103 protein-coding genes, 4 tRNA genes and 2 pseudogenes (2 of these 109 running past the window's edge) are annotated in these 115343 nt (G+C 62.8%); 49 read left to right on the top strand and 60 right to left on the bottom strand.

The genetic code is table 11. The features are described 5' to 3' along the window. Positions 1-522, bottom strand: partial view of a bifunctional [glutamate--ammonia ligase]-adenylyl-L-tyrosine phosphorylase/[glutamate--ammonia-ligase] adenylyltransferase gene (glnE, locus tag PCA31118_RS11050; RefSeq protein ID WP_150625291.1) — the 5' portion only. Its footprint begins 2349 nt before the window's first position; only the first 522 of its 2871 coding nucleotides appear in the window; it begins with the start codon at positions 520-522; its stop codon lies off the left edge, out of view. Between the two features lie 171 nt (positions 523-693). Here glnE and PCA31118_RS11055 point away from each other — a divergent pair, with 171 nt between their 5' ends. The 4 genes from PCA31118_RS11055 to aroG all read left to right on the top strand — a co-directional run bounded on the left by PCA31118_RS11055 (position 694) and on the right by aroG (position 9172). Then, complete coding sequence (locus PCA31118_RS11055) at positions 694-5145, top strand: YhdP family protein (RefSeq protein ID WP_150625292.1); 4452 nt, start codon at positions 694-696, stop codon at positions 5143-5145. Between the two features lie 60 nt (positions 5146-5205). Beyond that, positions 5206-6075: a carbon-nitrogen hydrolase family protein gene (locus tag PCA31118_RS11060; RefSeq protein WP_150625293.1), complete on the top strand. Its 870-nt coding sequence runs from the start codon at positions 5206-5208 to the stop codon at positions 6073-6075. Positions 6076-6155: 80 nt separating this feature from the next. After that, complete coding sequence (tldD, locus tag PCA31118_RS11065) at positions 6156-7616, top strand: metalloprotease TldD (protein WP_150625294.1); 1461 nt, start codon at positions 6156-6158, stop codon at positions 7614-7616. 482 nt (positions 7617-8098) lie between these two features. Continuing rightward, on the top strand, positions 8099-9172 hold the full coding sequence (aroG, locus tag PCA31118_RS11070; protein WP_150625295.1) for a 3-deoxy-7-phosphoheptulonate synthase AroG: 1074 nt from the start codon (positions 8099-8101) through the stop codon (positions 9170-9172). A gap of 92 nt (positions 9173-9264) precedes the next feature. Here aroG and PCA31118_RS11075 read toward each other — a convergent pair whose 3' ends face one another. Then, the gene (locus PCA31118_RS11075) at positions 9265-9828 is read right to left on the bottom strand and encodes a cob(I)yrinic acid a,c-diamide adenosyltransferase (RefSeq protein WP_150625296.1); all 564 of its coding nucleotides are present in this window, start codon (positions 9826-9828) and stop codon (positions 9265-9267) included. A 307-nt stretch (positions 9829-10135) separates the two neighbouring features. Between PCA31118_RS11075 and PCA31118_RS11080 the strand changes: the two genes are divergently transcribed. The 4 genes from PCA31118_RS11080 to glcE are packed head-to-tail and all read left to right on the top strand — an operon-like array spanning position 10136 to position 15071. Further along, entirely contained in the window at positions 10136-11557 is a 1422-nt protein-coding gene (locus tag PCA31118_RS11080) for an FAD-binding oxidoreductase (protein ID WP_150625297.1), read from the top strand. Between the two features lie 7 nt (positions 11558-11564). Further along, positions 11565-13118, top strand: coding sequence for an FAD-linked oxidase C-terminal domain-containing protein (locus PCA31118_RS11085; RefSeq protein WP_246190185.1), 1554 nt, complete (start codon positions 11565-11567; stop codon positions 13116-13118). 1 nt (position 13119) lies between these two features. Continuing rightward, positions 13120-13989: an ion transporter gene (locus tag PCA31118_RS11090; protein WP_150625298.1), complete on the top strand. Its 870-nt coding sequence runs from the start codon at positions 13120-13122 to the stop codon at positions 13987-13989. Continuing rightward, positions 13989-15071: a glycolate oxidase subunit GlcE gene (glcE, locus tag PCA31118_RS11095; RefSeq protein ID WP_044456896.1), complete on the top strand. Its 1083-nt coding sequence runs from the start codon at positions 13989-13991 to the stop codon at positions 15069-15071. The genes PCA31118_RS11090 and glcE overlap by 1 nt, the downstream gene beginning before the upstream one ends. 72 nt (positions 15072-15143) lie before the next feature. On the opposite strand, the gene PCA31118_RS11100 is transcribed toward glcE, so the two are convergent. After that, complete coding sequence (locus PCA31118_RS11100; protein WP_246190186.1) at positions 15144-16733, bottom strand: aminotransferase-like domain-containing protein; 1590 nt, start codon at positions 16731-16733, stop codon at positions 15144-15146. Positions 16734-16891: 158 nt separating this feature from the next. Between PCA31118_RS11100 and PCA31118_RS11105 the strand changes: the two genes are divergently transcribed. Further along, a complete protein-coding gene (locus PCA31118_RS11105) occupies positions 16892-17269 on the top strand; it encodes a hypothetical protein (protein ID WP_150625299.1) in 378 nt (125 codons plus the stop codon). 5 nt (positions 17270-17274) lie between these two features. Here the strand turns inward: PCA31118_RS11105 and PCA31118_RS11110 are convergent, their stop codons facing one another. After that, the gene (locus PCA31118_RS11110) at positions 17275-17769 is read right to left on the bottom strand and encodes a glutathione peroxidase (protein WP_150625300.1); all 495 of its coding nucleotides are present in this window, start codon (positions 17767-17769) and stop codon (positions 17275-17277) included. Positions 17770-17977: 208 nt separating this feature from the next. Between PCA31118_RS11110 and PCA31118_RS11115 the strand changes: the two genes are divergently transcribed. The 3 genes from PCA31118_RS11115 to PCA31118_RS11125 all read left to right on the top strand — a co-directional run bounded on the left by PCA31118_RS11115 (position 17978) and on the right by PCA31118_RS11125 (position 20760). Next, positions 17978-18691, top strand: coding sequence for a YggS family pyridoxal phosphate-dependent enzyme (locus PCA31118_RS11115; protein ID WP_150625301.1), 714 nt, complete (start codon positions 17978-17980; stop codon positions 18689-18691). A 123-nt stretch (positions 18692-18814) separates the two neighbouring features. Continuing rightward, a complete protein-coding gene (gene proC / locus PCA31118_RS11120) occupies positions 18815-19627 on the top strand; it encodes a pyrroline-5-carboxylate reductase (RefSeq protein ID WP_150625302.1) in 813 nt (270 codons plus the stop codon). A 185-nt stretch (positions 19628-19812) separates the two neighbouring features. Beyond that, on the top strand, positions 19813-20760 hold the full coding sequence (locus tag PCA31118_RS11125) for an N-acetylmuramoyl-L-alanine amidase (RefSeq protein WP_150625303.1): 948 nt from the start codon (positions 19813-19815) through the stop codon (positions 20758-20760). 91 nt (positions 20761-20851) lie between these two features. Here the strand turns inward: PCA31118_RS11125 and ubiA are convergent, their stop codons facing one another. The 6 genes from ubiA to PCA31118_RS11155 all read right to left on the bottom strand — a co-directional run bounded on the left by ubiA (position 20852) and on the right by PCA31118_RS11155 (position 26166). Beyond that, positions 20852-21718: a 4-hydroxybenzoate octaprenyltransferase gene (gene ubiA / locus PCA31118_RS11130; protein WP_150625658.1), complete on the bottom strand. Its 867-nt coding sequence runs from the start codon at positions 21716-21718 to the stop codon at positions 20852-20854. 105 nt (positions 21719-21823) lie between these two features. After that, on the bottom strand, positions 21824-23218 hold the full coding sequence (locus PCA31118_RS11135; protein WP_174990431.1) for a 4Fe-4S binding protein: 1395 nt from the start codon (positions 23216-23218) through the stop codon (positions 21824-21826). Positions 23219-23452: 234 nt separating this feature from the next. Continuing rightward, positions 23453-24289, bottom strand: a complete 837-nt coding sequence (locus PCA31118_RS11140) for an FTR1 family iron permease (protein ID WP_150625304.1) — start codon at positions 24287-24289, stop codon at positions 23453-23455. Between the two features lie 77 nt (positions 24290-24366). Next, entirely contained in the window at positions 24367-24690 is a 324-nt protein-coding gene (locus tag PCA31118_RS11145) for a cupredoxin domain-containing protein (RefSeq protein ID WP_044458456.1), read from the bottom strand. A 96-nt stretch (positions 24691-24786) separates the two neighbouring features. Next, positions 24787-25383 carry an iron transporter gene (locus tag PCA31118_RS11150; protein WP_174990454.1) on the bottom strand — a complete coding sequence of 199 codons (597 nt, stop codon included), beginning with the start codon at positions 25381-25383 and terminating at the stop codon, positions 24787-24789. A 321-nt stretch (positions 25384-25704) separates the two neighbouring features. Beyond that, complete coding sequence (locus tag PCA31118_RS11155) at positions 25705-26166, bottom strand: Lrp/AsnC family transcriptional regulator (protein WP_150625306.1); 462 nt, start codon at positions 26164-26166, stop codon at positions 25705-25707. 474 nt (positions 26167-26640) lie between these two features. On the opposite strand from PCA31118_RS11155, the gene PCA31118_RS11160 reads away from it, so the two are divergent. The 5 genes from PCA31118_RS11160 (at position 26641) to PCA31118_RS11180 (ending at position 30394) form a co-directional block, all read left to right on the top strand. Continuing rightward, entirely contained in the window at positions 26641-27429 is a 789-nt protein-coding gene (locus PCA31118_RS11160; RefSeq protein ID WP_150625307.1) for an amino acid ABC transporter permease, read from the top strand. Beyond that, on the top strand, positions 27426-28079 hold the full coding sequence (locus PCA31118_RS11165; RefSeq protein WP_150625308.1) for an amino acid ABC transporter permease: 654 nt from the start codon (positions 27426-27428) through the stop codon (positions 28077-28079). Before PCA31118_RS11160 ends, PCA31118_RS11165 begins: the two co-directional genes overlap by 4 nt. Next, entirely contained in the window at positions 28063-28791 is a 729-nt protein-coding gene (locus tag PCA31118_RS11170) for an amino acid ABC transporter ATP-binding protein (RefSeq protein WP_150625309.1), read from the top strand. The genes PCA31118_RS11165 and PCA31118_RS11170 overlap by 17 nt, the downstream gene beginning before the upstream one ends. 132 nt (positions 28792-28923) lie before the next feature. Continuing rightward, positions 28924-29718: a transporter substrate-binding domain-containing protein gene (locus PCA31118_RS11175; protein ID WP_150625310.1), complete on the top strand. Its 795-nt coding sequence runs from the start codon at positions 28924-28926 to the stop codon at positions 29716-29718. A 256-nt stretch (positions 29719-29974) separates the two neighbouring features. Then, the gene (locus PCA31118_RS11180; protein WP_150625311.1) at positions 29975-30394 is read left to right on the top strand and encodes a c-type cytochrome; all 420 of its coding nucleotides are present in this window, start codon (positions 29975-29977) and stop codon (positions 30392-30394) included. An 18-nt stretch (positions 30395-30412) separates the two neighbouring features. On the opposite strand, the gene PCA31118_RS11185 is transcribed toward PCA31118_RS11180, so the two are convergent. Together PCA31118_RS11185 and PCA31118_RS11190 are read right to left on the bottom strand one after the other, a co-directional pair. Further along, entirely contained in the window at positions 30413-31213 is an 801-nt protein-coding gene (locus PCA31118_RS11185; protein ID WP_150625312.1) for an HAD-IIB family hydrolase, read from the bottom strand. Between the two features lie 166 nt (positions 31214-31379). Continuing rightward, positions 31380-31970: a superoxide dismutase gene (locus tag PCA31118_RS11190; RefSeq protein ID WP_246190212.1), complete on the bottom strand. Its 591-nt coding sequence runs from the start codon at positions 31968-31970 to the stop codon at positions 31380-31382. A 167-nt stretch (positions 31971-32137) separates the two neighbouring features. Between PCA31118_RS11190 and PCA31118_RS11195 the strand changes: the two genes are divergently transcribed. After that, a complete protein-coding gene (locus tag PCA31118_RS11195; RefSeq protein WP_217431263.1) occupies positions 32138-33904 on the top strand; it encodes a DUF1254 domain-containing protein in 1767 nt (588 codons plus the stop codon). A 244-nt stretch (positions 33905-34148) separates the two neighbouring features. On the opposite strand, the gene PCA31118_RS11200 is transcribed toward PCA31118_RS11195, so the two are convergent. From PCA31118_RS11200 to PCA31118_RS11210, 3 genes are all read right to left on the bottom strand, one after another. Then, on the bottom strand, positions 34149-35183 hold the full coding sequence (locus PCA31118_RS11200; protein ID WP_150625314.1) for a cation diffusion facilitator family transporter: 1035 nt from the start codon (positions 35181-35183) through the stop codon (positions 34149-34151). A 63-nt stretch (positions 35184-35246) separates the two neighbouring features. Next, positions 35247-36221: a class I SAM-dependent methyltransferase gene (locus PCA31118_RS11205; RefSeq protein WP_150625315.1), complete on the bottom strand. Its 975-nt coding sequence runs from the start codon at positions 36219-36221 to the stop codon at positions 35247-35249. 716 nt (positions 36222-36937) lie between these two features. Then, the gene (locus tag PCA31118_RS11210) at positions 36938-37495 is read right to left on the bottom strand and encodes a hypothetical protein (RefSeq protein ID WP_174990432.1); all 558 of its coding nucleotides are present in this window, start codon (positions 37493-37495) and stop codon (positions 36938-36940) included. 77 nt (positions 37496-37572) lie between these two features. Between PCA31118_RS11210 and PCA31118_RS11220 the strand changes: the two are divergent. From PCA31118_RS11220 to PCA31118_RS11245, 6 genes and pseudogenes are all read left to right on the top strand, one after another. Beyond that, a pseudogene (locus PCA31118_RS11220) lies at positions 37573-38695 on the top strand (IS3 family transposase). Next, on the top strand, positions 38680-40065 hold the full coding sequence (locus PCA31118_RS11225; RefSeq protein ID WP_246190187.1) for an MFS transporter: 1386 nt from the start codon (positions 38680-38682) through the stop codon (positions 40063-40065). Before PCA31118_RS11220 ends, PCA31118_RS11225 begins: the two are co-directional and overlap by 16 nt. A 288-nt stretch (positions 40066-40353) precedes the next feature. Then, positions 40354-41700: a hypothetical protein gene (locus PCA31118_RS11230; protein WP_150625318.1), complete on the top strand. Its 1347-nt coding sequence runs from the start codon at positions 40354-40356 to the stop codon at positions 41698-41700. Between the two features lie 793 nt (positions 41701-42493). Next, on the top strand, positions 42494-42667 hold the full coding sequence (locus PCA31118_RS27650) for a type II toxin-antitoxin system RelE/ParE family toxin (protein ID WP_425495346.1): 174 nt from the start codon (positions 42494-42496) through the stop codon (positions 42665-42667). Positions 42668-42670: 3 nt separating this feature from the next. Continuing rightward, on the top strand, positions 42671-42985 hold the full coding sequence (locus PCA31118_RS11240; RefSeq protein ID WP_150625319.1) for an addiction module antidote protein: 315 nt from the start codon (positions 42671-42673) through the stop codon (positions 42983-42985). Positions 42986-43227: 242 nt separating this feature from the next. Beyond that, on the top strand, positions 43228-43950 hold the full coding sequence (locus PCA31118_RS11245) for a hypothetical protein (protein WP_150625320.1): 723 nt from the start codon (positions 43228-43230) through the stop codon (positions 43948-43950). Positions 43951-44193: 243 nt separating this feature from the next. On the opposite strand, the gene PCA31118_RS11250 is transcribed toward PCA31118_RS11245, so the two are convergent. Further along, positions 44194-44278 (bottom strand) — tRNA-Leu (locus PCA31118_RS11250). 92 nt (positions 44279-44370) lie between these two features. Here PCA31118_RS11250 and PCA31118_RS11255 point away from each other — a divergent pair. The 6 genes from PCA31118_RS11255 (at position 44371) to PCA31118_RS11280 (ending at position 49827) form a co-directional block, all read left to right on the top strand. Further along, on the top strand, positions 44371-44580 hold the full coding sequence (locus PCA31118_RS11255; RefSeq protein ID WP_150625321.1) for a hypothetical protein: 210 nt from the start codon (positions 44371-44373) through the stop codon (positions 44578-44580). After that, positions 44577-45266 carry a chromate transporter gene (locus PCA31118_RS11260; protein ID WP_246190188.1) on the top strand — a complete coding sequence of 230 codons (690 nt, stop codon included), beginning with the start codon at positions 44577-44579 and terminating at the stop codon, positions 45264-45266. The genes PCA31118_RS11255 and PCA31118_RS11260 overlap by 4 nt, the downstream gene beginning before the upstream one ends. Next, positions 45263-45787, top strand: coding sequence for a chromate transporter (locus tag PCA31118_RS11265; protein WP_150625322.1), 525 nt, complete (start codon positions 45263-45265; stop codon positions 45785-45787). The genes PCA31118_RS11260 and PCA31118_RS11265 overlap by 4 nt, the downstream gene beginning before the upstream one ends. Before the next feature lie 430 nt (positions 45788-46217). Further along, positions 46218-47522, top strand: coding sequence for an ergothioneine biosynthesis protein EgtB (gene egtB / locus PCA31118_RS11270; protein WP_150625663.1), 1305 nt, complete (start codon positions 46218-46220; stop codon positions 47520-47522). Continuing rightward, a complete protein-coding gene (egtD, locus tag PCA31118_RS11275; RefSeq protein WP_150625323.1) occupies positions 47522-48514 on the top strand; it encodes an L-histidine N(alpha)-methyltransferase in 993 nt (330 codons plus the stop codon). Before egtB ends, egtD begins: the two co-directional genes overlap by 1 nt. 485 nt (positions 48515-48999) lie before the next feature. Next, positions 49000-49827, top strand: a complete 828-nt coding sequence (locus PCA31118_RS11280; RefSeq protein WP_150625324.1) for a DUF4088 family protein — start codon at positions 49000-49002, stop codon at positions 49825-49827. A 2-nt stretch (positions 49828-49829) separates the two neighbouring features. Here PCA31118_RS11280 and PCA31118_RS11285 read toward each other — a convergent pair whose 3' ends face one another. The 3 genes from PCA31118_RS11285 to PCA31118_RS11295 form a co-directional block, all read right to left on the bottom strand. Next, the gene (locus tag PCA31118_RS11285) at positions 49830-50723 is read right to left on the bottom strand and encodes a DMT family transporter (protein ID WP_150625325.1); all 894 of its coding nucleotides are present in this window, start codon (positions 50721-50723) and stop codon (positions 49830-49832) included. A gap of 233 nt (positions 50724-50956) precedes the next feature. After that, on the bottom strand, positions 50957-51958 hold the full coding sequence (locus PCA31118_RS11290; RefSeq protein WP_150625326.1) for a hypothetical protein: 1002 nt from the start codon (positions 51956-51958) through the stop codon (positions 50957-50959). A gap of 32 nt (positions 51959-51990) precedes the next feature. After that, positions 51991-52188, bottom strand: coding sequence for a hypothetical protein (locus PCA31118_RS11295; protein WP_150625327.1), 198 nt, complete (start codon positions 52186-52188; stop codon positions 51991-51993). A 648-nt stretch (positions 52189-52836) separates the two neighbouring features. Here PCA31118_RS11295 and PCA31118_RS11300 point away from each other — a divergent pair. Continuing rightward, positions 52837-53313, top strand: a complete 477-nt coding sequence (locus PCA31118_RS11300) for a nitrate reductase associated protein (RefSeq protein ID WP_150625328.1) — start codon at positions 52837-52839, stop codon at positions 53311-53313. A 108-nt stretch (positions 53314-53421) separates the two neighbouring features. On the opposite strand, the gene garD is transcribed toward PCA31118_RS11300, so the two are convergent. After that, positions 53422-55029 (bottom strand): galactarate dehydratase, encoded by a 1608-nt coding sequence (gene garD / locus PCA31118_RS11305; protein WP_425495347.1) that lies wholly within the window; start codon positions 55027-55029, stop codon positions 53422-53424. 398 nt (positions 55030-55427) lie between these two features. On the opposite strand from garD, the gene kdgD reads away from it, so the two are divergent. Both kdgD and PCA31118_RS11315 read left to right on the top strand, forming a co-directional pair. Beyond that, complete coding sequence (gene kdgD / locus PCA31118_RS11310; protein WP_150625329.1) at positions 55428-56339, top strand: 5-dehydro-4-deoxyglucarate dehydratase; 912 nt, start codon at positions 55428-55430, stop codon at positions 56337-56339. A 9-nt stretch (positions 56340-56348) separates the two neighbouring features. Then, positions 56349-57923: an aldehyde dehydrogenase (NADP(+)) gene (locus PCA31118_RS11315; RefSeq protein ID WP_150625330.1), complete on the top strand. Its 1575-nt coding sequence runs from the start codon at positions 56349-56351 to the stop codon at positions 57921-57923. A 190-nt stretch (positions 57924-58113) separates the two neighbouring features. On the opposite strand, the gene PCA31118_RS11320 is transcribed toward PCA31118_RS11315, so the two are convergent. The 7 genes from PCA31118_RS11320 to PCA31118_RS11350 all read right to left on the bottom strand — a co-directional run bounded on the left by PCA31118_RS11320 (position 58114) and on the right by PCA31118_RS11350 (position 64693). Next, entirely contained in the window at positions 58114-59118 is a 1005-nt protein-coding gene (locus tag PCA31118_RS11320; protein ID WP_150625331.1) for an anti-sigma factor family protein, read from the bottom strand. Continuing rightward, positions 59118-59708, bottom strand: a complete 591-nt coding sequence (locus tag PCA31118_RS11325; RefSeq protein WP_150625332.1) for an RNA polymerase sigma factor — start codon at positions 59706-59708, stop codon at positions 59118-59120. The genes PCA31118_RS11320 and PCA31118_RS11325 overlap by 1 nt, the downstream gene beginning before the upstream one ends. Positions 59709-59862: 154 nt before the next feature. Next, positions 59863-60255 (bottom strand): COG4315 family predicted lipoprotein, encoded by a 393-nt coding sequence (locus tag PCA31118_RS11330; RefSeq protein WP_150625333.1) that lies wholly within the window; start codon positions 60253-60255, stop codon positions 59863-59865. Between the two features lie 287 nt (positions 60256-60542). Further along, on the bottom strand, positions 60543-61442 hold the full coding sequence (locus PCA31118_RS11335; RefSeq protein WP_425495348.1) for an ABC transporter permease: 900 nt from the start codon (positions 61440-61442) through the stop codon (positions 60543-60545). A gap of 77 nt (positions 61443-61519) precedes the next feature. After that, positions 61520-62416: an ABC transporter permease gene (locus PCA31118_RS11340; RefSeq protein WP_150625335.1), complete on the bottom strand. Its 897-nt coding sequence runs from the start codon at positions 62414-62416 to the stop codon at positions 61520-61522. Continuing rightward, complete coding sequence (locus PCA31118_RS11345; protein WP_150625336.1) at positions 62413-63507, bottom strand: ABC transporter ATP-binding protein; 1095 nt, start codon at positions 63505-63507, stop codon at positions 62413-62415. Before PCA31118_RS11345 ends, PCA31118_RS11340 begins: the two co-directional genes overlap by 4 nt. A 10-nt stretch (positions 63508-63517) precedes the next feature. Beyond that, the gene (locus PCA31118_RS11350; protein ID WP_150625337.1) at positions 63518-64693 is read right to left on the bottom strand and encodes an extracellular solute-binding protein; all 1176 of its coding nucleotides are present in this window, start codon (positions 64691-64693) and stop codon (positions 63518-63520) included. Positions 64694-65012: 319 nt separating this feature from the next. Here PCA31118_RS11350 and PCA31118_RS11355 point away from each other — a divergent pair, with 319 nt between their 5' ends. The 5 genes from PCA31118_RS11355 (at position 65013) to PCA31118_RS11375 (ending at position 71097) form a co-directional block, all read left to right on the top strand. Beyond that, positions 65013-66287 (top strand): glucarate dehydratase family protein, encoded by a 1275-nt coding sequence (locus PCA31118_RS11355; RefSeq protein ID WP_150625338.1) that lies wholly within the window; start codon positions 65013-65015, stop codon positions 66285-66287. Between the two features lie 157 nt (positions 66288-66444). Next, a complete protein-coding gene (locus PCA31118_RS11360; RefSeq protein ID WP_246190190.1) occupies positions 66445-67617 on the top strand; it encodes a porin in 1173 nt (390 codons plus the stop codon). Positions 67618-67867: 250 nt separating this feature from the next. Further along, positions 67868-68614 (top strand): FadR/GntR family transcriptional regulator, encoded by a 747-nt coding sequence (locus tag PCA31118_RS11365; protein ID WP_150625339.1) that lies wholly within the window; start codon positions 67868-67870, stop codon positions 68612-68614. 182 nt (positions 68615-68796) lie between these two features. Next, a complete protein-coding gene (locus PCA31118_RS11370; protein ID WP_246190191.1) occupies positions 68797-69771 on the top strand; it encodes an alpha/beta hydrolase family protein in 975 nt (324 codons plus the stop codon). A gap of 108 nt (positions 69772-69879) precedes the next feature. Beyond that, positions 69880-71097 (top strand): hypothetical protein, encoded by a 1218-nt coding sequence (locus tag PCA31118_RS11375; RefSeq protein ID WP_150625340.1) that lies wholly within the window; start codon positions 69880-69882, stop codon positions 71095-71097. A 59-nt stretch (positions 71098-71156) separates the two neighbouring features. Here the strand turns inward: PCA31118_RS11375 and PCA31118_RS11380 are convergent, their stop codons facing one another. The 3 genes from PCA31118_RS11380 to PCA31118_RS11390 all read right to left on the bottom strand — a co-directional run bounded on the left by PCA31118_RS11380 (position 71157) and on the right by PCA31118_RS11390 (position 73857). Continuing rightward, entirely contained in the window at positions 71157-71777 is a 621-nt protein-coding gene (locus PCA31118_RS11380; RefSeq protein WP_150625341.1) for an HD domain-containing protein, read from the bottom strand. 201 nt (positions 71778-71978) lie between these two features. Next, positions 71979-72572 carry a helix-turn-helix domain-containing protein gene (locus PCA31118_RS11385; RefSeq protein WP_246190192.1) on the bottom strand — a complete coding sequence of 198 codons (594 nt, stop codon included), beginning with the start codon at positions 72570-72572 and terminating at the stop codon, positions 71979-71981. A gap of 85 nt (positions 72573-72657) precedes the next feature. Further along, positions 72658-73857, bottom strand: a complete 1200-nt coding sequence (locus PCA31118_RS11390; RefSeq protein ID WP_246190193.1) for a zinc-dependent alcohol dehydrogenase family protein — start codon at positions 73855-73857, stop codon at positions 72658-72660. Between PCA31118_RS11390 and PCA31118_RS11395 the strand changes: the two genes are divergently transcribed. Then, the gene (locus PCA31118_RS11395) at positions 73807-74730 is read left to right on the top strand and encodes a LysR family transcriptional regulator (RefSeq protein WP_150625343.1); all 924 of its coding nucleotides are present in this window, start codon (positions 73807-73809) and stop codon (positions 74728-74730) included. The genes PCA31118_RS11390 and PCA31118_RS11395 overlap by 51 nt on opposite strands. 331 nt (positions 74731-75061) lie before the next feature. Then, the gene (locus PCA31118_RS11400; protein WP_150625668.1) at positions 75062-75511 is read left to right on the top strand and encodes a glycine zipper domain-containing protein; all 450 of its coding nucleotides are present in this window, start codon (positions 75062-75064) and stop codon (positions 75509-75511) included. 337 nt (positions 75512-75848) lie between these two features. On the opposite strand, the gene PCA31118_RS11405 is transcribed toward PCA31118_RS11400, so the two are convergent. From PCA31118_RS11405 to pgsA, 4 genes are all read right to left on the bottom strand, one after another. Then, positions 75849-75922 (bottom strand) — tRNA-Cys (locus tag PCA31118_RS11405). Between the two features lie 116 nt (positions 75923-76038). Then, positions 76039-76114, bottom strand: a tRNA-Gly gene (locus tag PCA31118_RS11410). A gap of 49 nt (positions 76115-76163) precedes the next feature. Then, positions 76164-76239 (bottom strand) — tRNA-Gly (locus tag PCA31118_RS11415). Positions 76240-76427: 188 nt separating this feature from the next. Then, the gene (gene pgsA, locus PCA31118_RS11420) at positions 76428-77021 is read right to left on the bottom strand and encodes a CDP-diacylglycerol--glycerol-3-phosphate 3-phosphatidyltransferase (RefSeq protein ID WP_150625344.1); all 594 of its coding nucleotides are present in this window, start codon (positions 77019-77021) and stop codon (positions 76428-76430) included. 215 nt (positions 77022-77236) lie between these two features. Here pgsA and kch point away from each other — a divergent pair, with 215 nt between their 5' ends. After that, positions 77237-78448, top strand: coding sequence for a voltage-gated potassium channel protein (kch, locus tag PCA31118_RS11425; protein WP_246190194.1), 1212 nt, complete (start codon positions 77237-77239; stop codon positions 78446-78448). A gap of 136 nt (positions 78449-78584) precedes the next feature. Here kch and uvrC read toward each other — a convergent pair whose 3' ends face one another. Continuing rightward, complete coding sequence (gene uvrC, locus PCA31118_RS11430; protein WP_246190195.1) at positions 78585-81119, bottom strand: excinuclease ABC subunit UvrC; 2535 nt, start codon at positions 81117-81119, stop codon at positions 78585-78587. Between the two features lie 176 nt (positions 81120-81295). Between uvrC and earP the strand changes: the two genes are divergently transcribed. Together earP and efp are read left to right on the top strand one after the other, a co-directional pair. Beyond that, positions 81296-82573: an elongation factor P maturation arginine rhamnosyltransferase EarP gene (earP, locus tag PCA31118_RS11435; protein ID WP_150625346.1), complete on the top strand. Its 1278-nt coding sequence runs from the start codon at positions 81296-81298 to the stop codon at positions 82571-82573. A gap of 138 nt (positions 82574-82711) precedes the next feature. After that, a complete protein-coding gene (gene efp / locus PCA31118_RS11440) occupies positions 82712-83269 on the top strand; it encodes an elongation factor P (RefSeq protein ID WP_150625347.1) in 558 nt (185 codons plus the stop codon). 283 nt (positions 83270-83552) lie between these two features. On the opposite strand, the gene nagZ is transcribed toward efp, so the two are convergent. From nagZ to PCA31118_RS11545, 21 genes and pseudogenes are all read right to left on the bottom strand, one after another. Beyond that, positions 83553-84587 carry a beta-N-acetylhexosaminidase gene (gene nagZ / locus PCA31118_RS11445; protein ID WP_150625348.1) on the bottom strand — a complete coding sequence of 345 codons (1035 nt, stop codon included), beginning with the start codon at positions 84585-84587 and terminating at the stop codon, positions 83553-83555. Between the two features lie 34 nt (positions 84588-84621). Beyond that, entirely contained in the window at positions 84622-85113 is a 492-nt protein-coding gene (acpS, locus tag PCA31118_RS11450) for a holo-ACP synthase (protein ID WP_246190196.1), read from the bottom strand. Between the two features lie 112 nt (positions 85114-85225). Continuing rightward, positions 85226-85987: a pyridoxine 5'-phosphate synthase gene (gene pdxJ, locus PCA31118_RS11455; protein WP_150625349.1), complete on the bottom strand. Its 762-nt coding sequence runs from the start codon at positions 85985-85987 to the stop codon at positions 85226-85228. After that, the gene (recO, locus tag PCA31118_RS11460) at positions 85984-86997 is read right to left on the bottom strand and encodes a DNA repair protein RecO (protein ID WP_150625350.1); all 1014 of its coding nucleotides are present in this window, start codon (positions 86995-86997) and stop codon (positions 85984-85986) included. The genes pdxJ and recO overlap by 4 nt, the downstream gene beginning before the upstream one ends. Continuing rightward, positions 86984-87877, bottom strand: a complete 894-nt coding sequence (era, locus tag PCA31118_RS11465; protein ID WP_150625351.1) for a GTPase Era — start codon at positions 87875-87877, stop codon at positions 86984-86986. The genes recO and era overlap by 14 nt, the downstream gene beginning before the upstream one ends. A gap of 64 nt (positions 87878-87941) precedes the next feature. Further along, positions 87942-89039: pseudogene (gene rnc, locus PCA31118_RS11470) on the bottom strand (ribonuclease III); the annotation flags it as partial. Between the two features lie 270 nt (positions 89040-89309). Further along, complete coding sequence (gene lepB / locus PCA31118_RS11475; protein WP_044456938.1) at positions 89310-90224, bottom strand: signal peptidase I; 915 nt, start codon at positions 90222-90224, stop codon at positions 89310-89312. 18 nt (positions 90225-90242) lie between these two features. Continuing rightward, on the bottom strand, positions 90243-92048 hold the full coding sequence (lepA, locus tag PCA31118_RS11480) for a translation elongation factor 4 (protein WP_150625353.1): 1806 nt from the start codon (positions 92046-92048) through the stop codon (positions 90243-90245). A gap of 184 nt (positions 92049-92232) precedes the next feature. Continuing rightward, positions 92233-92478, bottom strand: coding sequence for a glutaredoxin family protein (locus tag PCA31118_RS11485; RefSeq protein WP_150625671.1), 246 nt, complete (start codon positions 92476-92478; stop codon positions 92233-92235). Between the two features lie 18 nt (positions 92479-92496). After that, entirely contained in the window at positions 92497-94008 is a 1512-nt protein-coding gene (locus PCA31118_RS11490; RefSeq protein ID WP_150625354.1) for a DegQ family serine endoprotease, read from the bottom strand. Between the two features lie 130 nt (positions 94009-94138). Continuing rightward, positions 94139-95197: a MucB/RseB C-terminal domain-containing protein gene (locus PCA31118_RS11495; protein WP_150625355.1), complete on the bottom strand. Its 1059-nt coding sequence runs from the start codon at positions 95195-95197 to the stop codon at positions 94139-94141. Then, positions 95198-95890, bottom strand: coding sequence for a sigma-E factor negative regulatory protein (locus PCA31118_RS11500; protein WP_150625356.1), 693 nt, complete (start codon positions 95888-95890; stop codon positions 95198-95200). 38 nt (positions 95891-95928) lie between these two features. Beyond that, on the bottom strand, positions 95929-96528 hold the full coding sequence (rpoE, locus tag PCA31118_RS11505) for an RNA polymerase sigma factor RpoE (RefSeq protein WP_010805230.1): 600 nt from the start codon (positions 96526-96528) through the stop codon (positions 95929-95931). A gap of 167 nt (positions 96529-96695) precedes the next feature. Then, the gene (gene fabF / locus PCA31118_RS11510; RefSeq protein ID WP_044458478.1) at positions 96696-97934 is read right to left on the bottom strand and encodes a beta-ketoacyl-ACP synthase II; all 1239 of its coding nucleotides are present in this window, start codon (positions 97932-97934) and stop codon (positions 96696-96698) included. 144 nt (positions 97935-98078) lie between these two features. Further along, the gene (acpP, locus tag PCA31118_RS11515; protein ID WP_150625357.1) at positions 98079-98321 is read right to left on the bottom strand and encodes an acyl carrier protein; all 243 of its coding nucleotides are present in this window, start codon (positions 98319-98321) and stop codon (positions 98079-98081) included. A gap of 134 nt (positions 98322-98455) precedes the next feature. Further along, positions 98456-99205 (bottom strand): 3-oxoacyl-ACP reductase FabG, encoded by a 750-nt coding sequence (fabG, locus tag PCA31118_RS11520; RefSeq protein WP_150625358.1) that lies wholly within the window; start codon positions 99203-99205, stop codon positions 98456-98458. A gap of 24 nt (positions 99206-99229) precedes the next feature. Next, positions 99230-100159: an ACP S-malonyltransferase gene (fabD, locus tag PCA31118_RS11525; protein ID WP_150625359.1), complete on the bottom strand. Its 930-nt coding sequence runs from the start codon at positions 100157-100159 to the stop codon at positions 99230-99232. A 157-nt stretch (positions 100160-100316) separates the two neighbouring features. Next, positions 100317-101303: a beta-ketoacyl-ACP synthase III gene (locus PCA31118_RS11530; RefSeq protein ID WP_150625360.1), complete on the bottom strand. Its 987-nt coding sequence runs from the start codon at positions 101301-101303 to the stop codon at positions 100317-100319. A 37-nt stretch (positions 101304-101340) separates the two neighbouring features. Continuing rightward, the gene (gene plsX / locus PCA31118_RS11535; RefSeq protein ID WP_150625361.1) at positions 101341-102393 is read right to left on the bottom strand and encodes a phosphate acyltransferase PlsX; all 1053 of its coding nucleotides are present in this window, start codon (positions 102391-102393) and stop codon (positions 101341-101343) included. A gap of 118 nt (positions 102394-102511) precedes the next feature. After that, positions 102512-102691 carry a 50S ribosomal protein L32 gene (rpmF, locus tag PCA31118_RS11540; protein WP_023594409.1) on the bottom strand — a complete coding sequence of 60 codons (180 nt, stop codon included), beginning with the start codon at positions 102689-102691 and terminating at the stop codon, positions 102512-102514. 128 nt (positions 102692-102819) lie between these two features. Further along, the gene (locus PCA31118_RS11545; protein ID WP_150625362.1) at positions 102820-103422 is read right to left on the bottom strand and encodes a DUF177 domain-containing protein; all 603 of its coding nucleotides are present in this window, start codon (positions 103420-103422) and stop codon (positions 102820-102822) included. A gap of 177 nt (positions 103423-103599) precedes the next feature. Between PCA31118_RS11545 and PCA31118_RS11550 the strand changes: the two genes are divergently transcribed. Next, on the top strand, positions 103600-104229 hold the full coding sequence (locus tag PCA31118_RS11550; protein ID WP_150625363.1) for a Maf-like protein: 630 nt from the start codon (positions 103600-103602) through the stop codon (positions 104227-104229). After that, positions 104226-104942, top strand: coding sequence for an SAM-dependent methyltransferase (locus tag PCA31118_RS11555; protein WP_150625364.1), 717 nt, complete (start codon positions 104226-104228; stop codon positions 104940-104942). Before PCA31118_RS11550 ends, PCA31118_RS11555 begins: the two co-directional genes overlap by 4 nt. A gap of 150 nt (positions 104943-105092) precedes the next feature. Here the strand turns inward: PCA31118_RS11555 and PCA31118_RS11560 are convergent, their stop codons facing one another. The 4 genes from PCA31118_RS11560 to PCA31118_RS11575 form a co-directional block, all read right to left on the bottom strand. Further along, the gene (locus tag PCA31118_RS11560; RefSeq protein WP_150625365.1) at positions 105093-106139 is read right to left on the bottom strand and encodes a S49 family peptidase; all 1047 of its coding nucleotides are present in this window, start codon (positions 106137-106139) and stop codon (positions 105093-105095) included. Positions 106140-106205: 66 nt separating this feature from the next. Then, the gene (locus tag PCA31118_RS11565; protein ID WP_150625366.1) at positions 106206-106607 is read right to left on the bottom strand and encodes a Rieske (2Fe-2S) protein; all 402 of its coding nucleotides are present in this window, start codon (positions 106605-106607) and stop codon (positions 106206-106208) included. Continuing rightward, positions 106604-107266 (bottom strand): HAD family hydrolase, encoded by a 663-nt coding sequence (locus PCA31118_RS11570; protein ID WP_150625367.1) that lies wholly within the window; start codon positions 107264-107266, stop codon positions 106604-106606. The genes PCA31118_RS11565 and PCA31118_RS11570 overlap by 4 nt, the downstream gene beginning before the upstream one ends. Further along, positions 107253-108257, bottom strand: a complete 1005-nt coding sequence (locus tag PCA31118_RS11575; RefSeq protein WP_150625672.1) for an RluA family pseudouridine synthase — start codon at positions 108255-108257, stop codon at positions 107253-107255. The genes PCA31118_RS11570 and PCA31118_RS11575 overlap by 14 nt, the downstream gene beginning before the upstream one ends. A 621-nt stretch (positions 108258-108878) precedes the next feature. Here PCA31118_RS11575 and PCA31118_RS11580 point away from each other — a divergent pair. The 4 genes from PCA31118_RS11580 to mobA all read left to right on the top strand — a co-directional run. Next, positions 108879-112220 carry an Rne/Rng family ribonuclease gene (locus tag PCA31118_RS11580; protein ID WP_150625368.1) on the top strand — a complete coding sequence of 1114 codons (3342 nt, stop codon included), beginning with the start codon at positions 108879-108881 and terminating at the stop codon, positions 112218-112220. A gap of 447 nt (positions 112221-112667) precedes the next feature. Further along, positions 112668-113795: a GTP 3',8-cyclase MoaA gene (moaA, locus tag PCA31118_RS11585; protein ID WP_150625369.1), complete on the top strand. Its 1128-nt coding sequence runs from the start codon at positions 112668-112670 to the stop codon at positions 113793-113795. Between the two features lie 238 nt (positions 113796-114033). Further along, positions 114034-114792, top strand: a complete 759-nt coding sequence (locus PCA31118_RS11590) for a hypothetical protein (RefSeq protein WP_150625370.1) — start codon at positions 114034-114036, stop codon at positions 114790-114792. Positions 114793-114841: 49 nt separating this feature from the next. Next, positions 114842-115343, top strand: the 5' portion of a protein-coding gene (mobA, locus tag PCA31118_RS11595) for a molybdenum cofactor guanylyltransferase MobA (protein WP_150625371.1). Its footprint extends 140 nt past the window's final position; the window shows 502 of its 642 coding nt (coding positions 1-502); it begins with the start codon at positions 114842-114844; its stop codon lies beyond the right edge, outside the window.

The raw sequence follows: 115343 nt of genomic DNA on the forward strand, positions 1-115343 counted from the left end.
CGTGGTATCGCCATCGTCCTCATACAGGAAGATCAGATCGATGTCGGAGGAGACGTTGAGCTCGCGCCCCCCAAGCTTGCCCATCCCGACCACGCCCAGCGTCTGGCGCTCCCCTTCCGCGTTGCGCGGCACACCGTGAATGGCTTCGAGTTCGCGCGAGAGCACCGCGATGCCCGCCTGAATGGCGAATTCGGCGAGCGCCGTCATCGCTTCGGTCACTTCGGACAATTCGGCGCGTCCATCCAGATCGCGCTGCATGACGGTGCACAACGCCTCGACGCGCAGCACGCGCAAAGCCCGCGTCAGCGCCGCCTCGTCGAGAGCGCATGCCCCGGAGGGCTGCTCGGGCGGCGAGAGCTGCGTGCCGGAAATGGCTTCAAAGCGACGCGCAAGCCAGCGGGCGTCGACGGGGTGCTCCGCGAGCGTCGGCAGGGCCTCGGCCAGTGCCGGACGACTCGCGAGCATGCGCGCGGCATATCGCGAGTAGGACTGAATATCGATCGGGGTTTCGGGTGAACTCACTGGCGGGGTTCCGGTCAGCAAAGGATGAAGAGGCTTTCGCATGCTTACCCGGTCGCGATGAAACGCCGGATCACATGTCTGTTTGTGCGACGGCCGGGCCATCGGGCGGCCTTGGGCTTGTGTTACAGTCTTTGCCACAGAAACTACCACATTACCTCGTAGACGCGCAGCATGACCGACCGTAAGCCGCCCGCCTCGCCCACTGCGACCCGGTCCTGGTTCTCGTCACTGCCGCGTGGCTTGCGCCTGGGTCTGGAATGGCTGCTGGCGCTCGTCGTCATCGTCTACTTCGGACTCGGCGCCGTCATCCTCGCGACCCGGTACGTCATCCTTCCCCGTGTGTCGGACTACCGCCCGCAAATCGAGGCGGCGGCGACCCGCGCCATCGGCCTGCCCGTCACGATCGGCAAGGTCGACGCCGACTGGCGCGGCTGGCACCCCTATCTCACGCTCGAAGACGTCCGCATTACGCCACCGGCGCAGGGCACGCCCCCCAAGGCGTCGACGATTGCCCGCGTGGTGGCGCCCTTGCGTCGTCACGAGGCCACGGCTTCCAGTGCGGCAGCCGCTCCCGGGTCGGCCTCCACGTCGGGCGCCGGGGCCGCCGGGGTTGCTTCCGGCAATTCCCCAGTGACCTATGCCCCACCGGGCGCACCGCCGCCCGTGGAGCCGAGCCTGACGCTCCACCGGCTCGACGCCGTGCTCTCGTGGACCAGCCTGATTCACTTCGACGTGCGCCTGTCGAACCTCACGCTGCATGAACCGGACGTGACGGTCGAGCGCCGCGCGGACGGCTCGATCCTCGTTGCGGGCATACCGGTGTCGGGCAACGCGAAGACGGACGACACGCAGGCCACCGACTGGCTCATGCGCCAGGCGCGCATCGTCGTGCGCCACGGCACCGTGCGCTGGCGCGACGCGACGCGCGACGTGCCGGAGGTTGTCCTCACGCAGGTCAACGCCATGCTGCGCAATCGTGGCTTCGAGCATCGCTTCGGCATGCAGGCAAGTCCGCCGCCGGACATCGTCGCGCCGCTGGACGTCCGTGCACGCTTTACCAACCCGCTATTCGCACGCCCGGGCGAGGTCAAGCGCTGGCGCGGCCAGATTTACGGCGACGTCGGCACGCTCGACGTGGCCGAACTGGCGCGATACGTGGCGCTGCCGGGCAAGGACCCGCGCGGGCGCATCGCCGCACGTGCATGGGTCGACTTCGACAACGGCATCGTGACAGGCGCCACGTTGCGTGTGGCCGGGGCCGACACGTCCGCGCAACTGGCCGACGATCTGCCCCCGCTGACTTTCGACGCCGCGCAGGGTCGCATCGACGTGAGCCGTGTCGGCGCACCGGCTGATGCTGCTGATTCTGCCGATTCCGCAGGTTCAGCCGGTTCGGGCTGGAAACTGCGGGCGCGCGAGCTGAGTTTGCAGGCCGCCGGCCGCCCCACGCTCGATGTGCCCGAACTGAGCGGCAGCTACACGCCCGGCAGCACCGAACAAGGCCTGCACGCGGCCGTTGCCGGTCAACGCTTCGACATCGGTGCGGCCATGGCGCTCGTGCCGTCGCTGCCCATCGATCAGCAGACTCGCGATACGCTCGCCAGCTTCCGCCCGCGCGGGCGCGTGTCCAATTTCAACATCACCTATCAGGCGCCCAAGCCCCACGGCCCGACCAACTGGCGCGACCTGCCGGGCATCAAGCAACTGCCCCCCGAGCGCGAACGCTATCGCGTCGTTGCCGATTTCGAGAATCTCGGCATCGACAGCCAGCCGGCGCCCGCGGCGCAGGCGCGCCCGAATTCCCCCAACGCGGGACGCCCCGGCTTCGCGAATCTGAGCGGCCATGTCGACGCGGACCAGACCCGCGGCAGCCTCTCGCTCAATGCCAGGAACGCCACACTCGACTTTCCCGGCCGCTTCGACCAGCCGCGCATCGATCTCGACACCCTCACCGCGCGCACGTCGTGGCGCATCTCGCATTCGGCGACCAGACGCGACGCCCCGGCCAACGTGCAGGTTCGCGTCGACGCCGTCCATCTGCAAAATCCCGAGCTCGCGGGCGACGTCAGCGGTACCTGGCAAAACGGCGGCAAAGGCAATGGCATCGTCGATCTGAAGGGCACGATCGTTCGCGCCAACGCCAATGCCGTGCCGCGCTACCTGCCCACGGACATCGGCGCGAGCGTGCGCGACTATCTGCAACGCGCGCTGATCGCGGGCACCGTGCAAAATGCGCCGTTCGCCGTGCAGGGCGATCTCGAGGACTTCCCTTACGGCAAGGGCGGCGGCAAATTCCGTATCGATATACCGCTGACCGACGTGACGTTCAACCCCTCGCCGGTGCGCCCGGGTCATACGGAAGTGTGGCCGCCGTTCGAGAAGGTGCGGGGCAATCTGCGGTTCCACGCCGACAAGCTACACATCGCCATCGACAGCGGCTCGGTCTACGGTGTGACGCTTACGCAGGTGCAGGGCGACATCAACGACATCGGTCAGGACGACTCCACGCTCACGCTCAAGGGCGACGCACGCGGTCCCGCGATGGACTTCGTCAAATATCTCAACGCCAGCCCGGTAGGCCACTGGATCGGCGACTTTACCGACGAGACGAAGGCGAACGGCAACGCGCAACTCGCCATGCAGTTGTCGATGCCGCTCGAAAACACCGACCGCTCGAAGGTGACCGGCCGTGCGCGCTTCCTGCGCAACGACATCACGCTGCTGAGCGGACTGCCGACCTTCGGCGCGGTGGACGGCGAGCTGGCATTTACCGAGCGCGGCATCTCGCTCGACAACCTGCGCGGCACGTTCCTTGGCGGCGAGGTGCGTGCTACGGGCGGCAGTCGCGACGACGGCACGATAGTGCTGAACGTCAACGGCCAGATGAGTGCGCAGGGACTGCGCGAGAACCGGGAGAACGCCACGCTGGCGCAACTGGCCAAGCGCATGACCGGCAGCACGCCGTACACGGCGACGGTGACCGTGCGTCAGGGCATGACGGACGTGGCGGTGCAGTCGACGCTGGCAGGACTGGCCGTGAACCTGCCTGCCCCGCTGGGCAAGAGCGCCGAGGCGTCGCTTCCGGCGCGCTTCACGATGCGCCCACAGGCAGGCTCGGCGGCCAACGGTGGGCGTCGCATCGATACGCTCGACTTCGCCATCGGAAGCGTGCAGGCGAATTACGTCCAGCAGCGCAACGGCGCGCGCGTGGAAGTGCTGCGTGGCGGCATCGGCATCAACCAGCCCGTGCCCGCGCCGCGCGAGGGCGTGCAGGCCAGCGCTCAGTTCGACACGCTCGACGTGGATGCCTGGCGTAACGTGATCGCCTCGCTCGGCAGCGACGCCGTGACGCCCGGCACGCAGGGCACGCCGCCCGCGCCTGCCGCAACGGCTGCCGCCGCCCGCGACGAGTTCGGCGCCATCACCCCGTATCTGCCCACGCGTCTCGCCCTGCATGCCAAGCAAGTGCGTCTGTTGTCGCGTCAGTGGCCGGAACTGGTGGTCGGCGCTCAGCGCAACGATCGCGACTGGCAGGTGAGTCTGGCGTCCGAGCTGGTCTCGGGGTTCGCCGAATGGCAGGCGCCAAGCGACAGGAATCCGTCCGGGGCGATCCGCGCGCGCCTGGCTAAACTGGTGATCCCGCGCGAAGACCACGGCAGCGACGTGCTCACGCAGGTGCTCGACGAGCCGAGCGACGAATTCCCCGCCGTCGATCTGGTCGCCAACGACTTCGTGCTGCGCGACAAACCATTGGGACGCCTGCAACTCAACGCCCACAACGACACGGAAGACGGCGTGCCGGTCTGGCAGCTCACCAAGCTGGAACTGAGCAACAGCGCCGCCACACTGGACGTGAAGGGCAACTGGCGCACGTCGCGCCGTCGTGCGGCGGCGGCGAACGGCGAAGACGTGCCGCGTCGCACCGTCCTGGACTTCAACCTCGATGTGAAGGACGCCGGCGGTCTGCTCGACCGGCTCGGTCTTCCCAAAACGCTCAAGGACGGTTCGGGCACCGTCTCCGGCCGTTTCGGATGGCGCGGCGGCCCCGACGCCATCGACTATCCGACACTCGGCGGTCGCGTGGCGATCGATCTCAAGCGCGGCCAGATCCTCAAGGCCGACCCCGGACTCGCCAAATTGCTGGGCATTCTGTCGGTGCAGACCCTGGCCAAGATCCTGACATTCGATTTCAACAGCGTGATCGGCAGCGGCCTGCCGTTCGACAGCATCGACGGCAACGTGACGATGCAAGGCGGCGTGGCGAACACCAGCGATCTGACGATCAACGCCAACGCCGCGACCATCAAGATCGACGGGCACACCGACCTCGCGCGCGAGACGCAGGACCTCAACGTGCTGGTGCTGCCGAAGATCAACGCCGCGTCGGCGTCGCTCGCCTGGGCGATCATCAATCCGGCCCTGGGAATCGGGTCGTTCTTCGCACAGCTGGCGTTGGGCGACCAGCTCTCGCGCACGCTCTCGACGACTTACCACGTCACCGGCTCCTGGGATAATCCGGTCATCGGACAGGGAGGCGGCAATAAGAGTAAGATCAACGCATCCCCGGACGCCCGGCCGGAGGCGCAAAACAACGCCCAGCCGAGCGGCATGCGCGGTCACTGAGCGCAGCCCGGAAAATCGCTACCGCAACGACACGATCATCGCCCCGAAAACCGCTATTTCATGACGAGTCCCGAAACGAAGCCAGCCGCCCCGCGCGATCTCGCACAAACGCGCGCACCAGCGCCCGCACGCGTGGCCGCCGTGCAGATGGTCAGCGCACCGGACGTCGAGCGCAACCTGCGCGAAGCGGCCCTTCTGGTGGCCGAAGCGGCACACGCCGGCGCGCAACTGGTGCTGTTGCCCGAGTACTTCTGCTACATGGGACAGCGCGATACCGACAAGCTCGCGCTTCGGGAAACGCCGGGCAGCGGACCGATCCAGGATTTCCTGAGCGAGACGGCCCGCCGGCACGGTGTCTGGCTGATCGGCGGGACACTCCCGCTGGCGGCCCCCGAACCCGAGCGCGTGCTCAACACGACGCTGGTCTTCGGGCCTGACGGTGCGCCCGCGGCGCGTTACGACAAGATTCATCTGTTCAATTTCGTCAAGGGCGAAGAAGCCTACGACGAGGCGCGCACCATTTGCCCGGGCGAGGCCGTGCGGACCTTCGAGGCGCCCTTCGGACGTGTTGGCCTGTCGGTCTGCTACGACCTGCGTTTTCCCGAGTTGTACCGTGCCATGGGCGACTGTACGCTCATGGTCGTACCCGCAGCCTTTACCTACACCACGGGCCGCGCGCACTGGGAATTGCTGCTGCGTGCGCGGGCCGTCGAGAATCAGTGTTACGTGCTTGCGTCCGCGCAAGGCGGACACCACGAAAACGGGCGACGCACCTGGGGGCATTCCATGCTGATCGATCCATGGGGCGAGATCGTCGCCCAGCGTGAAGCGCAAGGCGCCGGCGTGGTCGTCGGCGACATCGACCCGGTCCGGCTCGCCGGCGTACGCGAGAGCTTGCCCGCGTGGCGACACCGCGTGCTTCAGGGTTGACGCCTCATGCCCATCGCGCGACGTTGATTTCGCCCGATTCGCCCTCATCTACCGAATACATTTCCTTGGCCTGACACCGCATGAAAATCATCGACACCGGCATCCAGAACCTGGCCACGGCCCGTGAGCTGCTGCTCACGCCGTACGGCCTCGACGAAAGCCATCTCCAGCGCGCCCTCGGCGATATCTTCACGCATCGCGTGGATTACGCCGACCTGTACTTCCAGTACACGCGCAGCGAAGCGTGGAGTCTGGAGGAAGGCATCGTCAAATCGGGCTCGTTCTCGATCGATCAGGGCGTGGGGGTGCGCGCCATCGTGGGCGATCGCACGGCGTTCGCCTACTCCGACGACATCTCCGACATCGCCCTCAAGGACGCCGCAGCCGCAACGCGCAGCATTGCCTCGGCCGGTCGTGGTCGCGTGAAGGTCGGCAGCAAGCTGGCCAGCGCCAGCGGTCACGGGCTGTACCTGCCCTCGGACCCGCTCGCGTCGCTCGACGCCAACGGCAAGGTTGCGCTGCTCGAGCGCATCGAGAAGCTCGCCCGCGCACGCGATCCGCGCGTGTCGCAGGTGATGGCCGGTCTGGCCGGCGAGTACGACGTGGTGCTCGTGGCGCGCAGCGACGGCGTGATCGCCGCCGACGTGCGCCCGCTCGTGCGTGTGTCGGTCACCGTCATCGTCGAATCCAACGGACGTCGCGAAATCGGCAACAGCGGTGGCGGTGCCCGCCTGGATTACGGTTACTTCACCGACGATCTGCTCGAAAAGTACGTCAAGGAAGCGGTTGACGGCGCGATCGTCAAGCTCGACGCCCGCCCGGCGCCCGCCGGTGCGATGACCGTCGTGCTCGGACCGGGCTGGCCCGGCGTGCTGCTGCACGAAGCGGTCGGCCATGGGCTCGAAGGCGACTTCAACCGCAAGGGTTCGTCGGCCTTCTCGGGTCGTCTGGGCGAGCGCGTGGCGGCCAAGGGCGTCACCGTGGTGGACGACGGCACGCTGTCGAACCGTCGCGGCTCGCTGAACATCGACGACGAGGGCAATGCGACGCAGTGCACCACCCTCATCGAAGACGGCATTCTGAAGGGCTACATGCAGGACAGCCTCAACGCACGCCTGATGAAGATGCCGGTCACCGGCAACGGCCGCCGCGAATCCTACGCGGCGCTGCCCATGCCACGCATGACGAACACGTACATGCTCGGTGGCGACAAGGATCCCGAGGAAATCATCAAGTCGGTCAAGCGCGGCCTGTATGCGGTGAACTTCGGCGGCGGTCAGGTCGACATCACCAACGGCAAGTTCGTGTTCTCGATGTCCGAGGCGTACATGATCGAAGACGGCAAGATCACGTATCCGGTCAAGGGCGCCACGCTGATCGGCAATGGCCCCGAATCGCTCAAGGACGTGACGATGATCGGCAACGACATGTCGCTCGACTCGGGCGTGGGCGTGTGCGGCAAGGAAGGTCAGAGCGTGCCGGTGGGCGTCGGTCAGCCGACACTGCGCATGGAGAACATGACGGTCGGCGGCACGGCCTGAGGGTAACCGGCGATCCGCAGCACGCAGGATGAAGGACGCAGGACCGTCGCTGCCCATCGGATTGCGCACCGCAAAAAATGCGTAAAGCATAGCAAGGCGCCCGGGTCAAACCGGGCGTTTTCGCATGTTTTCTCGAAACAACGATTTTTAGACGCAAAACAGACAGTCGAAATGCGGCTAATCCGCGCGTTTTTCCGTCCTGTAGCGGTCACCTCGGTTGCAGCGTCATTCGATTAGGCGTATAAAGTTGTTTCTGTGCACGGCAATCCGCCGGCAACGCCATGTCCCAGACATCCTTCATGATCGCCAGCAAGTTTTACTTTTACTTTTTTGCGTATCTCACACCGCTGGCGGATGGAGAGGGACAGTTGCAGCAGTAAGCACCGAACGAATCCTGAAAAACCGCCAGCGAGTCTGGCGGTTTTTTTTTGACCCGAATCCCGAGAAACGAACTGCAGTCCGAACTGCCCAGGAGAAAAACCATGCCTCCCCACAACACCGATGATGTCCGTATTCGCGAACTGAAGGAACTGACGCCCCCGGCGCACCTGATCCGCGAATACCCGTGCTCGGAAGCGAGCGCCGACCTCATCCATCGCTCGCGCGGCGCCATCCACCGCGTGCTGCACGGCATGGAAGACCGCCTCGTCGTGATTATCGGGCCGTGCTCGATCCACGACCCGAAGGCCGCGCTTGAGTACGCCGCACGGCTGGTCGAACAGCGTGAGCGCCTGAAGGGGGAACTCGAAATCGTCATGCGTGTGTACTTCGAAAAGCCGCGCACGACCGTGGGCTGGAAGGGTCTGATCAACGACCCGCACATGGACAACAGCTTCAAGATCAACGACGGCCTGCGTCAGGCGCGCGAGCTGCTCGCCCAGATCAACGAAATGGGCCTGCCCGCCGGCACCGAATACCTCGACATGATCAGCCCGCAGTACATCGCCGATCTCGTATCGTGGGGCGCCATCGGCGCGCGCACCACCGAGTCGCAGGTGCACCGGGAGCTGGCGTCGGGCCTGTCGTGCCCGGTCGGCTTCAAGAACGGCACCGACGGCAACGTGAAGATCGCCGTGGACGCCATCAAGGCCGCCTCGCAGCCGCACCATTTCCTGTCGGTGACCAAGGGCGGGCACTCGGCGATCGTCTCGACCGCGGGCAACGAGGACTGCCACCTGATTCTGCGCGGCGGCAAGGCGCCCAACTATGACGCAGCCAGCGTGCAAACCGCCTGCGACGACATCGCCAAGTCCGGCCTGGCCGCGCGCGTGATGATCGACGCGTCGCACGCCAACAGCCAGAAGAAGCACGAGAATCAGATCCCGGTGTGCGAGGACATCGCCCGTCAGATCGCCGGTGGCGACGACCGCATCATCGGCGTGATGGTCGAATCGCATCTGGTGGCGGGCCGTCAGGATCACGTGCCGGGCAAGGAACTGACGTACGGCCAGAGCATTACCGACGCCTGCATCAACTGGGAAGACAGTCTGAAGGTGCTCGACACGCTGGCCGAGGCCGTGCGTGCACGTCGCGTGGCTCGCGGCGCGGGTAACTGATCGGCGTCACGACCGAGGGCGACCCTGACGACAGGGTCGCCCGGCTTGCATCACAGGGACGTCATAGGGACGCCGCGGGGGACGCCCGGAGATTACGGGTTGCCGCCTTCGGCCCGGTCGCGTTGCCACAGCACGTCGGTACCGCCACCCGCGCGATTGAGCACGCGGGCCAGCACGAACATCAGGTCGGACAGGCGGTTGACGTACTGACGCGGCGCCGGCGCCACCGTCTCCTCGGCGCCAAGGGCCACCATCGCCCGCTCGGCGCGACGCGCCACGGTCCGCACGATATGCGCCTGCGCCGCCGCGCGAGTGCCGCCCGGCAAAATGAATTCCTTCAGACGCGGCAGATCGGCGTTGTAATGCGCCAGCCACTCGTCGAGTTTCGCCACGTGGGCGTCTCCCAGCAACGTCTGACGCGGCATGCTCAACTCCCCGCCCAGATCGAACAGGTCATGCTGAATATCGATCAGCATGCTGCGCACGTCCTGCGGCAAGTCTTCGCACAGCAGCACGCCGATATGCGAATTGGTCTCGTCGACCTCGCCGATGGCGACGATGCGCAGGCTGAACTTGTCGACGCGAGCGCCATCTCCCAGGCCGGTTTTGCCGCCGTCGCCGGTACGCGTGACGATCTTGCTCAAACGATTACCCATCTTCTGACACCTACCCCTTGCGGCACATTTCACCCGGCGACGCCTGTCGACTGCCGCACGGTCTGCCTTTTTGATTGAAATTGACCGTACAGCGACCGGTTGCTTGTTTTTCAGGCAATTCCGATGGCGTCGATATACGGCAAGTCCGTATGATATGACGCAAAGTGTGGGGAAAAACGCCGCCACGGCGTAAAATCCCCGCTCATGAGGTGTCAGGGAGCGCTGCGCGCGCCCAAGACCCCACCCGATATGGTGTCCGCCCTCGCCTACCGGCGCCGGGCGGCCCGGAGACCCGAAGGAGAACGCCGTGAATCACCCCCATCTGCCGTTCGCCGCAAAGCGTCCGTTTCCCGACGCCCTGCTCACCGAGTTGCAAGCCCTGCTGGGCGAGCGCGTGAGCACGAAGGAAGCGCTGCGCGAACACCACGGCCGTGACGAGTCTCCCTTCGATCCGATGCTGCCCGACGCGGTGGCATTCGCGCACAGCACGCAAGAGGTCTCCGAGATCGTCAGATGCTGTGCGAAATACGACGTCCCCATCATTCCTTACGGCGCCGGTTCTTCGCTCGAAGGCCATCTGCTGGCCGTCGAGGGCGGTTTGTCGCTCGACCTGTCCGAGATGAACCAGATCGTCTCGATCAACGCCGAAGACCTGACCGTCACCACGCAACCGGGAATCTCGCGCAAGGCCCTGAACGAAGCCCTGCGCGATACCGGGTTGTTCTTCCCGATCGACCCGGGTGCCGACGCCAGCATTGGCGGCATGTGCGCCACGCGCGCCTCCGGCACCAACGCCGTGCGCTACGGCACCATGCGCGAGAACGTGCTGGCGCTGACGGTGGTGCTCGCCGATGGCCGGGTGATCCATACCGGCACGCGCGCGCGCAAGTCGTCCGCCGGTTACGACCTCACGCGCCTGTTCGTCGGCAGCGAAGGCACGCTCGGCATCATCACCGAAGCGACGGTGCGCCTGTATCCGCAACCGGAAGCCGTATCGGCGGCGATCTGCTCGTTCCCGAGCATGACGGACGCCGTCAATTGCACCATTCAGACGATTCAGCTGGGCGTGCCGGTGGCACGGGTGGAATTCGTCGACGCGCTCGCCGTGCGTGCCATCAACAAGCATTCGAAGATGGAACTGCCCGAGACGCAAACGCTCTTCTTCGAATTCCACGGCAGCGAAGCCGGTGTGAAGGAGCAGGCGCAGACGGTCGAAGAACTCGCGAAGGAAAACGGTGGCACGGGCTTCGAATGGGCCACGCGCACCGAAGACCGCAACCGTTTGTGGAGCGCGCGTCACAGCGCTTACTTCGCCATGCTCCAGCTTCAGCCGGGCAGCCGCGCCGTCACGACGGACGTTTGCGTGCCGATCTCGCGTCTGGCCGAATGCGTCGGCGAAACGGAAGAGGACCTGAAAGGTTCCTACCTCACGTGCCCGATCGTGGGCCACGTCGGCGACGGCAATTTCCACGTCGCGATTCTGATCGATCCGGACAAGCCTGAAGACGTCGAAGAAGCCGAGCGCCTGAATCAACGCATCGTGGAGCGTGCGATCCGCATGGGCGGCACGTGCACGGGCGAGCACGGCGTGGGCCTGCACAAGATGGGCTTCCTCGTGACCGAACATGGTGAGGACGCCATCGACGTCATGCGTGCGATCAAGACTTCGCTCGATCCTCGCAATCTGCTCAATCCGGGCAAGATTTTCCGGTTGCGTGCGGCGGGCTGAGCGCCGCATGAACGCGCCGCTCACGCCGCAAGGCCAGTCCAACCCGCCCGGCTCGGTCCCGGCGGGCGTCGCGCTCGACGATAGCACCGACGCCGAGGCGCTCGCCGCCCGTCAGCGTCAGTTGCTCGAAGCGCTCGCCCGCATTCTGCCGCCGCATTGCATCCTGCATCGCCGCGAAGACACCACGCCCTACGAGTGCGACGGGCTCGCCGCCTATCGACGCGTGCCGCTCGCCGTCGTGTTACCGGAGTCGGAGTCGCAGGTGCAGCGCATCTTGCAGGCCTGTCATCAACTGGGGATTCCGGTCGTTCCAAGAGGCGCGGGCACGAGCCTGTCCGGCGGCGCCATGCCGATCTCCGACGGGCTGGTGCTCTCGCTCGCCAAATTCAAGAAGATCATTGAAGTGGATCCGTACGCTCGCACGGCCACCGTGCAGCCGGGCGTTCGCAATCTCGCAATCTCCGAGGCCGCAGCGCCTTACGGGCTGTATTACGCGCCGGACCCCTCGTCCCAGATCGCCTGCACCATCGGCGGCAACGTGGCGGAAAATTCGGGCGGCGTGCATTGCCTGAAGTACGGGCTGACGGTGCACAACGTGCTGCGCGTGCGCGCGATCACCATGTCGGGCGAAGCCATCGAATTCGGCTCGCTCGGGCCGGACGCGCCCGGCCTCGATTTGCTCTCCGTCTTCATCGGCAGCGAGGGCATGTTCGGCGTCGTGACCGAGATCACCGTCAAGCTGGTGCCCCGGGCACAGACGGCGCAAGTCATCATGGCAAGTTTCGATGACGTCGAGACGGGCGGCAACGCCGTCGCCGCGATCATTGCCGCAGGCATCATCCCGGCCGGGCTGGAGATGATGGACAAGCCCGCCACGCAGGCGGTCGAGGAATTCGTGCACGCCGGCTACGATCTGGACGCGGCGGCGATCCTGCTCTGCGAGTCCGACGGCACCCCCGAAGAAGTCACCGAAGAAATCCTGCGCATCTCGCATGTGCTGCGCACGTCGGGCGCGACACGCCTCCAGATTTCCCGCAGCGAGGAGGAGCGCCTGCGCTTCTGGTCCGGGCGCAAGAATGCGTTTCCCGCCGCCGGGCGCATCTCGCCGGACTACTACTGCATGGACGGCACCATTCCACGGCGCGCGATTGGGACATTACTCAAACGCATCGAGGGCCTGGAACAACAATACGGGTTGCGCTGTATTAACGTCTTTCATGCGGGAGACGGGAACATGCATCCGCTCATTCTTTTCAACGGCAACGACCAGGACGAATGGCATCGCGCCGAGGCGTTCGGTTGCGACATTCTGGAAGCATGTGTCGAGCTCGGCGGCACGATCACGGGCGAACACGGCGTGGGCATCGAGAAGATCAATTCGATGTGCGTCCAGTTTTCCGCCGAAGAGCGCGACGCGTTTTTCGGGGTGAAGCGCGCGTTCGATCCGGTCGGGCTGCTCAATCCGGACAAGGGCATTCCGACACGCGCGCGCTGCGCCGAATACGGCAAGCTGCACGTGCGCGGCGGATTGCTGCCGCACCCCGACCTGCCGAGGTTCTGACATGCGCCCGCTGTCGGAATGGCTGCCGCACGACTGGCGGCAGCGGCTTTACATCATCATCTTCGAAGCCGACACCCGCGAAGGTCGGCTGTTCGATATCGCGTTGCTCATCGCCATCGTGCTGTCCGTGCTCACGGTGGTGGTATCGAGCGTGCCGGCAGTGCAGGCGACGATGCCCATCCCGATGGCCGTGCTGGAGTGGTTCTTCACGCTCCTGTTCACGGCCGAGTACATCGCGCGACTGCTCAGCGCCCACCGGCCGATGCGCTACGCGCTGTCGTTCTACGGTCTGATCGACCTGCTTGCCATTTTGCCGACGTACCTTGCGATTCTAGTGCCCGAGTTGCATGGGCTGATCGACGTGCGTCTGCTGCGGTTGATGCGCGCGTTCCGGATTCTCAAGCTCACGGCCTATGTGAACGAAGCCGGGATTCTCAGCATTGCGCTTTACAACGCGCGTCGCAAGATCCTCGTGTTTCTCGGGTTCATCTCGATCATCGTGGTGATCTTCGGCACGCTCATGCACATCATCGAAGGTCCGGAACACGGCTTCACCAGCATCCCGGTCGGGATTTACTGGGCGATCGTCACGCTCACTACGACGGGCTACGGCGACGTGGTTCCCGTGACCGGACTGGGCAAGGCAATTACCGGCTTCGTCATGCTGCTCGGCTATAGCGTGATTGCCATACCCACGGGCATCATGGGCGCCGAGATTCACTCGGCCATGCGCAAGAAGCCGATCACCACGCGCACCTGCGGCCAATGCCAGACTGAAGGACACGACCCCGACGCGCGCTTCTGCAAGCATTGCGGCAGCGAGCTGGGGCCCTACCAATCCGATACGACACCGCCGCCCGAACCGAGCTGATGACCGACACGAACGACACCCTCGAGAATTTCCGCGCCGTCATCGAACAGGCCACCGCACGTCGTGCGCCGCTCCAGCTTCGCGGGGGTGGCACCAAGGCATGGTATGGCCAGCAACGCGTGGGCGACGTGCTCGATACGCGCGCTTACCGCGGCATCGTCGCCTACGATCCGGCTGAACTCGTCATTACCGCGCGTTGCGGCACCCCGCTGGCCGACATCGAAACCGCCCTGGCCGAGCGCAACCAGTTGCTGCCGTTCGAGCCGCCCTATTTCGGACCGGGGGCCACCCTTGGCGGCGCCGTGGCGGCCGGCCTGGCCGGGCCGCGTCGCAGCGCGGTCGGCTCGGTGCGCGACTTCGTGCTCGGTGCGAAGCTCATGGACGGTCGCGGGCACGTGCTGAACTTCGGCGGTCAGGTGATGAAGAACGTCGCCGGCTACGATGTCTCCCGTATGCTCGCCGGCTCGCTCGGCACGCTGGGACTCATTCTTGAGGTGTCGCTCAAAGTGCTGCCTCAGCCCTTCGCCGAGCTCACGCTGCAGTTCGAGATGAACGCCATCGACGCGGTGCGCAAGCTCAACGAATGGGGTGGGCAGCCGTTGCCGATTACGGGCAGTGCGTGGCGCAGCGACTTGCTGGTGATTCGTCTGGCGGGCGCGTCGGCAGCGATCAAGGCGGCGCGCGTGAAAATGGGCGGCGAGCTGGTGGACGCCATTCACGCTGCCAAGTTCTGGCACGCGATCCGCGAGCAGACCGACAACTTCTTTGCCGACGCGGGACCGGGGCAGGCGTTGTGGCGTCTGGCGGTGCCGTCCACGGCAGAGCCGCATCGACTGCCGGGCAAGCAACTCATCGAGTGGGGTGGCGCGCAGCGCTGGTGGATTACCGACGCGGATGCGCAGATCGTGCGCTCCGCAGCGCGCCAGGACGGTGGCCATGCCACGTTGTTCCGCTATGGAGAGCCGGGTGTGAGCGTCTTCACGCCGCTGCCTGCGCCGGTCATGCGCATCCATCGGAATCTGAAGTCGGTGTTCGATCCCGCAGGCATTTTCAATCCGGGACGGATGTATCCGGAGTTCTGAGCGCGCCCGCCCGCAGGATCGGGCTGCGCGTGGCCTGCGTGAACCAGCGTATAACCAGCGCGCGACCTGCGCTCAGCCGTTGGCGTCCAGCAGCCGGATGACTTCGGTGGCAAGCGTGCGCACGGCCTTGTCGACCTCGCGCGTGAACGGTTGCCCGCCGTTGATGCGCAGGAAATTGTCGTAGCGCGCCGAGTTGGAAAACAGGCTGCCCGGTGCGACGCGGATACCTTTGGCCAGCGCCGCGTCGAACAACCGCTCGGAACTCACGCCGCCCGGCATCTCCACCCACAGGCTCAGCCCCCCGGCCGGTTGTGTCAGGCGAGTGCCCGCCGGGAAATAGGTGGCGATCGCCTCGGCCATTGCCGCACGGTGCTCGCGCAACTGCGTGCGCAAGTGGCGCAAGTGCCGATCGAAGCGAGGCGAATCCATGAACTCGCCCATCGCAATCTGCGCCAGAGCTTCGTTCGGGCGCGTTTGCGCGTACTTGAGCATCTCCACGCGCCACTGCCACTTGCCCCCGGCAATCCAGCCCAGCCGCATACCCGGCGCAAGTGTCTTGTGCAACGACGCGCAGTGAATCACGTTGCCCGTCGTATCCCATGACCGGATGGCGGCGGGAATGTTGCCGTCGTCGCCCAGCGCGGAGTACGTGTCGTCCTCGATGATCGCGATGCCGCGCGACTCCGCCCACTTCACAAGTTGCGCCTTGTGCGCGTCCGGCATCACCGAGCCGAGCGGATTCTGGAAATGCGGCACCACGATCACCGCCTTGATGTTCTCGTAGGTCTGGCTGGCCAGTTCCAGCGCGTCGAGCGAGATACCCGTTTGCGGACTCGTCGGAATCTCGAGCGCGCGAATTCCCATGCTTTCCAGCGTCTGCAGCAGCGCGTAATACGTCGGGGATTCGACAGCGACCACGTCGCCCGAACTCGCCACGGCCCGCAAGGCGAGGTTGATCGCCTCGATGCAACCGTGCGTGACGACGATCTCTTCCGGATTGATATTCATGCGCGCTTCGAGCGCGCGCCTTGCGATCGCGGAACGAAAACGGGCGTCGCCCCCGCCCGGCGGCGGCGTGCCGTAGAGCAGCGGGTTGTCGCGCAGCGCGCGAATCGTGGCCTGGCGCAGTTCGTTGACGGGATAGAGCGACGGCGAGCCGTGCGCGACCGCCAGGTTGATTTTGACGTCCGCCTGAAGGCCTCGGGCAAGAATGGACGACACGCGCTGGTTGATGCCCACGTACTGCATCAGGTCGGGCACCCACGGACGTGGCTCGGCCACGGGCACGAGGCTCGCCCGCGCCGGCGTGCGCACGAAGTAGCCCGAACGCGGCCGCGCTTCGAGCAATCCCTGCGCTTCAAGGTGACGGCACGTCTGTAATGCCGTCGACAAGCTGACCTGGTGCCGCTCCATGAGCGCCCGCACGCTGGGCATGCGGGCACCGGGTTCGAGCGTGCCGGCTTCGATGGCGTGACGGTAGTGGTCCGCCAGTTGACGGTAGAGCGGCGTGCGCTCCTCGGCAACGGCAGGCGCCGGTGCGGCCCGATGCGTGGGCGGCGTGGGCGGCGTGGGCGACGTCAGGTGCGTCGGGGGCGTCGAGGGTGTCTGGTCAGCGACCAGATGTTCGGGATTAGCGGCGTCCATGCGCAGATGATCGGCCATTGCGCGCAACCATAACAGATACAGATTTGAGGATTTGGCATCGTAACAGAACGCCCTGCGCCCGTCTGTTACGGGCCAAACCGCGTGACTGTGTGCCTACCGGGGCGCCCAGGCCGTCGATACGCTGTAGTCATCTGTTCAACGCCCCGGAGTCCATCATGGCAAAGCCCCTCGCCCCCGTTTTCCCTACCCAGTCCACTGACCTCACGCTCATGCGCGGGCAGTCGTTCCACGGGTACGTGAGCCGTGGCACGGTGCTTCACGTGGGGACGGGCCGTGCGGTGCTGACACCCGCCTCGCACTGGCTGTCGGAGAGCATCTGGCGCACCACCGTGCCGCTCACGGCAGGACAGGTTCACGTGGTGCAGACATCGGGCTGGATGACGCTGACGAGCGAGACCGGCGCGCGCATCGTGTGGCGAGACAACAGCGGCACGCCAAGCGTGCCGGTCCGCTCGCCCGTACAGGCGTCCGCTCACTCGCTGGTCGGATTCGTTCGGCCGTTGCTCACGCTGCGTCGGCGTTTCGGCCTTTAACGTTATCAGGGCAGCAGTTTCTCGATATCCGCGCGAATCGCCTCGGGCTTCTCGGTCGGTGCATACCGCGCCACCACGTTGCCCGAAGCGTCAACCAGAAACTTGGTGAAGTTCCACTTGATCGCCTTCGTGCCGAGCACGCCGCGCTTTTCCTGCGTGAGATACGCGTAGAGCGGCGCGGCGTCCGGTCCCTTGACGTCGATCTTGGCAAACATCGGAAACGTGATGTGAAAACGCAAGTCGCAGAAGCTGCGAATGGCCTGCGCGTCGCCCGGCTCCTGCTTGCCGAATTGATTGCAGGGAAAAGCGAGCACCTCGAAGCCCCGCGGGCCGAGTTGCTCATAGAGTGTCTGCAAACCGGCGTACTGAGGCGTGAACCCACACTCGCTCGCCGTGTTGACGATCAGCAGTACCTTGCCGCGGTACTGCGACAGGCTGACGGATTCGCCGGCCAGCGTCTGGACTGAAAAATCGTAAACGCGCTGCGAACTTGCGCTCATCTCCGGCTCCCCGTTGGTGTTGGCACCGCGAAGTCTGCCACAACCGATGCCCCTCGACGCGCTCGGCATGCGGTAGCACCTCCCTTTTTTCCCCGGGTAGCACCTCTGGCGCGAGCACGGCTATAATCGTTGCCCAACACGCCTGAACCGACGCCAAATACCGCAGCCCCCCCCAGTCTGAACCTGCCGAATCTGCCGAACCTGTTCTATGTCGACCATTGCAGCACATCTCGACGACGTCCTTTCCCGGATTTCACGCGCGACCGCCGACGCAGGTCGGCCGGCGGGTAGCGTGCGCCTGCTCGCCGTGTCGAAGACCTTCGGCGCGCAAGCCGTTCGCGACGCCCTCGCGGCTGGCCAGCGGGCGTTCGGCGAGAACTACGTGCAGGAGGCCCTCGACAAGATTGCCACGCTCAAAGGCGAGACGCTCGGCGGGCAGCCCCTGGAGTGGCATTTCATCGGGCCGCTGCAAAGCAACAAGACGCGGGCCGTCGCGGAACATTTCGACTGGGTGCACTCCGTCGATCGCCTGAAGATCGCGCAGCGTCTGAGCGCCCAGCGTCCGACAGACATGCCGCCGTTGCAGGTGTGCCTGCAGGTCAACATCAGCGGCGAGGCGAGCAAGAGCGGCGTGACGCCCGAGGAAGTCCCTGCTGTCGCGCGCGCCATCGCGGCGCTGCCGAATCTGACGCTGCGGGGGTTGATGGCGATTCCCGAACCGGAAGACGACCCGGCGCGTCAGCGGGCTCCTTTCAGGGCGGTTCGCGAGTTGTTCGACGCGTTGCGCGCCGACGGCCTGGCGCTCGATACGCTCTCGATGGGCATGTCCGCGGATCTGGAGGCGGCCGTGGCCGAGGGTGCGACAATGGTGCGCATCGGCACCGCGATTTTCGGCACACGCGATTACGGCTCCCGGGCCTGATCGCGGCGTGCCGCAGGCAGCGAGCGCACCGGCAGCCCATCGGATGCGCGCGCTACCGCCAGCACTCACGTGCAGCAGCAACAGAGTCACGAGTAACGACATACGCAACGCAAAAGGATGGTTATGAGAATTGCATTCATCGGCGGCGGCAACATGGCCAACGCCTTGATCGGCGGACTCGTCAAGCGCGGCACGGCCCCGCGCGACATTCTCGCCATCGACGTCAACGAATCGACGCGCGAAGGTCTCGTCAAGCAACACAACATCGAGACGGCCAGCGCCCCCAACGACCGGCTGCGCGATTACGACACGCTCGTGCTCGCCGTCAAACCCCAGGTGCTCAAGGATGTTGCCCAAGCCCTCCAACCGCATCTGAACGGTCAACTGGTCATCAGCATCGCCGCAGGGATTCGCGCATCCGATCTGGCGCGCTGGCTCGGCGGCCATAACCAGATCGTGCGCTGCATGCCGAACACGCCCGCATTGATCGGCAAGGGCATCACCGGTCTGATCGCGCTCTCGGGTGTGGACTCCGACCAGCGCAAGCGTGCCGAAAACGTGCTGAGCGCCGCCGGGGAGATCGTCTGGGTCGAGAAGGAGAGCCAGCTCGACGCCGTGACGGCGATTTCGGGCAGCGGGCCCGCCTACGTCTTCTACTTCATCGAGGCACTGGAACAAGCGGCGCAGGAACTGGGTTTCACGCCCGAACAGGGTCGGCAGCTTGCCATCGCCACGTTTACCGGCGCTTCGCAACTTGCGGCAGACTCGACCGAGCCCGCCAGCGTGTTGCGCGACCGGGTGACGTCCAAGGGCGGCACGACCTTCGCGGCCATCTCGTCGTTCGAAAAGGACGCGATCAAGGACGCGATCGTACGCGGCGTGAAGGCCGCCAACAGTCGTGCCAAGGAACTGGGCGACGAACTGGGCGACGCCTGATCGACTTCGGGTAACGTCTCGCATCATCCTCTGGGCAATCGCTCGATTGCCCATCGTTCGCGGCAAACGCATTCCCGCAATCACGCCGGCCCCGCCTCTGCGGGCCGGCGTGAGCCATTCTCACAAGTCTTCGACGCTCACCAACGACTACGCTGTCCGAGTCCCAACGACGTGACAGAAGACCGATGCGTAACGTTCGACAGACGCCTCTGAGCGACGCCACGACGCCCCAACGCCGGGATTTTCTCGCCAGGGCCACTGGCCTGTGCGTCGCGCTGGGAGCTCCCCCCCTCACGCAGGCGAGCACGACATCCTCCGCCGCCTCGGCGTCGCCCGCGCCCCGATCCGTCGAGTTCGATATCGATACGTCGGTGCGCTCGCCGAATCAGGAATGCCGCATCCGCACACTCGTGCTGCATTACACGGAAGTCTCGCTGGCGGAATCGCTCCAGATTCTGACGAGCGTCGCGCGGGGCGTCAGTGCCCATTACCTCGTGCCGGATACGCCGCGCAGCGACGGACACTTCCACGTCTACCAACTCGTGCCCGAAACGCAGCTGGCGCACCACGCCGGCGTGAGCGCATGGCAGGGTGAGCGAATGCTGAACGCCTCGTCGATAGGCATCGAGATCGTCAATCCCGGATTCGATCCGGCGGACAAGGATCTGCCTTTGGCGCTACGGCGATGGCACGCCTACCCGGACGAGCAGATCGATGTCGTCTGCCAGTTGGCCACCGCTATCGTGCAGCGCCATCGCATCGGCCCGACCCGCGTGGTCGGTCACGCCGACATTGCCCCGGGCCGCAAGATCGATCCCGGCCCGCGGTTTCCGTGGAAGCGCCTCTACGAACGCGGATTGGGCGCGTGGCCGAATGAGACGACGGTCGCGTACTTTGCGCAGAACGCGCCGTACCGTGGCGACATCGCGGCACTGCAGGCGAAACTGCTCGCTTATGGCTACGACACACCGCAATCCGGCGAGTTGGATGACGCGACGCGGCACGTCGTCCAATCGTTCCAGATGCACTTTTGCCCGACGCATCGGTTTGACGGCGTGCCAGACGTCCAAACGGTCGCCGTACTGGACGCCCTGCTGGAGAAATACTTCGGCGTACAACGCCCGGCCCCTTAGCCTACGAACGCCCAAGCACGCGCGCGCATCCGCATCAAAAAAGCGGCGCATCGTGCGCCGCCTTTTGCCGTTTCGTGGATGCCGCGCTCGCTTACGCCGTCAGCAGATAATGTCCCGCGATGCCCGCGAACACGGCGGCGCCCAGCCAGTTGTTGTGACGGAACGCCGCGAAGCAAGGCATGCGCTCACGGCCGCGAATCAGGAAGTAGTGATAGATGGCGAAGCTCACCGCGACCGCCATGCCGAGCCAGAACGGCCAGCCGAAGCCGAGGTAGGCGCCGACCAGCGCCTGAATGCCGAGCGCGCCGACGTAGCACAGCATGACCGCCGCCACGTCGAATCGCCCGAATGTGATGGCAGACGTCTTGATGCCGATCTTCAGGTCGTCGTCGCGATCGACCATTGCGTACTCGGTATCGTAAGCCAGCGACCAGAACACGTTCGAGAGCAGTAACACCCACGCGATCGCCGGCACCTGATCCTGCACGGCGGCGAACGCCATCGGAATGCCGAAGCCGAACGCCACGCCCAGATAGGCCTGCGGCAATGCGAAGAAGCGCTTGGTGAAGGGATACGTACCGGCGACGAACAGCGCCGGAATCGACAACCACTTGGTCAGGCCATTGAGCGGCAGAATCAACAGAAAGCTGACGATGGCAAGCGTGGCGGCAACGGCGAGCGCTTCCCAGGCGCGGATGCGTCCCGAGGTAATCGGACGCTCCTTCGTGCGCTTGACGAACTTGTCGAAGTCGCGGTCGGCATAGTCGTTGATGGCGCAACCCGCCGAGCGCATCAGAAAAGTGCCGAGCGTGAAGATCACGACCAGCAGCGGGTCGGGGCGTCCGCTCGATGCAATCCACAGCGCCGAGAGCGTCGGCCAGAGCAACAGCACGGTGCCGATCGGCTTGTCCAGACGAACGAGGCGGAAGTAGAGCGGAAGACGTTGAGCGAGCAACATGGGCGTCACGAAGAAGAAGCGCGGAAGACGTGCCGAAGGATTCGTGCCGACATTGTAGGCCACACGTCTTGCGCCCGCCAATCGGCGCGCCCAGCGCGGATGGCGTTACCAGATCCAGAACATCAGCAACCAGAGCCAGTTCACGAGCGCGAGCGCCGCCACAATCCCGGCCATTCCGGCAAAACGCCGCACCAGCGACGTCGCGTGACGCCCCGTAACGCGCCAGCCCAGCCAAAGACTCCACAGCGTGGTCACGGCGAGGATTGCGGCGCGCACGTCGTTTGCCCAGTAGATGGGCAGATGCTCCGCGCGCAGCAGGCTGACCGTCGTGGCCGACAGGCCAATGAACACGCCGGCGCCGGCAATCGGAATGAGCGACTGCACGAGATGATTGAACCGCGAGGTCTGCCACGGGCCCATCGCCCGGTTCGCCAACGCGAAAATGAGGCTGAAGGCCAGCCCCAGCACGAGTCCGTTGCCGAGGATGTACGTCACGACCATGGCGCCGTCGAGCCAGGTGAACACGTCGCTCTGTTCGGGGTAATTGGTGAAGATGAACCACGGCGCGTTCGTCTCGAACGGCCACATGATGTCGCGGTCGATCAGCCAGGTCGCCAGCGCCGTCTTGGTCGCAACGAACCACGGATTGACCGTCCAGTGGAAGGCGCCGATGGCCACGCCGAGCAGACCGAAGTTCACCAGCACGCTGTCCCACAGGCTGTTGTTCTCGGTCGCACCGTACTTCACGATCTCTTCGCTGGGCGAGCGGCCGGTGAGCGAAATGGCGTCCCGATGCCCGGCGCAGCGACCGCACATGTGACACTGCGCGCCGCCCTTCATATTGCGCAGCGGCACGAGCGGCGCACAATTGATCGGGATGATCTTGTGACCCTTGGTGTTGTACGACTGGCGCCAGGCGTCTTCGTTGACCTTGAAATGGAACGGTGCGAGGCGCGCGAGCAGCGAGAACACGCCATTGACCGGGCACAGATACTTGCACCACACGCGCTTGTCGCGTCCGTAGAAGTAGCCGATGACCATTGCACCGATGGTCGAGCCGCCCAGCACGAGCAGCACCGCCTTCGGGTATTGGTAGACGCTGACCATCTGACCGTACAGCGTGGTGCCGGCGAAGGCCACGAACGGCCAGCCGCCCCAGCGCATCCAGCGCGGAATGGCGCGGCCCTTGCCGTGGCGGCTGGCGAACTCGGAAAGCGTGCCTTCCGGACAGAGCACGCCGCACCACACGCGCCCCATGAGCACCATGCTGATGAGCACGAACGGCCACCAGATGCCCCAGAAGGTGAACTGCGCGAAGACGGTGAGGTTATTGAGGATGTGCGCCGTTTCGTCCGGCAACGGCATGACCACCGGCACGCAGATGAGGAACGCGTACACCAGCACGATGGCCCACTGCACGCCGCGGATCAGTTTGCCGTGGCGTTGCATCCAGAGGCCCAGTCGGGCCAGTCGGTTCGGGACGGTGATGGCGATGCTCATGCTCAATTCTTGCGTCGGTGGTGCGTCGGTGTTGCTTCGGTGGTGCGTCGATTTTGCGTGATGCTGCGGGGTACGACGTCGGGGGACGATCTGCGCGTGCCGCCGGATCTCGTATGCCGCGTGTCCGGTCGATCCGTCTCGGCGGCGCCGGGCGGAAACATTGCCGGGCGCCACTCAGGTTGCGTTGCTGCGCGGGCTTCCGCCCTTCTGTGCCTCCTGGCTTCCGTGCTGCCTTCAGGCAGGTTTCACTTGCTTGGCCGGCGTGCCTGCCCGCTTGAGCAGCGCCCACATGAACAGCCAGTAAGCCACGTACACGAGCAGATTCATGCCGGACGGATGCGCGCGGTAGCCAGTCAGTGTAGCCACGAGGCTGCCGAACGGGCTGGCGTCATCGAGAATCGCGGAAGTATCCCACAGTTGGTCGACCAGTGTCGGCACAAGCTCCAGCGAGATCAGGCGATCCAGCCCTGACTCCAGCAACCCGGCCGCAAGGAACAGCAACATGATTTCGGTGACGCGGAAGAACAGACGCCACGAGAAGATCTTCCCTCCAAGCTGCAGCAGCCAGAAGGTGACGAGCGCGAGCACGAACCCGATCGCCACGGCCAGCCACATCGACATCGGTACGCTGCCGCCCTGCCCGAAGCCCAGGCCATAGAGGAAGATCGCAGTCTCGCTGCCTTCGCGGGCAATCGCCAGTGCGACCAGCACCAGCACGCCCCACCAGGTGCCCTGATCGTGATTCTTCTGCAAGGACGATTCCATGTCGCGCTTGAGCGTTCGCCCATTGCGCTTCATCCAGAACACCATCTGCACGATCAACACGCTGGCAACGAGCACCATCGCGGTCTGAAAGTAATCCTGCGCGTCACCGGAGAGCACTTCGGTAAAGCCCACGAGCGCTGCGCCAAGCGCGATGGCCGCCGCAATGCCGAGCGCGACACCGGCCCACAGGTATGGCAGACCGCGTTTGGCGCCGTGATCCGGATTGGCCAGCCAGGCATGGAGAATGCCGACGACCAGCAATGCCTCGACGCTTTCGCGCCAGACGATGAACATGACCTGACCCATCGTGTGATTCCTTTGTATTACTTGTGCTGCGTTACGTGTGCTGCGGTGTGCCTGGAACGACTCGAACCTCGACCGGCTTACTTGGCGACGATGACGCCCTGCGCCTGCTGGTGGAAGTCATCGAAAAACTTGTACTCGCCCGGTTGCAGCGGTGCGATCACCACAAACGACTGCGCGCCCGGCGCCAGCACCTTTTCCTTGCGCAGTTGCAGGCTTTCGAACTCGACGGCATTCGTTCCGGTGTTGTGCACCTCGATCTTGATGCGCTTGCCGGCCGGCACTTCGATACGCGCCGGGTTGAGCTTGCCGTTATTCATTTCCAGCCTGAAGGTGGGCAAGTCATCGGCACGGGCAAGCGATGCGCCGCCCAGTGCGAACAAGGTCACCACCACGGCCGTCATCGTGGCCAGCAGGCGCGCGATGCGCTGATTCATCCTTCTGCTCCAAACGAAAACAGCGCTGGTCGACAGACCAACGCTGCATCAGATTACCCCGGCTCAGTAGCCGCCCTTCTTGCCGATACCCGAGAACGTGAAGTCGACGACCTTGGTGATGGGCTTGAACCACGGACCCACGCCGGTTTCCTTGTCGATGTGTCGACCGAAGCACCACGGACCGGCGCCGCCGTGATCCATGTGGCCACCGGCCATCGGCTTCGCATTCTTGTCCACCACGCAGCCGAACTCCTTGAGCGTTCCCGGCGCGTTGACGACCATCGTCAGTTGATACTTGCCAACCCCGTTGAGCTTCACGTTGTCGCCGTAGTGCGGGCCGTCGCTGGCCACCATCGGCATCATCAGACCTTGCACGGGGGCGCCGTCCGGCTTGCCGTCTTTCATCTTCTGAAGCTTGTAGGTGATTTCAAGACCCGGCACCCAATCGCCTTCGGCGTAGCCGTTCGGGTTGTTCTTGAGCGCGTGAATGTCGGCTTCCAGATGCATGTCCGATTTGGCGGCCTCGCGCATCATGCCGACCGGTTCCATCGTGATCGGCTGGAGGTACACGGTGTTGATTTCCATGCCCCCCGCCTCCAGCGGTTTGCCAATCGGAAACTCGGCGGCCTGAGCCATGGTGGCCGCACCGGCGAGCAACATCGCTGCCACGAGGGATTTCACGCGCATACACACTCCAAATTTATGTCGAGAAGTTAATGCAAACAATTCTCAATAAGTTTAGCACTAACGCCGAGGGCCGACAAACCTGCCGAGTCAAGAGATGACGGGGAAATTTGGGAAGTGATACGGGTGGCGCGAGTGCTGGCGGGGCTGTGAGGGCATTCTTAGGCGCCGGTTACGGAAAATTACCCGGGCGCCTGACCGCGTCCTGACCCGGTCGACGCCAAGTCAGCGGACGCGGCGGCTAAACGTCACGAGCGGTCACGGCCGACACCATAACCGCCCAGGCTTAGCGAGGAATTAGGGAAGCACGCCACCCCGGTCGATCTTGCGCGCGAGTACGACTGACGTCGTGGTGCGCGTCACGCCGTCGATTTCGCCGATGACGTCGAGCAGTGCGTCGAGTTGATCCGCCGACGCCGCGTGCAGCCACGCCACATAGTCGAACTCGCCGCTCACGGAGCACAGCAAATGGATCTCCGGCATCTTGTTCAGGCGACGCAGCACGTCGCGCCCCGAGCGCGGTTGCACACTGATTCCCACGCAGGCCTGCAACCCGCCGCCGGCGGCGTCCTGCCCGAGGCGGACCGTGTAGCCGGCGATGACACCGGCTTGCTCCAACCGGCCAATACGCGCAACTACGGTGGTGCGCGCCACGCCCAGTCGCCGTGCGAGATTCGCAGTGCTCTCACGGGCGTTCACCCGCAACAAGGCCAGCAGGTTACGGTCGAGTTCGTCGAGAGCGGTCGCAGAGAGCGTCATCTTTTGTCGTCTTGTATTGAAGCAAGTCGGTACGATCACGGCGTGATCGGCCCCCGTCGGCAAGCGGAAATTATAGGGCCGCCGCACCGCTTGGCACGGAGTTTGGACGCCGCGTCCCTGCTGCCGTCATTGTCACGCCACGCGTCACGGCATCCACATCTGAAAGCTCAAGAGATACGATGACAAGGGTCTGCCGCGCCCCGCCATCAACCCGACGTTGAGGGCGGCTCACCCGATGCGGCACACCTCCAGTACGCCGGCAAACGCGCTTTAACCCTTGTGTTATCAAGGCCATAGCCAAGGGTATCCCCCCAACGACCAGCTATTGACAACCCCAATGGCCGGTGCGCAAAATCACATCACTTATATGACGACGTACAAGAAAGACTCACCAACGTAGCCACGGGTCTCGTCACCGCAAAGGCTGCTGTCTGGCGCGTCGGCCCCAAACGTCACCGGAGACAGGCGTTTGCCATGCATTTCTCGTTGAACTTTGCCCCACTGGTGCCTTATTGGCCGGTTTTCCTTGAAGGCGCATGGCTCACACTGAAGATGACCGTCTTCGCTGTCGTCATCGGTACGGTACTCGGCACGCTGGTGGCATTCGCCAAACGTAGCCGTCATCGCCTGCTGTCGCGTCTTTGCGCCATCTATATCGAATCGGTACGCAACACGCCGTTCCTCGTTCAGATCTTCCTGCTGTACTTCGGTCTTGCCAGCATGGGGGTGCATTTGCCGACGTTTACGGCGGCCGTGCTCGCCATGGTCATCAACATCGGCGCGTACGCGGCAGAGATCATTCGCGCGGGCCTCGAATCGGTGCCGCGCGGTCAGATCGAGGCGGCCGAATGTCTCGGCCTCTCGAAATGGCGCATCGCGTGGCACGTGATGCTGCAACCCTCCATCGAGAAGGTGTACCCGTCGCTCACCACGCAGTTCATTCTGATGATGCAGGCCTCGGCCATCGCGTCGCAGATCTCGGCAGAAGAACTCACCGCAGTCGCCAACACCGTGCAGTCGGACACTTTCCGCTCGCTAGAGACTTACATCGTCGTCGCAGCCCTGTACCTGGCGCTCTCGCTGCTCGTGAAGCTCGTGGCCTGGGCGGCCGGCGAGTACTTCTTCAAGCGCCGCCGTACCGTACGCCGCGCTGCTGCGCTCACGGCGCAAGCTGCGCGCCGCCGTGCCGCCGCTGTGCGTGCCGGTCATCCGAACGCCCCCGGCGCGTCGACCGGCAACGCCACGCAACGGAGCGCGTCATGATCGGCAATTTTTCGCTCACGTATCTGGGCTACATGGTCCAGTCGATCGGCTGGACGCTGGTGCTCTCCGCCCTGGCCTTCGTGCTCGGCATGGCCGGTGGCTTCGTGGTCATGCTCGGGCGCATTTCGCCGCGGCGCTGGCTGCGCCTGCCCACTCAGATCTTCATCGAAGCGATTCAGGGCATTCCGCTGCTCATTCTGCTGTTCATCGTCTACTTCGGTCTGTCGGTGTACGGCTTCGAGCTGCCTTCGATCGTGGCGGCAGCCCTCGCCCTGATGGTCTACACGAGTGCATATCTCGGCGACATCTGGCGCGGGTGCGTGGAGGCCATGCCGCGTGCGCAGTGGGAAGCGGCGGAGTGCCTGTCGTTCTCGCGCTGGCAAACGCTGCGTCTGGTGATCATTCCGCAGGCGGTGCGTCTGTCGCTGCCGCCGACCATCGGTTTTCTGGTGCAGATCATCAAGATGACGTCGCTCGCATCGGTCATCGGCTTCGTCGAACTGACCCGTGCGGGACAAATCATCAACAACTCGATTTTCCAGCCCTTCCTCGTGTTCTCGCTGGTTGGGGTGTTTTATTTCGTGCTGTGCTACCCGCTCTCGCGCTGGAGCGCATCACTGGAGGACAGGCTCAATGTCGGCAATCGTTAAGGTCAGCGAAATTCATAAGCGCTTCGGCGACAACCCCGTGCTCAAGGGCGTGTCGTTCGAAGTGGAGCGGGGTCAGATGGTCGCCATCATCGGCGCCAGCGGCTCAGGCAAAAGCACCGCCTTGCGTTGCATCGACCGTCTGGAGACCATCGACGAAGGCACGATCGAGGTGTGTGGACTGCGCGTCGAAGATCCGTCCATCGACCTGCATCAACTGCGCCGTGAAGTCGGCATCGTCTTCCAGAGCTACAACCTGTTTCCGCATCTGAGCGTGCGCGAGAACATCATGCTGGCGTTGCGCCATGTCAAGCGCATGGCGCGCAGCGAAGCCGAAGACGTCGCCAAACGTGTCCTCGCCCAGGTGGGCCTCTCCGACAAGGCGAATAGCTATCCGGAACAACTCTCCGGCGGTCAGCAGCAGCGCGTTGCGATTGCACGGTCGCTGGCCATGTCGCCGAAGGTCATGTTGTTCGACGAAGTGACGTCCGCACTCGATCCGCAACTCACGGGCGAAGTGCTGCGCGTGATGGAAGATCTCGCGGCCGACGGCATGACGATGCTGCTCGTGACGCATGAAATGGCGTTCGCCAAACGTGTGGCCGACCAGATCATCTACATGCATCAGGGCAAGGTATGGGAAGTCGGTCCGGGCGAGATGCTGGACAACCCGCAAACGCCTGAACTGCGCGCATTCCTCGCGAATGGGCTGTAAATCGCAAGGAAGGCGAAAGTACGCCGAAAGGACGCCGAAACGACGGCGGATGCACGACGCCCGAGCGCACTCGTGCGGGGCGTGCCGGTCCATCCCATGGCAGGACAACCAACATCCGAAGGAGACCACTGCATGAAACTCAAGACGTTCCTCACCCAGGCCTGCGCCGCCGTTGTGCTTGGCGCGATGGCGCACGCAGCGCTTGCCGACCAGCTCGACGATATCAAGAAGGCCGGCAAGATCCGTGTGGCCATCGCCATGGGTACCCCGTTGTACTCGTATGCCGACGCCAACCTGAAGCCCGTCGGCTCGGACGTCGAGACAGCCGAGCTGCTGGCGAAGGATCTGGGCGTGAAGCTCGACATCGTGTCGGTGACGAACGCCGCACGCGTGCCGACGTTGCAAGCCAACCGTGCCGATCTCGTGGTGGCCGACCTGTCGATCACGCCGGAACGCGCTCAGGTGGTCGACTTTTCGATCCCCTACGCTGTCATCTCGATCATCGTGGGCGCACCGAAGAGCATGAACATCAAGAGCTATGCGGATCTGGACGGCAAACGCGTCGGCCTCACCCGCGCCACCGTGAACGACACGCTCACGACCGCGAACGCCAAAGGCGCGCAGATCGTGCGCTATGAAGACGACGCCACGCTGATCACGTCGATGGTCACGGGGCAGGTCGATATCTTCTCGAGCACGCCGTCGAATCTGGGCGAAATGCAGAAGCGCGCCCCCGGCAAAAACCTCGAACTGAAGTTTGCGCAGAAGGAGTTCGATCTTGGCATTGCCCTGAACAAGAATCAGCCGGGCCTGAAGGACTGGGTCAACAACTGGGTCAGGACGAACCTGAAAAACGGCAAGCTCAACGAGATCTACAAGAAATATCACGGCCGCGATCTGCCGGAGAGCGTGACGAAAGGCGCATAAGTCGATCGCCGGGCCGATGGCGACATCCGGAGAGGCCGTCCTTGCCTGAGCGCAAGGACGGTTTTTTTTTCGCCGTCTTTACTGGCAGTCCTGCATGGAAAGGGGTAAGTTAGCGACTTGCTTTCGCACCCCGGCGCGGCGCTGTGCTTGCCATGGACTAGCCACGTGACGGCTTTGTCCTGACCATGGCGTTGCCAGACAACCGCCGCGCGCCATTTATGCACGATCCGCGCACCTTCGGGTGCGACACGCTCAGATGACGGCTCCTTACGCGTTTTTTGCCCTTCCGTTTTCCTTCGCCGCGCGCGGCTGTGCCGGCGCCCTCGCTCTGGTACTGTGCGGCGCCGCCGCGCCAACGTTCGCCGCGGGCGATATCGACGCCGGCAAGGCGTTATTTGCCTCGCGCTGTGCGTCGTGCCACGCTGTCGGGCCGATGGCGGCCTCGGGCTTCGGGCCGCAACTCAATGGCCTGTCCACGCGCCGTGCGGGCAGCCTGAAGGACTACGAGTACTCGGCGGCCATGAAACAGTCCGGACTGGTGTGGGACGACAAGACGCTCGCCGCTTTCATCGCGAATCCCGGCAACACCGTACCGGGCACGAAGATGCGCTTCTGGGGAATCGGCAACGAACGCAAGGTCGCGGACCTGATCGCCTATCTGCGCACGTTCAAGTGAGTCGGGGCGCTTGCGCAACTACCGTTTCGACGTTGTGTGGAGATGGCGCGACGCAAGAATCGCATCCGCAAATTCCACAAAACCCGTGCCACCCGGCCCTCGCGTTACCCAGCGCGGTGGCACCGGCAATTGCGGCAGATAGTCGACGACCGTGCTGACGCCCGCAGTGTGTTTGAAATAGCCGAACATCGGCGCATCGTTGGTCGAGTCCCCCGAGTAGGCGATCCATTCCGACGCCGCATCGGCGTCCACGCCATACACGTCGTCGAGAATACGCAACGACATCGAGAGTTTGTCGTAGCCGCCTATCCAGCCCAGTACCCAAAGATTGTTGACGGTGGCGTTCGCCCCGGCCTGCGTCAGCACGTCGAGTATCCGTCGATCCGACGCCTCGTCGCCGCGGCGATAGGCCAGACTCGTCAGTCGAAAGATCTGGTCGTCGGCATGCGCCGCTTCCGGCAAGGCGTCCTTCACCCGCTGCGCGATTGCGCGCAACTGTGCCGCTATCTGATCGAGGCGATCGTGCGTATGCCAGAAATGCCGCTCGACGTGATGGCCGTCCGGTCCTCTGCGCAGGAATAACCCGCCGTTCTCCGCAATCACCCCGTCCACGGGCCACATTCGGGCCATCTGGTCGCACCATCCGGCAGGCGCAGCGGTCACCGGAATGACACGAATCCCCGCCGCTTCGAGACGCGCCAATGCGTCATACGTCGGCGCGGACAGACGTCCCCGGTAGGTGAGCGTTTCGTCCATGTCCGTCAACACGAACCGGACGTCAGAGAACTGATGGGGAGGTGCGAGAGAGAGCGCTTGCATGACGGTCGAAATACACGGACAGCGTTCGATTATGCGGTGCGCCCCTCTCGTCGCATAGTCAAAATACGCATATGCATATGGCGCGACGCGCCGTTCATGGCAATTGCGCGGCGTGACATGCCGAATCCCCAGCGATCCGAGATTCGGCAACACCCACGCAACCGCTTCAGATGCGCGCGTAATTCTCCGAAGCGAACGTCCAGTTCAAGGTCTTCGCAATCGTTTGTGCGAGATAGTCCGCACGGCGATTCTGATAATCGAGGTAGTACGCGTGCTCCCATACGTCAACGGTCAGCAACGGCAATTGTCCGTGACGCGTGAACGGCGTCTCGGCGTTACCCGTTTTCACGACGGCCAGTTCACGCCGGTCGTCGACGACGAGCCATCCCCAGCCACTGCCGAATTGCGATGCCGACACCGACATCAGTTGCTTCGACAGCGCCTCGATCGAGCCGAATTTTGCGACGATCGCATCGTTGAGCCGTGCGTCCGGTTTCGTTTGCACGGGGCTTAGCGATTTCCAGTAGAAGTTGTGATTCCAGGCCTGCGCCGCGTTGTTGAAGATGTCTTCCATGTCCTCGCGACCATGCGACTTGACGATGAGCTGTTCAAGCGTAGCGTTGGCGAGCGGCGTGTCGGCCAGCAGCTTTTTCAGGTTGGTGAAATAAGCCTGATGGTGCTTGCCGTAGTGAATCTCGACGGTGCGGGCAGAGATGACGGGCTCAAGCGCATCCTGCGCGTACGGAAGCTTAGGCAGCGACTGCGGCGACGCACCGAGATACGTGAGAAGCGTTGCTTCCTCTCGTCGATTGGCGGCGTTGGACGCGCGGCCCGACGCGGTCGTTGCGGCAAAACTCAGGTTCGGCATGACGAGTGCAGCCGCGCCCAGCGAACCACTGGCGAGCATTTCACGGCGAGACAGGCGTGTTTCAGACATGGTCATTTCCGTTTCGTTTGGGGGGAAGACAAGGCGCATTCAACGCGCCCGCTTGTTCTCATAACGATTCACGGACCGGGGTTATTCCATCGCGTGCGGAAAAAATTCCGCCTGTGGGCGAAGGGGCCACATATGCCACCGGCCGGTCCCCCAGACGTTTCGGACTGGAAATCAAAAACGTTGACAAAATCCCACTCACCGCCAATGATCTAGCGAGCTTTTGCGCAGTCGGCAGCGCCATGACGACCGACATCTCCAAATCATCGCCGGATCAACGCAAGACCTTGAAAAGCACCTCTGAATCACCCGGATTTCCCTCACGTAGAAGATGGTTTTCATTGGAACCCATGATGAGAAAAAATCTAAGCGCGGTGTTCGTCTTTTCACTTCTCGCATCTCACCTGGCACTGGCCGCCGCGCCAAAGGTCGATAACGACGCGGTCGTCGAGCGACGGGCCGTGGAGGCCGTTATCTGGGGCATGCCCGCGGTCAATACCGAACTGATGTTGCAGGCCATGCAGCGCAGCACGTCGGCCCGGGAGAATGAGGTCGTCTACTGGTCGAAGCCGGTGAACTGGAAGAACCAGACCCTCACGCCGAACCCCGATTCGATTTATTTCATGACCTTCGTGAACACGAAGGCGTCCGGGCCGCTCGTCGTGGAGATTCCGCCGGCGGACGGCGGTTCTCTCGCGGTGAATATCGTCACCACGTGGCAAATGCCCCTGGAAGACGCCGGCCCCCAGGGGGCGGATGAGGGCAAAGGCGGCAAGTATCTGATTCTGCCGCCGGACTACCAGGACACGCCGCCGCCGGGATACATCGCATTGCGATCCGACACGTATGGTGGCTTCACGCTGATGCGTTCGAACCTCGCGAGCCACAGCGATGCCGACGTCGCTAAATCGGTCGAGTACGGAAAACGCATCAAGGTCTATCCGCTGTCGCAGGCGAGCGCCCCGCCGCCGACGCGCTTTACCGATGCCTACGACGTGCTGTTCGACGCCACGATCCGCTACGACGCGAGTTTTTTCAAGACCCTGAACGACGTGGTTCAGAAGGAGCCGTGGATACAGCGCGATCGCGTCATGATCGACCATCTCGGCACATTGGGTATCCACAAAGGAAAGCCTTATCAGCCGGATGCCAAAACGGAGAAGATCCTCGACGCGGCGGCACGGCAAGCGCATGCGGAACTGGCCGCGCGCTACGACCGGGGGTTTGAGCGGATGGTGCCGGAATACCGATGGTTTCCCGCCGCGATGCCGGAAATCGCCAGAGCCGTATCCACGGGCTACGGGAACCCGGACGAATATCCCGTCGACGGGCGCGGCGTGACATACACACTGGGCTTTACGGGCATCAAACGGCTGGGGACCGCGCAGTTCTATCTGATGGTCGCCAAGGACAAGAACGGCAAGGATTTCGATGGGCGCAGCACCTACCGTCTGGTCGTGCCCCCCAACGCCCCGGTCGCGCAATACTGGTCGGCGACGGCGTACGATCGTCAGACGCATGCGCTGATCCGAAACATGCCGAAAGCGAGCGTTGCGTCCACGACCACGGGCATCGCAAAAAACGCGGATGGCTCCGTCGACATCTACTTCGGCCCGAAAGCGCCCCAGGGCAAGCAAGCCAATTGGGTGCCCACCGATCCGCACGGGAAATTCGAACTGCTGTTCCGGCTCTACGAACCCCAGAAGCCATTCTTCGACAAGCAATGGCGACTGCCGGACGTAGAGAAGATCGATTGAATCGGACTTGACGCCGTCGCGGGACAAATGGCTGTTTTCTTCAACGAAACGGCCATTTGTTTTTTCGACGTCGATCTCGTGGGGCATGCGGTCCGGGACGTCTATGTCTATCGGGGTGTCGCCTATCCGACGGCAGGGCAGTTGGTCAAAGGTCGCATCAAGTTGCCGACGGTTCGGCCCTACCTGGGTATCGGTTTCGGTCATCAACCCGACGCGGCGTCCGGTCGGTCGATGTCGGGGGTAATCACGCGTGAGGCGGCTGCGTGGGAGGGACTTCTCGGACCTGCGCCTCGCAGTCTTGCGTGCCGCCATGCTCGGCGGCACACTCGGCGTCCTCGATCTGAATCGTTGCGTGCTCGACGTTAAACCGTGTTGCCAGTCGCTGCTGCACGGCGATCATCGCGTCGCGCGCGCTCACGCCCGGCGCGGGCACCACGTGCAGCGTGATCATGTGACGCTCGCCCGTAATCGACCATGCGTGGATATGATGCACGCCCTGCACCTGTTCGACGCTCGCTTCGAGATCCGTCTTGATGTCCGTGGGATTGAGTGACTCCGGGGTACCTTCGAGCAGAATATGCGCGGACGATTTCACGATGCCCCACGCGCTCTTGAGGATGATGACGGCCACGAGGATCGACAGCAGCGGATCCACCGGCGTCCATCCCGAAAGCAGAATGACCACGGCGGCCACGATGGCCGCTGCCGAGCCGAGCATGTCGCCCAACACATGGAGCCATGCACCGCGCATGTTCAGATTCTCGCGGTTGCCGCCGTGCAGGACCATAAAGGCGGCGATGTTGGCGAGCAGGCCCGCAAACGCGACGATCAGCATGGTCTTGCCAACGACGGGAACGGGTGCGGCGAAGCGCCGTATCGCTTCCATGACGATCCATCCCGCAATGACGAAAAGCGCGCAGCCGTTCACGAAGGCCGCGAGCACTTCGAGCCGCTTGTAACCGTACGTCAGTTGCAACGTTGCAGGGCGTTTGCCGTAGTGGATGGCGATCCAGCTGAAAGCCAGTGCGGCCGCATCGCTCACCATATGCCCTGCGTCGGCCAGCAGCGCCAGCGATCCGGAGAGCACGCCGCCGACGATTTCGATGACCATGAAGACGGCAATCAGGACGAAGGCGATACCGATTCGTCGCTGATCGGTCACGCCACTGGCGTGGCTGTGGCCTGCATGACTGTGGCCTTCATGTCCGGCATGATCGTGGCTCGCGTGTCGGTGCCCCTCATGCGTGTTGCGTGATGTGTTCTGCGATGTGTCGGGCATTCGGGAACCTCACGTCAAGTTGAGACGATTCTAATCCCGGTCGTTGGCCATTGCCCGCGAGGGTCAAGCCTCCAATCTGCGCCCTCGCCCAATCACACCGTTCGGCCCGTAGCCCACATCGATTTCGACAAAACCAGCGCTCGAGAACCAGCCGGATACATCGGCAATGGACTGAGGATGATCGTGTGCGGGTGAATACATGTCGAACGTATCGAGAATCGCCCAGTCGCGGTTGATCTCGTCTGGCAGCCCCAGGTGGGAATACTCGCAGATCGGACTGATACGAGCGCCTGCACGGCCCCCGAGTTTGCGCAGCAGCTTTGTGACCGGAATCAATGGCGGGGTGGCCGTCGCCACGACCTTGTAGAGCGTTTGCGGGCTCATGCGCATTGTGATGGGGCGCAAGAGGTACTTCCATTGGAGCACCGAAATGACACTGCGCGTATAAGCGTCGACGACAAGTTCGCCGCCCGGACGTACCATGGCGGCAAGACTCTCGAAAGCTTTTGCGGGATCCGGTGTGTGCTGAAGCACCCCCAGACACATAACCTTATCGAAAGAGGCTCTTGCCAACGGGATATTGAAAATATCGCCCTGAAACAAGTTCAGATTTGGCGCATGCCCGTTGTTTGCCGCATTCGCATCGACTGCCGTCGAGTAGTCGAAGGAAAATACCGACGCTCCAGTTCCCACGAGGATCTCGGTAAACCTTCCCGCGCCGGACCCCGCCTCAAGCACCCGCTGTCCCTCCATCCGCTCAGGCCACTTCGTCACACCGAAAACGCGATCCCGCGAGATTGGCAAGCCGGTGTGGCTATCGAGCTGTGAACGGCGATGAATATTCCACTGGTATCCGAAGGAGGTGGCGTAATTATCCCTTGGCACGAAACGAGGAATTCCATTAATCACCGCATACGTGTGCTCGCAGGCATTGCATTTGAGATCGGCGTCCTCAGCGCGTTCGGCAGCGTGCTTCTTTTGCTCGGAAAACGCCTGAGACCCGCAATTCGGGCATACGTAATGTTCATAAGCGCTCAAAATCTCCCTCCCGGATTCCGATGTTAATAATTAAATTGCGCTTGAATCGCCCGTAAATATTTACTCCTTACAATCGCCTGATAACCCGTCCATTCCACGCCGATTTGCGAAGACATTTGCGGTCTAACGGTTCGTTGCATCTTTGGATGGTCATCGAAACAGCCTTCTTTAGTACACGGACCTCTGCTCACCCGATATTAGGATTTATCCCATCAAGACGGACGAACGTGTTGGTCTCCGATCAGATCAATAACATTCCATAAATCGATGAGAGTTTGATGCGCAGATGCGAGAGTTTCAACTGAAAGAAATTAGTCGTCGCATATTGCCGACGCCAGCCCGGCGCGGACAAGCTAGGCAAATGGTTGAATATGTCCGCGTTCGCCGTCCTCGGCCAATCACAACATCCGCCCCACGTAAATTGAGATGCGGCGTCCAGTCGATGAGTCGTTACGCGACCACCGGCTCTGATAATGCGTCCCATGAGGGGTCCGCGTACACACTGAATTCGAGCGGATACGGAGGGTGCGCGAACTCGTTTGTTAGTTCCTCGAAGGCCTCGATACGGTTGCGAGGTGCATAGGTCAGAGGCGATTGTTTCCTGAATCTTACCGCCAAGGTTTGTGAATACAACGTCCTTGAGAGTCCTAAAGGACACTTAAGCGGCGGCTCTTGGCCGACTTCAGCCGCTCGCGCGTCCTGGCGACACACTTGAACTACGTCCGGCGTTCCTGCAACGCATGCCGGATGGCTGTCGAGATCACTAGAACATCTTTGCGTGCCGGTGCGCCATTCCACACCACGAGCCAACCCATTAGACACACGCTTACCCCCCATACCAGCAGGAATACGGTGACTGTCAGTGAATTGAGAAGATTAGATGCTTGTGCAAGAGCTTGATAGAGGCCACCGAACAGCCCGCCGACGAGCATGACGCCCACCAATACCATGACTATTGCGGTAATGAAGCGGCTATAACCTGAAGACATAAACGATCCAACAAGTGACGACCCTTCGCCACTTGTCAGTAAGCGACCTCGGAACCGCGTGCCGTTTCCTCGCATGGCGACATGCGGGATGCGCAACTCGATAGTGTCGGCATTCACAGAGCCCATGGGGGAATTCTTGTCAGGACGCCATTCGGTGAGCAATTGCAACTGAGCAAGCGCCTGCGCACAAGGCAAAGAGCTTTGGAAGTTGATCGGCTCGCCATCGAATACCTTCGAAAGGAGCCTCGCTGCCCCTTTCGGGAGGAGGAGCGTTAGGAATTCCATCTGGCTTCAGATAGGTTGACCTGCTCCCCGCGATTAGTACGCTGACGATGTAGAGTCCGTTCCCAAGAGGAGCGGTCATGAAAAAGCGATTCACCGAAGAACAGATTATTGGCGTGCTGAAGGAGGCCGAGGCCGGCCTGAAGCCAGCGGAGCTGTGCCGCAAGCACGGCATCTCAGAGGCGACCTACTACAACTGGAAGGCGAAATTCGGCGGGATGACAGTCTCCGAAGCGCAGCGCCTGAAGGAGCTGGGGCAGGAGAACAACAAGCTCAAGCGCTTGCTGGCCGAATCGATGCTGGACAACGCGGCGCTGAAGGACCTGCTGTCCCGAAAGTAGCAAGCCCGCAGGCCAAGCGCGAAGCGGTCCAGATATTGATGACTGAACGCGCCATGGGTGTCACCCGGGCCTGTGGGCTGGTAGGGATTTCGCGCTCGCTGTTCCACTACGAACCGCGCCGCCGCGTTGACGATGAAGCGCTGACGGGGCGGATGATGGCCATCGCCGCGCAAAAGCGCCGCTATGGCTACCGCCGGATTCACGTGCTGTTGCAACGGGAGGGCTGGCTGGCCAATCACAAGCGCATCTGGCGGCTGTACAGCAAGGCGGGACTGAGCGTGCGCAAGCGGCGACGCAAGCGCATTGCGACCGTCGAGCGCACGCCGCTGCCGTTGCCAACCGGCCCGAACCAGAGCTGGTCGATGGACTTCGTTTCCGACGGGCTGGCCTATGGTCGGCGGTTTCGATGCCTGAATGTGGTTGATGATTACACGCGCGAGTGCGTGGCCATCGAGGTTGACACCTCGCTGCCGGCTTACGAGTGAAGCAAGTGCTTGAACGGCTCAAGGAGATGCGAGGCTTGCCCGCGTCCATCACGGTGGACAACGGTCCGGAGTTCGCTGGTAAGGTGCTCGATGCATGGGCCTACGAAGCGGGTGTCACACTATCGTTCATCAGACCCGGAAAGCCAGTGGAGAACGCCTACATCGAGAGCTTCAACGGGCGGTTCCGCGATGAGTGCCTGAACGAGCACTGGTTCGTCTCAATGCGCCACGCCAGGCAGCTGATTGAGGAATGGCGTATCGAGTACAACACCGAGCGGCCTCACAGCTCGCTTGGCTATCTGACCCCGGCGCAGTTTGCGCAGGGGCATGAGCAGAAAGTGTTTTTAACCCCGGACTCCACGTGCGCTTCGTACTAAAACCGGGGGCAGGTCAGGGTGATTTTGCTTCGACGCAGCGATTCTGGGCCATGATCGCGATCTCACTTGCAGTGGGGATGGCGACTCTCGATACGGCGATCACGAACACGGCACTACCGACTATCTCTGCCAGTTTGCTGGCCAGCGGTCCCGGGGTCATATGGGTCGTGACAAGCTACCAACTCGCAATGGTGGCTGCGATGTTGCCGCTTGCGGCAATCTGCGACGTACGTGGTCATCGCCCGGTGTTTCTTCTAGGTCTTTTCCTCTTTATCGTTTCCTCATTCGCATGCGGCGCAGCATGGTCGCTGCCGGCATTGATTGCGGCGCGTGCGATTCAGGGCTTGGGGGCCGCTGCGCTGATGGCAGCAAATACTGCGCTCGTCAGGCATTTGTATCCCGAGAATGAGCTGGGCAGGGGACTGGGGATAAATGCCGCTGTCATTGCCTTGGGCGTCGCAGCCGGGCCTACGGTCGCATCTGCCGTGTTGTCGTTTGCGACATGGCATTGGTTGTTCTTCATAAATGTACCGGCGGGAGCCGTGGCGCTTGCCCTTGCCTGGAGGCTTCTTCCCGCATCGATGCGGTCAACGCGCACTTTGGATGTGCCTGGCGCATTGCTTTGCGCGCTGACGTTTGCACTTTTCCTCTATGGCATTGGGGGGTATGCGCAAGGCGCCTCGCTCTGGAGCGTCATCATCGAGGTGTCGCTATCGGTTCTACTGGGATGGGCATTGATACGGCGGCAACGTCGTTCGGCGTTGCCGCTTCTCGCGGTGGACCTACTCCGTCTGCCCATATTTTCTCTATCGGCTGTTGCGGCGCTTTTCGCTTTCGTCGCCCAAGGATTGGCCATGGTCGCGCTTCCATTCTTCTTTCAACGCACTCTGGGTGTGGGGCAAGTGGAGACCGGATTGCTCCTCACCCCTTGGCCCGCGGTGGGCGGCCTGATGGCTCCCGTAGCGGGGCGCATGGCAGATCGTTTCTCCGCGGGGCTGCTGGGCGGCATGGGCATGCTCTTCCTGGCTCTAGGAATTGTGGTGCTCGCAATGTTGCCTGCGGGCGCCGCGCATGGCCTCATTATCGCGTGCATGATGATTTGTGGATTCGGCTTCGGACTGTTCTTATCCCCGAACCAACGGACGCTTATGGGAAGCGTACCGCGCACGCGCAGCGGTGCTGCCAGCGGCGTTCTCGGGATAGCGCGCATTCTTGGACAGGCCGTCGGAGCCATTTTGGTGGCATTGCATCTTCGAGTGTTGGGCCCCGTCATGGGACCGAATTTTGCACTCTGGGTGGGCGCAGGATTCGCGGGGGCAGCAGCGGTGGCGAGTGTTCTACGACTGGTTGCGGGAGCCCCGAGGGGGTAGACAATTCCCGTTCACGACGGCTGTCAGCACGATAGGCGTAAATGTCCGCCGACTTCAGTCTTTCAAGAAAGTCCTTTCAAACTGCATCAAAAATGGAGTAGGAGTGCCGGGGACCAGAATCCTATGCACAATATAATCACATACTTACTAAATCATGGTGCATGTATGGTGCACACAAAACTCACTCTCGGACATTGAAACAATATTGCATATGGGCCGCACGCAAAGTACTTGGCGGTCTTTTTTTGGTAACGTTCTCCCCACACGCAAACAACTACGGGGTAACAGATGACTGATAGCGAACATAATCAACTGCTTCCGAGGTTGGCCGATCAGCTCGACGAATTGGCAACTGCGGTACAAGCAGTGTCCTCAGACAAGCGGTCGCAAACGGAAATGTGGGGGTTCGCATTTCCGGCGCTCGACAGAATAGAGTTAGCGAGCGTTGCCAACATACTTGCCGACCGCATCAGAGAACATGCCCCTTTAGACATAGACGCGGACGAAAGCCAATGGCTAGTTGACGCCGCGTCGAGGGTTTCTGTGATCAAAGCCACCATCGTTCCTCAACTCTACGGCGGTAATCCCAATGCCGCCTCAGCATATTTGGTTTCGCTATATGGGCTTGAGCGAATCTTGGATCGTTTCCTTGGCTGGGACGGCAACCCCGAGATCGCCAAACTCCCGGCGAAATTGGCCCGCCGCGTCAGTGCTGCAAGCACACGAGTTGCGCACGTAGAACGCGATACGTCGGATCTAGAAGCGAAAGTCCAAGTGATTCTCTCAGCTCATGAAGCCGCAGATCAGTTGCCCATTGATCTGGATATATTGCGAGCGGCCTTGGACAATGTTAAATCGCTCGAAGAACAAGCGATCAAAGCTCAAGAGCGGATCAGTGGCGCGGAAGCGGCGATTTCTCACGCCAAGTCTGAGGCGCAGAAGCATGCAAACGATGCCGAAAAGCTAGTTAATCAATGTGATGAGGCTTATCGAATTACCACCACCACCGGACTTGCGGCGGCTTTCGACCAGCGAGGAGAGAAGCTGCGCAAATCAACTAACTGGTGGGTCGGATTGTTGGTCGTCGCTCTGGGCGCAGGATGTTGGCTCGGCGTACATCGCGTGGCAGCACTCTCATCGGTGCTTTCACGCGACACGTTGAACTGGGGGGCTATTGCTCTGCATATGGTTCTTTCGGTCGTCAGCGTCGGTGCACCGCTGTGGTTCGCATGGATTGCCACCAAACAGATTCAGCAGCGATTCAAATTGGCGGAAGACTATGCTTTCAAGGCTTCAGTCGCAAAGGCCTATGAAGGGTACCGAAAAGAGGCCGCACGCATAGACCCTGAATTCGAGGCTCGCCTGTTCGCTTCCGCGCTGACCAGATTGGAGGAGGCCCCGCTTAGAATGATCGAATCGGAGCCCTCTCACGGCGGCCCTTGGCACGAACTAATTGCGTCAGAAGGCTTCAAGCGGGCGCTGGAAACCTCTACCGACTTGGCCGAACGAGCATACGGCATTGCGTTGAGTGCACTGCCGTCGAAGCTCACGCGCTCGAAAGCCGCCAACGCAACAACTTCCGGCTCACCTGAATCACTCCACGGAGAATCCGGCCGGGACGCTGCTGCACAATGAGAAAAGGCCCTGACAAGTCAGGGCTTTTGAATTTTGGAAACGGGAGACGGAATCGAACCGAGGCACGCGGTTTTGCAGGCCGACAAATTTCTATATTTGTCGAATGGTCAAGAATAAAACCACCCGATCCGCCACGTCACCGCAGGAAGGAGGCTCGACACCGAGGCCCTCTATAGCATGCGCTCACTGCCCAATTGGACCAACAAACGCCGCTCCCGAACCGGTAACTACGATAAGTCGCCCCGAGACATCGATGCAATTTCGATTCTTGTAGTTCCCGCTCGGGACGTCGTAGCTTGTTCCGTTCACGGTCACCGACAACGTATACCCGTCGGCATGGCATACGCGATAGTTCCTAACCACCTCTCCCGAGTAGATCACATCGCCGCGGCTTCCGAGGTTGTCGATCAAACGGCACCCGGTCTCACAGTACGGCGACGCGAAATCCGTGCTGGCGAATGCGGTGCCTCCGAGCAATGACAACACTGCGAATGATGCCAGTAAAAGTGTCTGTTTCATTAACAACTCCCAGTTGGTATATCTACAGCGAACGGCATGTATCTTGGAAACTTTAGGAAAACGAGATACGACTCGCGCTGGACAATCGATATGGGCGTATGGAATTAGTCTATTTTTGTTGCAAAATCGTAACCCATGGATTACAGCTTGAGTCATGACGAAATTCCTTCAGCACCCCGAGCTCAGCAAGTGGTTTTCCGGTCTGCGGGACGGTAAAGGCATCGCGGCCATCGCGCAATGACTCGATCGTTTTGCCTTCGGCAACCGCGGCAGCGTGAAGTCGGTCGGCGAAGGAGTTTCGGAATTGAAGGTCGATGACGGCCCGGGCTATCAGGTGTACTTCGTGCAACGCGGGACAGTGCTCGTTGTGCTGCTCTGCGGTGACAAGTCGACGCAGGCAATAGACATTAAGCGCGCGAAGAACCTGCATGACTACTTGGAGCGTTGAGAAATGAAACTGAGAGAACTGAAAGAGTTTGACGCCGCAGAGGCGCTCGACGATGACGAGACGATCCGGCGTTACCTGTCGCCCGCATTTGAAGGCGGGGACTCGCGTGAAATTCTGCGGGCACTTGGCACGGTCGCCCGTGCGCGTGGAATGAGCGCGTTAGCCCGTGAATCGGGCGTTGCTCGCGAAGCGCTTTATCGCGCACTCTCAGACAGTGGCAATCCTGAGTTCGCGACCATCGTAAAAGTTGTCAGCGCCCTAGGACTGCGTCTGACGCTGACAACGCACTCCAACGCAGATGAGGCTTTACTTGACTAGGCTTAAAGCCCTTGTGGTGCCGGGGACCGGAATCCTAGTTTCAATTAAATCAACGCGATGCAATAAGCCGGGGCACGATTGGTGCACTCATTTGGACTAATGCGAAGGGTGATCAGACCTGGCGGGAGCGTTATCTCGGGCGAAGCTGGCACACTTCATGTAATGTGGCGCAGGACTATTCTCGAAAACAGGACATCATGACCTCAGCTGCAACGTCAATATCACGTGAACGACTTCCAGCTATGCGTCAGATGCGCCGCGCCCATCTCGAGACTCTGCTGGCCAATCAAGCTCACCCGGAGAAAGACCGAACGGGGAGTGCAACGAATTCGGTCGCCGGATCTCTTCGATTTCTCGCTGTTGCCGACTTTGTCCTCGATGGTGATGTCTCCTCATTTCGAGGGCTTTCGGCGAAAGCTGCAAATCAACGACTCAGCCTGTTGGTTCGCGGGTGCGACGGGGAGCAAATCTCGCCGTCGTATCTGTCGATGTCCAATTTCAAAAGCATGTTGACCGCGTTAGCGGCAGGTGAGTTTTCCCTGGCGTATGCGATCGCCCAAAATATGACCGCCAAATACGACTCGTATGACGATGCCCTGACTCGTGCGTTAGGTCGCAGCATCAAATACGCCGTACTTGATGAACCCGATGAAATGCGCGCGTGGACAGACAGGTTGGTGAAAGTTTGCGAGAAAAACAAGTACTCGGCGTTTCACGGCTATGCGAGCACAATGCAATCAATCGCCGGCCAAGACGTTGAGGGAGTAAGGAATGGTCTTGCGTCGATAGTCGCCGGTCACTCCAAACTCTGTCGACCCGGCGCATTATTTAGCTATACGGAAGACGAACTTCTTTGCATGTGGGGGATAGGCATGTCGAATCTAGCTGCGTCGAGAGGACTCCACGTTGAATTGGATCACGCGCTAATTCCTCGGGAACTGATGGTTCAGCCGCAGGGCGCGTGAGCAGTTGTCGCGCCACATGCCTCGTCGCCGCTGGAATATGACACGATGCCCGTGTTCGATAGCCTGTTCTGGCCGACTTCAGTCACTCGTACGTCCTAGCGGCGCTGTGGTTAACGACAAGAAATAGCCTTCTTAGGCTACTTTTGACTACGCCATTGAACAGCTACTGAAACGGGACATCCAACACAAACCCCTGAAATAACAGGGATTACGTGTCTGTCTTGATGTGGCTCGAAGCCTAAGTGGTACCGGGGACCGGACTTGAACCGGCAAGCCCGAAGGCGGCGGATTTTAAGTCCGCTATGTTTACCAATTTCATCACCCCGGCAAGGGCACGCATTCTAACATCCCCCACCGGGATACGTCAGTTCGGTATCATGGGAGTATGCACGCACTGTGCGCGTCAACGGAGATCGATCCATGCTGGAGAATCTCGACCGCATCGCCCTGTCGCTCGACGCCATCGAAACTGCCGCCCGTGACGTCGCCATGAATTCCCCCCAGAACGCGCAAGCTCTCTACACCGCGCTCATGGAAATCCGTAACGCCATCGCACTCGTCGCTCAGGAAGTCGTGCGCCTCGAACACGAAATCCACGGCCACTCTTCCTCCGGCAACGGACAATCGTGACACGTCCCGCCGCCGATACCGCGAGCGCCGCGAATGTCGACGCCTCCCAGGCATCCGTCACGGACCCACGCGATCCACTGATTACCTGCCTCTCCGAACCACCCACCGAACCACCGACCTGCCGCGACCTGGCGCTCGCCTTCGGCACCATCGGCGCCACCGGCTTCGGTGGCGTCTTGCCTTGGGCACGCCGCATGCTCGTCGACCAGCGTCGATGGCTCACCGATCGGGAATTTGCCGAATTGCTCCCGCTCGCACAATTGCTGCCCGGGCCGAACGTCGCCAATATCGCCACCGTGCTCGGACGCCGCTTCCGTGGCCCGCGCGGCGCCATCGCCGCCGTCGCCGGTCTCTACTTTTGCCCGACCATCGTCATCATCCTGATCGGTCTCGCGTACGTCCGGTGGGGACAGACCCCGCTCGTTCAGCATGTGCTCTCCGGCCTGATGCCCGCCGCCACCGGACTCGTCATCGCGACCTCGCTACGCTTGCTTGCCGGACTGGAACGCCATTGGACGACACTCGCCTTCGCCGGCGCGACATTCGTCGGCAGTTTCGTGCTCGGTTTGCCCTTGTTACTCGTGCTCGGCGTACTTGGCCCATGCGCAATTCTGACGGCGCACCGGCGTGCTAGGCGACATCGACGGGACGAACAAGACAACCAGGACGTGAGCGCCGCCCCATGAACACGCTCGTCGACCTCTTTGCGCACGGCACGCTCTGGTCGTTGCTCGCCGTGGGCGGCACCAATGTCACGCTCGCCGACATTCATCGCTACGCCGTCGAAACGCGCCATTGGATTACCGACGCCCAATTCGTCACGTTCTTCTCGCTGGCGCAGGCCGCCCCCGGCCCGAACGGAATGGCCGTCACCCTGATCGGCTTGCAGGCCGCAGGCTTGCCGGGCGCCCTCACCGCCACCCTCGCCAAGTGCGCGCCCAGTTCACTGCTGGCCTATCTCGTCGGCGGATGGGTCGACCGGCACGAACGCTCGCCATGGGTGCGCGCGGTACGCGCCGGCCTCGCCCCCATCACCGTCGGTCTGCTTGCCGCCAGCAGCGCCCTGATCGCGCGTGAAGTGGATGTCAATCTCGCACGCGCGCTCGTCACGCTGGTGGCCGTCGTCGTTACGCTGCGCACCCGATGGAATCCCCTGTGGCTCATTGCTGCGGGCAGTGCGCTCGGACTCACTGGCGCGTTGATGTAACCCGGCCGAAGCTCCCGGAACACCCGGCGCGCTGCTCGGCAGGCCCGGCAGCGCGGAGAAATCGATCCGCCACGTCAATCTTCGTTACGAACCGTCACATACTGGTCCCAAACTGGGGGTACATGACGCCCCTGCAACGGGTCTACAATAGGCAGCACGTTTCACAACACGGTGTGTCCCCATGACCGTCCCCTGTTGTACGTCGCAAGCCGAGGCGCCCTCAGGCACCTCCCCCAACGCCGCCCGCTCGCAAATCGCCCGCGATGGCCCGCCGAGCACTGCCCCGGTCCATGGGCAGCTCGACGGGCAGGCCGATGCGCCTGTCGTTGCCCCGGCTGCTGCCTCCGTCCTTACCCCCGCCGTTAGTCCCGCCGTTAGTCCCGACGTTAGTCCCGACGTTAATCCCGCCGTTAGTCGCGACTTCACCACATTGGTCGGCTCAGCGGCGTCCCGGCAGGTCCTGCTCCCCGATCGATTCGACGCCGTGCGTGCCGCGTCCGTGGCCTTCGCGCAAGGCCTCTCGGACGCCGACGCCACCGTGCAGTCCATGCCCGACGCGAGTCCGATCAAGTGGCATCTCGCCCACACGACCTGGTTTTTCGAGACGTTTCTGCTCGGCGAAGCCAGCACAGCCCCCGGCGCCCCGGGCAAACGCTACCGCCCTTACGACCCCCGTTTCGCCTATCTCTTCAATTCGTATTACGAGGCGGCAGGCCCGCGTCACCCACGCCCGCAACGCGGCCTGCTCACCCGCCCCACGCTTGACGAAGTGCTGGCCTACCGTCGTCATGTCGACGCCGCCATGCACGAGTACCTGTTGCATGCCGACGTGGCCCCCGAGGTCGTCGCGCTCATCACGCTGGGCCTGCATCACGAAGAGCAGCATCAGGAACTGATGCATACCGATCTGCTACATCTCTTCGCCCAAAACCCGCTGCGTCCTGCCCATCGCTCACCTCATCCAGCGCATTCACCCCACTCATCTCATTCACATCACGCCCCGCACGCCATGCTCCACGCAGCGGCCCCACTGCAATGGATCGAGCACGACGGCGGTCAATTCCGTATCGGCCATCCGGGCGACATCAGCAGCACCGGCGGGCCGTTCGCCTTCGATTGCGAGACGCCCGCGCATGACGTGCTGCTGCGTCCCTTCGCGATCGCCTCGCGCGTGGTGACGAACGCCGAGTGGCGCGCCTTCATCGAAGACGGCGGCTATCGCATGGCAGGACTCTGGCTCTCCGATGGCTGGGCGACGGTGCAACGTGAAGGCTGGGGGCATCCGCTTTACTGGGAACTGCATGACGGCGAATGGCACACGATGACGCTGGCCGGCATGCAGCCGGTCGACGACGACGCGCCCGTGCAGCACGTGAGCTATTTCGAAGCCGACGCGTTCGCCCGATGGGCAGGCAAGCGCCTGCCGACAGAACAGGAATGGGAGGTGGCCGCGCGTGCGTCCGACAACGCATCGTCGACCGGACAAGTCGCGATGGAGCAACGCTTTGGTCCGGTATGGCAATGGACCGCAAGTCCCTACGTCGCCTATCCGGGATTCAGGACGGCATCGGGGGCCGTCGGCGAGTACAACGGCAAGTTCATGTGCGGACAGTTCGTGCTGCGCGGCGGATCCATCGCCACGCCGCCCGGGCATGCGCGCACCACGTACCGTAACTTCTTCTACCCCCATCAGCGCTGGCAATTCTGCGGCCTGAGGCTCGCGGAGGATCGCTGATGTTGCAACAAGCTACCCAATCCAATCAAAGCTCGGCCTTCGTGTGTCCGTCGCTGCCGGAAGACGCTTTCGCCACCGACGTGCTGGCCGGCCTGGGCCACACCCCGAAGTCGCTGCCCAGCGTCTGGCTCTACGACCAGCGCGGCAGCGAACTCTTCGAAGACATCACGGGCCTGGACGAGTACTACCAGACACGCACCGAGACGGCCCTGCTAGGCGAATGTGCGGCGGCAATCGCCGACGTCATCGGCCCCGACGCCGTGGTCGTGGAGTTCGGGAGTGGATCGAGCCGCAAGACGCCCCTGCTGCTCGATGCGCTGGTCACACCGCGCGCCTACGTGCCCGTCGACATCGCAGACGACTTTCTCGACGATGCCGTTGCCACGCTTGCGCGTCGCTGCCCCGGCATTCCCATGCTGCCGGTACGCGCCGACTTCACCCGCCCCTTCCATCTGCCGCCGCAGTTGCAGAACACGCAGGGCCCGCGGCTGGGCTTTTTCCCCGGCTCGACGATCGGCAACTTTGCGCCCGCGCAAGCCGCCGCGTTTCTCGCCCACGTGGGGAAGATGCTCGGCCCGCGCCGCCGTATGGTGGTCGGCGTCGACGCCTGCAAGGACCCCGCCGTGCTGCTACCCGCGTACGACGACGCGCGCGGTGTAACCGCGCAGTTCGATCTGAACGTGCTCGTGCGCATCAATCGTGAACTCGACGGCGATCTGCCGCTGGACGCCTTCCGCCACGAAGCCCGCTTCAACGCGGCTGCCAGCCGCATCGAGATGCATCTGGTCGCACAGCGGCCCTTTACCGCCACGGTGCTCGGTCGACGCTTCGCATTTACCGCCGGTGAATCGATCCATACCGAGAACTCCTACAAATACGGGCAGGCCGAATTCCGCGCGCTGGCGCACTCGGCCGGCTGGGATATCGAACGCGTATGGCTGGACGCCCGCGCGCGTTTCGCCGTCTATCTTCTGCGCCCCGCTGGCGAATGATCGCGCCGGCAGGGCGTTCCCCCTCCCGGGGCCGTCTGCCGAGCCGTCCGACCTGACAAAGACCCTGACAAAGACCCTAACGAGGATGCCATCGGGTGCCCGGCGCCATCCTCGTGACGTTTGCGCTTGTCCGACGACGACATCCCCACCGACAAGGCATTGAAAGAAAAATGCGTCGCGAACGCTAAAGTTTTTACGACATTTTGCCGTTGACGCATGCAGACTCATGCTGCCCGCAACGCGAATCCCGAATTCCGTGCGGCGCAGACCATCTCACAGCGCCCGGCCACGACCGTAGCGCACCGTTTATACGTATCGCGGCACATGACTTCACGCGCAATGGGGATGCACGTGGCACGGGCCTGGGCGCCGGCGCCCGTGGTTCGATGCACTCGTTCGGACGCCACGCCGACCGACGCGACCTGGTTCGCGTCGCGCGTGCGCGTCCGTGCTCTCGTCACGTCGTTGATCGGGGGACCGCCCCGATGAGCCGCATCGCCCTCACCCTTTCCGATTCCGCGCTGGCCGATCTGCAGAAGGATTTCGACGCCTTCGTGCGCATCTCCTCCGCCGTCGACCGTCATTTCACCCCGCCGCCCTTCGACGACTTCCTTCGCGCCCGTCTGCTCGACAGCACGGTGCCGCTCACCGAGGCTGCGGTCGCCCAGTTGCTCGCGGGCGGCCACTACGCGTGGGCCAAGCGCACGTTCGACAAGCAGTTTCCGGATGTCGTCTCGATCATCCTGAATCAGGCGCGTCAGCACGGGTTCTATTTCGTCTCGCGTCCGGAATGGTCACGCGAAGACATGTCGCGTCAGGCCAGCCGGTGGGCGGAAGGCATCGTGCGCGAGGCCAAGGGCGAGGAACGCATCGTGGAGTCGCTCGCCGGGCAGATCGTGACGTCGGCGCAGGATCTGCGCACGCTGGAGGCGACCTTGCAGACACCGGCGTGGCGCACCGCTTCGGTGCTTCGCGAACGTGTGTTCGAGGCGAAGCGCGCCGTGGAGAGCGCTCGCTCGCTGCAAGCGCGGGAAAAACTCGGCGAATTACGCGCCCTGCTCGATCTGGCGGTAATCTACGGCTCGGTCGGCGCTCAGGAAGCCGAGCAGATTCTGGAGTATCTGGGCGTGCTGCGCCCCGAACTGTTCAACGACGACCCGGGACTCTTCGAGCGATTCGCCGCATGGTTGCGACGTCTGCTCACGCCGAGCGTGACGCGCCCCGCACCCGCACCCGAAGTCCAGGTGCCGACCCTCGCGACCGAAGCCACGCATCAGAGCGCCGAACCGCTGCAAACGCCCGTCGCGCGCTAGGCTCACCGATTGAAGATCAGCGCCACACCGGCGCTCGCGACCAACGCCCCCAGCCACGCCCCGGCCGCCGGTCGCTGGCGGGTGCGGATCCACAGTAGCGGTAATACCATCACGGGCGTGGTGGCCGAGAGCGTCGCGATGACCCCGGTGTTGCCATGCCCCATCCCATAGAGCAGCAGCGTCATGCCGAGCGCCACGCCCACCAGGCCGGAGACGGCCGTCAGCGCGAGCGTTCCCGGCGTGAAGGCGGAAAAGACGGCACGCCCGCGCCGCGCGGCAATGATCGTCAGTCCGAGCGCCGACACCCCCACCCGCACCGCCGACGCACCAACCGGGTCCACGCCTGCCGCCATGACCGGCTTGGCGATCAGCGTGCCGACCGAGTGACATAGCGCCGCCGTCAGTCCGATGGCAACGCCCACGCGCACGTCGCCACACACCGACTCCCAGTGGTGGGCGTCTTCACGACGCCCGCCGAACGCAATCGCCAGCGCCACGCCTGCGGTGACCAGCGCAACGCCGATGACTGCGGGCCATCCCAGGGCCTCCCCAAGCCAGACATACCCAAGCACGGCCGTCATCGGCGCATTGGTGGCAAAAACGATGGAGTTGCGTCGTGGCCCGAGACGGCCGAGCGACGTGTAGAGAATCGTGTCGCCCACGAGAATGCCGATCAACCCGGATGCCGTCAGTCGCAGCCACTGTTCGAGCGAAAACGACGGCCAGCCGCGCAGAACAGCAAGTGCGAACAGCAACATCGCGAAGACCAGCAACATCCGAGCGTAGTTGAAGGGGAACGAACCGGCCTGGCGGACAGGCGTGATGGCGATCATGCCGCTGCAGGCCCAGCAAAGGGCGGCACCGAGCGCGGCGAGGTAGGCGAGTTGGGTTGTCATGGTCAGGGGGCGGACGGCGCGAAGCCGCAACCGCCCCCGCCGTTGGGACGCCATTATACGAGTGACATGCCCCATTCGGGGGCATCGGGCCAGCATAAAGAAGGCATGACGCGTACGCGCGCGTGCCCCGCCGCGTGGTCCCGACGCCGCGCCGTTCAGCGCATGGCGGCGCCAGCTTCAGAACGCTTGAGTCGGAGCGCTTGAGTCAGAGCGCTTGGGTCAGAGCGCTTGAGTCAGAGCGCCTCGTCCAGCCGGTACAACGCGTCGAACATCACACGATAGGCTGCTGCGACACCGTAGGCCCCGCGCAGCATGCGCAACCGCGACGACACGTCCGGCTCTCCCGCGTCCTCCACCCACTGCGACAGCAACGCCGTGCCGCCGCAAACACTCGCATCGTGCCGCGCATGCGCACATACGGCCGCAAAGCCATCTGCCGCGGACGGATAGCGCTGCGCGAGCGCGTCGAACTGCGCCTCGATCTCGCTCGCCGCGCGCACCGCCGCCGGCGCCTGACACAGCGCGCAACAGCCCACGTAGGCGGGCATGTCGCTCGCCGCGCCGATGATGAAGTCGATGAGGGCGTGCGTCGCATCGAACGCGCCGCTGTCGAGAAACGTGCGCGCCGCGGGTCCACACCGCAACAGCCCCGCAGCGAGCATCGTCGATTGCCCGCGTTGCTCGCGATACTGACGCAGCAACAGGGGCCGCAGGGCGGCATCGGTGCAACGCTCGACGGCGATGCGATTGTGCACATCCGCGCCCGCCGCGCGATGGTAAAGCTGCGCGAGAAATGCCAGCACCTGGATGTCGCTGGATTCGCCGGCGAGAAAACGCGCCCAGAACGGCGCCGCGAAGATACCCCGCACCCAGTCGTCGCAAATACGGCCGAACGCGGGCACGACGTCGTACCGGGTCGCCGGCAGCACATGCACCAGCGCCTCGTCGACGAGCGTCGCCAGCCATGTACCGGGCACCGGTGCTTGCGCGAGCAGCATGCCTTGCCGCAGGCGTTCGAGCCACACGCGGGTGTCGGCAGGCGCACCGTGCAACGTGCAAGATACTTCGTGCGACGACACCGTCACGGCGTCCGCCGCACAGGTCCATTGCGCATGCGGGGACGCCATCACCCAGACCGCGTTTCCGGACGCCTCATGCAACGACGAGGAAGACGAGGGCGGCGCAGCGTGCGTTGCCGCATTGGGGGCGCCGCTCGTCGCGAACGCTGCGGACACTGAGGACTCCGAGGACACCACTGATGTCGCGCTCATCGGACGATGCCGCCAAGCACGGTCAGACCGTCAGGCGACACACGACGCACCACCTCGGCACGCAGCGCGACGCCTGCCTGCGCATCCATCCCCGGCGGTTGGGCCGCCTCGCTCACTGCGCCGCGCCGACCGGCACGCGCCTTTGCGCGCCCGTCCCCGGACCGGCTCGACGTCTGCCCGATGTCCGGCGTCACCGAGGATGACGCCGGACCACTAGGGGGCGTCCCCCTCGACGATCGTGAGGATTGGGGTGATGTCGGAGATTCGATCACGACGGGAAGAAAAGGAAAAGGCATGGACGGCGCGTTGGACGAATGAGACGGCATGTCGGCTCCTGTCAGCGGTGGATAGGCTGGGCAATGACTCGGGTGGCGCTGCCGCCCGGTAGGACAACCGTCGGCGCGCGAAGACGAGCCATGCATCGAGTGCAGAAGACGTGGAAGACGGCAGCGCTACCGGCGGGGCGGAACGACTACCTTAGGAAATCCCGGCAGCCTGCGGAAGAGGACGAAACTCTAGGACTTTTCACATGAGATTGAATGTGAACCGTCCGAAATTCCCGCTCAGGGGCGAGCCGTCGGCCTTTCCGCGCCGCCATACGCCGCGAAAATAGGACGTTTTCCCAAGCGATATTCACGTGAATTTTGAGAAATTTCCCAAGAACGAACGGCGATTTTGAAAAGACACACAGCCAATGCCAGCAAAGGTGACGTGCGCCCCGCCGACACGACGGCGTCGCGTCGACATGCCGCAGCTTGGCATGCGCGGGAACCGGCATCGCACGAGTACAATCGATCGCACGCCACACATCGCTATAGGTCGCCACACAAGGAGTGACAGCCATGCACCTTTACCAGCGTCTGCCGATCTTTGTTTTCGAGATCGAAGCCTGCGAAAACCTGAAGTACATCACGATGGCCATTCGCTTCAATCTGGATCGCAACGGCCAGCATCTGTCATTGGCGGACTGGCAGCGCCTGCCGCAAGAGGCGCGTGAGACGCTTGCGTCGTGTGTGCCGGGAGATGAGGACTTCGCCGCGCGTCTCGAAGAAATCGCACGCACGCACCTGGGGCAGGACGTCGAGCGCAGTGTCGACGCGGCATCCACGGCTTGGCAGGACGTGAATGCGCTGCCGCCGGGCCTGCTCAGGCAGTGTGAACTGGCCGATTTGCTGCCGCCGGACGTTCTCGACTGGGGCACCCTCACGCCGTTTCGTCGCTACGTGCTGACGAAGCTGTCGCGCCGCGATACGCTCAATCATTGCTTTGTCCCCGCCATGCTCGAATTCGGACTCGCGCAAACGCAAGCCGAACTCTAGGCAATGCGACGGGTCGGCCATCCCTCGCGTGACAGGCATGGCCGACAATCCGGCGTAGTGAGGCTACCGGGCTCTCGAACTACCGGACCTACCGAATCCATCGGGCCGTCAGGTCACCGGCGCCGGGTTGAACAGCGTGAGCGCGTTGTGCAGCCCCCAACGCTCGGCCCATGTCTTTTCCCCGCTCGCGACGGCGAGCATGAGGTGGAACAACTGCCAGCCCACGTCCTCGATGGTGGCCTCTCCCGTCGCGATACGTCCCGCATCCACATCCATCAGATCGTGCCACCGGCGCGCCAGATCCGAGCGTGTCGCCACCTTGATCACGGGGACTTCCGCGAGGCCGTAAGGCGTGCCGCGCCCCGTGGTGAACACATGCAGGTTGATCCCGGCCGCCAACTGCAACGTGCCGCAGATGAAATCGCTGGCCGGTGTCGCCGCGTAGATCAGTCCGCGCTGGCGCGCCCGATCCAGTTTCGCGCCGGGCGAGACCACGCCGTGAATCGGGCCGCTTCCCGACTTCACGATCGACCCCATGGCTTTCTCGACGATGTTCGACAGGCCGCCGCGCTTGTTGCCGGGCGTCGTGTTGGCGCTGCGATCGACGCGACCGCGCTCCAGATAGGCGTCGTACCAGGCCATTTCGCGAATCATCGCTTCGGCCACTTCCGGCGTGGCCGCGCGTGAGGTGAGCTGATCGATGCCGTCGCGCACCTCGGTGACTTCGGAGAACAGCACGGTCGCGCCTGCACGCACGAGCAAGTCCGTTGCGAATCCCACGGCGGGATTGGCCGTGACACCGGAGAAGGCATCGCTGCCGCCGCACTGCACACCCACGATCAGCTCGGACGCAGGCACCGTCTCGCGCTTTCGTGCATTCAATCGTTCGAGATGCGTGCGCGCCGTCGTCAGAATCGAATCGATCATCGACAGAAATCCGACGTGCCCTTCGTCCTGCAAGCAGACGGTATCGGGCTTGCCGTCCGGCCCGGCGCTGCCGATGGGAATGCTGCCAGCCGGCAGCAGACGCTCGGGCTGCAACTTCTCGCATCCGAGACTCACCACCATGACCTCGCCGCCGAAGTTGGGATTCGTGGCGATGTTACGCAGCGTGCGGATAGGCACGATGGCGTCGGGGGCGTCGATGGCCACACCGCAGCCGTACGTATGCTCAAGTGCGACGACGTCGTCGACATTGGGGTACTGCGCCAGCAACGTCTCCTTGATCCGCTTGACGGCGAACTCGACCACGCCCGCCACGCATTGAACCGTCGTGGTAATCGCCAGAATATTGCGCGTGCCGACGGAGCCGTCCGCATTGCGATACCCCTGAAACGTAAAGCCATCGAGCGGCGGCAGGTCAGTGGGCACCCGCGTGCTGATCGGCAGATGATCGAGCGACGGTGCACCCGGCATGGCCAGGTTGCGCTCGTTGACCCAGCTTCCGGCCGGTAACGGCTGCGCCGCATAGCCGATCACCACGCCGTAGCGAATGACAGCCGCCCCTTCGGCCAGATCCGTCAGAGCGACCTTGTGGCCTTGCGGCACGGCGTCGACGAGCGTGAGCCCGTCGGCAAAGCGGCTGCCCGCAGGCAAGCCACCGTCGTTGACCACGATGGCGACGTTGTCCTGCGGCTGCATCCTGATGTAGCGCGGCGCATTCTTCGCATCCTTCGCGTCTTTCGCCACATCCCCCATGTCTTTCGTCGTTGCCATCTTGCTCGCTCCCTCCCCCTGATCTCGCCGTGCGATCGAAGACGCCGTATGCATTCGCCGATGCCTGCGGGCTGTCGTGCCGATCCGACACAGCACAAATTCCAACGGCCGTCGTTGATGTACGCTCAACCACCCGTCACTTATGCGTCATCATACATCTAGACGCGTCATTCTGCGCGGCCTGCCAGGCCTTCAAAGGAATCAGGAAAAACCCTTCCCGAACCTTTTAACGTATCTTACCAGCGCTTTTGCGGGTTTATCCCACTGCCTTTCGCGCGGCCAGCCTCTTGTTCGACCTCAACACATGTTATACGATGACATATAACTCAGCGCCGAGCGCTGGTTGAGCGCCTCTTTATTCATCGAATCCGGCCCCACAGCCGACAGGAACTCTTGAAATGACTGCACCTCAGGAACTCAAGCAAATCGTCTCGGACGGCTTGTTGTCTTTCCCCGTGACCGACTTCGACGCAAACGGCGACTTCAACGCGCGCAGCTATGCCGCGCGTCTCGAGTGGCTCGCCCCGTTCGGCGCAACGGCGCTCTTCGCGGCGGGCGGCACCGGCGAGTTCTTCTCGCTCACGCCTCAGGACTACAGCGCCGTGATCAAGACGGCCGTCGACACGTGCGCCGGCAAGGTACCGATCCTGGCCGGCGCTGGCGGCCCGACCCGTCTGGCCATCGACTATGCGCGCGAAGCCGAGCGGCTCGGCGCCAAGGGCGTGCTACTCATGCCCCACTACCTGACCGAAGCCAGCCTCGACGGCATTGCCGCGCACGTCGAACAGGTCTGCAAGGCCGTCAACATCGGCGTGATCGTGTACAACCGCGCGAATTCGAAGCTCGGCGCCGACCAGTTGGAGCGTCTTGCGGAAAAATGCCCCAACCTGATCGGCTTCAAGGACGGCGTGGGCGACATCGAGCGCATGGTGCAGATTCGCCGCCGTATGGGCGATCGCTTCTCGTATCTGGGCGGTTTGCCAACGGCTGAAGTCTACGCCGCGGCTTATCGCGCGCTGGGCGTGCCGGTGTATTCGTCAGCCGTGTTCAACTTCATTCCGAAAACGGCCATGAAGTTCTATCACGCGGTATGCAATAACGATCAGGAGACGATGGGGCATCTGCTCGACACGTTCTTCCTGCCATATCTCGAAATCCGCAACCGCCGCGCCGGATACGCCGTGAGCATCGTCAAGGCCGGTGCGAAGCTGGTCGGCCACGACGCCGGTCCGGTGCGCGCGCCGCTGACCGACCTGCTGCCGGACGAACTCGCCGCGCTCGATGCCCTCATCAAGACAGTCGAAGGCTGAGGAGCCCCCATGCAGATTACCGGTGAGATGTTGATCGGCCGCGCCGACGTGCGCGGCAGCGCGGGCACACTCGAAGCGTTTGACCCGTCGCGCGGCGAGCGTCTGACGCCGCCGTTCGGCGCGGGGACCGTGCAGGACGTGGCTCGGGCGTGCGAGCTGGCGCGCGATGCTTTCGATGCGTTCCGTTCGCTGCCGCTCGCCAGACGCGCCGAATTTCTGGAAGCCGTCGCTCAGGCGATTCTCGATCTCGGCGACGCGCTCATCGAACGGGCGCACGCGGAGACGGGCCTGCCCGTAGCCCGCCTGCAAGGCGAGCGCGGGCGCACCGTCGGCCAGTTGCGGATGTTCGCCCGTGTGGTGCGCGACGGTCATTTCCTCGACGCCACCATCGACCCGGCGCAACCGGCACGCGAACCGATGCCGCGCAGCGACCTGCGTCTGGCGAAGATCGGCCTCGGTCCCGTGGCCGTGTTCGGCGCAAGCAACTTCCCGCTGGCATTTTCGGTGGCAGGCGGCGACACTGCCTCGGCATTCGCGGCAGGCTGTCCGGTGATCGTCAAGGCCCACTCGGCGCACCTCGGCACGTCGGAGTTGGTCGCTCGCGCCGTTCGCTCGGCGGTGCAGAAACTCGGTCTGCCCGAAGGCGTGTTCTCGCTGCTCGTCGGCGAGCGTGCCGTGGGGGAGGCACTGGTGGCGCATCCCGCGATCGCTGCGGTCGGCTTCACCGGTTCCCGCACTGGCGGCCTTGCACTGCAACGCATTGCACAGTCGCGCGCCGTGCCGATTCCCGTCTATGCCGAGATGAGCAGTATCAACCCGGTGTATCTGCTGCCCGAGGCGCTGGCCGCGCGCGGCGACGCCATCGCGAGAGGTTTCGTCGAATCGCTGACCATGGGCGTCGGTCAGTTCTGCACGAATCCCGGCTTGGTACTGGGTATCGCGGGCGACGCCCTCGAACGCTTCTGTAACAGCGCTGCCGAGGCACTCGCGGCGAAGTCCGCAGGCACCATGCTCACACCCGGCATCCAGCAGGCGTACGAACGCGGTGTCGCGCGCCTGAGCGACGAAGCGAACGTAACCCTCGTTGCGCGCGGTCAGTCGGGGGGTGCGTGCCAGGGGCAGGCGGCATTGTTCCGTACGACGGCGGCGCAGTTCCTCGCGACACCGGCGCTGCATGACGAGATGTTCGGTCCGGCATCGGTCGTGATCGCGTGCGATACGGTCGACGAGATGATCGCCATCACCGAACGTCTGGAAGGCCAACTCACGGCAACACTGCAACTGGACGCCGGCGACACGGCACCGGCGCGTCGTTTGCTGCCGAGTCTCGAACGGCGTGCGGGCCGCATTCTCGCCAATGGGTTCCCGACCGGCGTCGAGGTGTGTCACGCCATGGTGCATGGGGGTCCGTTCCCCGCCACGTCGAACGCCATGTTCACGTCGGTCGGTGCATCGGCCATCGATCGCTTCCTACGCCCGGTTTGCTACCAGGACCTGCCCGATGCGCTTCTGCCCGAAGCGTTGCAAGAAGGCAATCCGCTTGGCCTGTGGCGGCTTCGCGACGGCGCGCTCGTTCAGCGATAAGGGCTACGTCAACCGTTTCGACCTGCCCTGCGATAGCGAACGCCGCGCGGCACGCCTGACGCAATGACGAACGCCCTCGATCTCGAGGGCGTTCGTTTTCGATACGCAACGGTGGCGAAGGAACCGCAGTCATGCGGCGTGCCTATGAAGTCCGCTCATGAAGCACGCTCATGAAGCACGCTTAGCACGTTCATGAAGCGCCATAAAGCGGCGCAATCTCCGTTTTCACCGACATGCTGTACAGCGGCGTGACAGTCCCTGCCGCGAGCACTCTCGCGACCGCCTTGAGGTCGGTCGAGCCGGGTGCGCCGATGAGCGCATAGCCGATCTCGCCCTTACGCCACGTCACCACGCCCATGGTGTCGACCTGCTGTTCGGCAATCCCCTGATCGGGGCGCGCATCGTGCACCACGCACAGCGCCACAGGATCGCCCTTCGCCGGGAGATACACCATCTGCACCAACGTGCGGTCCTTCCAGCGCAGACGCTGCACCCGCTTGAAGGTAAGCCCCTGTGCGCGCAAATCCGGCACGCTGATGTCGAGCTTGTCGTTCTGGCGAATATCGCTGACGGTGCGCTCGGTGTCGCTGTCGTCCACGTGAATCGAGGCAACCGTGTCTCGTGCGTACAGCTGCTGATACTCGGCAGCCGCACGCACCCATGTCCGGGCCGGTGCCTGCCCGGCGGGCACCGAAGCGCTCATGAAGCCGCCGGCGGACCGGTTCAGCACGCCCGAGAGCAACGGCAAGGTCACGGCCGTGGCCGCCACACCGGCCGCGAAAGCCGCCGCGAGCCACCACGGCCGCACACGAGCGCCCGCCGGGGCGTCGTTGGCGGCCAGCGCCTTGTGCGGCTCGCCCACGCGAACGGGCATGGCGGCGTCCGCGGGTTTGACTGCGACCGGCTCAGGCGCGTCCTGCATCACTGGCATTGGTGGCATCGGCGGCACCTGCGACACCTCACGCTGCGCGTGCGCGCGCAGCAGCGCGTCGAGACTCGCCGTCAGACGTTCCGGCACCGGCGGGAGGACTTGTGCGGCAAACGTCTCGCGATACGGCAGACGTGAGGCCCGCAACGACTCGAGCACATCGGCCAGCTCGGGCGACGCGGCGATGGCCGCTTCCACTTCCGCACGCTGCGCAGCGGGGAGCGTGCCGTCGACGTAGGCGAGCAGGCGGATATCGTCTTCGTTCATCACGCGTCCTCCTCACGTGCGCCAACGGCGGGACCGGCCCGATGCTCGCGCGCCGGGCGGTCTGCGAGGCGGGGTTGCGCCTGCGGGTTCCGAAACTGGTCGCCGACGGTTCGGCGCGCGCGCGACAGGCGGCTCATCACCGTACCGATCGGCACGTCGAGCACGTCGGCAGCCTCCTGATAACTCATTCCTTCCACGGCCACCAGCAGCAGCACGAGCCGTTGCGCCTCGGGCAGACGGTCGACGGCGCCGAAAACCTGGCGATAGCTGGCGAGGTCTTCGGGCGAGGACGCCTGAAGATCCGGCACCGCCTCGATGTCCGCCTCGTCCCACGCGAGACTTCCGCGCGAGCGCACGCGACGCGCGCGGATCTCGTTGATCCACGTCGTATGCACGATGCTGAACATCCAGCTCAGGGCCGACGTCCCCGGCTGCCACTGATGCACTCGCTCCAGCGCATGCACACAGGCGCGCTGCACGAGATCCTCGGCGTCATGGCGATCGCCTGCCACGCGCAACGCGAACGCCCAAAGGCGCGGTAGCAAGCCCGGGAGCAAGCTGGTTAAGTCCTGACCGTCCTGACCGATCATCGGCGAATTTCCTGGCGGAGGCTGCCTGGCGGCAAACCATTCCGAAGCATCGCCGACGACTGCCGCCGGCGCTTGCCGCGAAATTATACTGAGCCGGCGCGACTTTGGTCGCGCCGTCCCGTCAGGACGATTCCATTGCACCGTTCACGCGCGCTCAGGGTTTGACGACGTGCCACACGTCCTTGACACCGTCGCCCTTCTTGTCGCCGGCGGCGGCATCCTTGACGAACAGGTACAGCGGCTTGCCCTTGTAGGCCCACTGCTTCATGCCGTCGTTGCGCGTCACGATGGAGTAGTTGCCTTCGGCCTTGGCGCCGGCGTCGGCCATGACCGGCGGCCAGGCGGCGGCACACTGGTCGTTGCAGGCGCTCTTGCCGCTGTTGGCCACGTCGTTGTCGAACGTGTAGACGGTACGGCCCTGCGCGTCGACCAGCACGCCATCGGCGGTCTTGAGCGGCACTTCCGCGTGGGCTGCGGCCGCGGAGAACAACCCGGCGGCAGCCGCGAGACTGATGAGCACTGCGGACATCGATTGATGTTGTTTCATGACTTGGGCTCCTGAGTGAAATGTCGTTGTCGACACTCTCTGAACGTCTGGCGCCGACACCTTATTCCACACCCAATCATCGAAATTTTGTGCTGCGGCGCAGCACGCCCGACCCCTACGGCTTTCCTGCCGCGTTCCGGTCACGTCCCTGTCACTTGCGTGGCGCGCACAAAAACGACGCTGGCGCCGTTCCCTCCGGCGCCAGCCATGTGCTTCATTACGTCGACTTGCGGTCCACTCGCGGTCCACTTGCGATCCGCTTGTCCAAGGCCGACTACTCGCGCCGGCTAGTCCCCTTTCGGCGCCTCTTTCACGCGGCTGACCAACTGCGTCGGGCTCACGAACTGGAGGGCGATGAGCACCCACAGCAGCGTGATCGCCATGTAGATCATGGCCATCGCGTCGATGGACTGTGGCGCCCGCACCCCGGTCGAGAACACGGCGTAATACAACGCGACCACCAGCGTCTGCGTGTCCGGTCCCGCGGTGAAGAACGTCAGTTCGAACATGCCGATCGTGCGCACCAGCACGAGCAGCCCCGCCGCGAGAATGCCCGGCACCAGCAACGGCAGCAACACGTGACGGAAATACTTGAACGTGTTGGCCCCGAAGATGCGCGCGGCCGATTCGAGATTCGGGTCGATCTGCTCGATGAACGGCGTCATCACCAGAATCACGAAGGGCAGCGACGGCACGAGGTTCGCGAGAATCACGCCCGTGAGCGTGCCGCCCAGCCCGACCTTGTAGAGCACGGTCGCCATCGGAATGCCGTACGTCACCGGCGGCACCATCAACGGCAGCAGGAACACCAGCATGGCCAGCTTCTTGCCGGGGAACTGCGCTCGCGCCAGCGCATAGGCGGCGGGCACCCCGAGCGCAATCGACAGCAGCACGACAGCTCCCACGACCTCGACAGTCACCCACAGCACGTCGGCGAGCTGAAAGTCGCGCCACGCCTGCGCATACCAATGCAGCGTGAAGCCCTCTGGCAGCGGTGTGCCGAACCATCGGGTGGCGAACGAATTCATCGTGACGGTGGCGATCATCAACGCCACGTTCACGAGGAAGAAGATCATCGCGCCCCACACCAGCACGCGCCACAGGCGAGACCCGGGGCCTTCGCGACGCATTTTCCGTCGTGCTTCGGGTGCCGCCGCCGACTGACGTTGCGACGCCTGTGTTGCCATGAAATCTCCGTTATGCGCGGCCATCGCTGCGGCTGGCGCCGATGTCGGCAATGTGGCCGGATTCTTGTTTGCCCGATTCATCCCTTCCCTCCCGTGGTCGGACCGCTATAGAACGCCCGGCGCGCGCCGAGCATGCCTGCCACGATCAGCAACTGAACGAATCCCATCACAATGGCCACGCACGATGCGAGCGAATAGTCGTAGCTCTCGAAGGCCGCTTCGTACGCCGCAATCGACACCACACGGGTAGCGCCCGCAGGCACCCCGAGCAGCACCGCCGAGGGAAACACCGAAAACGCCTGCACGAACGACAGACACGCCGCCATCGTCAGCCCCGGCACCAGCAGCGGCAGATAGATCAGACGGAATTGCTGCCACGGCCCGGCGCCGAGCGTGCCCGCAGCGCGTGCGAGCGTCGGATCGATACCGGTCACGTACGACAGGATCAGGAGAAACGCGAACGGGAAGCCCGAGATCACCAGTGAGATCAGCACGCCCCAGAAGTTGTGCGTCAGGCGCACTTCGTCGTGGTACAGGCCCAGTGCGTGCAGGGCCTGCGGGAACCAGCCGTTCGGACCGTAGTAGGTCAGCATGCCGTCGGCGATCAGCACCGTGCCGAGCGTGACGGGAATCACGAGCAGCATCGTCACGAACTTCGACGCACGCGTGCTCTTGCGCAGCGCGAAAGCCGCCGGAATCGACGCCCCCACGTTGATCAGCGTTGCGGGCACGGCGAGCTTCAGGGTGATGATCACCGTCGGCCACAGCGTCGGCTCGCTGAAGAACTTGAGGTAGTTCGCGAAGACACCGCCGCCCTCCATCGGCTGGAAAGACAGGAACAGGCCATACGCGAACGGATAGACGAACATCGCGACCAGACACACGAGCGCAGGCGCGACGAGCCAGCCGCGTCCGTCGGCGCGCGGCGCCGGCGTCATCGAGACGGGTGCGGAAGCAGAAGCGGTGGCGCTCATGCGCGTTCCCCTGCGTAGACGAGCGTGCGCTCGGCGGGCACGCGCAGCGGCACGCGCTCACCCACGGCATAGTCGCCCGGCAAGCGCGCGTAGAGCGGGCCGAACGGTGAGGCTACCTTCAGCAACGAATCGCGGCCGCCGTATTCCACCGTCTCGACGACCACTTCGAATGCGTTGTCGTTCGCGGCCGGCGCACGTTCGAAGTCGTCGGGACGAATCGCCACGCTCACCTGACCTTCGACCTTGCCGCCGGTCGCAGGCGGCTCCATGAGCACGCCGTCGAACGATGCACCGCCGCACGACACCCTTGCGCGTTCGCCCTGCGCCGACGTGATCGACACGTCGAGCACGTTGCGATAGCCCATGAAACGCGCCACGTGCAGATTACGCGGGCGTCCGTACACCTCGCGCGGCGCACCGATCTGCTGCACGACGCCCTCTTTCATCACGACGATGCGGTCGGCCATCGACAGCGCTTCGTCCTGATCGTGCGTGACGTAAATCGTGGCGCGATCGAGCTTGCCGTGAATGCGACGAATCTCGGCGCGCATCTCGATACGCAACTTCGCATCGAGGTTCGACAGCGGTTCGTCCATGAGCACCACCGGCGGCTCGATCACGATGGCGCGCGCAATCGCCACACGCTGTTGCTGTCCGCCCGACAACTGCCCGGGCAGCTTGCGCTCATGACCGACGAGTTGCACGAGTTGCAGCGCCTCGCGCGCACGCTTCTCGATCTCGGCGCGCGACACGCCGCGCATGCGCAGGCCGAAGCCCACGTTATCGAGCACGCTCATGTGCGGGAACAAGGCGTAGTTCTGGAACACCATGCCGAATCCGCGCTTCTCACTGGGCAGCACGTCGATTCGCTCGTCGTCCAGCCAGATCGCGCCGCCGGTGAGCGGCGTGAGTCCGGCAATACAGTTGAGCGCGGTCGACTTGCCGCAACCGGACGGCCCCAGCAGTGCGATGAACTCGCCGCGCTCGATGCTCAGATCGAGGCCGTTCAGAGCGGCCACCGACTGCCCCTCGGCGTTGGTGAAGCTGCGCGCCACGTTGTCGAGGCGCAATTGCTGAAAGTTGTGCTTCATGACGAAACCCTTATTTCGACTTCTGCGAACCGATCTCGGCATCCCACTTCTGGAACGCAGCCACCATCGCCGTCGCGTCGAGCGGCACCGCGTGCGGGAAGTCGGCGATCAGCTTCGCGTATTCCGGACGGCCATACTTCGCGATGGTTTCCTGGCTCTTCGCAGGTGCGGCAGACAGCGGTACGTCCTTGACCGCCGGGCCCGGATAGAAATAGCCGTCGTCGTAAGTGAGCGCCTGTTGTGCAGGCTCAAGCATGAAGTTGATCAGCTTGATGATCACTTCCATCTTCTCTTTCGAGACGCCCTTCGGCACGACCATGTAGTGCGCATCGTTGACCCAGGTGAACTTGTCGAACGACTGCACCTTGAAGCTCGCGGGCACGATGCCCAGCGCGCGTGGGTTGATGTCCCAGCCCGTAACGGTGACCGTCATGTCGCGACTGCCCTCGCCCAGTTCCTTCATCACGGCCGAGGTGCCGCCCGGATAGTAAGGAATGCACGTGTCGAGTTCCTTGAGGAACGCCCACGTCTTGTCCCAGCCCTTGATCGGGTCATGCGGGTCCTTGTCGCCGAGCAGATACGGCAGGCCCATCAGGAAGGTGCGGCCCGGACCGGAATTGGCCGGACGCGCGTAAATCAGCTTGCCCGGATTCGCCTTGCACCACGCGAGCAACTCGGCGGGCGTCTTCGGCGCATTCGCGACCTTCGCCGGGTTGTATTCGACGAGCGGGCCGGCCGGCATGAACGTCACCGTCAGACCATACCCTTTCGAGAGCTCCTGCATTGCGCGCACATTGGGTGCGTACTTGTCCAGCACACCCGGCAGCTTCGCGCTGTAGTCGGGCAGCAGACGTTGCCAGAGGTTTTGCTGGATACCGGCGGCAAGCGCGTCGGTGCCGGTCAGCACGATATCGATGTCGGAACGCCCCGCGGCCTGCATGGCCTTGATCTTGCCCGGCAGTTGCGGCGCGGGGGCATTGGTGAAGGTGATCTTGGAAACCAGATCCGGGTACTTGTCGCGGAAAGCCTCGAAGCCCTTTTGCGTGAGCGCCAGATTGCCCGCGACGTCGACAACGTTCAGCGCGACCGGCGCAGCGGTTGCGGTGCTTGCGATGCTTCCCAGTACTGCGGCACATGCCACGGCGCCAAGTGTGCGCTGCCAGAATCCCCTGCGACTGAAGGTCATGCTGTCTCCTTTGGTTAGATTTCTCGTAAGTCATCATATGACTGAGTTTTCGATTTTGCAATTAGGAGACATGCCAAATTGCCTCAGAGGTTTCCCTAGGAAATCGAGAAATCCTTGTTTCATCTGGCTCAACAAGGCAGTCTCATCAGGAATCCGAGCATTTTCTCAGGGATTTCACCGATGGAGGGACGTCCGGCGCGTCACCTAAATTACGGCCAGTCATACGATGACGTAAAAGTGACACGAACCACGAGATAGAAGACGGAGATAACGTCGCCACCGACGCCACGTTTGCGGTGGGGACCGAGGAAAAGTTGCCGTGAAAATTCAGCGCATCAAGATCACCCCGATTGCATTTCGCGACCCGCCATTGCTCAACGCAGCGGGTATCCATGAACCGTATGCGCTGCGCTCGATCATCGAGATCGAGACCGACAACGGGCATGTCGGACTGGGCGAGACTTACGGCGACGCGCCGGTGCTCGCCCTGCTCGAAAACGCCCGCCCTCACCTGATCGGCATGGATCCCTTCGACACGAACGGACTGCGCGCACGTGTTGCGGCCGTTGTGCGTCAGGGAGTGGGTGGCGAGCGTGTCGAATACGAACTGGCGCCAGGCACCGACCCGCGCAAGGACGCCGAGAAGATCTATTCCGCGTTCGAAGTGCCGTTTCTCGATTTGCAGGCGCGACATCTGGGCGTGCCGCTCGTCGAGTTGCTCGGCGGCGCGGTGCGTCAGGAAGTGCAGTACAGCGCGTATCTGTTCTTCAAGTACGCGCAGCACATCGATTCGCCGTATGCCCCCGACAGTTGGGGCGAGACGCTCAATGCCGAGCAACTCGTCGCGCAGGCGCGCTTCATGATCGATACCTACGGCTTTGGCAGCATCAAGCTCAAGGCCGGCGTGCTCGAACCGACGGAAGAGGTGAAATGCCTCAAGGCGCTCAAGCGGGCATTCCCCGACAAGCCGCTGCGCATCGACCCGAACGGCAACTGGTCGCTTGCTACCGCGATTGCCATGGGACGTGAGCTCGCCGGCGACCTCGAATACTACGAAGACCCCACGCCCACGCTCGAAGGCATGGCGGCGTTGCATGAGGCGACCGGCATGCCGCTTGCCACGAACATGGTCGTCACCGATCTTCGCCAGTTCCGGGAGAACGTGCGTCTGAACGGCGCACAAATCATCCTCTCGGATCACCACTACTGGGGCGGACTGCGTGACACCCAGCTTCTCGCGCGCATGTGCGAGACCTTCGACCTGGGACTGTCGATGCACTCCAACTCGCACCTCGGCATCAGCCTGATGGCGATGACGCATCTGGCCGCGAGCGTGCCGCGGCTGTCATATGCGTGCGACACCCACTACCCGTGGCAGGAGGCCGACGAAGAAGTCGTGCGCGGCGGCAAGATCGCGATTCGCAACGGCGCTGTCGCCATCACGAAAGCCCCGGGCCTCGGCCTCGAAATCGATCAGGACCAGTTGGCGAAGCTCCATGAGCAATATCTGCGCTGCGGACTGCGCACACGCAACGACGCGGTGCAGATGCGCAAATACCGGCCCGACTGGAGCGGCAAGGCGCCGCGATTCTGAACACCGTTCGCCGCACAAGAAAACACCACCGAACACCACAGCAGCACCTTCAGCACCGGCTGCATGTACTGCCGACACAGACCGGCAGTACACATCAGCCTGCATCACCCCGATAGGCGAAGTCCAAGAAAGAAAACACATCACAAGAGGAGAAGTCGTGAGACATTCGAAACTGTTTGCCGGGCTGGTTTTGGCCGGTGTCGCCGCCGGCGCCGTGCCGGCATTTGCGCAGTCGAACGTGACGCTGTACGGGATCGTCGACGACGCGCTGACTTACAGCAGCAATCAGAACGGCAAGTCGAACACATATCTGCGTAACGGCAACCTCGCGGGCAGCCGCTGGGGTCTGCGCGGCACGGAAGACCTCGGTGGGGGCACCAAGGCGCTCTTCCAGCTGGAGAACGGTTTCGACGTCAACAACGGCGCGTTCAGCTCGTCGGGCGTGATGTTCAACCGTCAGGCGTTCGTCGGCCTGAAGAACGACAGCGCCGGCACGTTCACGATCGGCCGTCAGTACTCGCCGTACTACCTCATGGTCGGCACCATCGGCCCGGTCGCCTACGTGACGGGCGCGACCGGTGCGCACCCTGGCGATATCGACGGCCTCGATACGACCATTCGCATCAACAATTCGGTCACTTACACGTCGCCCGTGCTGTGGGGCGTGACGGCAAGCCTGCAATACGGCTTCGGCGGTCAGCCCGGCGCGATGGGCAAAGGCAACACGTTCTCCGGCGCGCTGCGCTACGACGGCGGCCCGTTGTCGCTGGCGGCAGGTTACCTGCGCCTGAACAACATCGGCGGCGGCACGACGTGGAACAGCACATCGACGGGCGTGCCGGGCACCTCCGCCGTCAACCAGGGCTACGTGACGGCCGACTCGCTGCAACACATTGCCGTGGCCGGTATCTACACGCTCGGCAGCGTGACGCTGGGGGCAAGCTACAGCAACGTGCAATACAAGCCGGGCGCGGCGTCGCTGTTCCATGACAGCGCCATCTTCAACACGGCGGGCGTGCATGCGTCGTGGACCGTGTCGCCGCAGTGGCGTCTGGCTGGCGCGTACAGCTACACCGCGGCATCGAAGGCCAACGGCATTACCGACGCCGCCACGTATCACCAGGTGTCGCTGGCCCAGGTCTACTCGCTCTCCAAGCGCACGTCGCTCTATGCGCTCGAAGCCTGGCAGCACGCCAACGGCAAGTCGCTGTCGGCCAACGGCGTGAGCATCATCAATGCGGGTCCGGTGGTCGGCGATTCGCAGAACAGCACGCCGTCGGCGACGAGTTCGCAGTTCGTCGGCATGCTCGGGATTCGCGTCGATTTCTGATGCGCTCCTGTGTGTAGCAAGCTGTCCGGGCCGACGCCGTGCGCGCGCCGGTCCGGGCGGTCATGAGTGGTCGCGAGAAGTCGCACAATGAAGTCTTGTCGGCCGTCGGTGCCCGGTATTTCCGAGGTTGTGGCATCGGCGGTCGATCCTTATCGGTTGTCGTATGTATGCGACGGTCGATAAGGTAAACTGGGGGCGCTTTTTGTCGTTACGTCGTTATCGTCACCCCTCTTTCACCGACGCCATGTCCATGACCAGCCCGTTGCCCGCACGTCCTCGCCGCAAGTCTCGCAGCCTCACGGAGGAGGTGGTGAGTGCCTTGTCCGAGCAGATTCGCGCCGGCACGTTCCGCCCGGGCGACAAGTTGCCGACCGAGTCGGCCATCATGGAGAGTCTGGGCGTGAGCCGCACGGTCGTGCGCGAAGCGATTTCGCGGCTGCAAGCGGCGCAACTGGTCGAGACGCGCCACGGCATCGGCACCTTCGTGCTGGAAGCGCCGCGCGAGAACGCCCTGCAAGTCGACACCAACAGCATTCTCACGATGCTCGACGTCATGGCGATTCTGGAGCTGCGTATTTCGCTGGAAACGGAAGCGGCGGGGCTTGCCGCGAACCGTCGTACGGACGCGCAGCTCAAGGCCATGCGTCAGGCGTTGGACGATTTCGAGATGCACGTGCGCGAGCGCACGGGCAATGCGGTGACCGCCGATGTCGCATTCCACCTGCAAGTGGCAAGTGCGACGGGGAACCGCTACTTCCATGACATCCTCGAACAACTCGGCAACACTATCATCCCGCGCACGCGCGTGAATTCGGCTGCGCTGGCCGACGACGATCAGGTGTCGTATCTGAATCGCGTGAATCGCGAGCATGAAGACATTTACAACGCCATCGCACGACGCGACCCGGAAGCGGCGCGCGCCGCGATGCGCACGCACCTGACCAATAGTCGTGAACGCCTGCGCCGCGCGCAGGAATCGGCCGGCGCTCAGAGCTGAGCGCTGAGGCACAAGGTCATGAGGCAGGCAACGAAGGCGCTCAGGCGCCTTTCTTTTTGTCCGGCCGGTATCGACAACGCTCGACATCGGCGCCTGTCGCCCGGTCCCGTCGCGGTGTTCAAGCGCGCGCCACGAAGTAAGATGAGCATCGTTCCGTGACCTCTCTCGATAGCGCGACGACCATGACCCTGATGCACCGTCTCCCGAAACATCGTTCGGAGGGGCGCCCTCCTCTGCCTGCGCTTGGTCTGTGCGTGGCCGTGTTTGTTTCCACGCTCATCGCTGCGTCAATGGCTTTCGCGGCGGGCGAGGACCCAGAGGCGACAACGCACGTCTCTGCGGCCGGGATCAAGCCCGACATCGCCTTCATCGTCATGCCCGGGGTCGGCACCTTCGGCGGTGACGTACCCATGCGTACCGAAGTCTACAAGCCCGCCGGTGACGGGCCTTTCCCCGTGCTGATCTTCCAGCACGGGCGCGCCGGCGATGCGCTGACACGGGGCAAACTCGCCGAACCGGTCTCACCGGGGCATGTGCGATTCTGGCTTGCCAAGGGTTTTGCCGTCGTCGCACCGATTCGCGTCGGCTACGGGTTGACAGGGGGACCGGATCGCGAAAATTCGGGGGCGTCGTTCAACCAGAATGGTCAGTGCACACGTCGCCCGGACTTTGCGACGCTGGGCAAGGTGACGGCACAAACCAATCTGATGGTGTTGCAGTGGGTACAAGCGCAGTCATGGGCGGATAAGCATCGTATCGTGCTGGAAGGTCGCTCGGTCGGCGGCTTCACCACCGTGGCCACGGCCGCCGCAAATCCTCCCGGCGTGATCGCCTACCTCAATTTCTCGGGCGGTGCGGGTGGCTCACCGGAGCGTGCCCCTCAACATAGCTGCGACCCCGACCAGATGCAGGCGGTCTATGGCGAGTTCGGCAAGACGACCCGGATCCCGGGCCTCTGGCTGTATGCCCGCAACGATCAGTACTGGGGCCCCGACGCGCCGAAGCAATGGTTCAACGCGTTCGCCGCCTCGGGCAGCCCGGCGCAGTTCGTTCAGACGGAGGACATCCCCGGCCATGACGGTCACCTGTTGCTGACCTACGGCGGGAAGCTGTGGTCGGAGCCGGTAAATGCGTTTCTCCGGCAGTTGGGATTCTGAAGGCAGAATCCGGCGGGCACGTTGTCGTTTATCACCCGCCCTCTTCCCGATGTGGGCTTGTTGTCCTAACATCCGACCAAACGACTGTAGTCCTACACAAAAATGGCAATGACCGGGAAGAAAGTGGGAACGGGGAAAATGGGAAAAATGGGGGGGTGGGGAAGTCCATCGGACTTTTTCTGGAAAGACCGGATTCAAATCGACCTCAAGGAATATCGCTCCAGCTCGGTGTCGGCCAAGAGCGGTCAGGCCGTGTTGAAAACGTATCCGGGCACCCCCGACTTCCCGCCCTCGTTCAAGTTCTCATTTTTCAGGCTTGCCGTCGGCATCGCGAAGACGGTTCTCACGCGAGACCCGGAAGACGACGACCTCATCAAGCAGGTGCGCTCCTCCCTTTATCAGCTCGATAGCACGATCGCGTCCGACACGAGTGACTTGCGACTCGTCAGCCGATTCAGGAAGAAGTATCGCGATTTCTCGAAAGACTCGCGAATGGGCGAATTGGCTCAGGCCGTCTCGTTCATATTTGCGCAGGAAGTGCTCGGGCACCCGATCGTGATGGACTTTCACGGGTTTCTCGACTGTCAGGGGATCGCAGAGATGTCTGCCCGAGACGCCGCGCCGGATTTCGCCTTGCTGCTAAAAGACGGCGTGAGAATACCCTGGCTGCTGGAGTCGAAAGGATCCAGCCCCAACAGCAAGAGCTTCGCCGTAAAGAGCAAACTAAAGGAAGCGCTCGATCAGTGTGACAGCGGTGACAACCATCTCTTCGCCAACACACAACCGGTGCCGTATTGCTCAGCGCGCAGTTTCGGCACGAAACTCATGGCATCGGAAGAGACCGACGCGTGGCCCAGCTTCCTTGCCTTTTGCGATCCGGAGAACGGCGGGGAGCAAGGAATGCCGTCTGCGATACGCGCGGCGAATCGTTATTACGCGGCATGGTTCGTCGTTGCCGGACACCGAGGCCTCGCGTCGCGCGTCAATCGCGGGCGTCTGACGTTGCTAGAATTCATGAACCATCATGAAGAGATGATCGTCGGCGACACCGTTTATCTGGCGTACAGAAGCTCATCGAAGGGCTTTGACCTTTTCACGCCATTGCGTGCCAACAAAAAAGGGGTTCTCCCGAGAAGGACGCCGCGCCTCTGGTTGATTCGCAAGGACATTGTGCTGGCGTTGATCGAACAGGATGAAGACAAGCTGGTGGCGCTTTTTGAAGAGATGGCGTCACAACCCAACCAGGCGTTGGATCAAGGTTTCATGCATTTCCGTGACGGCACCCTGTGTGAGATCAGCGACGCGCATGACGAGGCGCGCGGCTGACGCTTGTCGGGGCATACGCGGGTCGGCTCGATACGGCAGACGAAGCGTCGGGCGACACGTTATTCCGATTTTCCCTGTCCGGAATTCGCCGCGCTCGCCGGTTCGGCGTGTGCCTGACGTTCCATTCGCGCGCGCGTCGCCTCGTCGATCCGTGCGCGTATCGCGCGAAGCGGCGGCATCGCATCGGTGTACTTTCGTCCGTAGTCGAGATTGAACGTGTAGTCGAAATCCGGCGGGTTATCGCCCTGCGTGTGTTGCAGCAGGGTTTCGAGCTTGTCCAACGCCTTGACCGCTCGGGCCTCGGGCGTCTTGGCTTGCGAATATTCGTCCCATAACGCGACGATCTTCTCTCGCAGTGGCGAATCGAGCGGCGCGCAAACTTCGAGAAGATCGCGGCGCTCGATGGCGTCTTTGTCGATGTCGCGCGTCTGTTCGGGGGCGGGCACGTCGCCGTGGAGCGCTTCACCGAGATCGTGAACGAGGCAGAGCTCCAGAATCCGCAGCCGGTCGACGTCGCCCAACTGGTCCATGAAGACGGTCGCCATAAGAGCGAGTCGCCAACTGTGCTCGGCGGTGCTTTCGCGACGTCCCGACGAGGTACGCGCACTTCGCAGCACGTCCTTCAACCGCTCGCAGGTCCGCAGGAAATTCAACCGGCCATCCATTGTTGCTGCATTCATTCGTCGCCCCGCTTTGCGCACACTCAACGATTCAGTGTAGGGGCGGATGACGCGGGCATCCACGCATAATTTATGCGTCGCGCCCGGACAAGACGGAGTGACGAGGATGCTGCATCCGCGATGCGGAAAGCGGTTCGCATCACCGAGGGGAATGAAGAATTGGGAGTTGGGAATTGGCGAGGCAAATTGACGAGGCAAATCTTAGTCCCGCTGCCGTCGCGTGCGAGTGCGGGGGCGCTCCAGCGTCTCGACGAGCCGCGCGACCGTGCCGTCGGAGAGTGTAAAACGCGTCCAGCGGCAACGGCTATCCCGTATCGGGACGAGGGTCGATGCGTTGCAGCCCGTGTCGAATTCGACGGACTGCGCCGGACGATCTCCCCAACCGGCAGATCGAAGTGAAGCCTCGCTGGCCTGAATGGCCTCGGTCGCAAAAGGCCACAACGACTTGCCCATCAACGTCGATACCGGCGCGCAGAACTCTGCCGCCCGCGAGGGCGAGCACGCCAGCAACCGGTGCGTGAGATCGCAAACCAGATGCACGGGCAATGCGTTGAAATTGACCAGACGTGCAAGCGCGCCGTCGGCGGGCGAATCGAGACGCGCGACAAGCCACGGCTCGATACGGGCGAGGTCCTCTGCGCCGATCGTCAGGGTTCCGGCTTCCCATCGCGACACAGTGGACTGCGACACCCCGAACAACTCGGCGGCATGCGACTGCTTGATACGACGCAAGGCGCGCCAGCGCCGCAATGTCGCCGCCACCGCGTGAGGGTATGGTGTGGTGGTCGCGTCCACGCGTCGTAACCCTCCGAAGTTTTCGTACGAGACGGGCATTATCCCGCACTTCCCGCATAGCTCGCCGGGCGCAACGAAGCCGTGCTTAGCCTTGCTCTCCGATCCGGATCACCACTTTTCCGAACGGGCCGCGGGCAAGATGCTCAAATGCCTGCACGGCCTCGTCGAAGCCATAGACGCGATCGATGACGGGCTTGATTTTGTGCGCATCGAGAAACACATTCATGCGCTCGAAAGACGTGCGCGGCGCGACCGCAATTCCGCGAATCGTCGTTTGGCGGAATATCAGCGGCATCAGATCGATATTGCTGGTCTGGCCAGTGAGGAAACCCACCTGCGCAATGACGCCTTGCACCTTGGTCGCGGCAATCGACTGGTTAATGCCGCTACCGCCGGCAACGTCGATCGTCACGTCAGCGCCCAAGCCATCGGTCAGTTCCAGCACCTTTGCCGACCAGTCCGCATGCGTGGTGTAGTTGATGCCGTCCACCGCGCCGCTGGCTAGCAGTGATTTCACCTTCGCCAGATTCTCGTCCTTGCTCGATGTCACGATCACGCGTGCGCCGAGCGCGACGGCAATCTGCGCAGCGAAAATCGATACACCGCCGGTGCCCTGCACGAGCACTGTCTGTCCCGCCTTGATGTCGGCGACGTCTGTCAGGGCATACCACGCCGTGAGCGCGGCGATCGGCAGGGTCGAGGCTTCCACGTCGCTCATCGAGGCCGGCGCGGCAACCGCACTGTCTTCGCGAATGATCATGTACTCGGCGAGCCCTCCCGGCAGCGGCATACCAAGGCAATACGCCGGTTCGTCGGGGCCGGGCGCGCCGTCGATCCAATGCGAGTACAGCGTTGAATTCACGCGGTCGCCAACCCGAAAGCGAGTGACGCCGTCGCCGATCGCGACGACGGTCCCGGCCGCGTCGGACACGGGGATGAGCGGCTTTGGCACGCTCGCCGGTTCATAGATGCCGTCAACAATCGCCTTGTCCCGGAAGTTCAGCGACACCGCACCGACCTTCACCAGCAGTTCGCCGGGTTGCGGTACAGGCGTTTCCACCTCACCGGCGCCCAAATTCCGTAGTCCAAAATCCTTGAGAAGCCATGCCTTCATTTCACACCTCATGTTTGCAGCAATGGCGGATGCCATCGTGCATGCAGTGTAATTTCGGCATGTCAGTTCAGTTAGACGATAAAATTCCGAACATTCCATCCTGAGATTCCGGAATCTGCCATGGACGATCGTTTTTCCGGCATTCGCGAGTTTGTTGCCACGGTAGACCACGGCGGCTTTACGGCTGCGGCCGAGACGCTCGGCCTTACCGGTTCCGCCGTCGGCAAGAGCATTTCCCGACTGGAAGCGCGGCTCGGTGTGCAACTGCTGCATCGGACAACGCGCCGCATCGACCTGACGACTGCCGGTGAGACGTTCCTGCGCACGTGCCGGCATATCCTCGATGAACTGGATCAGACGGAGGCTTTTCTCTCCACGGGGCACGAACAACCTATCGGTCGCTTGCGGGTCGATCTCCCGACGACATTTGGTCGTCGTCACATCGTGCCGACACTGTTGAACCTGACGCAGCGGTTTCCCCGCCTTGACCTCGCCGTCACCTTGCAGGACCGCGCTGTGGATCTGGTGAGCGAAGGCGTCGATCTGGCGGTGCGCATCGGAGCACTCGACGCCTTTCCGGATCTCGTGGCGCGCAAGCTTGGCGAGCAACGGCTCGTGATTTGTGGCGCGCCCGACTATCTGGCACGTCGCGGCGAACCGCATACCCGCGAGGATCTGCTGACACACGACTGTCTGATCGGCTGGCAACGCAGTGGCCGCGCCGGCTGGTGGCTCGCGGATGCTGGAACCGAGGGCGGCGCCTCGCATTTCGAAGTACACGTGCGCCACGAATTGACCGACGGAGACACATTGCTCAGCGCCTGCCTCTCGGGCTGTGGCCTTGCGCAACTACCCGGCTGGTTAGCGGGGGACGCCTTGCGCACGGGTGCGCTGCGCGAGGTGCTGCCCGACCTCTCGACGACGACGCCCATTCACGTCATTTGGCAAAAGACGCGGCACCTTCAGCAGAAGGTCAAAACGACCGTCGACGCATTGGTTCAACTCGCGGCGGACGAAGCATCGGTATTTCAGCCTGGCGAGTGACGGCAATGTCGTTCGGACATCGAACGATTTGTCGTGCTTGTCGTGCCGAAGCGAAAAGAGGAAGAGACCGGGTCAGGTACCTCATAAATGGCGTCGATCCCGCAAAAAAAATATAGATTCTCGAATGCGACAAGTGAAGGTATATAAATAACTACAAGTCGATCCCCGACGGATTTATATTGCCCACGACACGTTGCCGATGATTAAATTTCATCGAGCAACGGATCAGAAAAGGGGGCATGTGTTTGCCCCCATGCCGGACAGGCAAACTGGCGGTGAAATGTGCGTATACGGCGCGTCAAGATTCGAGCGGTCACATTTGGAGGCTGATATGAAACGTCTCTTCGTTTTATTCGCACTGGCGTCGAGCATGAGTGCCTTTGCCCAGAAACCTGCCATTTACCCCGCTCACGGACAGAGCCCTCAGCAACAAAGTCAGGATGACGGCGCCTGTTACGCATGGGCGAAGCAAAACACCGGCATTGACCCGGCCACAGTTGCGAACACCCCACCCCCGGCACCGGCCCCAACCGGCGCCCGAGCGGCAGGGGCTGCTCGGGGTGCCGCAGCCGGCGCCATTATCGGAGACGTGAATCACAACGATCCCGGCCATGGCGCCGCCGTAGGCGCGACGGCGGGGGTTATCGCGGGAGGCGCACGCAGTCGCCGGGAACACGCAGCACAAGCCCAAAGCGCGCAGGCCCACACACAGGCCGAAATGAACACCTATTGGCAATCGTATGGCGCCTGCATGCAGGGGCGCGGCTATTCTGTAAAGTGAGTTTGGCGCACTAAGTCGACCAGAATGCGGTCGACTTCAGAGGTGTCGCCCGGACGCCCTGCGCAACAAGCAGCGGTCGTCTTGGTTTGGCTGGGCCCAGAAAGGCGTCGAAATTTCCGGCGGCAATCGTGACGCGAGCCCGATCGGGTCTTATGTCGGGGGCACGCTGCGCAGGACGACATACACCGTCCGTTCCGCTTCGTCGGCATCAGGTCGACAGCGAACTTCGGCGAGTGAAGACAGACCTTCTGCGCGCAGGGTACGAGCAGGGGTTAGCAAGCGCCACGTTTCGCCATGATGCAAAGAAAAAGCCCTGACAAGTCAGGGCTTTTGAATTTGGAGGCGGGAGTCGGAATCGAACCGGCGTACACGGCTTTGCAGGCCGCTGCATGACCACTCTGCCATCCCGCCATCGGGATATGCTGCCGCATTGTAACCGCTCGCTGTTGCCATCGAGGGCGCCCGTCGGATCGATCGCCGTGGGCTTTTCGGCAAATAAAAAGGGAAGCCAGGCTTCCCTCTGGATTTGGAGCGGGAGACGAGTCTCGAACTCGCGACCTCAACCTTGGCAAGGTTGCGCTCTACCAACTGAGCTACTCCCGCATGACACCGAACACCAAGGATCAACTCACTTAATGTCCAGTGTGAAAACTGGAGCGGGAGACGAGTCTCGAACTCGCGACCTCAACCTTGGCAAGGTTGCGCTCTACCAACTGAGCTACTCCCGCATTTTCATGCGTACTACCAATCCATCAACTTCTTAAAACTTCGCTGCCGGGCTAACGCCGTAGCAGCGAGAAGGAGATTATGTCTAAACAGCGATTCAGTGTCAAGCACCTGCACCGAAAATTTGTGAAGTTTTTTCTCCTTCACTGCGCCGTTGCCGCATACATCCCCCACTTTCAGAGACTTACGCTCACATCTGCGCGCCGCCACGCTCGCGAATCTGTGGCCACGCGCGGCGCAGATAATACAACATCGACCACAATGTGAGAACTGCCGCCACGTAAATCAGCCACGTTCCCCAGAATCGCGAGTCGAATCGCAACCCGTTCCACGCCAGCGTACCGTTGAACAGCAACAACGGAATCGCCACCATCTGCGCAGCCGTCTTGATCTTGCCCAACTGGTGCACCGCCACGCTACGGGACGCGCCAATCTGCGCCATCCACTCGCGCAGCGCCGAAATCGTGATCTCCCGGCCAATGATGATCAACGCCACCAACGCATTGATCCGGCCCATCTGCAACAACATCAGCAGCGCCGCCGCCACCATCAGCTTGTCCGCCACCGGGTCCAGAAACGCCCCGAAGGCCGACGTCTGATTCCATCGCCGCGCCAGAAATCCGTCGAACCAGTCCGTCAGCGCCGCGAGCACGAAGATCGCGCACGCCACCCAGTTCATTTCGACCGACGATAACCACGTGCTCGGCAAATAGTAGACGCCGACCACCAGCGGGATCAGCACGATCCGAAGCCAGGTCAGGAATATGGGGACATTGAAAGGCATGGCAGCATGAGTTCGGCAAACGGCAGTCGACACACGGCGCACTCGGCAGCCGTACCAGACCCGCATTGTGCCGTGTCTGCCCCGTAGCGACAAGGCCGCGGCACCTCACACCTGTTGACATGTGCGTCAGTGTGCCCCTATCTTGCTCGCAACATCCCGCCAATAGCGCCGATCTCGTGAAACCGCCCCGGCCCCAGCCCACCCTGAGTCACACTGTGCGTGGTGCACTGCGCCGGACACGGCTTCCCGCGCACGTGCTCATCGCCGCGCTCGTCGGCATCGACGGCCTGCTGCTCGTCGCCTCCGTCCTCCTGCGTGTGCCCGGCTCGGTCCTGATCGACCTGTTCGTGCGCGGCGACATGCGCGCGCTCGAACATATCGATGCGATGCATCTGCCACGTCTGCTCTTCGGGCTAAATGCCATCGAGCGCATCGACTTCTCGCATCTGCCGCGCGCCCTCGTCGGCCTCGCGCTGGTCGCGCTGGCCTGCGGGCTCGTCATTCGCGCGCGCACGGCGTGGGCGTTCACCCTGGTAATGCTCACGCTTGCCGCCGTCATCAACTTCCATCTCGACATTCGCTTCGATCTGACGTTCGTGCTCTCGCTCGTCTGCCTCGGCCTGTTGCTCTGGTATTGGCGAGAATTCGACCGGGCGAGCTTCGCCGCCGCCACGCTCTACACACTCGTGGCAGTCTTCGCGTTGGTCGTGTACGCGACATTCGGCACGATGTACCTCGGCCGCGAGTTCAAGCCCCACGTCGTCGATCTGGCGACCGCGTTTTACTTCTCGATCGTGACGATGACGACCGTCGGCTACGGGGATATCGTGCCGGTGACCACCGACGCGCGGCTGTTCACTGCGTCCGTCATCATCTTTGGAATCAGCGCCTTCGCGACATCGCTGACCGTCGTCATCGGGCCGCTGGTCGGGGGCAACCTCAAGAAAATTCTCGCGGGGAGATTCACGCACGTGATACGAAAGAACCACTTCATCGTGGCGGGCGCATCGCCACTTGCCATCAATGTTCATCACGAACTCACCCGACGCGGCTGGCCAGTGACGGTCATCATCGCCAACGGTGCAGACAATCCCTATCCGGAAGGCGCCGATGTGATGCATGGCGACGCGAGCGACAACGCCGTGCTCACGCAAGCCGGTATCGGTCACGCCAAGGCGGTGCTGGCGTTGCGAGCGGACGATTCGGAGAACGCTTTCATCGTGCTTGCGGCCAAGGAAATCGCGCCTGCGGTGCGTACGATCGCGTCGGTGAACGACAGCAAGCACCTGAGCAAACTAAAGCGCGTTCAGCCTGACATGATCTTTGCGCCGCCCGTGGTCGGCGGCGAGCTGCTCGCCCGCACGCTCTCAGGAGAGACGGTCGATAACGAGACCGTCATGCGGCTGCTGTTTCACGGCGATACGTGATGCAATCGTGAGCTTCAGCGCGCAGGCCGAGGGGACGCTTGAGTGCCGTTTTAGCGCCGCTTGGGCGATGAATTGGCGATGAATTGGCGACGTGCGACTGCGGCATGCACAGGGGGGGCGTCCCCCCCTCAATGCATCAATGCAGTTGACGATAGATCTGCTCGGCAAGCGTCGTCGAGATGCCTTCAACGCTCGCCAACTCGTCGACACTCGCGGACGCCACCCCCTGCAAGCCACCGAAGCGCATGAGCAGACGCTGACGGCGCTTCGCTCCGATACCTTCGATCTCTTCGAGCCGCGAGGTCTGACGCGCCTTCGCACGCTTGGCGCGCATGCCGGTAATCGCAAATCGGTGCGCCTCGTCACGAATCTGCGCGATCAGCATCAGCACGGCACTCTCGCGCCCCAGCTCCAGCGGCGCGCGGCCGTCGGCGAAAATCAACGTCTCCAGCCCCACTTTACGGCCCTCGCCTTTGGCCACACCCACCAAACGTCCGATGTCGATGCCCAACTCGACAAACACCTGACGCGCCACCTCCACCTGCCCCTTGCCACCGTCGATCAGCACGAGTTGCGGCAGGTTGGCCTCCACGTCCGAGGCATCCGAGGCGTTCGGGGTGACAGATGCCGTTGCCGCGCTCATGACGTCTGACGCGGTGGTCTCGGCGACGTCGCCCGACTCGCCATCCGCGAGCACGGCGGTATCGGCTTCGGCACGCGCCACATCAGCGGCGACGGACGAAGGGTCCGCGGCGTCGGTGACGGTCGACGCGGCCGCTTCCATCAGACGCCCATAACGGCGCGTGAGTACCTGACGCATTGCGGCGTAGTCGTCGCCCGGCGTAATCCCCGTGATGTTGTACCGCCGGTATTCGCTCGTCTGCATCTTGTGATGATGGAAAACCACGCATGACGCCTGCGTAGCCTCCCCTTGCGTGTGACTGATATCGAAACACTCGACGCGCAACAATGCCGGATCGTCGATATCGAGTCCGATCGTCTGCACGAGCTCGCGCGTGCGTGCCTGCTGACTGCCCTGCTCCGTCAACAAACGGGTCAGCGCGAGTTGTGCGCCTTGCTGCGCCATGTCGAGCCACGCGCGACGCTGTCCCTGCGGTTGCCGCACCATCGCTATACGACGCCCAGCCTGCTCGGACAGCGCCGCCAGCAATTCATCGCTGGGCAATGCGTGGCTGACCACCAGCACCGGCGGCACCGACTGCCCCAGATAGTGCTGCGCGACAAAAGCTTCGAGCAGGCGCGATTCGAGCGAAGCCGATGGCGTGTCCGACGGCATGTCGGCGGCAATCTCTTCGGAAACGGCACTCGCCTCGGCGGTGTCTTCCGGGCCATCTGAGCCTTCTGGGCCTCCGAGGGCCACCACTTCGTCTTCCTCGAATTCGTCGGCAATACCGCCCTCCACGCCGCGCTCGACGTGCGCGGGGAAGTAAGCCTTGTCGCCAAGGTGACGCCCGCCGCGCACCATCGCGAGATTCACGCAGGCGCGTCCACCGGCATAGGCCACCGCGAGAATGTCGGCGTCGACATCGCCCGCCGTCTCGACGGACTGCTGCTGCAACACCCCGGACAACGCCTGCATCTGATTGCGCACGACCGCGGCCTGCTCGAACTGGAGCGCCTCGGCGTACGTCATCATCTTTTCTTCGAGCGCGCTGAGCACTTCGTTCTGCCGCCCCGAGAGGAAGGCCGCCGCGTTGTTCACGTCGCGCGCGTAGTCTTCGTCCGAGATCGCGCCAACGCACGGCGCGCTGCATCGCTCGATCTGATTGAGCAGGCACGGGCGCGTGCGATTGGAAAAAACGGAATCCTCGCACGTACGTAGCTGGAAGACCTTTTGCAGAATCTGAATGCTCTCTCGTACCGCCCATGCACTCGGGAATGGTCCGAAATACTGCCCGCGACGATCCACCGACCCCCGGTAATACGCCATGCGCGGGTACTTATGCTGCGTGAGCTTGAGGAACGGATACGACTTGTCGTCGCGAAACAGAATGTTGTAACGCGGATGCAACGCCTTGATGAGATTGTTCTCAAGCAGCAGCGCCTCGGTTTCCGAGCGGGTGACGGTCGTTTCGAGCTTCGCGATACGCGCGACCATCAGCGCAATGCGTGGCGACAACTGTGTCTTGTTGAAGTAGCTTGATACCCGCTTTTTCAGATTACGCGCTTTGCCCACGTAGAGGACGTTGCCTGCTGCGTCATAGTAGCGGTAGACACCCGGCAGGTTCGGCAACTGCGCGAGTACTTTGCGCGCATCGAACAGGGGGGCATCGCTGGTGTCGTCGCTGGTCTCGGCGGCGATGTCGCCCTTGGTGGCGGCGTCCGCCTCCGAACGGTTGCCTTTGCGAGCACCCGTCGCCTGCCCGGCTTTCGCCGTCTTCTTCGACTTGGCGGATCCGGTGGCTCCCGAGCGTTCGGCGCGCGGGGCGGGCGGGGCGGTATTGCCGGAGTCGGCGGAACGGTTCGACTCGGAGGAGCCGATGGCACTGGCCGGTTCGCCCTGTGTCTCACTCCCCGTTTGCGAAGTCGGTGGTTGCGCGACGCCCTCAGCCGGTTCGGTTGCGGCGGATCTGGTTTTGCGGGACTTGCGCGGCGGCGTGACGTCGTGGGCGTCTTCGGTCATGAACTCAAGCGATCGAGGTGTCCCCATAGTGAGGCTCGGCCAGGCGATGCGGGGCAATGCGAGACAAAGTGCTTAACGCCAGTTAGTGGCACTCAATGGCACTCAATGGCAGTAGCACCGATTGCGTCGCCGCGCTACATCGTCGTCACGCGTCACAGGGACTAAAATCAGAAGTTTAGACCAATCTGCGTCCCCGCTTCTCAATGCCCCTGTCCGCTGCGTCCTCCTCCGCCGCCCCGATCCCGGTGCCCTTTCCATTGGTGCCGCGTTGCGATCTCTTCTGCACCGTCGTCGACAATTTCGGCGATATCGGCGTGTGCTGGCGACTCGCACGGCAACTTGTGCGCGAGCATGGCTGGTCGGTCCGGCTATGGGTCGACGATCTCGCCAGCTTCCGTTACCTGCGCCCCGATATCGATCCGTCGCTCGCCCGGCAGCGCCGCGATGGGGTCGATGTGCGCCGCTGGGACGCCGAGTTCGGCCCGGTAATCGCCAAAACCGACGAAACCAGCGAAGCCGTCGAAACCGATGACATCACGCCCGGCGACATCGTGATCGAGGCATTTGCCTGCGAAATTCCGCGCGACTACGTTATGGCCATGCATGCGCGAAAACAGGCGGGCAATGCGCCGGTATGGGTCAATCTCGAGTATCTGAGCGCGGAAGATTGGGTCGACGAGGTTCACTTGCAGAAGTCGGTCCATCCGCAGTTGGGACTCGTCAAGACGTTTTTCCTGCCCGGGTTCACGCCGCGCACCGGTGGGCTGATCCGCGAGCGTGAACTCTTTTCACGGCGCGACGCGTTTCTCGCGTCCCCCGAGTTGCGTAACGCCTGGTGGCAACGCACCGTCGGGTTGACCGCCGCGCCGCACGACGCGTTGATCGTGTCACTGTTTGCGTATGAGAACGCAGCGCTGCCCGCCCTGCTCGCGCAATGGTCGGACAGTGACAAACCTGTTGTCTGTCTGGTCCCGCAAGGCCGTATCTCGCCTGCCGTGGGCGAGTGGTTTGGCCGCCAGGGCCTCGCCCCGCGCGAATCGGCGACGCGCGGCGCGCTTACGGCTTACGGACTGCCGTTTGTGCCGCAAAACGACTTCGATGCGCTGCTGTGGGCCTGCGATGTGAATTTCGTGCGTGGGGAGGATTCGTTCGTGCGCGCGCAATGGGCGGCGAAACCGTTCGTCTGGCACATCTATCCGCAAAGTGAGAACGCCCATCACGTGAAACTCGACGCCTTTCTCGCGCGCTATCTCGAGAATATGCCGTCAACGGGTACGCCATCGGGAAACGCCGCTTGCGAGGCGCTCAGAACCTTCTGGCATCTCTGGAACGGCTACGCGAGCACACCGCCGAACTGGCCGGCGCTGGTGTCGGCATTGCCCGAGCTGAATCGTCACGCACAGGACTGGGCAAGCGCTCAGGCGGCCTTGCCCGACCTCGCGCGACAGTTGGCAAGCTTCGCAGAAAATCAGGTAAAATAGCTGGTTTTTCAACGCTTTGCTGCTGAACCTGCTGCTCCGAGTCGCTCTTGGCGGACGCGGGAATCAAGCGGCGAATGGGCGTATGGAAGCGCTCAACAAGCGGCAAATCGCTTATTTCGTCACAGGATCTCGTTTTTTATGAAAACCGCTCAAGAACTCCGCGTCGGTAACGTCGTCATGATCGATGGCGAGCCGAACGTCGTGCTTCGCACCGAATACGTCAAGTCGGGCCGTAACTCCAGCGTCGTGAAGATGAAGTACAAGAAGCTGCTGTCGGAAGGCCGCGGCGAATTCGCGTACAAGGCCGACGACAAGTTCGACGTCGTGATGCTCGACAAGAAGGAAGTGACCTACTCGTACTTCGCCGACCCGATGTACGTGTTCATGGACGCCGACTACAACCAGTACGAAGTCGAAGCCGAGAACATGGACAACGCCATCAAGTACCTCGAAGACGGTATGCCGTGCGAAGTCGTGTTCTACAACGACAAGGCCATCTCGGTTGAACTGCCGACGACCCTCGTTCGCGTTGTCGAATACACCGAACCGGCCGTCAAGGGCGACACGTCGTCGGGCAAGGTGCTGAAGAACGCCAAGATCAACGATCTGCTGGAAATTCAGGTTCCGCTGTTCGTCAACACCGGCGACAAGATCGAAATCGACACGCGTACCGACGAATACAAGAGCCGCGCCTAAGGGCTCCGGCTTGCGAGCGCAGCACCCTGAAGTCGAAGTGCTGCGCATCGCAAGGTCGTCAGGTAACACGTCAGTAGCAAAAAGCGCTCTACCCTTCGGGGTCGAGCGCTTTTTGTTTGTGGCATGGGCGCCGCCGTCAATGGCCCCGATGCGCAGAGGTCTCGTCGATGCGACCATCGGCGTGAGCCCTGTCGGTCGTTTCAGCCCTCGCCGTTGTCATCGGCGAACGGCAGCGCGTTACGCGCTACCGCCCGCCCTCCGCGCGGCGCTCGCGTGAACCGACTTACCCGCCGAATGTCTCGGCGATCAGACGTTTTGCCGCCTGGTACTCGGGCTGCGCCTGCATCTTTTCCCAGCCGTGGACCTTGCCGCGGCCCTGGAGATGCTTGATACGACGCTGCGATACCGTGTCGACCTTCGGTTTCATTTCGCGCAGCAAGCGGTCGGCCTTCTCCGGGCTGTTGCAGATGAGCACCATATCGCAGCCGGCATCGAGCGCGGCATGCGCCGCCGTCACGACATCCCCGGCAGCACTCGCGCCCTGCATCGACAGATCGTCGCTGAAAATCACGCCGTCGAAACCATACTTTCCACGCAGAATTTCCTTGAGCCATTTGGCCGAAAAACCCGCCGGGTTCGGATCGACTTGCGGATAAATCACGTGTGCAGGCATCACTGCCGACAACGACATGCCGAGCCAGTCGTACGGCTGCGCATCCACGGACAAAATCTCGTCGAGCGAACGTTCGTCCACGGGAATCTCGTGATGCGAATCGGCCGCCACGAAACCATGCCCCGGGAAATGCTTGCCGCAATTCGCCATGCCAGCGAGCAACAATCCATGATTCAGGCTCTTCGCGAGCATGGCGACAACGCGCGGGTCTGCATCGAAAGCCCGGTCGCCGATGACCGTGGATGTGCCGTAATCGAGATCCAGCACCGGCGTGAAGCTCAGGTCGATATCGCACGCGCGCAGCTCGGACGCCAGCACATAGCCCACGGCCGTCGTCACACGCGTCGCCTTGAATACGTCTTCGTGCCAGAGCTTGCCGAGCTTGCCCATCGCGGGCAGATGCGTGAAGCCGTCGGTGCGAAAGCGCTGCACGCGCCCGCCTTCGTGGTCGACGGCGATCAGAATGTCGTCGCGCACGTCGCGAATCTGCTTGGTGAGCGAACACAGCTGTGCCCGATCATCAAAGTTGCGGGCGAACAGAATGACCCCCCCGGTCAACGGGTGCTCGATGCGACGGATGTCGTCTTCGCTGAGGGTCAGCCCGACGACGTCCAGCATCACCGGGCCAGGCCTGCGCTTCGTCATTGCGTTTTCTCCGATGCAATATTGCCCATGTTGCTTAACTCTTCCCTAGGTTTCGAGAGGCGATCGCAAAGGCGACCGCATATTCCTTCTCGTCCGTGATCGAAATCTCGATCGACAAGTGCCGATCGGCGAGCCACTGCACCAGTTCGCCGGTCGCCACGACGACCGGCTTGCCCGACGGCTCGTTGAGCGTCTGCACCGCGCGCCACGTCATCGGCCAGCGCATGCCCAGACCGATAGCCTTCGACACGGCTTCCTTCGCCGCGAATCGGGTGCACAGATACGCCAATCCACGTACCTCCGAGCGCTTCTGACGAGCGTGGTAGACCTTGAGTTCCTCCGGCCCAAGCACGCGCTCGGCGAACCGTCCCTGCGTGCGCGCCATTACGCCGACGACCCGGCTGATTTGCAGGATGTCGGTACCCACACCGTAAATCGTTGTCGCCCCCGAGGCAGGGGTTGCGACGTTTGCGCGCGCAGAGGATGCCTCAGCAGGCGAGGAAGAGGGTGGCGTGGTGTCGCTCATGAAGATGGCGTATGAACAGGGCGTGGCGTGGTGTGACGTATCAATGGTGTCGGCGTGATGCGGGCGCAGGAAGCAGGCGCAGGAAGCAGGCACTCAACCGACGCGGCGCGGCTCAGCCGCGCGCGGCGATACGGCTCGCGACCATGATTGCCTTCATCTCGCGCACTGCATTCTCCCAACCGGCGAACAGCGCATGCGCGACGATGGCGTGCCCGATATTGAGTTCGGAGATGCCCTCGATCGCTGCGATGGGTTGTACGTTCTCGTAGTGCAGACCATGCCCGGCGTTGACCCGCAGCCCAAGCGACAGTCCGAGCGCCACCGCACGTTCGATACGCGCAAATTCGGCCTCGCGCGTGGCGTCGTCGTGCGCTTCCGCATACCGGCCCGTATGCAATTCGACCGCCGGCGCCCCCATGCGCGCTGCCGCGCGAATGGCGCCTTCATCCGGATCGATAAACAGCGACACGCGGCTGCCGGCCTCACCGAGCCGTTGTGTCGCGGCGGCGATTCGGTCGTACAAGCCGACGACATCCAGCCCGCCCTCCGTCGTCAACTCCTGACGGCTCTCCGGCACGAGGCACACATCGTGTGGCTTCACGCGACACGCAATCGCCAGCATCTCTTCGGTCACCGCGCATTCGAGGTTCATCCGCGTGATGAGCTTGTCGCGCAGATTCGTCACGTCCTCGTCGCGAATATGGCGACGGTCTTCACGCAGGTGCAACGTAATCACGTCGGCCCCGGCCTCTTCGGCCAGTAACGCGGCCTTGATCGGGTCGGGATAGGTCGTGCCGCGCGCGTTACGCACCGTTGCGACGTGATCGATGTTCACCCCGAGGTCGATGGGGTTGCCTTGGAAGAAGAGGCTCATAGTTTTTGCAGGTCGAGCAGGATCTGCCGGGTATTGAGCGGCACGCCGCCCAAGTGGTGGTTGAGAAGAAAGCGCATGAGCAGCTTGCTCTGCTGCACGGTCTGCGCCCGCGAGTAGTCGTCTTGCTCCATGTCGAGCAACGTCTGCCCGATGACGACAGGCCACTCCGATGGCTCGTCGCCGCGTGCCGGACGCACCCCCCAGTCCGGATGGAATACGTAACGGCGATCGGCCGTGACTTTGCCGCGCGTCTGCGTGCATCTGTCGAACGCCACGGCATAGCCGGTCTCGCGCAACAGCACGCGTTCGAAGGCGCGCAAAATGATGCCCGCAGGCTCGCCGTGCGCGAGATGATGCAGGGTTGTCAGGTAATGCTGGAAGAGTTTGTCGTGCGGGTCGTCTCGCGCGCAGAACTTCACGAGCAATTCGTTCAGATAGAAACCGGAGAGCAACGCGTCGCCTTCGAGCGGACGCAGCCCGCCCACCCACTCGGCCTTCGTCAGCGTGCGCAGTTCGCCCTTCCCCAGCCAGGCGAGCGAGAGCGGCTGAAATGTCTGAAGTACCCCCCGCAGTGCAGAGTGCGGGCGCTTCGCGCCTTTCGCCACAAGGGCAATGCGCCCGTGGTCGCGTGTGAGCACGTCGATGATCAGGCTGGTTTCGCGATAGGGATAGCTGTGAAGGACGAAGCCCGGCTGTTCGGTCACGCGACTCTGCTCGCGCTCGGCCGAGCGCGCGGGTGACGGCGCGCGCCGTACCCGTTTGGTTTCGCCTTTGACGTCGTGCCGGTTTTCGCGACCGGCACCGTCGGCGTTGGCTTCGGCATGGTGAAAGGCCTCCGAAGCCGCTTCGTCAACGGCGCGGGTGCGTGCGCTGCGGGTCTGGCGCGCAGGACGGGTTCCCGTCGCCGACGAGGAAGTCCCACGTGGCGCGCGCGATGCGCCGCCCGCCGAGGTTACCTCGGCTGCCGCTGCCGTGTCATCGCGTGGCGTGTCGAGTTCACTCGTAGCCATATGCCCGCAGGCCGGCGTCGTTGTCGGCCCAGCCGCTCTTCACTTTGATGAAGACTTCCAGATAGACCGGACCGTCGAAGAGCTTTTCCATGTCGTGACGCGCATCGGTGGAAATTTGCTTGAGCTTCGCGCCCTTGCTGCCGATGATCATCGCCTTGTGGTTGTCACGCTCGACCAGCACGCTCGCGAAAATACGGCGCAAACGGCCTTCCTGCTCATACTTGTCGATGATGACGGTGCTGGTATAGGGGATTTCGTCACCCGTCCAGCGGAACACCTTTTCGCGCAGAATCTCCGCCGCCATGAAGCGCTCGCTGCGATCGGTCAGGTCGTCTTCACCGTAGATCGGCTCGCCTTCGAGCAGGTACGGGCGCAGCACGCCGAGCAAATGCTTGATGTCATCCGCACGCTTGGCCGACAGCGGCACGATCTCGCGGAAATCGCGCACTTCACTGACCTTGCGCAGGAACAACAGCATCTCCTCCGCGCTGTTCATGCGATCACGCTTGTTGACGATGAGCAGTACTGGCGTCGTTTCCGGTAGCAGGTTGAGCACCTTCTCGTCGTCCGGACCGAAATTGCCGGCCTCGATGACGAACATCACAACGTCGACGCTCGACAGCGTAGACGTCACGGCGCGATTGAGCGAACGATTCAGTGCGGTCGCGTGACGTGTCTGGAAGCCCGGGGTGTCGACGAAGATGTACTGCGCGTCTTCCGTCGTGTTGATGCCGGTGATGCGGTGCCGCGTCGTCTGCGCCTTGCGCGACGTAATACTGATCTTCTGACCGACGAGGGCGTTGAGCAGCGTCGACTTGCCGACGTTCGGACGCCCGACGATCGCCACGGTACCGCAGCGAAAATCCGTCTTATCGTTCATGATTGGAAACTCTCTTGAAACGGGGGAGCGCCTCGCGCTCATCCCCAAATGGAACTCAGGCAGCAGCCGGAGGTTGTTTCACGGCGTCGGCCTTATCAGCCGCCTTCTCCGTCGACTTGTCAGTCGACTTGTCCGTCGCCTTGTCCGCTGCTTTATCCGTCGCCTTGTCGGCAGGCTTCTCGGCAGACTTTTCGGCAGGCTTCTCGGTTGCCTTCTCTGTCGGTACAGCCGTGCCGCGTGGCGCGCCATGACTCGAGGCCGTCATCGCAGGCGCCATCGTCGAGCCGACGCTGGTATCGCGCGCGTCCTTTGACTCCCGGGACTCCCTGGCATCCCTCAGGTCCTTCACCTCTTTCGACTCTGCCGGTGCTGTGGATGTCGCCTGACCCGCTTTCTCCGCCTTTTTCGCTTCCGAGGCCGCCGCTTTCGCTGCCCGCTTCTTAGCCGCCTTGGCGCTCTTCTCCGCCTTGGGCTTGGCCAGCGCGGGCATCTTCTGCACCTCTTCGAGCGCCTTCTTCGCCGCCGCTTGCTCCGCAGCGCGGCGGCTCGCACCCGAGCCACCGACCTTGATGTCGAGCTTCGGCACCGTACATTCAACCTCGAATTGCTGGTTGTGCGCTGCGCCGTGCGTGGCAATCACCGTGTACTGCGGCAGCGCAATCTTGTGACCTTGCAGATACTCCTGAAGCAGCGTCTTGGCGTCTTTACCGAGCGTTTTCGGATCGACGTGTTCGAGCACCGGCGTGTAAAGACGCTCGATGACGGCGTAGGCCGCTTCGAAGCCCCCGTCGAGGTACATCGCCCCGAACAGCGCTTCGAGCGTGTCGGCCAGAATCGAGGGACGGCGGAAACCACCGCTCTTGAGCTCGCCCTCGCCTAAGCGCAGGAAATCGGAAACGCCAAGCGTCTGCGCGATCTCATACAGCGACTGCTGCTTCACGAGATTGGCACGCACACGAGAGAGGTCGCCTTCGTCGAGCTTGCCGTAGCGACGGAACAGAATCGCTGCGACCGAACAGTTCAGAATGGAATCGCCGAGAAACTCCAACCGCTCATTATTGGCGGCACTGTGGCTACGGTGCGTCAGTGCTTGGCAAAGCAATTCCGCATCGTGGAAACGATACTGGAGGCGTTCTTCCAGTTGGTTGAGAGATTGAGGCATGGCGCAAGTATAGCGCGACGCTCCCGCCCCAGCGCGCGTCGTCGCCAAGAAACGACGGGCTTTACCGCCGTGTGGCGGGCTTTTCGGACTCGCGTGAGGGCGGTGAACCGGACATTTCCGAATGCAGGACGGATCCGTCCCTTCGGCAGTCCTCACTCGTCGCGTCTTTTATTTCTTTTTCAAAAACAATAATGCGGAAAATGACGAATTTCGCCAATTTCCGCATTAATTCAACATCATCGCTGGGAGATCCCGCCGTGGCAGTTGCCTTTACTGGAAGCTACCCAGACGCTTCAGATTCGAGAAGTTCATCCAGATAAAGAACGCACGTCCGACGATGTTCTCTTCCGGCACAAACCCCCAGTAACGGCTGTCTGCGCTGTTATCGCGGTTGTCGCCCATCATGAAGTAGTTACCCGGCGGCACCTTGCAGATCACGCCCTGACTGTTGTACTGGCAGTTCTGCTTGTTCGGAAAGTCGTCGGCGCCCATGATGTACGGCGGCACGTTCGGGTCGTTCAGGATACGGTTCTTGACCCCGCCCACCGTTTCTTCGAACTGCTTGAAGTAGGCGATATGTTCGTCGTCGAAATAATCCGGCAACGCCGTTTCGGGCACAGGCTGCCCGTTGATCGTCAGCTTCTTGTTCTGGTAGGCCACCACGTCGCCCGGCACGCCGATCACACGCTTGATGTAGTCCATGGACTCATCTTTCGGGTAACGGAACACCACAACGTCGCCGCGCTTCGGTTCGCCCAACGGGATGATCTTCTTGTTGATCACCGGCAGGCGAATGCCGTAGTCGAACTTGTTGACGAGAATGAAATCGCCGACGAGCAGCGTCGGGATCATCGACCCGGACGGGATCTTGAACGGCTCCACCACGAAGGAACGCAGCACGAACACCGCCAGAATCACCGGGAAGAAGCTCGCGGAGTACTCGAGCCACCAAGGTTGACGCAGCTTCTCGTCACGCAATTTCGCACGTGCACTCGCAAGCGCGCTGCCCTCCTGCGAACCAGAGCCCTGAACGCCGGAGCCCTGCAACGCCAGTTGCTGCTGATCGAATTGCGCCACAGCGTTCTGTGCTGCCCGGCGGCGCGCCGGTTGAAACACCAACTTGTCGGCCACCCAGGCCACCCCGGTCACCAGCACCAGGATCAAAAGAATCAGGGCGAAATTCATGCGGGACCTGTCGCTACGTTATTTGTCTTCGACTTGCAAAATGGCAAGGAACGCTTCCTGGGGAATCTCAACGCTCCCCACCTGCTTCATGCGCTTCTTACCTTCCTTCTGTTTCTCAAGCAGCTTCTTCTTACGCGTGATGTCGCCACCATAGCACTTCGCCAGAACGTTCTTGCGCAAGGCCTTGATGTTTTCACGGGCAATAATGTTCGCACCGATCGCGGCCTGAATCGCCACATCGTACATCTGGCGCGGAATGATTTCCCGCATCTTCGCCGCGACTTGCGCGCCGCGACGCCGACTCTCCGAACGGTGAACGATGATCGACAGGGCGTCGACCTTGTCACTGTTGATGAGCATGTCGACCTTGACGACGTCCGACGCGCGATACTCCTTGAACTCGTAGTCCATCGACGCGTAACCACGCGACACCGACTTCAGACGATCGAAGAAATCGAGCACGATTTCAGCCATCGGAATTTCGTAGATCAGACGAACCTGACGGCCGTGGTATTGCATGTCGATCTGGATACCGCGTTTTTGCTGGCACAACGTGACGACCGAGCCGACATACTCCTGCGGCATGTACAGATTCACGGTGACGATCGGCTCGCGAACTTCCTCGATACGGCCCGGATCCGGCATCTTCGACGGGTTTTCGACGGACACGACGGTGCCATCGCGCTCCGTCACCTCGTAAATCACGGTCGGCGCCGTGGTGATGAGGTCCATGTCGAACTCGCGCTCCAGGCGCTCCTGCACGATCTCCATGTGCAGCAACCCCAGGAAGCCGCAGCGGAAGCCGAAGCCCAGGGCCTGCGAGACTTCCGGCTCGTATTGCAGCGACGCATCGTTGAGCTTGAGCTTTTCGAGCGACTCGCGCAGCGCGTCGTACTGGTTGGCTTCAACGGGATAAAGCCCGGCGAACACCTGCGGCTTGACTTCCTTGAAGCCCGGCAGCGGCGCATCGGCCGGTTTGGTCGTGGTCGTCACGGCGTGCGTGACTGTATCACCCACCTTTGCAGCACCGAGTTCCTTGATGCCCGAGATGATGAAGCCGACCTGCCCCGCCGAGAGCGACGCGAGCTGCTTCGACTTGGGCGTGAACACGCCGACCTGCTCGACCAGATGGCTCGAACCCGTGGCCATCAAGTGAATCTTTTCCTTCGGCTTGAGCGTGCCGTTCACGACACGCACGAGCATGACCACACCCACGTAGCTGTCGAACCACGAGTCGATGATCAGCGCCTGCAACGGAGCATTCGCATCGCCCTTGGGCGGCGGCACCTTGGCGATCAGCGCTTCAAGCACGTCTTCCACACCGAGACCGGTCTTCGCCGAGCAGCGCACGGCGTCGGTCGCTTCGATGCCGATCACGTCTTCGATCTCCTGGATCGCGTTCTCGGGTTCGGCAGACGGCAAATCGATCTTGTTGAGCACCGGCACCACTTCCACGCCCAGTTCAATGGCCGTGTAGCAGTTCGCCACCGTCTGCGCCTCGACACCCTGCGACGCGTCGACCACGAGCAGTGCGCCTTCGCATGCGGAGAGCGAACGGCTCACCTCGTACGAGAAGTCGACGTGTCCCGGCGTATCGATGAGGTTGAGGTTGTAGACCTTGCCATCGCGCGCCTTGTATTGCAGCGCGGCGGTCTGCGCCTTGATGGTGATGCCACGCTCGCGCTCGAGGTCCATCGAGTCGAGGACGCGCGATTCCATTTCACGATCGGACAAACCGCCGCTCAGCTGGATGATGCGATCGGCCAGGGTCGATTTCCCGTGGTCGATGTGGGCGATGATCGAAAAATTGCGAATATGGTCCATGAGGCGGGCTATAGAAAAGTCGGTGCCATCGGATTCGGCTCGGCAGCGGCTTTCGAGAGAATCGGCAAACACGACATTTTAGCCGAAACCGCAGCGATTCCGTCCGGAATCGAGCACATCTCGGCGATACATCGGTAATGACGGGAAGGTCCTGGCGTCGTTCGCGCACGGGGGACGCGCGGCTTCAGTCCGATGAAAAGACGGCAGCCACGGCATTGACGTCGAAATGATACCGGCACAACTCGCGATCCCCCAACGCAAGCACCGGCACGATCTCGTCGTACTTGGCTTCGAGCGCCGGATCGCTGTCGACATCGACGACCGTCACCGAGAAATCCCACGCCGGGCGCATCGCTTCGAGCGCCGCAAGCATGTCATCGCAAAGATGACACCACTTGCGGCCATACAGCGTGAACGCCGGCGCGGTCATGGAGGGCATGAGGCAGGCTTACTTGCCGCTCGGGGCACGCGGGCGCAGCGGCACGAACTGCGTCGCATCGCCACGTCGCACCAGAATCGGCACCAGACGCTTGGGATCGAGCGCCTTGACCACTTCCTCGAACTGCTTGGCGTTCGCGATGTCGGCGTCGCCCACACGCAGAATGATGTCACCCTGCTGGAGTCCCGCCCGGCCGGCCGGCCCTTCGGCCAGCTCGACCTGCACGCCGCCACGCAGCTTCATGTCCTTCTTCTGCGCATCGGTCAGATCGGAGACGACCAGCCCAAGCGCGTTCGGATGCGGCGTGTCGGCACTGCCCCCCTGCGCCTTCGACGCCTTGGGCGTGTCGGTATCGGCTTCGGCGATGGCGATCTTCAGATCCTGATTCTTGCCCTTGCGCAGCACTTGCAGCGTGGCGCTGGAACCCGGCTTGGTTTCGCCCACCATACGCGGCAGATCGGTCGCGTGATCGACAGGGCGACCCTCGAACTTCATGATGATGTCGCCCGGCTGCACCCCTGCCTTCTCGGCCGGGCTCCCCGGCTCGACGCTGCGCACGAGCGCGCCTTGCGCACGCGGCAGGCCCAGCGAATCGGCCACGTCCTTGCTGACTTCGCTGATCGCCACACCGATGCGCCCGCGCACGACCTTGCCCGTCTTCTTGAGCTGGTCGACCACACGCATGACTTCATCGATCGGAATCGCGAACGAAATGCCCATGAAGCCGCCGGTCTGGCTGTAGATCATCGAGTTGATGCCCACCACCTCACCGCGCATGTTGATCAGCGGACCACCCGAATTGCCCGGATTTACCGCAACGTCCGTCTGGATAAACGGCAGGTAATCGCCCGTATCGCGCCCCTTGGCCGACACGATGCCCGCCGTTACCGTATTTTCGAGGCCGAACGGCGACCCGATGGCGACCACCCATTCGCCGACGCGAAGCCGGTTCGAATCGCCTACCGGCACGGTCGGCAGATCCTTGGCCTCGACCTTGACCACGGCAACGTCGGTGCGCTTGTCCGCGCCGACCAGTTTGGCCTTGAACTCGCGCTTGTCGGTCAGGGTGACGTAGATGCTGTCCGCCCCGTCGACGACGTGGGCGTTGGTCAGAATATAGCCGTCGTTCGAGACGATGAACCCCGAGCCCACGCCGCTGTTCTGCTCCTCGTCCGGCTGCGGCTGACCGCGTCGGGGCGTGCCGCCCTTCGGCCCCGGCTGCTGCGGCATGGGCACGCCGAAGAAACGGCGGAACAACTCGGCCATGTCGTCATCCATGCCCGGCGGCAAGCCACGCTGATTGCGGCTAACGCGCTCGGTCGTCCGGATATTCACGACGGCCGGGCCGACGCGATCGACGAGTTGGGTGAAATCGGGAAGATTGCTGACCAGCGGTGCGTTCGACGCCGCCGTGGCGCTGCTCGTTGCAGAGGCCGGGGCAGCGAATGCGGCGGGAGCTCCCGCCAGATGAGCGGCCATGGCGCCGCCGAGGATGACACGAAGCAGGAGAGTCTTCTTCATTGGAAGATCGTGGTGCGCGAAAGTCTCGGAATCCCTGAGGGCAGCCTGACACCCGACGCACCGTCGCGTCTTGCCAGCGCCTCGCTGCCCGGACCGCGCCGTTGCCGGTCGCGGCCCACCCGACAGCCGGTCACTTCGCCGGCTGCTTAAACTCGATACTGGAGGCGAATTGTTGCAGGGTGGCCTGCGGCACTTCGCCGAGCAAGGTCAGCCAAAAGTCGCCATGGCGCTTGATGAGGATGTTCGTCGCCCCCGCGCTGCCGTGGCCTTCCTTGCGATCACGCGTGGCCGGTTCAATAAATACCGAAAGTCCGGCCATGCCGTCGGAATATACCACCTGCTGGACTTCGAGCGGTTTGCCATCTGCGCTCGAGCGCATCGTGCGACGCACCTCTCGCACCGCCTTGAATCCGGGCACCTTCTTGTCGACGTCGATGCTCCAGCCTGCGTCAGACAGCCGCGTGGCGGCAATTTGCGGCTTCACGACATGCCAGCCGTGCGTTGCCTGAATCGCGTGCAGGATGCGCGCCTTCTCACTGGGCACGCCGATCGAGATTTGCGAGAACGCCGCCTGCTCCAGCAGATGACCTTCCGCGTCCAGCGTTTGGGCTCTCAGCAGCAGACCCGTGTTGCGGTCGGCCCACAGCCGGTATCCGAAACGATAATCGTCCTTCGGCGAAAGCTCGATTACCATGCAGTCGAACCCAGCCATCCGTTCGTTGGGCAGCAGCTTCGGCGCGTAGTTATCGAGTACATCGCGGTTCGGCGTAGCGAGCAACGCGGGGAACGAATCCTTGCTCTCGCGCTTTTCCTGGAAGACGGTCTTCTGCTCAGGAATGAGCGTGTAGACATCGTCGTTCTGACGAAGAATGCGACGTTGACGGCCGTCGAGCGTCTCAAGTTCTTCGTATTCGTTGCCTTTATCCGCGAAGTGGCTGATCTTCGACGAACGCATGGTCGAGCCACGCTGATAGACGAACGTGCCGATGTAGTTTTGCGTCTGCGCCGCGCGGTGGATCTTGTTTAGCCACGCGCTGACTTCGCGCTTCTCGATCAATGGATCGGTCGAAGGCGCCGAAGCCTGCGCCCACGCCTGCGTTTGCAGGGTGGTCGCCAGCAGGAAAGCAAACAGGAAGAAAGTGCGCCCGATGGGCGCACGCGGCAAGGATTCGATACTCAGGCGCTGCATTTATTCGTCCGCTTGCGCCGAGGCTCGCATGTAAGGGGAGACGCTCTGGCCAATGGGGGCCGGCGCGTATTGCTGGTGGGCCGCCAGATACTGATCGAGACGCGCATCGCGCAGCACGATCAGGTCGTTCGGCGCACCGGCGCCCGCACCGTTGGCGGCCACAGCCGCTTGCGGTTGCTGCGAGAGCGCCACGCGCGTGAGGCTCGAACCCGAACTTGTCGGCGCCGCGGTTTGCGCGAGCACCTGCGTCTGCGTACCGCCTGCCGGATGATCCTGCAGGCGCGGCACCACGACCCACGACAGTGCAGCCACCGCGGCAGCCGCTGCGGCCGTCGGCAGCACACGGCGTACGCGCAGGAACGGATTGATACGTGTGACTCGCGAGCCTGCAACCTTTGCGCCCGGTGCCGCCGCCTGAGCGTCAGCCAGCGCGGTCGGCGCGAGCAGATGCGGCTCAGCGTCCAGACGTGCCGCGAAGGACGCCATGAAGGCGGACTCCGAACGCGGCAGTGTCAATTCATCGGAACGCAGTGCGTCCCCGATCAGATGGTAGTCGTCCCAAAGAGGCCGGCCCGAGGTGTCAGCCTCGTCCAGCAGGGCGGCCAGTTCGTCCGGATCGAATTCCCCGTCCATCAACGCGGAAATCCGCTCGGCTTGCAGCCCCCGCTGCGTTTGCACCGTCGCTGATCCCATGATATCCCCCAACGAAAATAACTTCCCCGGCGGCGCGCTCACCAGCGCTTACCGTCAGGCGTGTCCAGCAGCGGCCTCAGCCGGCTGGCAATCGCTTCACGCGCCCGGAAAATTCGCGAACGGACCGTTCCGATCGGGCACCCCATGGCTTCTGCGATCTCTTCGTAGCTAAGACCCTCGATTTCTCGCAGGGTGATCGCCGTCCGAAGTTCATCGGGCAAAGCCTCCATCGCCGTGTTGACCGTCTGAGCAATTTGCTTGCTCATCAGCATCGACTCAGGCGTGTTGATATCCCTTAGTTGATCGGCCTCGGCAAAAGTTTCCGCTTCTTCAGCGTTCGCTTCAGTCGAAGTCGGTGCACGGCGCCCTTGCGTTGCAAGGTGATTTTTCGCCGTGTTGACAGCAATACGATACAACCAGGTATAGAACGCCGACTCGCCACGAAACTGCGGCAAGGCGCGGTAGGCCTTGATAAAGGCCTCCTGCGTCACATCCTCGACCTCGGCGGCGTCGCGCACGAGCCGCGACACGAGGCGGATGATCTTGCGGTGATATTTCGCGACCAACAGCTCGAAGGCGGCTTTGTCGCCCTTTTGCACGCGCTCTACGAGCGCCTGGTCGATTTCTCGTTCACTCACCTGATATGGATCCGTATTTTCTCTGGCTGCCAGGCCCCGGTCGGGCCCGATTGCACCACGGCTGCAGTTGCCGCCATGGCTGGAAATGTCTTTGACGCCGCACGCCCGGGCACACTCACCGGAGCGTGGGTTAGCAGGACGGGACGCCTGCGCGGCGTCCCGCGAACTTAGACGCGCTGGAAGACCAGCGTGCCGTTAGTCCCGCCAAATCCGAAAGAGTTCTTCAATGCGACATCAATTTTCATGTCGCGCGCCACGTTTGCGCAGTAATCGAGGTCGCAAGCGGGGTCCTGATTGAAGATATTGATGGTCGGCGGCGATTTCTGATGGTGAACGGCCAGCACGGTAAACACCGATTCCAGACCGCCCGCACCGCCAAGCAAATGGCCGGTCATCGACTTCGTCGAGTTCACGACGACATGCTTGGCGGCGTCGCCCATCAGTCGCTTGACCGCGACCGTCTCGGCAATGTCGCCCAGCGGTGTCGAGGTACCGTGCGCGTTCACATAATTGACGGTGTCGGCGTTCAGACCGGCATCGCGCAATGCGTTCGTCATGGCACGCAATGCGCCATCGCCGTCCTCGCACGGTGCGGTCATGTGATACGCATCGGCGCTCATGCCGAAGCCCTTGATCTCCGCATAGATCTTGGCGCCGCGCGCCTTGGCGTGCTCGTACTCCTCGACCATCATCACGCCGGCGCCTTCGCCCAGCACGAAACCGTCGCGATCGCGGTCCCACGGACGGCTCGCCGTCGCCGGATCGTCATTGCGCGTGGACAGCGCCGTCATCGCGGCGAATCCGCCGATACCCAGCGGGGATACCGTCGATTCGGCGCCGCCTGCAAGCACGGCATCCGCGTCGCCATACTGGATCATGCGCGCCGCCTGACCGATACAGTGCAGCCCCGTCGTGCAAGCCGTGACGATAGCGAGGTTCGGCCCTTTCAGACCGTACTTGATCGACAGATGGCCGGAGATCATGTTGATGATCGAGCCAGGCACGAAGAATGGGGAAATCTTGCGCGGACCGCCATTGAGCAGGTCGGTCTGCGTGTCTTCGATCATCGGCAGGCCGCCGATACCGGAACCGACCAGCACACCCACGCGTTCGGCGTTTTCCGCGGTGACTTGCAGGCCGCTGTCTTCGAACGCCTGAATGCCGGCGGCGAGACCGTAGTGGATGAACGTATCCATGCGGCGCGCATCCTTGGCCGACAGATATTTCTCGGTCTCGAAGTTTTTGACTTCGCCTGCGAAGCGAACCTTATGGCTGCTCGCATCGAACTTCGTGATGTTGGCGATGCCCGAACGGCCCGCGACCAGATTTTCCCAACCTTCGGCAACAGTGTTGCCGACCGGCGAGATCAGGCCCAGACCGGTAATGACGACGCGACGACGACTCACGATACTCCCCTTCTTCTGCTGGGTCATACAAAACAAAAGCCACAGAGGCGACAAGGTCCGACCCTGCGCTCCCTGCGGCTGACAGGCATGCCTGACGCCAGGAGCCGGTCGGCACCCCGGCCAGTCAGGCGATCCAAAGGCGTATTACGCTTCCTTGGATTGTGCCTGGGCGAAATCGATGGCTTGCTGAACAGTCGTGATCTTTTCAGCGTCCTCGTCCGGAATCTCGATCCCGAACTCCTCTTCCAGCGCCATCACCAGCTCAACCGTGTCGAGCGAGTCGGCGCCAAGATCGTTCACAAAGCTGGATTCGTTCTTGACGTCGGCTTCTGCCACGCCAAGTTGTTCCGCGACGATCTTTTTGACACGTTCTTCAATGCTAGCCATTCAACCCTCCGGGGTATTTAGTTCAGACAAGTGCGCGCATTTTAACAGGTTTGCCAACCAAAGTTAGCATGCGCCAAATAATGTTCAATGTCGCGCAAATACATGCAATTTCATAATATCTGCGCACATCTCCCTCAATTCATAAACATGCCGCCATTCACGTGGAGCGTGGTGCCGGTGATGTAGCCGGCCTGCGGGGACGCAAGGAATGCCACCGCATTGGCGATGTCCTCCGGCGCGCCCAGACGCCCCAGCGGAATGCGCGCCTTGAGCGCCTCATGCTGCGCTTCACCCAGCGCCTTGGTCATATCCGTGTCGATGAAACCCGGTGCGACGCAATTGACGGTAATGTTTCGGCTGCCGATCTCGGCGGCCAGCGAACGCGACATCCCGGCGACACCCGCCTTGGCCGCCGCATAGTTGGCCTGACCGGGGTTACCGGCAGAGCCAACCACCGAAGTCACGTTGATGATGCGACCGCTACGCGCCTTCATCATCGGCTTGATCACGGCACGCGAGAGACGGAAGATCGCCTTGAGGTTGGTGTCGATCACATCGTCCCACTCGTCGTCCTTCATCCGCATCGCGAGATTATCGCGCGTGATGCCGGCATTATTGACGAGGATGTCGAGTTTGCCGTGCTGCTTGAGGATGTCGTCCAGCGCAGCGGCTACGCCTTCGGCATCGGTCACATTCAGGACAATGCCCTTGCCCGCAACACCCGCTTCGGCGAAATAGGCATCAATGCCTTGCGCACCGGCTTCGCTGGTGGCGGTGCCCACGACCGTCGCCCCCTGACGGGCGAGTTCGAGGGCGATGGCACGGCCAATGCCGCGCGAGGCGCCGGTCACCAGCGCCACGAGATTGTCGAGTTGCTTGCTCATCGAAGAAATACCCTTGCCTTTGGCTTACGAGAGTTGGGCGCGCACATCGGCGAGCGATGCCGGATCCGTGATCGCCAAACCCGTGAGATTACCGTCGATACGCTTGGTCAGCCCCGTGAGCACCTTGCCCGGGCCGCACTCGACCACTTGCGTGACCCCCTGAGCAGCGAGCCACTTGACCGATTCGACCCAGCGCACCGGCGCGGCGGCCTGGCGCACCAATGCATCCTTGATGCGAGCGACGTCCGTTTCGACGGCCACATCTACGTTGTTGACGAGCGGGACCTGCGGCGCGTTAAACGTCACGTTCGCCAGATACTCGCGCAGGCGGTCCGAGGCCGGCTTGAGCAACGACGAGTGGAACGGTGCCGACACCGGCAGCACGAGCGCGCGCTTGGCGCCTGCGGCCTTGGCCAGTTCGCAGGCCTTTTCCACGCCCGCCTTGGCGCCCGCGATCACGACTTGCGCCGGGGCATTGAAATTGACGGCCTCGACCACGCCCGCTGCCGAAGCTTCGGCACAGACGCTGCGAACGGTGTCGTCGTCCAATCCCAGAATGGCCGCCATGCCGCCCTGCCCGACCGGCACGGCTTCCTGCATGGCTTGCGCACGGAAGCGCACGAGCGGCACAGCGTCCTTGAACGCGATGACTCCGGCTGCGACCAGCGCGGTATATTCACCGAGGCTATGACCGGCGACGAACGCAGGCTTCGCGCCACCGTCGGCCAGCCATGCGCGATACATCGCGTAGGCGGCGGTCAACATGACCGGCTGCGTGTTGGTCGTGAGATTGAGTTCTTCGGCAGGGCCCGCCGCAATCAGCTTGGCGATGTCCTGCCCGAGGGCGTCCGACGCTTCGGCGAGCACTTCACGCACCACGGCGTTATCGGCAAATGCATCGAGCATGCCCACCGATTGGGACCCCTGTCCCGGAAAAACGAAAGCGAATGTCATAGCGCTGTTCTTTGCTGTCAGATTCGGAAACACGGCGGCGCATTGTGGCACACCGATGTGACGCGATGGAATGCGTCGTCACGCCCGGCGCCCCTTGGCGGGTACGCGCCGCACACCCGGCACACCCGGCATGCACGACGCCTCGCGCCGGAACGTTTTACATGCGGAAGAGCACCGCACCCCAGGTAAAGCCGCCACCCACGCCTTCGATCATCACGGTTTGCCCAGCCTTGATACGACCGTCGCGCACCGCAACGTCGAGGGCCAGCGGAATCGAGGCGGCCGAGGTGTTGCCGTGTTGGTCGACGGTGACGACCATCTTCTCTTCGGCACCCAGCTTGCGGGCGGTGCTCGTCATAATGCGCAAATTGGCCTGATGCGGAATCAGCCAGTCGATCGCCGACGCTTCCAACCCGGCCTTCTCGAGGGCCTCGTGAGCCACTTTTTCGAGAACCTTGACGGCCAGCTTGAAGACCGCCTGGCCATCCATATAGAGGAAGGCTTCGCCCTGCACCGCGCCGGCGTTCACGTTGCCCGGCACACACAGAATGTTGGCGTGGCTGCCGTCGGCATGCAGAGCGCTCGACAGAATGCCCGGCTCGCTGGACGCTTGCAGCACGACCGCACCCGCGCCGTCGCCAAACAGCACGCACGTCGTACGGTCGTTGAAATCGAGAATGCGCGAGAACGTCTCCGCACCGATCACGAGGACGTTGCGGTAGGCACCCGAGCGAATGAAATTGTCCGCCGTCGCCATCGCGTAGGCGAAGCCCGAGCAAACGGCCTGAATGTCGAATGCCGCACAGCCGTTGGTGATACCCAGCTTGCTCTGCACGAGGCAGGCGGTACTCGGAAACACGAAGTCCGGCGTGGACGTGGCGACCATGATCAGGTCGATCTGGTCGGCGCTCAATCCCGCCATGTCGAGTGCGCGCTTGGCGGCTTCCACCGCCATGTCGCTGCTCGTCTGGTCGGGCGCGGCGAAGTGGCGAGCCTGAATGCCGGTACGCGCGACGATCCACTCGTCGCTCGTCTCGATGCCACGCGTGGCAAGTTCGTCTGCCAACTGCTGATTGGTCACGCGTCGTGCCGGCAGGTAGCTGCCGGTGCCGACGACACGGGAATAAATCGCGGACTGGGTCATCTTATGATCGGTTAGCGCACCGGGGCGGGCACCGGCTTCAGAGCGCCGGAATGGCGCTCACCGGCTTGTTGTCCTGGAGCTGGGTCTGATTCTCTTGCATCGCGCGCGACAGGCGGTCGAGCACGCCATTGCGAACTGCATCATATCCGCGTTTGATGGCCCATTCAAACGAGTAGGCATCGGCTGAACCGTGACTCTTGATAACGAGCGCACGCAATCCAAGCAACGCAGCACCGTTGTAGCGGCGATGGTCGACGCGGTTCTTGAAGCGAGTGAGAATCGGCAGCGCAATGACGGCAATCACCTTCGTCCACCAGGTGCGGGTGAACTCTTCTCGGATCATGTCGCCGAGCATTTGCGCCAGGCCTTCGGAGGTTTTGAGAGCGACGTTGCCGACGAAACCATCGCACACGACGATATCCGTCGTACCACGATAAATGTCGTTGCCTTCCACGTTGCCGTAGAAGTTCAGCGTGGAGCCGCGCAGCAGCTCGCCGGCCTGCTTGATGACGTCGTTGCCTTTGATGACTTCTTCGCCGATGTTGAGCAGGCCGATCGACGGACGTTCCTTACCGTCAACGGCGGCCACGAGCGCGTGGCCCATTTCGGCGAATTGGAGCAGGTGGGTCGGCTCGCAGTCCACGTTCGCGCCCAGATCGAGCATCGTGGTGTAGCCGCCCAACTGGTTCGGCAGCACCGTGGCAATGGCCGGGCGCTCGATACCGGGCAACGTCTTGAGCACGTAGCGTGAAACGGCCATCAGCGCGCCGGTATTGCCGGCGGACACGCAGGCTTGCGCGCGCGCTTCCTTGACCAGATTGAGCGCCACGCGCATCGAAGAGTCTTTCTTCTTGCGCAGTGCGGTCTCGACCGAGTCGTCCATGGCGACGACTTCGCTCGCATTCACGACGGACAGGCGCGGGTGATCCGTGGCGCGCAGCTTTGCAAGTTGCGCGTTGATGATCTCCTGCTGCCCGACCAGCACAAGTTCGACATCGTCGGTAGATTGCACGAAGCGAACCGCAGCCGGCACCGTCACCGATGGGCCGTGATCTCCGCCCATGCAATCGATCGTCAGGGTGACTGTCATGTCGACGTGATTGGCTTGCGGTACAGGTAACAAAAAAAGCGGCAGGATGAGTGCCGCTTTTGCCACATCGGACGATCAAACAGCGCCATGATGGGCGCGTGTCGCCTGGAGGGCCGAATTAGTCGTTCTTGGTCTTGATGACCTTGCGACCACGGTAGAAACCGTTCGGCGAGATGTGGTGACGCAGGTGCGTCTCACCCGACGTCGGTTCGACGGCGGTCGACGGTGCGGTCAGGAAATCGTGCGAACGGTGCATGCCGCGCTTCGACGGCGACTTCTTGTTCTGTTGAACGGCCATGATAACTCCTCAAAATATCGCGAAATTTTAACACAGTTCGAGCGCCGCCCTACGGTGTCGGCCTGTCGGCCCGACCTGTGCGACTAACGCAAACATGTACTTTGGTGAGCCGGAAATCCGGCCGCACATTACTTTCCGTCCTTGTCCGGCGAGCGCTTGAGCGCTGCCAGCGCCGCGAACGGAGACGGCTTATCCTCTTCTTCGGGTGCCGGGGCCGGTTCGGCCAATCCGTCGCTACCCGTGGCAAGACTATCGTGAACCGTCGGGCAAACCTCATGCTTCGGTACGATAGGCAAAGCCAACAGCAATTCTTCTTCGATCAGTTCGAGCAGATCGAAATGCCTGGAGCCGACCAGCGCCTCGAGTTCGTCCTCGTCGAGCGGGCGGTCTTCCGCAGCGGCCTCGTCATGCACGATCTCGAAAGTCGTTTCCGACGCGAGAGGTGCTTCATACGGCGTCAGGCAGCGCTGGCATTCGAGCCACATCGGACCTTCGACCGACAACGTCAGGAACTGCACGACGGCCGGCTTGCCATCCGCGCGCAGCACCTGCTTCTCCGCACCTTGCGCGCGCCAGTGGAATGCCGCCTGCGCACGCCCCGTCGCCGAGACTTCGGCAGGCACTTCGGTTACCATGCGCGGCAATGCCGCAAGTTGCACGTCACCTTCCGCCACCCGGCCGGTACGCGCGAATTCGAACAGATCGACGATATATTCGCTCATCACGCTCATCCTTGCCTTGGCGCATCTGGCTGCATTTCAACGTCCCCTGTCACTCGCAGCGCCTTGATCCGACGCCACTTTGGAGCGTTCGAACCGGTATCGCGCAGACTGGCGGGACCGAGCGCCAGATTGCAAAAGCCGTGAATTCTAAATAGTTTTTCGTTTCTCGTCAAACACTTAAACCCGATGACCGCACAGCCCCTGCCACCGCTGATCCTGGCCTCCGGATCGCGCTACCGCCGTGAACTGCTCGAGCGTCTGCGCCTGCCGTTCTCGGTCGACGTCCCGGACATCGACGAAACGCCCCTGCCCGGCGAAACGCCGCACGAAACCTCGCTGCGGCTGGCCCGTCAGAAAGCCCGGGCGGTCGCCGCTCGCCACCCGGGCGCCCTGATCATCGGCTCCGATCAGGTTGCGACCTTCGAGGGCCGCCAGATCGGCAAGCCCGGCAACTTCGACAACGCCATGGCGCAGTTGCGCGACATGCGCGGCAAGGTCGTCGAGTTCCACTCCGCCCTGTGCCTGCACGACGCTCGCGCCGACACGACCCAGGCCACAGACGTGGTAACGCGAGTGAAGTTCCGCAACTTGCCCGACGACGTGCTGGCGGCCTACCTTCATGCCGAACGGCCCTATGACTGCGCCGGCAGCGCCAAATCGGAAGGGCTCGGCATCATGCTGCTCGAAACCATCGACAGCGACGATCCGACCGCACTGATCGGCTTGCCGCTGATCGCCCTGACCACGATGCTCATACACGTAGGCATTTCGCTGCCGGGCCCGGGCGCGAGCAGCGACAAGGGAGCGACGGCATGAGCGGCACGCTGTATCTGATACCCAACACGCTGGGGACGAACACCCGTGGCGGCTTGCCTGCGGTATTGCCGGAAGAGGTCCGCGCAGTGACTGCAGGCTTGACGTATTTTGTCGGGGAACAAGCGAAGAGCACCCGGGCCTTCCTCAAGCTGATCGGGGTGAACACCCCCATCCAGGAAATCGAGATCCGCGAGCTCAACGTCAATACGCCCGCAGCGGCTATCGACGAACTGCTCGCCCCGATGCTTGCCGGCGCGCACGGCGGCCTCGTCTCCGAAGCGGGATGCCCGGCCGTTGCCGACCCCGGCGCCTTGCTGGTGCGGCGCGCCCACGAAAAAGGCGTGCGCGTGGTGCCGTTCGTCGGTCCCAGTTCGATTCTGCTCGCGCTCATGGCCAGCGGCCTGAACGGGCAGAGCTTCGCCTTTCACGGTTATCTTCCGACGGACGCGGGCGAGCGGGCCAAGCGGTTGCGTGAACTGGAACAACGTTCGCGCAAGGAAAAGCAGACGCAGATCTTTATCGAGACCCCCTACCGGAACAAGGCGATGCTCGACGCGTTGTTGCAAAGTTGCGACGCTTCCACGCTGCTGTGCGTCGCCGTCGATGTCACGCAGGATGGCGAGCAAATCGTCACGCATCGGATCAAGGGATGGCCCCAAACCAGCGTCGATCTGCACAAGCGGCCCGCGATCTTTCTGTTTTTGGGTCAATAGCGCTTGGGACGCATCTCAATTCGCCCTTAGCAAAGCAAAACCCCACGGGAATTTCAGATTTCCGTGGGGTTTTGTTCGTTGATGCACGGATCCGGGCGCCATTGGGAAAGCACCGCGGTACTTCCGCAGCACTTCCGCAGCACATCTGCATTACTTCATGGTCAGCGCCGATCCCATCAACATTGTCTTCATCGCCGCCGCGCCGAGCGCCGCACCAAAGCGCCGCGCCATGCGCTCCGGCAGATTTTCCTTGACGGTGTAGTCCACCAGATCGGGCGCCTTGAGCACGTCGCGAGCCACCGAATCGACCGTCCCCAGCCCGTCCGCCAGCCCGAGTTCGACGGAACGCTGCCCCGTCCAGAACAGCCCACTGAACAGATCCGGATCGTCCTTCAGTCGGCTCCCACGCCCTTTCTTGACGGCCACGATGAACTGCTGATGCACCTGCTCGAGCATGTCGAGTGCGTAAGCCTTCTGCTGTTCCGTCTGCGGTGAGAACGGGTCGAGGAAGCCCTTGTTACGGCCAGCCGTGAGCAAACGGCGCTCGACGCCGACCTTGTCCATGAGGCCCGTAAAGCCAAAGCCGTCCATCAACACGCCAATGGAGCCCACAATGCTGGCTTTATCGACGTAAATCTTGTCGGCTGCCGCCGCCACGTAATAACCACCGGAGGCGCACATCTCCTCGACGACGACATAAAGCGGCTTCTTCGGGTATTTCGTGCGCAAACGGGCAATATCGTCATAGATCATGCCAGCCTGCACAGGACTGCCGCCAGGACTGTTGATGCGCAGGATGACGCCTGCCGCCGATTTGTCCTCGAACGCCGACTCGAGCGCCGAATTGATTTTCTGCGCACTCGCCTGTCCGTCTGCAGAGATCTCTCCATTCAGAGTGACGAGTGCCGTGTGCTTGCCCGAAGTGGCGCTGGCGGAGGTCGTGCTGCCGCCGTCGAAATCGAAAATCGACCAGACGGCGAAGGCAATGATGGCCAGAATCAATAGGCGGAAGAAAATCTTCCAGCGACGCGCAGCCCGTTGCTCGCGAATGCCCGCCATCAGGACCTTTTCCAGCATCTCGCGCTCCCACGGCTTGACCTCGTGCGGATCGCGCACGGTGCCGGAAGGGGGGCGCGCGCCCGGCGGCGGGAAGCCGGGTTCGGTGCGAGGCGAATCGGGCGGCAAGGAGTCGGCCATACGTTATCCAGGACTTTAAGAGACGTTAGAGTGACGTTTGAGTCGAATGAGACCGATGCCGCTTTATTAGGGCAGTGAAGCCCCCGGCGCGGCGATGTAGGCGTCCGGCCACCAGACGACGGTCGTCCTGCTATCGGCCGACGGCACCTCTTCGACTCGCACCGGCTGCAAGGCACCGCCACGGCAGGGACCCCCGACGCAAAAGCCCGTATCCGGTTCGTACGTCGCGCCGTGTGTTGCGCACATCAAGTATAAGCCGCCCGTCTCGAAGAACTGGCCCTCGGACCAGTCCAGTTCCATCGGTACGTGCGCGCATTGATTGAGATAGCCGTAGACCCGGCCGTCGTAGCGAATCACGAACGCGGGCGTTGGACGCCCGCTCACGAGCACCTCGAAGCGCACGCCACGCCCGCCGTCTTCGAGCGCGTCGCCCGGGCAGATGGGCAGCGGCAGGGCAGTGTCGGTCACACGCGCTCCAGCAGCCAGTCGCGCAGTTCGGCCACGCTTGCAGCGCAGTAGGCGGGCTCCAGCGCCACCAACTGGTCGCGCGGGTGCGCGCCGCCATAAGCCACACCCACGCCGGCCGCCCCGGCGCTGCGCGCCATCTGCAAATCGTGCGTGGTGTCGCCGATCATCACGGTTCGGCGCAGATCCTGACCGAGTTCACGGGTCAGTTCCTGGAGCATGGCCGGGTGCGGCTTCGAAAATGTCTCATCCGCGCAACGGGTGGCGTCGAACATCCGCATCAGGCCGGCCGATTCGAGCGCCCGGTTCAGACCGACACGCGACTTGCCCGTCGCCACAGCGAGGAAACGGCCGCGCGAGCGCAGTTCTTCGAGCAGTTCACGCACGCCGGCGAAGAGAACCGTCTCCTTGTCGCCTACCAGATAATGAAAGCGATAACGCTCCGACAGGCGCGGATAATGCGCCGGATCGAGTGACGGGACAGCCATTTGCAAGGCGTCGCGCAACCCGAGGCCGATCACGTGGCTCGCGAGTTCATCCGTCGGGACCGGCAGCCCGAGATCGCGGCAAGCCGCCTGGATGCAGCGGGTAATCGTGGGCGTCGAGTCCATCAACGTCCCGTCCCAGTCGAATACGACCAGGTCAAATTCAGGGCTTGGCATCGGCGGTGGAAGTTCGAAGTTGATTCAGGAATTGCTCACATTCTGGCGGTAACGCAGCTTCCAGCGCAATCGGCGTATCCAGTACCGGGTGTGTGAACTTCAGCCGATAGGCGTGCAGGAACATGCGCTTGATGCCGGGACGGCTGCCCGGACGCGCCAGATGCTTGTTCAGCGTAAAGTCGCCGTATTTGTCGTCGCCGACGATGGGCGTGCCGCAATGCGCCAGATGCACGCGAATCTGATGGGTTCGCCCCGTTTTGAGTTCCGCTTCGAGCAACGTATAGGGCGGATGAGATTCCACCATGCGAAAAACGGTATGGGAAGCCTGACCGTCCTCCTGCACACGAACGCGGCGCTCGCCCTCGGCCGTGACATATTTATATAGCGGCGCCTTGACCGAGCGCTGACGATCACGCCACTCGCCCGTCACACAGGCCAGATATCGCTTGTCCATGCGGTTATGGCGGATCTGCTCGTGCATCCCGACCAGCGCCGCGCGCTTTTTCGCCAGCAGCAGGATGCCGGACGTTTCGCGATCCAGGCGGTGCACCAGCTCAAGAAACTTCAGATGCGGCAGCGATCGCCGCAACTGCTCGATCACGCCGAACGACACCCCGCTGCCCCCGTGCACGGCCACACCGGCAGGTTTGTCGATCGCCATTAGGTACTCGTCCTCGAACAGGACAGGGAAACTGGCGGCCGGAACATGGGCCTTCGCGTCGGGATCGGGCGTTGCCATCCGAACCGGCGGTATGCGCACGATATCGCCAAGGACAAGTCGATAGGCCGCGTCAACTCTCCCTTTGTTGACGCGGACCTCGCCGCTACGCAGGATGCGGTAGACGTGGCTTTTCGGCACACCTTTGCACTCGCGCAGGAGAAAATTATCGATACGCTGACCCGCCGAGCCATCGTCGACCTCGACCAGCTTGACCTGCGGTGCGGACGTCGGCGCAACCATTTTCTGCCGACTTTTGCCTAACTCATTCATTATGAATATAATTTGTCCGACAGAGATGGCGGTAGCGGGAATCATGCCAAATCCCCACCTCTGTCCGGTGCATACCCCAAAACGGTATTTTACTTGCACCCCGGGCAGGCTGCTCGTCCGGTGACCCTGGAGCAGCGAGCGCACGCACGTCACGCAGCGACGGCAGGAAGTGGGCCCATAGGCCGCTTCGGTCGCAGCGCGCGGGACGCGGATAGAGTTGGTGGTTATAGAATTTTTTGGCGATCAGCCCGGGCGACACTGCCCGAGCTGATCGCTTTGTGAATATCGTTCGCGCAAAAAGTCGAAATGAGGCGCCGTCACAAGAAGAATAAGTGTCGGCAGGCGCCCCGAGAAAACACTGATGAAGTTTCTCGTCCAGTTTCTATTGGTATGGACTGCAAGCCCGAAGTGATCCGCGCCGAGCCGGGGTTTTCCGGTGGCCCGGCGGATCCGGGTGAGCGCGAAAACGTATTCCTGGCGCCATAGCGTCCGTCGGCCTCATCGCCCGGACCCCCCGGCAATTCTTCCACTCCCGGCTCGAACCTCGCGTGTTGGATAACTCGAGTGATACGTGCCCGACGCACTGCACATTGGCAGCTGCGGCGGGTGGGAGTCGTTTTCATGAAACGCATGTTGTTCAATGCCACGCAGCAGGAAGAACTGCGCGTGGCAATCGTCGATGGGCAGAAACTCATCGACATCGATATCGAGACGGCCGGACGCGAACAGCGTAAGGGCAATATCTACAAGGGTGTCATTACCCGTATCGAACCCTCTCTCGAAGCCTGCTTCGTCAACTACGGCGAAGGTCGCCACGGGTTCCTGCCGTTCAAGGAAGTCGCCCGTGCGTACTTCCGCGAAGGCGCCGATGTGCGCAATGCGCGCATTCAGGACGCCCTCTCCGAAGGCCAGGAACTCATCGTTCAGGTGGAAAAGGAAGAGCGCGGCAACAAGGGCGCGGCCCTGACCACGTTCATTTCGCTGGCCGGCCGCTATCTGGTGCTGATGCCGAACAACCCGCGCGGTGGTGGTGTCTCGCGTCGCATCGAAGGCGAAGACCGTCAGGAACTGCGCGAGACGATGGGTCAGCTCGAACTGCCGGAAGGCATGAGCATCATCGCCCGCACGGCCGGCATCGGCCGCTCGGCCGAAGAACTCCAGTGGGACCTGAACTACCTGCTGCAACTCTGGCACGCCATCGAAGGCGCTGCCCACAACATCGAACTGCCGCGCGACTCGGCCCTGATCTACCTCGAGTCGAGCCTCGTCATTCGCGCGATCCGCGACTACTTCCAGCCGGACATCGGTGAAATCCTCATCGATACGGAAGAAATCTCCGAACAGGCCCGCAACTTCATGCAGGTGGTCATGCCCGATCACCTCAATCGCGTGAAGCAGTACCGCGACGACGTGCCGCTGTTCTCCCGTTTCCAGATCGAACACCAGATCGAGACGGCTTACTCGCGCCAGGTGCCGCTGCCTTCGGGCGGCGCGATCGTGATCGATCACACCGAAGCGCTCGTCTCGATCGACGTGAACTCGGCACGTGCCACCAAGGGCGCCGACATCGAAGAAACTGCGCTGCGCACCAACCTGGAAGCGGCAGACGAAGTCGCACGCCAGTTGCGTCTGCGCGACCTCGGCGGCCTGATCGTGATCGACTTCATCGACATGGAGTCGGCCAAGAGCCAGCGTGAAGTCGAACAACGTGTCAAGGATGCGCTCAAGCACGACCGGGCCCGCGTCCAGATGGGCAAGATTTCGCGCTTCGGCCTGATGGAGCTGTCGCGTCAGCGCCTGCGCCCGTCGCTGTCCGAAGGCACGCACGTGACCTGCCCGCGCTGCAACGGCACCGGCCATATCCGCGATGCCGAGTCGTCGGCCCTGCAAGTCCTGCGCATTATTCAGGAAGAGGCGATGAAGGAGCACACGGCAGCGATCCACTGCCAGGTGCCGGTCGAGGTCTCTGCGTTCCTGCTCAACGAAAAGCGTCAGGAAATCAACAAGATCGAAGCTCGCTTCAAGGTCGGCGTGTTGCTGATTCCGAACAAGCACCTCGAAACGCCGCACTACAAGCTCGAGCGTCTGCGCTTCGACGATCCGCGTCTGGACGCGCCGAAGGCCAGCTACGCGCTCGCCGAGGAAGCGGCGCGTTCGCTGGAAGAAGATCCGGCGGGCTATAGCAAGAAGAAGGAAGATGCACGTCCGCGTCAGGAAGCTGCCGTCAAGGGCATTACGCCCGAGCAGCCCGCACCGGCGGCACAACCGCGTCCGGAACCGGTCGCAGCGACGGCCCCGGCGACTGCCGCACCGGCCAGCGGTGGCGGTATCTTCGGCTTTTTCAAGCGCCTGTTCGGTATCGGCGCGGCCGCACCGGCCCCGGTCAAGGCCGAAGAGCCGGCCAAGCCGACGGCACGCCCGCCGCGTGAGCGTCACGACCGCCCGCATCAGCAAAACCGCAATCGTCGCGGCAATGTGCGCGACGACAACAAGTCGGGCAAGGACAACGCCGGGCAACCGGCACGCGAAGGCCGCGGCGCCCGTCCGGAACGCGCGGAGCGTGGCGAGCGGAACGAACGTAACGAACGTAATGACCGTGGCGATCGCAACGACCGCAACGATCGTAATGAGCGCGGTGATCGCAACGAGCGTCAGGAAGGCCGCGACAAACGCGAGCGTGATGACGCCCAGCGTCAGCCGTCGCAGGACGTGCGTGCCGAGGAAGGCCGCGAGCCGCGCGAACGCGGCAGCCGCCGCGAACGTGGCGAGCGTCGTGAGCGCCGCCAGACGGAAGGTGCCGAGGCTCAACAAGCTGCACCGCAGCGCGTCGCGGCAACACCGTTGAACGCCGAGCAGGAAGTGCTCGATCAGGACCTTTTGGCGACTCAGGCGACTCAGGCTGCTCAGGCCGAAGGTGCGCCGCAAGTCGCTGGCGAGGAAGGCGAGCACGCGGGCGAAGAGCGCCGCCGCAGCCGCCGCCGCGGTCGCCGTGGTGGCCGTCGCGAGCGCGAGGCCGGCGAGCAGCAAGTGAACGCCGATGGCGAACACGCGGACGTGGAAGCCTCGGAAGCCGAAGAAAGCACGCGCACTCCGGTGCTCTCGAACGAGTCTGCACAGAACGTGGCAACGGAGGTACCGGTTCACGCCGCTGCCCCTGCCATTCCGGCACCCGCAGCCGTTGCACCGGCGCCGGCGGTTCAGGCAGTCCAGGCAGTCCAGGCAGTCCAGGCAGAACCGGCCCCGACCCCGGCACCGGTTCGTGCCGAGCCGGTGGAATCCTTCGCGGCCCCGGTCGCCACGGTCACGGAATCTGCACCGGCCGCAACGCCGGAAGTCCCGTCGCACGTGGTCTCCGAGCCGGTTGCACAGGCCCCCGCAACGGCACCTGCGCCGGTCGCACCGGTCAACGCTGCCCCGCTGCCCGCCGCAGAACCGACGAGCACGCCCGTCGTCCCACCGGTCCACGCACCGCTGCCGGTCGCCGCTCAGGCGCCCGCTCAACAGACGGTGCCGGCCGACGCGCTGACGGAAATCGCCGCCACGGCAGCAACGGCCAGCGCCCCGGCACCGGCCGCGACCGAAGTTCCTCAGTCGCCAGTTGCCGTCGAGGCAGCGCAACCGGTGCAAACCGCACCGGCGGCACCGGCACCGGTACCGGTACCGGTGGCAACGGCAGTGCCGGTCGCACCGGAAGCCGCAGCTGCCGCGACGGAAGTCGCGACGCAAAAGGTTGCCCCGGTCGCCGTTACGCCGACGTTGGAACGCAGCTCGCTCGAATCGACGTTGGCAAGTGTGGGTCTGGTCTGGGTCCACACGGACGCCGACAAGCATCGCGCCGCGAAGGAGGCAGCCGCCCAGGTCGCCCCGGCACCGCGCGTGCAGCGCGAGCGCCGTCCCTCGACACCGCTCAATAGCGGTCCGATGGAACAGGTGGAAACGCGCTCGACGAATCACGTTGCCTGATCGCGGTATCGCGAAACGTCGAACTCACAGGACTCACATGTATCGCAGTTGATGTCCGGGCAGCCCGGCTGCCCGACGTCACCGGGTACGACGTGATGCCAGAAAAGGAGGCTTCGGCCTCCTTTTCCATTTTCTGCTTTCTGCCGAATGGCCCTGCCCCACCCATGGGCTCTGGGGCAACTTCGCGCCTTACAACCCCGCGTTGTCCCGACTTGTGTCCGCCCGGCGCTGCCCGTATCGTTGGCCTGAGTAAAGATTTGACGGTTTGACGGTTTGACGGTTTGACGGTTTGACGGTTTGACGGTTTGACGGTTTGACGGTTTGACGGTTTGACGTCTCACCGCGAATACCTCGGTACCGATATCCGATGCCTGAATGGCCCGCGTCGGCGGCATTCAGGTCAATTCGTTAGAATGGAGACGCAAGCTAAGGCCCCACCGCCCCACCATGACTGAAACGATCATCCGACTCACCGATTTGCGTAGCGACGCGCGATATGCGACGCATGCCCCGCAGATTCCCGCACAAGTGCGCGCAGCGACCGGTCATCTCGAAGATGCGCTGGCGCGGCCCTTGCACGACCTGCGGATTTCGGTGACTGATCGTTGCAACTTCCGCTGCGTCTATTGCATGCCGAAGGACGTCTTCGACAAGGACTACGCCTTCCTGCCGCAATCCTCCTTGCTGTCTTTCGAAGAAATCGAGCGCACCGCACGCCTGTTCGTCGAACATGGTGTGGAGAAGCTGCGCCTGACGGGCGGTGAGCCTTTGCTGCGCAAGCACATCGAACGTTTGATCGAGATGCTGGCGCGACTGCGTACGCCATCCGGCAAGCCGATCGACATCACGCTGACGACAAACGGTTCGCTTTTGGCACGCCGGGCGCAATCGCTCAAGGATGCGGGCCTGACCCGCGTCACGGTCAGCCTCGATAGCCTCGACGACACGATTTTCCGGCGGATGAACGACGTCGACTTCCCTGTCGAGAAAGTGCTCGAGGGGATCGCCGAAGCCCAGCATGTCGGCCTGGGCCCGGTCAAAGTCAACATGGTCGTCAAACGCGGCACGAACGACACCGATATCGTGCCGATGGCACGGCATTTTCATGGCAGCGGTGTCGTTTTGCGCTTCATCGAATATATGGACGTCGGCACGTCGAACGGCTGGCGCATGGATGAAGTGCTGCCTTCAGCCGATGTCATCGCCCGCATCAACGACGCCCTGCCTGTGGAGCCGCTGGAGCCCAACTACCCGGGCGAGACTGCGCAGCGCTGGCGGTATCGTGACGGTGGCGGTGAAGTCGGTGTCATTTCATCTGTCACCCGCGCTTTTTGCGGCACTTGTTCCCGTGCCCGATTGTCTACGGAAGGCAAGTTGTACCTGTGCCTTTTCGCGAGTTCGGGACACGACTTGCGCACGCTGCTGCGTAACGGCGCGAGCGACGCGCAGATTTCGACCGTCATCGGCGACATCTGGCACGGACGCACCGACCGGTACTCGGCTTTGCGTACGGCGGCCACGGGCCTGCCGGAAAACGCGCCACCGAAAGTGGAGATGTCCTACATCGGCGGATGAACGTTCCAGGCATGGTCTGCCACTTTGTCACCGTGCCCTCCCGCCGCCATCCGCGCCGCTTTCGCTTTATCGAATTCCTTCTCGCCACATGATTTTTGATGCCCCGGACGCTAGTCGCGTTCGAGACTCCCTTGCTGCCCGCGTTGCAACGTCTCGCGCAGCGTCTTTCACCGCCACTTCATGCGCCACCACGCGACGTGTCCGTCAACGTATCGCGACCGGCCTGAGTCGCCTGGCATTGCTGTTCACGATCGTCGTGCCAACGATGGCGCACGCGGACTGCGATCCGTCGGACCGCAACATCGCGAACCACGTCATGACCTATAGCGGTCAGCTCGGCGAGCGCAATCCGTTGCGGCTGGTGTTGCGCACGACCTCCGGCGGTAAGCTCGAAGGGCGTTACGCCAATGCGTCGTCACAGAGCGACACGCAGCTCACCGGCAAGCTCGAAAGCAAGTCGCATCTGCATCTGACCGAATTCGATGCCGGTGGCATGCCACGCGCGACCTTCGAAGGCGAGTTCACCTCGGCGGACGACGTCAATCGTCACCAAGGTGCGTCGTCCTCATGTGAAGTGATTTCCGGCCAGTGGAAAGATCTGCGCACCGGCCGCTCGGTCCCGTTCGAGCTGGCGCTGACCAGCATTCAAACGGGCAAGATCGACCATCTGTACGGCGTTGCCGGTGTGAACGACGATGAAACCGTCAACCGTGCGGCCACGCAGTTCCGAAAAGGCGTGCTCGACGATCGGCGCGATGTCGTCGCACAATCGATCCGGTATCCGCTGCACGTATCGCTGCGGGGCAAGACGATCGTTCTTCGGAACCCGAAGTCGTTGCTTGCGCGCTATAACGAGATCTTTACCGATGGCTTCGTTCGCACGATCGGTGCCGCCGTACCCCGCCTGATGTTCGCGCGCGATCAGGGCGTGATGCTTGGCGACGGCGCCGTTTGGTTCGATGCCGCAGGTCGGGTTATCGCGCTCAATCGCTCGTAGCCATGCCAGCAAACGCAACGGTGATTTCAAAACCAGGAGTTCAACGCCCATGACGAGCGCAGCGCCCCCGGACCTCCTGACGATTCACCGTGGCGACATGACCGGCCTGATTCTCGCAGGCGGACGCGCTCAACGCATGGGCGGGCGAGACAAGGGGCTTCAGCCGTTTGCCGGACGCGCGCTGGCGGCACACGCCGTCGAACGCCTGCGCCCGCAGGTCGGCGCGTTGCTCATCAGCGCCAATCGGAATCTCGACGCCTATGCCGCGCTCGGCGCCCACGTCGTGAGCGATGAGACGCAGGACTTTGCGGGCCCGCTCGCCGGAATGCTCGCAGGCTTACGCGCGGCATGTACGGCGTATGTCCTCACGGTGCCCTGCGATTCCCCCTATTTCCCGACTGACCTTGGCGAGCGTCTTGGCGCGGCACTGAGCGCCACTCCCGCGGACCCCGCTGCCGGGCGCCCGCTGGCGGCCTATGCCGCGACGGCACAAGGCCCGCACCCGGTCTTCGCCCTGCTCCACCGCTCGCTGGCCGACGATCTCGCCGCGA

Source organism: Pandoraea captiosa (assembly GCF_902459775.1).
Taxonomy (GTDB): domain Bacteria; phylum Pseudomonadota; class Gammaproteobacteria; order Burkholderiales; family Burkholderiaceae; genus Pandoraea; species Pandoraea captiosa.

Coding starts and splice junctions, on each gene's coding strand:
- PCA31118_RS11055 (WP_150625292.1), top strand. CDS start 694: ATGACCGACCGTAAGCCGCCCGCCTCGCCCACTGCGACCCGGTCCTGG.
- PCA31118_RS11060 (WP_150625293.1), top strand. CDS start 5,206: ATGACGAGTCCCGAAACGAAGCCAGCCGCCCCGCGCGATCTCGCACAA.
- tldD (WP_150625294.1), top strand. CDS start 6,156: ATGAAAATCATCGACACCGGCATCCAGAACCTGGCCACGGCCCGTGAG.
- aroG (WP_150625295.1), top strand. CDS start 8,099: ATGCCTCCCCACAACACCGATGATGTCCGTATTCGCGAACTGAAGGAA.
- PCA31118_RS11075 (WP_150625296.1), bottom strand. CDS start 9,828: ATGGGTAATCGTTTGAGCAAGATCGTCACGCGTACCGGCGACGGCGGC.
- PCA31118_RS11085 (WP_246190185.1), top strand. CDS start 11,565: ATGAACGCGCCGCTCACGCCGCAAGGCCAGTCCAACCCGCCCGGCTCG.
- PCA31118_RS11090 (WP_150625298.1), top strand. CDS start 13,120: ATGCGCCCGCTGTCGGAATGGCTGCCGCACGACTGGCGGCAGCGGCTT.
- glcE (WP_044456896.1), top strand. CDS start 13,989: ATGACCGACACGAACGACACCCTCGAGAATTTCCGCGCCGTCATCGAA.
- PCA31118_RS11100 (WP_246190186.1), bottom strand. CDS start 16,733: ATGGCCGATCATCTGCGCATGGACGCCGCTAATCCCGAACATCTGGTC.
- PCA31118_RS11105 (WP_150625299.1), top strand. CDS start 16,892: ATGGCAAAGCCCCTCGCCCCCGTTTTCCCTACCCAGTCCACTGACCTC.
- PCA31118_RS11110 (WP_150625300.1), bottom strand. CDS start 17,769: ATGAGCGCAAGTTCGCAGCGCGTTTACGATTTTTCAGTCCAGACGCTG.
- PCA31118_RS11115 (WP_150625301.1), top strand. CDS start 17,978: ATGTCGACCATTGCAGCACATCTCGACGACGTCCTTTCCCGGATTTCA.
- proC (WP_150625302.1), top strand. CDS start 18,815: ATGAGAATTGCATTCATCGGCGGCGGCAACATGGCCAACGCCTTGATC.
- PCA31118_RS11125 (WP_150625303.1), top strand. CDS start 19,813: ATGCGTAACGTTCGACAGACGCCTCTGAGCGACGCCACGACGCCCCAA.
- ubiA (WP_150625658.1), bottom strand. CDS start 21,718: ATGTTGCTCGCTCAACGTCTTCCGCTCTACTTCCGCCTCGTTCGTCTG.
- PCA31118_RS11135 (WP_174990431.1), bottom strand. CDS start 23,218: ATGAGCATCGCCATCACCGTCCCGAACCGACTGGCCCGACTGGGCCTC.
- PCA31118_RS11140 (WP_150625304.1), bottom strand. CDS start 24,289: ATGGGTCAGGTCATGTTCATCGTCTGGCGCGAAAGCGTCGAGGCATTG.
- PCA31118_RS11145 (WP_044458456.1), bottom strand. CDS start 24,690: ATGACGGCCGTGGTGGTGACCTTGTTCGCACTGGGCGGCGCATCGCTT.
- PCA31118_RS11150 (WP_174990454.1), bottom strand. CDS start 25,383: ATGTTGCTCGCCGGTGCGGCCACCATGGCTCAGGCCGCCGAGTTTCCG.
- PCA31118_RS11155 (WP_150625306.1), bottom strand. CDS start 26,166: ATGACGCTCTCTGCGACCGCTCTCGACGAACTCGACCGTAACCTGCTG.
- PCA31118_RS11160 (WP_150625307.1), top strand. CDS start 26,641: ATGCATTTCTCGTTGAACTTTGCCCCACTGGTGCCTTATTGGCCGGTT.
- PCA31118_RS11165 (WP_150625308.1), top strand. CDS start 27,426: ATGATCGGCAATTTTTCGCTCACGTATCTGGGCTACATGGTCCAGTCG.
- PCA31118_RS11170 (WP_150625309.1), top strand. CDS start 28,063: ATGTCGGCAATCGTTAAGGTCAGCGAAATTCATAAGCGCTTCGGCGAC.
- PCA31118_RS11175 (WP_150625310.1), top strand. CDS start 28,924: ATGAAACTCAAGACGTTCCTCACCCAGGCCTGCGCCGCCGTTGTGCTT.
- PCA31118_RS11180 (WP_150625311.1), top strand. CDS start 29,975: ATGACGGCTCCTTACGCGTTTTTTGCCCTTCCGTTTTCCTTCGCCGCG.
- PCA31118_RS11185 (WP_150625312.1), bottom strand. CDS start 31,213: ATGCAAGCGCTCTCTCTCGCACCTCCCCATCAGTTCTCTGACGTCCGG.
- PCA31118_RS11200 (WP_150625314.1), bottom strand. CDS start 35,183: ATGCCCGACACATCGCAGAACACATCACGCAACACGCATGAGGGGCAC.
- PCA31118_RS11210 (WP_174990432.1), bottom strand. CDS start 37,495: ATGGAATTCCTAACGCTCCTCCTCCCGAAAGGGGCAGCGAGGCTCCTT.
- PCA31118_RS11230 (WP_150625318.1), top strand. CDS start 40,354: ATGACTGATAGCGAACATAATCAACTGCTTCCGAGGTTGGCCGATCAG.
- PCA31118_RS11240 (WP_150625319.1), top strand. CDS start 42,671: ATGAAACTGAGAGAACTGAAAGAGTTTGACGCCGCAGAGGCGCTCGAC.
- PCA31118_RS11245 (WP_150625320.1), top strand. CDS start 43,228: ATGCGTCAGATGCGCCGCGCCCATCTCGAGACTCTGCTGGCCAATCAA.
- PCA31118_RS11255 (WP_150625321.1), top strand. CDS start 44,371: ATGCTGGAGAATCTCGACCGCATCGCCCTGTCGCTCGACGCCATCGAA.
- PCA31118_RS11265 (WP_150625322.1), top strand. CDS start 45,263: ATGAACACGCTCGTCGACCTCTTTGCGCACGGCACGCTCTGGTCGTTG.
- egtD (WP_150625323.1), top strand. CDS start 47,522: ATGTTGCAACAAGCTACCCAATCCAATCAAAGCTCGGCCTTCGTGTGT.
- PCA31118_RS11280 (WP_150625324.1), top strand. CDS start 49,000: ATGAGCCGCATCGCCCTCACCCTTTCCGATTCCGCGCTGGCCGATCTG.
- PCA31118_RS11285 (WP_150625325.1), bottom strand. CDS start 50,723: ATGACAACCCAACTCGCCTACCTCGCCGCGCTCGGTGCCGCCCTTTGC.
- PCA31118_RS11300 (WP_150625328.1), top strand. CDS start 52,837: ATGCACCTTTACCAGCGTCTGCCGATCTTTGTTTTCGAGATCGAAGCC.
- garD (WP_425495347.1), bottom strand. CDS start 55,029: ATGGCAACGACGAAAGACATGGGGGATGTGGCGAAAGACGCGAAGGAT.
- kdgD (WP_150625329.1), top strand. CDS start 55,428: ATGACTGCACCTCAGGAACTCAAGCAAATCGTCTCGGACGGCTTGTTG.
- PCA31118_RS11315 (WP_150625330.1), top strand. CDS start 56,349: ATGCAGATTACCGGTGAGATGTTGATCGGCCGCGCCGACGTGCGCGGC.
- PCA31118_RS11320 (WP_150625331.1), bottom strand. CDS start 59,118: ATGAACGAAGACGATATCCGCCTGCTCGCCTACGTCGACGGCACGCTC.
- PCA31118_RS11325 (WP_150625332.1), bottom strand. CDS start 59,708: ATGATCGGTCAGGACGGTCAGGACTTAACCAGCTTGCTCCCGGGCTTG.
- PCA31118_RS11330 (WP_150625333.1), bottom strand. CDS start 60,255: ATGAAACAACATCAATCGATGTCCGCAGTGCTCATCAGTCTCGCGGCT.
- PCA31118_RS11335 (WP_425495348.1), bottom strand. CDS start 61,442: ATGGCAACACAGGCGTCGCAACGTCAGTCGGCGGCGGCACCCGAAGCA.
- PCA31118_RS11340 (WP_150625335.1), bottom strand. CDS start 62,416: ATGAGCGCCACCGCTTCTGCTTCCGCACCCGTCTCGATGACGCCGGCG.
- PCA31118_RS11345 (WP_150625336.1), bottom strand. CDS start 63,507: ATGAAGCACAACTTTCAGCAATTGCGCCTCGACAACGTGGCGCGCAGC.
- PCA31118_RS11350 (WP_150625337.1), bottom strand. CDS start 64,693: ATGACCTTCAGTCGCAGGGGATTCTGGCAGCGCACACTTGGCGCCGTG.
- PCA31118_RS11365 (WP_150625339.1), top strand. CDS start 67,868: ATGACCAGCCCGTTGCCCGCACGTCCTCGCCGCAAGTCTCGCAGCCTC.
- PCA31118_RS11370 (WP_246190191.1), top strand. CDS start 68,797: ATGACCCTGATGCACCGTCTCCCGAAACATCGTTCGGAGGGGCGCCCT.
- PCA31118_RS11375 (WP_150625340.1), top strand. CDS start 69,880: ATGACCGGGAAGAAAGTGGGAACGGGGAAAATGGGAAAAATGGGGGGG.
- PCA31118_RS11380 (WP_150625341.1), bottom strand. CDS start 71,777: ATGAATGCAGCAACAATGGATGGCCGGTTGAATTTCCTGCGGACCTGC.
- PCA31118_RS11395 (WP_150625343.1), top strand. CDS start 73,807: ATGGACGATCGTTTTTCCGGCATTCGCGAGTTTGTTGCCACGGTAGAC.
- PCA31118_RS11400 (WP_150625668.1), top strand. CDS start 75,062: ATGAAACGTCTCTTCGTTTTATTCGCACTGGCGTCGAGCATGAGTGCC.
- pgsA (WP_150625344.1), bottom strand. CDS start 77,021: ATGCCTTTCAATGTCCCCATATTCCTGACCTGGCTTCGGATCGTGCTG.
- uvrC (WP_246190195.1), bottom strand. CDS start 81,119: ATGGGGACACCTCGATCGCTTGAGTTCATGACCGAAGACGCCCACGAC.
- earP (WP_150625346.1), top strand. CDS start 81,296: ATGCCCCTGTCCGCTGCGTCCTCCTCCGCCGCCCCGATCCCGGTGCCC.
- efp (WP_150625347.1), top strand. CDS start 82,712: ATGAAAACCGCTCAAGAACTCCGCGTCGGTAACGTCGTCATGATCGAT.
- nagZ (WP_150625348.1), bottom strand. CDS start 84,587: ATGACGAAGCGCAGGCCTGGCCCGGTGATGCTGGACGTCGTCGGGCTG.
- acpS (WP_246190196.1), bottom strand. CDS start 85,113: ATGAGCGACACCACGCCACCCTCTTCCTCGCCTGCTGAGGCATCCTCT.
- pdxJ (WP_150625349.1), bottom strand. CDS start 85,987: ATGAGCCTCTTCTTCCAAGGCAACCCCATCGACCTCGGGGTGAACATC.
- recO (WP_150625350.1), bottom strand. CDS start 86,997: ATGGCTACGAGTGAACTCGACACGCCACGCGATGACACGGCAGCGGCA.
- era (WP_150625351.1), bottom strand. CDS start 87,877: ATGAACGATAAGACGGATTTTCGCTGCGGTACCGTGGCGATCGTCGGG.
- lepB (WP_044456938.1), bottom strand. CDS start 90,224: ATGAATTTCGCCCTGATTCTTTTGATCCTGGTGCTGGTGACCGGGGTG.
- lepA (WP_150625353.1), bottom strand. CDS start 92,048: ATGGACCATATTCGCAATTTTTCGATCATCGCCCACATCGACCACGGG.
- PCA31118_RS11485 (WP_150625671.1), bottom strand. CDS start 92,478: ATGACCGCGCCGGCGTTCACGCTGTATGGCCGCAAGTGGTGTCATCTT.
- PCA31118_RS11490 (WP_150625354.1), bottom strand. CDS start 94,008: ATGAAGAAGACTCTCCTGCTTCGTGTCATCCTCGGCGGCGCCATGGCC.
- PCA31118_RS11495 (WP_150625355.1), bottom strand. CDS start 95,197: ATGCAGCGCCTGAGTATCGAATCCTTGCCGCGTGCGCCCATCGGGCGC.
- PCA31118_RS11500 (WP_150625356.1), bottom strand. CDS start 95,890: ATGGGATCAGCGACGGTGCAAACGCAGCGGGGGCTGCAAGCCGAGCGG.
- acpP (WP_150625357.1), bottom strand. CDS start 98,321: ATGGCTAGCATTGAAGAACGTGTCAAAAAGATCGTCGCGGAACAACTT.
- fabG (WP_150625358.1), bottom strand. CDS start 99,205: ATGAGCAAGCAACTCGACAATCTCGTGGCGCTGGTGACCGGCGCCTCG.
- fabD (WP_150625359.1), bottom strand. CDS start 100,159: ATGACATTCGCTTTCGTTTTTCCGGGACAGGGGTCCCAATCGGTGGGC.
- PCA31118_RS11530 (WP_150625360.1), bottom strand. CDS start 101,303: ATGACCCAGTCCGCGATTTATTCCCGTGTCGTCGGCACCGGCAGCTAC.
- plsX (WP_150625361.1), bottom strand. CDS start 102,393: ATGACAGTCACCCTGACGATCGATTGCATGGGCGGAGATCACGGCCCA.
- rpmF (WP_023594409.1), bottom strand. CDS start 102,691: ATGGCCGTTCAACAGAACAAGAAGTCGCCGTCGAAGCGCGGCATGCAC.
- PCA31118_RS11545 (WP_150625362.1), bottom strand. CDS start 103,422: ATGAGCGTGATGAGCGAATATATCGTCGATCTGTTCGAATTCGCGCGT.
- PCA31118_RS11550 (WP_150625363.1), top strand. CDS start 103,600: ATGACCGCACAGCCCCTGCCACCGCTGATCCTGGCCTCCGGATCGCGC.
- PCA31118_RS11555 (WP_150625364.1), top strand. CDS start 104,226: ATGAGCGGCACGCTGTATCTGATACCCAACACGCTGGGGACGAACACC.
- PCA31118_RS11560 (WP_150625365.1), bottom strand. CDS start 106,139: ATGGCCGACTCCTTGCCGCCCGATTCGCCTCGCACCGAACCCGGCTTC.
- PCA31118_RS11570 (WP_150625367.1), bottom strand. CDS start 107,266: ATGCCAAGCCCTGAATTTGACCTGGTCGTATTCGACTGGGACGGGACG.
- PCA31118_RS11575 (WP_150625672.1), bottom strand. CDS start 108,257: ATGAATGAGTTAGGCAAAAGTCGGCAGAAAATGGTTGCGCCGACGTCC.
- PCA31118_RS11580 (WP_150625368.1), top strand. CDS start 108,879: ATGAAACGCATGTTGTTCAATGCCACGCAGCAGGAAGAACTGCGCGTG.
- moaA (WP_150625369.1), top strand. CDS start 112,668: ATGACTGAAACGATCATCCGACTCACCGATTTGCGTAGCGACGCGCGA.